Here is a 114698-nt window from a genome sequence, read left to right as displayed (position 1 = left end):
CCGAGTTCACCGGTCAGAGCATCGAGCGCATCGAGGCCGATTCGGATCGCGACCGCTGGTTCACCGCCCAGGAGGCGCTGGAGTACGGCTTCGTCGACCACATCATCACCCACGCAAACTTCAACGGAGTGACGTCATGACCGACCACACCGATCCCCGGCTCCAGCCGCAGGCCCGCTACATCCTGCCGTCGTTCATCGAGCACTCCAGCTTCGGTGTCAAGGAGTCGAACCCGTACAACAAGCTGTTCGAGGAACGCATCATCTTCCTCGGCGTGCAGGTCGACGACGCCTCGGCGAACGACGTCATGGCGCAGCTGCTGGTGCTGGAGTCACTCGACCCCGACCGCGACATCACCATGTACATCAACTCGCCCGGTGGATCGTTCACCTCGCTGATGGCGATCTACGACACGATGCAGTACGTGCGTGCCGACATCCAGACCGTCTGCCTCGGCCAGGCGGCGTCGGCCGCCGCGGTGCTGCTGGCTGCGGGGACGCCCGGCAAGCGGCTCGCTCTGCCCAACGCCCGCATCCTGATCCACCAGCCGTCGCTCGGCGGCGTCATCCAGGGTCAGTTCTCGGATCTGGAGATCCAGGCCGCCGAGATCGAGCGGATGCGCACGCTGATGGAGACCACGCTGGCACGCCACACGGGCAAGAGTGCCGAGCAGGTCCGCAAGGACACCGACCGTGACAAGATCCTCACCGCCGAGTCGGCCAAGGAGTACGGGATCATCGACACCGTCCTCGAGTACCGGAAGCTCTCCGCGCAGAACGCCTGACGATCACCGCTGACCGGCCGACGGCTCAGTACGTTGGACGAGGTAGTCATGCCTCGGCCGGGTCACGGTGACGACACGCCACTCAGCGGTGGCGCGTCCCACGGGCAGTGCGGCATGGCAGGGGATATGTTCTCCACCTAACGCACGAATATCACCGAGGCGATTCGGCTTCATCGGTCGCCCGGTGCGGGAACGAGCGGGTAGCGTCGGGTGCACACTCGGAGCTACGACAGTTATCGACGTCGATCGCAGAAAGTAGGCCACCAGGACCATGGCTCGCATCGGAGATGGCGGTGATCTGCTCAAGTGCTCGTTCTGCGGCAAGAGTCAGAAGCAGGTCAAGAAGCTCATTGCCGGCCCCGGCGTCTACATCTGCGATGAGTGCATAGACCTGTGCAACGAGATCATCGAAGAAGAACTCGCCGACGCCGATGACGTGAAGCTCGACGAGCTTCCCAAACCGGCCGAGATCCGCGAGTTCCTCGAGGGCTACGTCATCGGTCAGGACACGGCCAAGCGCACGCTGGCGGTGGCCGTCTACAACCACTACAAGCGGATCCAGGCGCAGGAGAAGTCACGCGATTCGCGGGCCGAGCCCGTCGAGCTGGCCAAGTCCAACATCCTGATGCTCGGTCCGACCGGCTGTGGCAAGACCTACCTCGCCCAGACGCTGGCCAAGATGCTCAACGTTCCGTTCGCCATCGCCGACGCCACCGCGCTCACCGAGGCGGGTTACGTCGGCGAGGACGTCGAGAACATCCTGCTGAAGCTCATCCAGGCCGCCGACTACGACGTCAAGCGCGCCGAGACCGGCATCATCTACATCGACGAGGTCGACAAGATCGCCCGCAAGAGCGAGAACCCGTCGATCACCCGCGACGTCTCCGGCGAGGGCGTGCAGCAGGCGCTGCTGAAGATCCTCGAGGGCACGCAGGCGTCGGTGCCCCCGCAGGGCGGACGCAAGCACCCGCACCAGGAGTTCATCCAGATCGACACGACCAACGTGTTGTTCATCGTGGCCGGTGCCTTCGCGGGCCTGGAGAAGATCGTCTCCGACCGCGTCGGCAAGCGCGGACTGGGCTTCGGTGCCGAGGTTCGGTCGAAGGCAGAGATCGACACCCAGGACCACTTCGCCGAGGTCATGCCCGAGGATCTGATCAAGTTCGGCCTGATCCCCGAGTTCATCGGTCGCCTGCCGGTCGTGGCGTCGGTCACCAACCTGGACAAGGAATCGCTCGTCACGATTCTCTCTCAGCCCAAGAACGCCCTGGTCAAGCAGTACTCGCGGCTGTTCGAGATGGACGGCGTGGAGCTGGAATTCGACGAGGAGGCGCTCGACGCCATCGCCGACCAGGCCATCCACCGTGGCACCGGCGCCCGTGGCCTGCGCGCCATCATGGAGGAAGTCCTGCTGCCGGTGATGTACGACATCCCCAGCCGCGACGACGTCGCCAAGGTGGTCGTCACCAAGGAGACCGTGCTGGACAACGTGCTTCCCACGATCGTCCCGCGCAAGCCTCCGCGCAGCGAACGGCGCGACAAGAGCGCCTGACGCACTTCGCACGCACTGAGGGTCGTGATCCACTCCGGATCGCGACCCTCAGTGCATTCGCGGGTCGAGCGCTGCCAGCTGCGATGCGACCACCTCACCGGTGGCGACGCGATCCGCCAGCGAGTCGAGGGTCGCCCGGTACTCGGCGGCGTCGGCGGCCCGCATGGGGTCCGGTCCGCCGCGGTCGACCGACCAGCAGGTCGTGATCGCGAGGTAGGCCAGTCCCTCGGCGGCCGTCACGGTCGTGTCGAGTCGATCGGCGGCCATGCGCTGCCGAGGCGAACCCCCACGTGCCGCCTCGCGTGCGACGGACAGGTCCATGGCGGCGCGCTGCAGGGTGCGCCGCGCCTCGCGGGCGGCCACGGTGCCGGGGCCGTCGCCGGCGAGATGCCCGGCGACGACGGCGACCCGACGCAGGACGTCGGCCACCGCGGCGGGAACCCTGTCGCTCTCCTGCCGGGCGGACGCGAGCAGGAACACGGCGACGCCGACCGAGCAGCCGATCAACGTGTCGAGGCCGCGGTCGACGAGCACGCCGCCGACGTCGACGGGGTGCGACGCCGACGAGACGGTCAGCGCCGCAGCCGTGATGAAGATGCTCGCGAGGACGTAGTTGCGCGTCACGGTCGTCTCGATCGCGAACTGCAGGGCGGCGACCACCAGCGCCAGCCACACACCCTGCGGATGGATCAGCAGGATGCCGGCCGCGAGGGCGAGTCCGATCCACGTTCCGGCGAGCCGCTCGACTCCACGCTGCAGCGTTCCCCGCCGATCCATACCGAGGTGCAGGACGAGGACCGCCGCCGCGATCGCCCAGTAGATGTGGCCGGCGCCGACCAGTGCGGCCAGCGCGCCCGCCACCGGTGCGGCGATCGCGACGCGCACCATCACGCGACGGGTGTGCGCGCCGGGTGTGACCGCGTGGCGCAGCAGTTCAGGTGCCCGGGGCTGACGCAGCGCGGCGCGGTCGGGGTCGCGCCGCCCCACCGTCGCGGGGTCGATCGTCAGCGCCGCCAGCCCGCGTGCGGTGTCGACGGCGCCGTCGGGCACGGGTAGGCCGAGCGCGGCCGCGCGCATCGCGTCGGCGAACAGCACGTGCAGAGCATGAGTGGCCTGGCGCAGCCGGTCGAGGGTGCCACCCGTCGGCACGGTCGCAGCCTGGTGACCGACCAGAATCGTCCACGCCCGGTAGAGCGCCTCGGCCGCCCGGCCACGCGCCAGACCCGCATCGACGGACCCGGCGTGCTCGATGGCCGTGGCCACCGCGTCACCGGCCGCGGAGACGGCCGCCTTCTCCGGCCCGCGGGGGTCGACGAGCACTCCGACCATCTGGGTGGTCCAGGCGATCGCGGCGCCGGCGAGGACGAGCAGGCCGATGTGCCATGGCGGCAGGTGCGACGCCGAGACCCCGATCCCTGCGGCACAGACGATCACGAAGACGTAGGCGCCGGGTGGCCCGACCTCCAGCGCCGAGCACACCCACACCGCCACCACCGCGATCGCCGAGACCACGCCGACCGCCAGCCAGATGACCGGCGCAGCCCAGGCGCCGAGCGTGATCGCGGTGGCCAGGGCGGCGCCGATGGCGGCCAGCTGAACATCGCGGTTCCGATAGGGTCTGCCGCTCCCGAATCGGCACGTGAACGCTCCCAGCGTCGCGATCAGTCCCGCGCCGAGATCGCCTGCCGCCCAGCCGATGAGAATGGGGATTGCCGCGCTGATCGCGGCGCGGGCTCCGTTCGGCCAGCGCGGTGGCGACGGGCGCAGGCGGAACAGGCCGGCGACCGCGCCGACAGCCCGCCGCGGCAGCGGGGGGTCGGCGGGCACAGCGCCACCCTAGTGCCGTCAGTGCGTGACGCGGTCCGGTCGGCTGTAGACGTTCATCGACTGCCCGCGCAGAAAGGCCACCAGCGTCAGCCCGGCCTGCGTCGCGAGGTCGACGGCGAGCGACGACGGGGCGGAGACGGCCGCGAGGACGGGGATGCCCGCCATGACCGCCTTCTGCGTCAGTTCGAAGGATGCCCGCCCGCTGACGAGCAGCACGGTTCCGGTCAACGGGACGCGGCGGTTCTCCAGCGCCCAGCCGATGACCTTGTCGACGGCGTTGTGGCGGCCGATGTCCTCGCGGACGACCAGCATGGTGCCGTCGGCGTCGAACAGCGCCGCGCCGTGCAGTCCGCCGGTGCTGGCGAACACCTTCTGTGCACTGCGCAGCTCGTCGGGCATCGCGGTCAGCGCGTCGGAGGTCACCACCGTCGGGTCGTCGCCGGGGGAGTGGCGGCTCACGGTGCGCACCGCGTCGATCGAACCCTTGCCGCACACGCCGCACGACGAGGTGGTGTAGAAGTTCCGCGTGACGTCGACGTCGGGCATCGGGACGCCGGGCGTCAGTCTCACGTCGAGGACGTTGTAGGTGTTCATGCCGTCATCGCCCGTGCCGCGGCAGTACTCGACGCGGGCGATGTCGTCTCGCCCGCCGATGACGCCCTCGGTGAGCAGGAAGCCCTGTGCGAGTTCGACGTCCGAGCCGGGGGTACGCATGGTGACGGTGAGCGCGCTGCCGTTGAGCCGGATCTCCAGCGGCTCCTCGACGGCGAGCGTCTCGGGCCTGGTGGTCGACGAGTCGGCGGTGAGGTGGCTGGCCTTGCGCCGGGCGGTGACCCTACCCACGGGCGGCGCGGGCTTCCAGCCGGATGGTGACGGCCTTCGACACCGGGGTGTTCGACCGGGCGGCGACGTGGTCGAGCGCCACCAGTGAGTTGGTCTCCGGGTAGTAGGCGGCCGCGTTCCCGACCGGCGTCGAGTACGGCACGATCAGGAAGTCCTCGGCGCGGCGCTCCTCGACGTCACCACTCGCCCCGGTGAATTCGGAGACCAGGTCGACGCGGTCGCCCTCGGAGAAGCCGAGCGCGACGACGTCGTCGGGGTTGACGAAGATCACGCGGCGGCCGCCCTTGACCCCGCGGTAGCGGTCGTCGAGGCCGTAGATCGTGGTGTTGTACTGGTCGTGGCTGCGCAGCGTCTGCAGCACCAGCCGACCCTCGGGGACCGGTATCCACTCCAGCGGGTTGACGGCGAAATTGGCCTTGCCCGTGGTGGTCGGGAACAGGCGCGAATCCCGTGGGGGATGCGGCAGTTGGAACCCGTCGGGCTGGCGCACCTTGCGGTTGTAGTCGTCGCAACCGGGGACGACGGCCGCGATGGCGTCGCGGACGCGGTCGTAGTCGGCCCGCATCTCCTCCCACGGCACGGGGTGGTCGGGACCCAGCAGTGTTCGCGCCAGCTCGGCGACGATCGCCACCTCGGAGCGGACCTGGTCGCTCGGTGGCTGCAGGCTGCCGCGGGACAGATGCACCATCGACATCGAATCCTCCACCGACACCTGCTGTTTGGAGCCCTGCTGCAGGTCCTTGTCGGTACGTCCCAGCGACGGCAGGATGATGGCCGTCGTCCCGTGGACGACGTGGCTGCGGTTCAGCTTCGTCGAGACCTGCACGGTGAGCGAGCACTTGCGCAGCGCCGCCTCCGTCACGTGGGTGTCCGGAGTCGCGAGCGCGAAGTTTCCGCCCATCCCCATGAACACCGAGGCGCGGCCGTCGCGCATCGCCCGGATGGCGTCGACGGTGTCCATGCCGTGCTTGCGGGGGCTGACGATGCCGAACCGGGCGTCCAGCGCCGACAGGAACGTCTCGGGCATCTGCTCCCAGATCCCCATCGTCCGGTCGCCCTGGACGTTGGAGTGCCCACGGACCGGGCAGACCCCGGCGCCGCGCTTGCCGATCATGCCGCGCATCAGCAGCAGATTGGTGAGTTCGGAGATCATCGGCACGGCGTGGCGGTGCTGCGTCAAACCCATTGCCCAGCAGGCGATCGTGCGTTCCGAGGTGATCAGCATCTCGGCTAGCCGGTCGAGCTGGGCGCGGTCGATGCCGGTCGCCTCGAGGACGAGGTCGAGGTCGACCGCGCGCGTTTGTGCCTCGTAGGCCTCGAAGTTCGCACAGTGTTCGGCGACGAAGGCGCGGTCGACGACCGTGCCCGGTGCCCTGTCGTCGGCCTCCAGCAGGAGCCGCCCGAGTCCGGCGAACAGCGCCATGTCGCCGCCGAGGCGAATCTGGACGAACTCGTCGGCGATCCCGATCCCGTTGCCCACGACGCCGTTGACCTTCTGGGGGTCCTTGAACCGCATCAGGCCGGCCTCGGGCAGCGGGTTGATCGCGATGATCTTCGCGCCGTTGGCCTTGGCCTTCTCCAGCACCGAGAGCATGCGGGGATGGTTGGTGCCCGGGTTCTGGCCGGCGATGAGGATGACGTCGGCGTATTCGAGGTCCTCGACCGTCACCGAACCCTTGCCGATGCCGATCGAGTCGACCAGGGACGCACCGGACGACTCGTGGCACATGTTGGAGCAGTCCGGCAGGTTGTTGGTGCCGAAACTGCGCACCAGCAGCTGGTAGGCGAACGCGGCCTCGTTGCTGGTCCGCCCGGAGGTGTAGAACACCGCCTCGTCTGGGCTGTCGAGTGCCCGCAGATGCTCGGCGATCACGTGATACGCGTGATCCCAGCTGATCGGTCGGTAGTGGTCGTCCCCGGCGCGCAGGATCACCGGGTGGGTGATCCGGCCCTGCTGACTGAGCCAGTACTCGGGGCGATCGGCGAGGTCGTCGATCGAGTGGCGGGCGAAGAAGTCGGGCGTGACGACGCGCTTGGTGGCCTCCTCGGCGACGGCCTTGGCGCCGTTCTCGCAGAACTCGGCGAACTTGCGTCCGCCGTGCTCCTCGGGCCAGGCGCACCCCGGGCAGTCGAAGCCCTTGCGCTGGTTCAGCCGGACCAGGGCGGCGGCGGTGCGCAGCGGTCCCATCGAGGTCAGACCGCGCTGCAGCGAGACCATGACGGCCTTGACGCCGGCCGCCTCGTGCTCCGCGCCGGTGGTGACGACCGCGTGTTCGTCGTAGCTGACCGGGATGTCCTTCGCGACGTCGCGGCCCGTCATCAGATGCCGAATGCCCATGGAACCAATCTAGGCCGCGGGATCGACGATCTGCACCACGCCGGCGGTGACGCCGGCGATGAACAGTCGCCCGGTGAGCGGGTCCACGGCCACCGTGTACGGGTTCTGAACGGTGGCGACGCGCTTGACCTCGCGGGGCGTCTCCGTCGCCATGTCGTAGCCGACGACCTCGTTGGTGCCCGACGACGCCACCCAGAGGATGTCGCGCGCCGGATCGTAGGTGATGCCGTAGGGGCCGCCGGGCTGTGCGATCTCGGACAGCGCGCGGGGTTCGGTGCTGAACACGCGGACGGCGTCGCCGCGGGTGTCGGCCGCGATGTAGCGGCCGTGCTTGTCGGCGACGAGGTGGGTCGGCCCGTCACCCGCGGGCGTCGATCCGACGATGGTCAGCTTGTCGGCGTCGTACACGGTGAGGTCGTTCTTCCGGACGTCGAGCATCCCCATCAGATTGCCGACCGGCGCCATGCCCGCCGGTTGCACGCTGTCGGTGAACACCTTGACGATGTCGTCGCCGCGCAGGACGGTCGTGGTCCCGCCGAGTTCGTTGGCGACGAACACCGTGCCGTTCGGTGCCTCGGAGGCGTCGTGCGGGACGGTGCCCGTGATGATCTGCTGCTCAGCCCGGCCGCTGGGTAGATCGACCCTGACGAGGGCGTTCGCACTCTCGACGGGAACGAGCACGGGTCCACCGGGCTTGGCGAGCTGGAGGTGGCGGACCGCGCCCGGCAGCGGTGTCCTACCGGTGACGACCCCGGTGTCGGCGTTGATCAGGACGAGTTCGTCGGGGTTGCGCTTGGCGACCGCGACGGTTCGCGTCTGCTCGTCGGCGACGATGCCCTCCGGTGAGTCGCCCACCGGAACCTGCATGCCGGACGCCGGGCCCGTCAGCGCCGGAGCCCGTTGCGGTTCGGCGGCGGGGGGCAGGTTGTCCGCCGGCGGCCTGCTGCCCTCGGTCGGCACGCCCGGCGGCAGCAGACCCGTCGTGGTCGGCGTGGTCTGCGTCGCGGTCGACGACGACGCGGACGACGACTCTTCGGGTTCGGTCGTACTCGAACATCCGCCGACGAACAGGACCGCGGCCACGAGCAGGGGGAGACGACGCATGCCGATGGTGTACCCCGAATCACGCCGGTGACGCGCGTGTAACGAGTTCGCCACGCAACGTTTCTAGTCTGTGGGCCGGTCACGTCCGCGAAAACGGTTGCGGACGGACGAGGGATAGGAATGACTTTGAGCGGAAACGCAGTCCGTCTGCAGGCGATCACCAACGTCGAGGCGTACGTGCCTCCGGCCATCAGCTTCGACCCGGCCGAGGCGCCGGGAGAGATCTGGGGCGCCAACGTCTTCACCCTGGCCGAGATGCGGCTTCGGTTGCCGAAGGCGGCCTACAAGTCGGTCGTCGCGACGATCGAGAAGGGCGCCAAGCTCGATCCGGCCATCGCCGACTCCGTCGCCTCGGTGATGAAGGACTGGGCGCTGTCCAAGGGCGCCACTCACTACGCGCACGTCTTCTACCCCATGACCGGCCTCACCGCGGAGAAGCACGACAGCTTCCTCGAGCCCGTCGGCGACGGTCAGACGTTGGCGGAGTTCGCGGGCAAGACCCTCATCCAGGGTGAGCCCGACGCGTCGAGCTTCCCGTCGGGCGGTCTGCGCAGCACCTTCGAGGCACGCGGTTACACCGGCTGGGACGTCACCAGCCCCGCGTACATCCTGGAGAACCCCAACGGGAACACGCTGTGCATCCCGACGGTGTTCGTGTCCATGACCGGTGAGGCCCTGGACTACAAGACGCCGCTGCTGCGCAGCCAGCAGGCGATGGGCGCGCAGGCAGAGCGCATCCTGCGCCTGTTCGGCCACGAGGACTTCGATCACATCGTGTCGTTCTGCGGACCTGAGCAGGAGTACTTCCTGATCGACCGGCACTTCTTCCTGGCTCGTCCCGACCTGATCAACTCGGGCCGAACGCTGTTCGGCGCCAAGCCGCCGAAGGGCCAGGAGTTCGACGACCACTACTTCGGCGCCATCCCCGACCGGGTGCTCGGCTTCATGATGGACACCGAGCGCGAGCTGTTCAAGCTCGGCATCCCGGCGAAGACGCGGCACAACGAGGTCGCGCCGGGTCAGTTCGAGATCGCGCCCATGTTCGAGAAGGCCAACATCGCCGCCGATCACCAGCAGCTGCTGATGACGACCTTCAAGAACATCGCCAAGAAGCACGGCATGGAGTGCCTCTTCCACGAGAAGCCGTTCGCCGGCGTCAACGGATCGGGCAAGCACGTCAACTTCTCGCTGGGCAACGCCCAGTTCGGCAGCCTGCTGGTGCCCGGTGACACGCCCCACGAGAACGCCCAGTTCCTGGTGTTCTGCGCCGCGGTCATCCGCGCCGTGCACAAGTTCTCCGGCCTGCTGCGCGTGTCGGTGGCGTCGGCCACCAACGATCACCGCCTCGGCGCCAACGAGGCACCGCCCGCGATCATCTCGATCTTCCTCGGCGACCAGCTCGCCGACGTGTTCGAGCAGATCGCCAAGGGAGCGGCCACGTCCTCGAAGGGCAAGGGCAGCATGATCATCGGCGTCGACACCCTTCCGGTGTTGCCGACCGACCCGGGCGACCGCAACCGCACCAGCCCGTTCGCCTTCACCGGCAACCGCTTCGAGTTCCGCGCGCCGGGCTCGGGTCAGACCATCAACGTGCCGATGATCATCCTCAACACGATCATGGCCGACTCGCTGGACTACATGGCGACGTGGTTGGAGAAGGCCGTCGGCGAGGGCGAGGACTTCGACATGGCCGTGCAGAAGCTGCTGACGGAGATCATCACCGAGCACGGTGCGGTCGTCTTCAACGGTGACGGCTACTCGGACAACTGGGCGGTCGAGGCCGAGGCGCGCGGGTTGCCGAACCTCAAGATGACGTTGGACGCCATCCCGGAACTGGGCAAGCCCGAGGCGATCGAGGTCTTCGAGAAGTACGGCGTCTTCAACGCGCGCGAGCTGCACAGCCGCGAAGAGGTCCGCTACGAGATGTACGCGCTGACGGTCGGCGTCGAGGCGAAGCTGACCCTTGAGATGGGGTCGACCGTGATCCTGCCCGCGGCGATCCGGTACCAGACGGAGTTGGCGCAGAACGTCGCGACGCTGAAGGCGGCGGGAGTCGAACCCGACCTGACGATGCTGCAGACGGTGTCGGCGCCCATCTCGGACCTGACGGCCGCCCTGACGGCGCTCAAGGCCGGCATGGACGCCCATGGCGGAGACACCGCCGCCGAGGAGGCCGCGCACGCGCAGAGCCTGCTGGCCCTGATGGACGACGTCCGTTGGGCCGCAGACACGTTGGAGAACCTCGTCGCCGACGACCTCTGGCCGCTCCCCACCTACCAGGAGATGCTCTACATCCTCTGAGTCCACCCCTTCTGAGGTCACCTCCTTCCGCGAGCGTGCGTGTCTGCGGGCGACACGCCGAGTCAGAACCTGACTATGCGCACGCTCGCGGGAAGGCCGGGACGTGCACCCTGCCGGCTACAGCACCGCCCGAGCGGTGTCGGCCGCGGCCCGAAGCGCCTCTGCGACGGGCAGTGCACGGAAATCGTCGGACAGGATCTCGACGCCCCAGGGTCCATCGAAGCCGCTGTCGCGCAGCACACTCACCAGACCTGGCAGATCGAACTCGCCCTCGCCGCACAGCAGGCGGTTGTGCACCGTGTCCTCGAATAGGGTGCCGTCGACCTCGTCGGCGGCATCGTCGAGTTCGACGCCGAACACCATCCCCGGCGTCAGGGCGTCGCTCAGCTCGTCGAGTGACGTGCCCGCGCGAAAGACGTGCCACGCGTCGACCAGCAGGCCTACGCCGGGATGGTCTGCGGCGGTGACGATGTCGGCACCCATCGGCACCGTGGCGATGCGCGAGAACGGCATGGTTTCGATCGCGATCCTGGTGCCGTGGGTGGCGGCTTCGTCGGCCAGTCGCCGCAACTGCTCGATGAGTTCATCGGGTCGTGTGGCCGGCGGGCCGAGTTCCGATCCGATCTTGATGAACGCCGGTCTCAGGACGTCCGCCGCGTCGAACAGCAACTCGCGCACCTCGTACGAGTGGCCGTCGGCGCCGCGGGGGATCCACCAGCGTTCGATGAGTTCGATCTCGGCGTGCGTCAGCCCCGCGGCGTCGATCAGGCTCCGCAGTTGGGAGAAGCCGATCGAGTCGCGGATGACCCGGAGGTCGTCCTGAATCAGACCCATGCCGACGTACCCCGCTTCGGCGATCGCCTTGATGCGCTCGGCGATCGGCACGGGGCTGACCGGCGGGACGTGCATCGGCGACGTGTCGCCGGCACTCGTCCACGCGGTCGCGACGAGTCGGGATTCGGCCATGAGGTTCCTAGGTCGCGAGCGTGCGCATAGTCAGGTTCTCATCCGGCGTGTCGCCCGCAGACACGCACGCTCGCGGAGAAGGAGATCTACCCCCGATGCTTGGCGACGTACTCGGTCATCGTCTTGAGCTGGTAGCGCGAGACGTCGTGGGCGGTCTCGTCCTCGGCGAACACCGAGGACACCATGACGGTGTCGTCACGGTCGTAGAAGCCGAGTTCGCCCAGGCCGCCGAAGAACTCGTCCCAGTCGACGTCGCCGTCGCCGATCTTGAGGTGCTGGTGCACCCGCACCGGGTTGCCCGGCGGGTTCGTGATGTAACGGAGCCCGTGGCTGCGGTGGTGGTCCATCGTGTCCGCGACGTGGACGAGACGCAGCTTGTCACCGGCGGCCCGCATGATGTCGGCCATCGCGCCACCCATGTGGAACGTGTGGCACGCGACGTACACCATCCCGATGTTCGGCGAGTTGACGCCGCGGATGATCCGCAGCGCCTCCATGCCGTCCTCGACGAAGTCGTCGGGGTGCGGGTCGATCCGGACGTCGATGCCCTCGCGTTCGAAGATCGGCACGAGTTCCTCCATCGACCGGAAGAACGCTCGCTCGGACTCCTCGGCGCGCTCGGGGCGGCCGGAGAACTCGGTGTTGATCACGTCGACGCCGAGGTCGACGGTGATCTGCACGACCCGCTTCCAGTTGCGTACCGCCGCCTCGCGGGCGTCCTCGTCGGGACCGGACCACCGCAACACGGGAAGCACCGACGCGATGCCGACGCCCGCATCGGCGCACGCCGTGCGGAACTTGGCCACCAGGTCGTCATCCGCGCGGGGGTGGTTGAAGAAGGGGATGAAGTCCCGGTGCGGGGTGAGCTGGAGGTACTCGTAGCCCAATTCGGCCACCAGCGCCGGGAGTTCGAGCAGCTCGTAGTCGTGGTGGAACGGCGTCGGGTCGAGGGCGATCTTCACGTCAGGCCCCCGGAATCGTTCTGCGATCGACCATCTGAACGTCGACGGGCTGTCCGCTGTTCAGCGACTCCACGCCGGCCTCGCACACGGCAGCCGCGGCATAGCCGTCCCACGCGCTCGGTCCGTCGGTGAAGTCCCCGGTGTTCCGTCCGCGGTGCACCGCGTCGACCCACCGCTGGAACTCCGTGTCGTAGGCCTGGCCGAAGCGCTCACGGAACCCGGGGGTGATCTGTCCGCCCCACGTCCCTCCTGCGCCCTTGCGGACCAGCCCGACATCCATGCCGATCATCGCGCTGCCCCGCTCGGCGACCACCTCGGTACGCACCTCGTAGGCGATTCCGGTGGTGACGAACAGCTCCACGTCGACGTGCTTGCCCGACGTGGTGCGCATGATCGCGATCTGCGGGTCGGCCAGCCCCCGGGGCGCAGCCGGATTCGGCTGCGGCTTGATGATCTGAATCGAGGCGATCTCCTCGCCGAACAGGAAGCGCGTGACGTCCACCTCGTGCACCAGCGAATCCCGCACGATCATCGCGCTGTCGAACGAAGGCGGTACGGCCGGGTTGCGATGGGCGCAGTGCAGCACCAGCGGGAGGCCGAGTTCGTCGCCGTCGAGCAGCGCCTTCAGCGCCGCGTACTCGTGATCGAAGCGGCGCATGAAGCCGACTTGGATCAACCTGGTCGAGAGTTCGGCTTCGCGCTTGACGACGTCGAGGGCGGTGGACACGTCGGTGGTCAACGGCTTCTCGCACATCACGGGCTTCGTGTGCTCGAGGCAGGCCAGCAGCTGCTTTTCGTGGGTGGGCCCCGGCGTGGCGAGCACGACGGCGTCGACGTCCGGGTCGGCGATGGCGTCGAGGGGATCGGCGATGGCACGGCACCCCGGGATGGTCGCCGCGAGTTGCTCGGCCTTGTCGGCGACGTAGTCGTTCACCACCGTCACACGGGCACCGGAGATCCTCGAACTCAACCGAACGACGTGGTCGGCGCCCATGACGCCGACGCCCAGGACGGCCACGCGTAGGTCAGACATCTGTTCTGGTCCTTACTAGTTGAAGCGGACGGACGGGACGCCGCAGGATCCGAGGTACTTCCGGGTGCGCTGGGCGATGGGCAGGGGTGCGTCGACGGCGCAGGGGTACATGTCCTGCTCGACGATGGCGAAGACGTCGATGCCGAGCCTCTCGATGGCCTCGAGCAGCGGCGGCATGTCCGGGATGCCCAGCGGGGGTTCGGTCATGGCGCCGAGCTTGACGGCCTCGCCGAACGGCAGGTCCTCGGCCTCGACCTTGGCGCGCACCACGGGGTCGACCTGCTTGAGGTGCAGGTAGCCGATGCGCTCGGGTGCGCGCTCGATGATCGCGATGTTGTCACCGCCGCAGTAGCTGATGTGGCCGGTGTCCAGGCACAGGTTGACGAACTCGCCGTCCGTGCCGTCGAGGAAGCGGTAGACGTTCTCCTCGGTGTCGACGTGGCTGTCGGCGTGCGGGTGGTACTGCGCACGGACGCCGTACTTCTCGAACATGGCCCTACCCAGTTCGTTCATGCCCTGGGTCTTCTTGCGCCACTGCTCGGGGGTCAGCGTGCGGTCCTCGAGCACGGCACCGGTGGCGGGATCGCGCCACATCTCGGGGATGACGACGACGTGCTTGCCGCCGACCGCGGCGGTCAACTTCGCGACGTCCTCGATCTGCGCCCACACCGCGTCCCAGGAGTCATCCTGGTGCAGGTGCTCGAACACCGTTCCCGCCGAGAGCTTCAGGTTGCGAGAGGCCAGTTCGTCGGACAGCGTGTCGGGATCGGTTGGCAGGTAGCCGAACGGTCCCAGCTCGATCCACTGATAGCCGGACGCGGCGACCTCGTCGAGGAACCGGGTGTAGGGGGTCTGGTTCGGGTCGTCGGGAAACCAGACGCCCCACGAGTCGGGGGCTGACCCCACCAGGATCTTGCTCGAGCCGTTGCTCATGGTTCTCGTACCTCTCAGGATTCGGTGGGACGGACGAAGGGCCGCTGGATCTTCTTCCAGTCGGCATAGGTTTCGTAGGCGGTTCGGGTGGACTCCAGCGTGGACGTCTCGGATACCGGTACGTCCCACCATGACTCGCTGTCTGGCGCGAAGATCATCGGGTCGGTCTCGACGTGGATCACGGTCGTGCTGTCGCTGGCCTTCGCGACCTTGACCGCATCGGTGAACTCGGCGGCGGTGACGACGCGGATGACGTCGGCCCCCAGGCTGGCGGCGTTCGCGGCCAGGTCCACCGGGAGCTTGTCGCCGTCGAGCCGACCGTCGTCCGACCGGTATCGGTAGGCGGTGCCGAACCGCTGCGAGCCCAGCGCCTCGGAGAGCCCGCCGATGGACGCGAAGCCGTGGTTCTGCACGAGCACCACGATGACCTTGACGTTCTCCTGCACGGCGGTGACGAGTTCGGTCGCCATCATCAGGTACGAGCCGTCGCCGACCATGACGAACACGTCGCGGTCCGGCTCGGCCATCTTGGCGCCGATGCCGCCGGCGATCTCGTAACCCATGCAGGAGTAGCCGTATTCGACGTGGTAGCCCTTGCGGTCGCGGGTGCGCCACAGCTTGTGCAGGTCGCCGGGCATGGAACCGGCGGCACACACCACGACGTCGCGCGGATCGGACAGCGAGTTGGCCAGGCCGATCACCTGGTTCTGGTTCAGCGCCGCGCCGTCGTCGACCCGGTAGACCGCGGAGACGGTGTCCTCCCACTCCGTCGCGAGATCGGCCGTGCGGGTGCGGTACTCGTCGCTGACGGAGTAGTCGCCGAGCGCCTCGCCCAATGCCTCGATCGCCTCCCGCGCATCGGAGACGACGCTGACGCCGCCCTGCTTGACCGAGTCGATCGACGCGACGTTGACGTTGACGAAGCGTACGTCCGGATCGTTGAAGGCCGTCCGCGAGGCGCTGGTGAAGTCGCTGTAGCGGGTACCGATCCCGATGACGACGTCGGCCTCGGTGGCCAGCGCGTTGGCAGCGGTGGTGCCGGTGGAACCGATGGCGCCGACGGACTGCGGGTGGTCGTAGGGGATTGATCCCTTGCCCGCCTGGCTCTGACCGACGGGGATGCCGGTCTTCTCGCAGAACGCGGCGAGAGCCTCGGTGGCGTCGGAGTAGATGACGCCACCGCCGGCGACGATGAGCGGCTTGCGGGCCGACCGGATGACCTCGGCCGCCCGGGCGATCACCGAGCGTTCCGGCAGCGGGCGTGCGACGTGCCAGGTGCGCGGAGCGAACAGCGATTCCGGCCAGTCGTGGGCCTCGGCCTGTACGTCCTGGGGAATGGCGACGGTGGCCGCGCCGGTCTCGACCGGGTCGGTGAGCACCCGCATCGCGCCCAGCAGGGCGCCGGGTAGCTGCTCGGGCCGCCACACCCGGTCGAAGTAGCGCGACAGCGGCTTGAAGGCGTCGTTGACGGTGACGTCGCCGGAGGACGGCAGCTCGAGTTCCTGCAGTACGGGCGAACTCGCGCGGGTGGCGAACGTGTCGGCCGGCAGCAGCAGGACCGGCAGCCGGTTGATCGTGGCCAGGGCCGCGCCGGTGAGCATGTTGGTGGCACCGGGTCCGACGCTGGCGGTGACGGCCCAGGTCTGCAGCCGGTCCTTCTGCCGCGCGTAGGCGACGGCGCTGTGCACCATGGCCTGCTCGTTGCGGCCGAGGACGTAGCGCAGGTGCGGCTCGGTGCCGTTCTCGGCCGCCGTGATCTCGTCCTGCAGGAGCGCCTGGCCGATGCCCGCGACGTTGCCGTGGCCGAAGATGCCGAACGCGCCGGCGAAGAACTTGGTGCGCACGCCGTCGTGCTCGACGTACTGGTTGCCGAGGAACCGAACGGTGGCCTGCGCCACGGTGAGTCGGACGGTCGACTCGCCGTCGGCGATCTTCTCGGCCCGCTTGGGTGCGGTGGAAACCATGGATCAGGCTCCTGTTCTGGGGGCGTGCAGGGGCAGTCGAGGATCCACGGCCTGGTCGTCCCAGGTGCCGCGGAGCCATGCGTGTTCGGGGTCGTCGACGATCTTCCAGGCGCGTTCGGCGCCCGGTCCGGCCATCACGTTCAGGTAGTACATGTGGTAACCGGGGGCGGCGACCGACGGGCCGTGATAACCGTGCGGCACCAGGACGACGTCGCCGGTGCGGACCTCCTCGAGCACCTCGATCGGACGGTCGGGTGTGCCGTACACGCGGTGGTAGCCAAAGCCCCTGGAACCGTCCGGTCCACCTGCGATCTCGAAGTAGTAGATCTCCTCGAGTTCCGATTGTGTCGGGGTGTTCTCGTCGTGCTTGTGCGCGGGGTAGCTCGACCAGTTGCCGCCGGGCGTGATCACCTCGCACGCGATCAGCGAGTCGGCCTCGAAGACGCCTGCCGTGCCGAAGTTGTGCACCTGACGGCTGCAGTTGCCCGCGCCGCGCAGCTCGACCGACACGTCGGCGGCCGCCACGCGGCGGTTGGGGAAGGCGTTCTTCGCCTTGGCCCCGCAGATCGCGAATCGCCCCGAGCCGGACAGTACGTATGTCTGCGAGATGCCTAGGTAGACCATGTCGCTCGGACCGTCGAACACCGATGCGCGCGGCGCCAACTCGAAGGTCTCGCCGCCACACGAGACGGATCCGCCACCGGCGAGGGGGAGGATCATCACCTCGGTGTCGCCCGTGCCGAGTTCGACGGATCGGCCGTCGCCCAATTCGACCACGTGAAGCGATGATTCGGTCCAGCCGGCCGTCTCCGGGGTGACGTCGACGGTGAAGGGCGCGGCCGCACTGCCGGCCGGGACGTACAGCTTGCTGTGCATGTCAGCGCACCAGCGAGACGGCGGTGGCGACGGCGGAACTCACGTCGTCGTCGGATGGATAGAGCAGGGTGCGCCCGACGATCAGTCCGCGGACCGACGGCAGGCTCAGCGCCTTCTCCCACGAGGCGAAGGCCTCGTCGGGGTTGACGGGGTCGCCGCCGAGCAGAAGTGTCGGGAGGGTCGTCGAGTCCATGACCCTGTCCATCTCCGGGACGACCGGCAGCTTCATCCACGTGTACGCCGACGTCGCGCCAAGACCCTGACCGATGTGCACCGACTTGATCACCGCGTCGGGGCTGAGGTCGTTGCGGACCTTGCCGTCGACGCGGCTCGACATGAAGGGTTCGAGCATCGCGATGAGGCCACGGGCGGCGAGTTCGTCGACGGCCTTGGCGCACGCCGCCATGGTGGCGACGGTGCCCGGATCGTCGAGGGCGATGCGGCACAGCATCTTCCCGCCGTTCATCTTCGCCGTGGCGGTCGACTCCGCGGTGGCTGCGGTCATCTGGTCGTCGAACTCGAACGACGAGCCGGCCAGTCCGCCGCGGTTGAACGAGGAGAAGACGACCTTGTCCTCGAGCGCGCCGAGCAGCAGCAGGTCGTCGAGGATGTCGGAGGTGGCGAGCACGCCGTCGACGCCCGGATCGGCCAGCGCGGCGCGCAGTCGGTCGAGCAGGTCGGTGCGGCTGTTCATCGCGGTCGGGCGGTTCCCGACGGCCAGTGCGCCGCGAGCGGGGTGGTCGGCGGCCACGATCATCAGCCGGCCGTCGCCACGGATGGTCGGACGGGTGGTGCGCGACTCCCAGGCGCGGGCCACCGCACCGGGGTCGGCGGCGCGCAGGTCCGTGAGAGCGGCGTAGTCGGTGCACAGCGCGTTAGACATTGACGGCCTCCTCGGCGGTCCGCTCGGCGAGTTCGGCGACCTCGGCAGCGGTCGGCATCGCGGTCGAGCACTCGAGCCGGGAGGCGACGATGGCGCCTGCGGCATTGGCGTAGCGCAGCGTCTTCTCCATCGGCCAGCCGCGGAGCAGGCCATGAATCAGGCTGCCGCCGAAGCTGTCCCCGGCGCCGAGGCCGTTGACGACGTCGACCTCGTTGGGCGGCACGGTCACCGAGCTGTGCTTGGTCTTGCCCAGCACGCCACGGGGGCCCTGCTTGACGATCGCCAGTTCGACGCCGAGGTCGAGCAGCGCGTCAGCGGCCTTGCGCGGGTTGCTCTCGCCGACGGCGATCTCGCACTCCTCGCGATTGCCGACGGCAACGGTCACGTGCTGAAGCGCCCGCTGGACCTGCTCGGTCGCCGCGGCGGGTGACTCCCAGAACATCGGGCGGTAGTCGAGGTCGAGGACCGTCAGGGGGGCACGCCCTCTGGCCTCCCATGCCGCGAAGTGCGCACTACGGCTGGGCTCTTCGGACAGTCCGGTCACCGTCGACCAGTACAGCCGGGCCGACGTGATCGCGTCGCGGTCGAGTTCGTCGGCCGTGATCTGCAGGTCGGGGGCGCTGGGCTTGCGGTAGAAGTACAGCGGGAAGTCGTCGGGCGGGAAGATCTCGCAGAACGTCACCGGCGTCGGGTAGGCGTCGTGGGTCGCGACGTAGCGGTTGTCGACGCCGAGGCGCGCGAGTTCGGCGCGAACGAACCGTCCGAACGGGTCGTCGCCGACGCCGGAGATCAGCCCGGTGGTGTTGCCCAGCCGTGCCGCGGCCACCGCGACGTTGGCCGCGCTGCCGCCGAGGAACTTGCCGAACGACTCGACGTGTTCGAGGCCGACGCCGACCTGCAGCGGGTAGACGTCGACGCCGCTGCGCCCGATGGCGAGGACGTCGAACGGTGATGAGGTGGACAAGTCGGCTCCCCTGAACGTGATGTGTTGGGCTCGCCCACGACTGTGCCCTCCATCACTAAGTTCTGTCAAGACTTTGTCCTGACAATCGGACTTGTTGTCATGGCGGTGTTACCCTAGGGGCCACTTTGTCTGGTCACCCGAGATCGGAGCCGACGTGCCGCTTGATGTCGAACTCGACCGGTCGAGTCCCGTCCCGCTGTATTACCAGCTGGCGCAAGCCATCGAGTCGGCCATCCGAGATGGCCACCTGGCGCCGGGGGACCGCTTCGAGAACGAACTCGACCTGGCCAAGCGCCTCACGCTGTCACGTCCCACGACCCGGCGCGCGATCCAGGAGATCGTCGACAAGGGTCTGCTGGTCCGCAAGCGCGGGGTGGGCACGCAGGTGGTGCAGAACCCCGTGCACCGCCGTGTCGAGTTGACCAGCCTGTTCGACGACCTCACCCGCGGCGGCCAGGAGCCGACGACGGAACTGCTCGACTATCGGGTGGGCACGGCCGACGACGAGGTGGCGACCCAGCTCAGCCTGCCCGCCGGCCACGAGGTCGTCACCATCCAGCGGCTGCGTTGTGCAAACGGCGAACCGCTCGCGGTGATGGTCAACTACCTGCCCGTCGACCTCGCGCCGGACGCGGGGGAACTCGAACGCAGCGGGCTGTACCAGGCGCTGCGGGCCCGCGGCGTGCACATCCGGCTCGCCAGGCAGCGCATCGGCGCTCGCCCCGCGAGCCGTACCGAGGCGAAGCTGCTGACCGAGAAGGTCGGTGCGCCACTGCTGTCGATGAGCCGCACCGCGTTCGACGACTCCGGCAAGGCGGTCGAGTACGGCGATCACTGCTACCGCGCCTCGCGGTACTTCTTCGAGACGACGCTCGTCGACCGCTGAGGCGTCGCAGGTCATCCCGGTTCATGGGTGATCGGGCGGCGTAGCATCGGCGCCCGTCAGCAAATGACGTGCAGTCCTATTGTCCGAACAAAGTGTTGACTTTCCGCTGTGACCCGTATTACATCGTCTGCAGGGCCGTGACACACGGCACCGCAGACGGGAGAGACGATGAAGTTCATTCGGCTGGCGGCCATCGCCGGAGCGGGCGTGTTGGCGCTGGGGTTGGTGTCGTGTTCGTCGACCGGCGGCAAGCCCGCGGGGTCGGGTGAGGGGTCGGGCGGAGGCACCGTCGATACGCCTCGCATGGTCGTCGCCATGATCACCCACGAGGTCCCCGGTGACTCGTTCTGGGACCTGATCCGCAAGGGCGCCGAAGCCGCGGCGAAGAAGGACAACATCGAGCTGCGCTACTCGAACGACCCCGAGGCGCCGAATCAGGCGAACCTCGTCCAGAGCGCGATCGACAGCGGCGTCGACGGCATCGCCGTCACCCTCGCCAAGCCGGACGCCATGGCGCCTGCCGTCAAGGCCGCCGAGGCCAAGGGCATCCCCGTCGTCGCATTCAACTCCGGCTTCGACAACTTCAAGTCGATGGGCGTCCAGGAGTACTTCGGCCAGGACGAGAAGCTGGCGGGCATCGCGGCAGGCGAGAAGCTCAACGCCGACGGCGCGAAGAAGGTCGTCTGCGTCATCCAGGAGCAGGGCCAGGTCGCACTCGAATCCCGTTGCGCGGGAGTGCGGCAGGGGTTCAAGGGTGAGAGCGAGATCCTGAACGTCAACAGCAAGGACATGCCGTCGGTCGAGGCGACCATCACCGCCAAGCTGCAGCAGGATCCGTCCGTCGACCACATCGTCGCCCTCGGCGCGCCGATCGCGCTGACCGCCGTCCAGTCGGTCGGCAACGCAGGCAGCCAGGCGAAGATCGTCACGTTCGACACCAACGCCGCGCTCGTCGACGCCATCAAGGGCGGTCAGGTGCAGTGGGCGGTCGACCAGCAGCCGTACCTGCAGGGCTACCTCGCCATCGACGCGCTGTGGCTGTTCGTCAACAACAAGAACCTCATCGGCGGTGGCGAACCCACGCTGACCGGACCGTCGTTCATCGACCAGGGCAACATCGACGCCGTCGCAGAGCTGGCCAAGGCCGGAACTCGCTAGGAACGGGAAGAACTGACATGAGTACGCAGGCAGACCTCACCATCACCGACCAGAAGGTCGTCCGCGACGAGCGCGTCAAGGAGCGCAATCGGGCTCAGCGCCTACTGATTCGGCCCGAGATGGGCGCCGGGATCGGTGCCATCGGCATCTTCGTCTTCTTCCTCGTCGTCGCGGCGCCGTTCCGGGAGGCGGCCTCCCTGGCCACCGTGCTGTACGCGAGTTCCACCATCGGCATCATGGCGTGCGGCGTGGCGGTGCTGATGATCGGTGGCGAGTTCGATCTGTCGGCAGGCGTGGCGGTGACGTTCAGTTCGCTGGCCGCATCGATGCTCGCCTACAACCTGCACCTGAATCTGTGGGCGGGTGCGGCGCTGGCGCTGGTCCTGGCGCTCGCAGTGGGCTTCCTCAATGGCTACCTGGTGATGAAGACCAAGATCCCGAGCTTCCTGATCACGCTGAGTTCGTTCTTCATGCTCGCCGGCATCAACCTCGCCGTCACCAAGCTGGTCGCCGGCCAGGTCGCGACCCAGAGCGTCAGCGACATGCAGGGATTCGAGTCGGCGCGAGCGGTGTTCGCATCGTCGTTCACCGTGTTCGGCGTCGGCATCCGCGTCACCGTCGTGTGGTGGCTGGTCTTCACGGCGGTCGCGACGTGGGTGTTGTTCAAGACCAAGATCGGCAACTGGATATTCGCGGTGGGCGGCGACTCCGACAGTGCCCGCGCCGTCGGCGTGCCGGTCACCAAGGTGAAGATCGGCCTGTTCATGTTCGTCGGGTTCTGCGCCTGGTTCGTCGGCATGCACCTGCTGTTCGCCTTCAACACCGTGCAGTCGGGACAGGGCATCGGCAACGAGTTCTTCTACATCATCGCCGCGGTGATCGGCGGATGCCTGCTGACCGGCGGCTACGGCACGGCGATCGGCGCCGCCATCGGCGCGTTCATCTTCGGCATGACGAACCAGGGCATCGTCTACGCCGGTTGGGATCCGGACTGGTTCAAGTTCTTCCTGGGCGCGATGCTGCTGTTCGCGGTCATCGCCAACAACGCCTTCCGCAACTACGCATCGAAGAGGTGACGGACATGACCGCGACAGTCGAGGCCTCCGCCAACGAGGCGCCCTCCGGCGGCAAGGTGCCGCTGGTCGAGCTGAAGAACGTGGGCAAGACCTACGGGAACATCACCGCGCTGAAGGACATCTGCCTGCGAGTGCATGCCGGCGAGGTCACCGGCATCCTCGGCGACAACGGTGCTGGCAAGTCCACTCTCATCAAGATCATCTCGGGTCTGCACCAGCAGAGCGACGGCGAACTGCTCGTCGACGGGGAACCGATGAAGTTCGGGTCACCCGCCGACGCACTGGCCAAGGGCATCGCCACGGTCTACCAGAACCTGGCCGTCGTCCCGCTGATGCCGGTGTGGCGCAACTTCTTCCTGGGCCAGGAAGTGCGCAAGAAGTCCTTCCCGTTCTCGTTGGACGCCAACGCCATGCGCGCCACCACCTTGGCGGAGCTGTCGAAGATGGGCATCGAACTGCCCGACGTCGACGCGCCGATCGGGTCGCTGTCGGGCGGTCAGCGCCAGTGCGTGGCGATCGCCCGCGCGGTGTTCTTCGGTGCCCGGGTGCTGATCCTCGACGAGCCCACCGCGGCGTTGGGCGTGAAGCAGTCCGGCGTGGTGCTGAAGTACATCACCGCCGCCAAGGAGGCGGGCTTCGGCGTCGTGTTCATCACCCACAACCCGCACCACGCGCACATGGTGGGCGACCACTTCGTGCTGCTCAACCGCGGGCGGCAGAAGCTCGACTGCGCCTACGAGGACATCACGCTCGACCACCTCACCCAGGAGATGGCCGGCGGCGACGAACTCGAGGCGCTGACGCACGAGCTGGGCCGCAAGTCCTAGACCAGCGCGGCGTCGGCGGCCTTGAGCACGTCGGCCGCCACCGCGATGCCCTCGATGCGGCCGAGTTCGGTGTCCTCGTGCTCGATGTTGACCAGCATGTCCGGGTCGACCTCCTGCAGGGCGCGCAGGAACTCGGTCCAGTAGGCGGTGTCGTGGCCCTTGCCGAGTGCGACGAAGTCCCACGCGGACTCCTTCGGCCACTCGTTGGCCCACTCGTCGTCACCGAGATTGGTGCGGGGCTCCTCCGGCGACAGTCGACGGAAGCCGTTGTCCAGCACGCCGTTCAGCGCTGCGTACTCAGGGTTCACGCGGACGTCCTTGGCTGCTGCGTGGACCACGAGGTCCCCGAGGTGGCGGACGACGGCCACGGGATCCATCTGCTGCCAGAACAGGTGTGACGCGTCGAGTTCCACGCCGACGTTGGTGGTGCCGGCGAGTTCGACGAGCTGGTGCATGGTCGCACTGTTGAACACGACGTTCTGCGGATGCAGCTCGAGGGCGACCTTCACGTCGCTGTCACGGGCCAGCGCGTCGATCTCGCGCCAGAAGTCGGCGACGATCGCCCACTGGTGGTCGAGGACGTCGAGTGCGGCCGAGTTCCAGGCGTTGACGATCCAGTTGGTGCGTGTCGCCGAGGGTTCGCCACCGGGCAGGCCGGACATGGTGACGACGCGATGCTGGCCGAGTCGCTCGGCGAGACGGATCGATCGGCGGACGTCCTCGGCGTGCTTCGGACCGATGTCCGGGTTCGGGTGCAGGGGATTGCCGTTGCAGTTCAGCCCGGCGATGGACACTCCCGTGCCCTCGAAGACGCCGAGGTAGTCGTCGCGTGCGGCGTCACTGACCAGGATGTCGTCGAAGGTCGGGACGTGCACCGGGGGTAGGAATCCGCCGGTGTTGATCTCGATGCCGGTGAGGCCGACGTCGGCGATGGCCGCGAGGGCGTCGGGCAGTGGCCGGTCGTGGAGGATGGCGTCGTAGAGGCCGAGCTTCATCGTGCTGGTGTCCCTTCGGGTTCGGTGGATCAGGTGACCTTGACGGCGAGCCCGCCGCCGGCGGCGGATTCGGTGATGGCGGCGACGACCCGAAGGCCGCGCAGTCCGGCCTCGAAGCCGGGCAGTGGGCCCGTGTCGCCGATCCCCGCGATCTGGTCGAGGAACGCACGCGCCTGGAAGGTGAAGAGATCGGCAACGCCGTGGCCGACGCCGCCGGCGTCCATGGGCAGGCCGCCGCGGATGTACGGGTGATCCGGACCGATCAGCACCCGTCGCGCACCGCCGATGTCGCTGCGGACGTCGTCGGCGGAGAGCTGGAACTCGCCGGCGCGGTGCAAGTTCCACGCCGCGGAACCCTTGGAGGCGAACAGCTCGAAGCCGAGTCCGTCGGGCAGGTCGTGCGCCACCCGCGATGCCGAGAACGTGCCGACGGCGCCGTTCTCGAAGCGGGCGGTGAAGGTGGCGACGTCTTCGTTCTCGACCGGCGACACCTCGTCACCGACCGCACCCTTGGTGTGGCCGTAGGTGACGCCCACCGGGACCGGGCGTTCGGTCACGATGGTGGCGAAGGACGCACCGCTGACCTCGACGATCGGTCCGCAGACGAATTCGGACATGTCGAGCAGGTGGCTGCCGACGTCGGCGAGCGCGCCGGTGCCGGGACCGCCCCGGTAGCGCCAGGTGATGGGCGAGGTGGGGTCCAGCGCGTAGTCGCACCAGTAGTGCCCGTTGAAGTGGACGAGATCCCCGAGCGTGCCGGCTGCGAGTTCACGCCGGATCATCTCGACCGCGGGGGAGCGGCGGTACGTGTAGCCGACCGCGGTCACCGCGTCGGATGCCTGCGCCGCGGCCACCATGGCCTCGGCGTCGACGAGCGAGCCGGCCAGGGGCTTCTCGCACAGGACGTGCTTGCCCGCGGCGAGAAGGCCTTCGACGATCTCGCGGTGCAGGTGGTTGGCGACGACGACGCTGACGGCGTCGACGTCGGGTGCGTCGGCGATCGCGCGCCAGTCGTACTCGGCCCGCCCGTAGCCGTAGCGCTTGGCGGTGTCGTCGGCGACCGCTTCGCTGGTGTCGGCGATGGCGACCAGGCGAACGGCGGGTCGGTCGGTGCCGAACAGCGTCGACGACCCGCGGTATCCCGCCGCGTGGGCGCGGCCGGCCATGCCGCCGCCGATGACGGCGACGCCGAGTGAGTCTGACATGGAAGGCTCCCTGAGATCCGGTGATTTGTCCGGTCTATTGGACCGGTCTAAGTGAGTACTATGAGGCGGGTCACCGGGGTGTGTCAAGCCCCCCGTCCGCCGTGAGGAGTGCGAAGTGGAACGACGCCGCGAACGGCCGACGATGCAGGACATCGCCGACGAGGTGGGAGTGTCCAAGGCTCTGGTCTCGCTGGTGATCCGGAGGGCCCCGGGCCCGAGCGAGGAGACGCGGGCGAAGGTCCTCGCCGCCGCCGATGCACTGGGGTACCGCGTGAATCGGGCAGCGGCGTTGATGACGGCGCGGCGCTCGCATCTCATCGGCGTGATGACCGACATCCGCAGCAGCTTCCACGCCGAGATGGTCGAGGACATCGTGGAAGCGGCGGACCGCGCCGGCTACGAGGTCGTACTCGGCGCGGTCACCTCCACCCACGGTGAGGCGCGGGTGATCGACACGCTCCTCGACTTCCGTTGCGAGGCAGTCATCCTGCTCGGTCCCGAGTCCGAGATCGGGACGCTCACGGCGATGGGAACACGGCTGCCCACCGTCGTCGTCGGGCGCCGGGTGGCGTCGGCGTCACTCGACGTCGTCCGCGCCGCGGACGCTCGCGGCATCGGACTGGTGGTCGATCACCTCGTGGAACTCGGCCACCAGCGCATCGTCCACGTCACGGGCGGCTCCGGCTCGATCGCCGCCGATCGCCGGCAGGGATATCTGCGGGCGATGCGGCGCAACGGGTTGGAGGATCACGCCGAGTGCATCGACGGCGACTTCACCGAGAACGCCGGGGTCGACGCGGCGAAGACGTTGCTGACGTCTGACGACCTGCCCAGCGCCGTGGTGTGCGCGAACGACCGCAGCGCCCTCGGAGTGCTCGACGCGGTGCGCCGAGCGGGGGTCGACGTGCCGGGGCGCATGTCCATCACCGGTTACGACGACAGCCCGCTCGCGAAGCTCGGTCACGTCGATCTGACGTCGGTCAGCCAGGCGCCGCGAGAGCAGGCGAACCGGGCGGTCGAGGCCGTCGTCGAACGACTCGACGGTGGTCGCACGACGCCGGCGTCCTCGGTTCTGCTGCCCCAGCTCGTCGTCCGCGGGACCACCGCCACGTGGGCGGGGGACGGGTTCTGACGTGCTCAGCGGGCGGTGACGATCCCCGCGAGTTCGAACGCGCGCCACGGGATCGTGGGCGTATCACGATGATCGGGGTCGACACCTATTAGGCGGCCACCGGCCAGGTACACGGTTTCGTGCTTGGCATCGGCGTCGACGGTCACGAGGGCTTCGATGCCTGCCGGGGGAACGGTGGCGTCATTCCCGCGCCACGAGGTGATGCCGTCGTGGCCGTGGATCTGGCTGAAGGGCATCTGGCGGTCCGCCCACCCGGGCAGCAGTTCGGTCTTGGTGTCCGCCCACAGCGGTCCCGCGTCCGAGGCGGTCGTGCCGTGCAGCATCGTGCCGGCGCGGAACACCGTGTCGGCATCCACCCTGGCGAGGTCGTTGATCCGGCGAGCAGCCTCGACGGCGCTGTTCGGACCGCCGAGGGCGCTCGCCCAGAACTCGGCGGTGATGCCGGCGTGCGTGACGAGGAACGACTCGTGGGTGGTCTCGAGTGCGGCGGCGACGACGACGGTCCCGTCGTTCCACCAGCGTCGCAGGATGCGAACGTGCTTGCGCCGCAGGGTTTCCGGCCACCGGAAGACCGGCGGTTGGAGGTAGTGCGCCTCGTGGTTGCCGATCAGCTGGATCCACTGGCCGTGCTGGGTGCGCAGGTAGTGATCGACGATGTCGACCACCTCGGCGGAGTCGGGTCCACGATGGATCAGGTCACCGACCTGCACGACGATCAGGTCGTCGGGTAGCGAGCCGTCGGGACGCGCGCCGAGACGGGCGAGTTCGTGACGCAGTGGTGTGGCATGTCCACCCACGTCACCGATGACGGCGATCCGCATCGGGTTCAGGGTGCCTTCCGCCGGATCGGCCGGGTCAGGGCCGCGGAGCGCAGGGCGGAAGGCCTCACTGCGGCGCGGTCCATCCGACGCGCGATGCCGTTGATCTCTCGCACGGCCTGACCGATCATGCTGCGTTCGATCGGTGACAGGTCGTCCCGGTCGATCAGGTCGCTGGGCGGCTGTCCGTCGCGGAGTCGATTGAGGTGGTGGCGCAGACGCATTCGCTGCAGGACCTCGAACACCTCGATCAGTCGGCCGGCCTCTGCGCTGGGCAGGATGACCGATCCGGACGCATCGCGCAGTCGCTTCACGGTCTGCAGCTCCGTGGAGCCGACCCCGAGGGCTGCCCAGCGGGCGATGCTGACCACCGGTAGCAGACCGTGGGTCTTCACGTCGAACGTGTCGCCCTTGCCGGTGAACACGTCGCGCAGCGTACGCTCCCGTTCCTTGGCGCGGTGCGAAACCGACTCCGACAGCAGCAGATCCATGGCGGCCGGGTGCTGCCGGAAGTCGGCGAAGACCCGGGCGACCTCCGGCAGACCGGGCGTGCCGTGGATGGGTCGGGCGTCCACCAGGAGCGACGCGATGACGGCCAGGCCCGTGCGGTGCACCGCCATGGCCGCGCGGGAGTGTTCCCCGGGTGCGGTGAGCCAGCGCGTCGCCGCGGCTCGCCACTCACCGTTCGTCCGGGAGAAGGCCTTGTTGGATGCGTTGGCGCCGTTGACATCGACGCCGAGCCCGGCGGCGGCGAGCAGTTCGTTCACGTCGTCGAACGCGCGCCGGTACAGCGCCATGGCCTCCGGCGACACGTCGTCGTCGAAGGCGATGGCGACGTCGAGATCCGAACCGGGCATCGCCTCGCGCCGGCCGTGGCTGCCCAGGAAGAGCCAGGTGAACTGGTCGAGGGAGAGTCCGGGATGATCGGCGAAGACCACCTGGATGGACCGGCGGACGATCGCGTCGACGATTGCGGACCAGACGCGGATCACGCGGTCGACGGCCAACCCGCGCTCGAGGATGTCGCTCAGCACCGCCGGTGCGCGCCGGGCCCGTTCGATCAGCTCGGTTCGGTCGCGGGCGCGGCGGATCTGTTCGAGCATCCCGAATCCGGCCGTGGTCGGCGCCAGCACGAAGTCCCGCGCGCCGAGTACGCCGCGCAACCTGTCGGTGCGGTCGACCACCGGCAGGTACTCGGCCCGGGTGTCGAGCAGGGTGATCAGGGCTTCGACCGACGAGCCGGTGAGTTCGACCGTCGTGGCCGGGTGGATCATCACCGCGCGCGCGGGGGTGTCCCCGGCGATGCCGTCGCCGACGACGCGGCGTCCCAGCATGGAGTCGGTGACGATGCCGTAGGTCCCGTCACCGAGTTCGACCACGGCGCAGTGCATCTCCCGGTCGGTCAGCTGGCGTGCGACCTCGGCGACCGGCGTGTCCGGCGCGACCACCAGCGGTGTGGTCGCGATGAGGTCCTCGACCGTGCTGAACATCGGTGCCGAGGTGGTACGCCTCCGGGTGCGGGAGATGTAGTCGGCGAGGAACCGGGCGCCGCTGCGCGAGTAGAACGCGGGCTCGACCAGGTGGCCCGGCAGAACCGCGATGCCCGCCGAGGTGGTGGCCACCACCCGGGGCCCGATGGGGCGTTCGGTGAGCATCGCGGAGAAGCCGAAGACGTCACCTGCGACGAACCGGTCGTCACCGGCCTTCGTCACCTGATCTTGGTCGTGCCAGAGGTCGACTTCACCGGTGAGCACCACGTAGATCTCGGTGGGCGGCGCCGTGAAGGCGTCGACCACCAGATCGCCCGCAGAGAACTGACGGACCGTCGCCGCCGCCGTGATCGCCGCCAACTCCGGCGGGGCGAGCGCGCTGAACAGCTCGACCCCGGCGAGGAACCGGGTCAATTCCTCCTGCTCGGCGACGGTCACGGGTCACCGCCTCAGCGCAGGCCGACGTAGATCTGACCGGTCGAGACGTCCTCTTCGAGCGCCTCGAGCGAGCGGCCGCGGGTCTCCGGCACCTGGGTGTACACGAACAGCAACGCTACGACGCCGATCCCGGCGAACAGGAAGAAGGACCCCGTGATGCCGATGGTCGCCACCAGGGTGGGGAAGTACAACCCGAGGATTCCGTTGGTGACCCAGCAGAAGAAGACCGCCATGCCGATGCCGAGGCCGCGCATGTGCAGGGGGAAGACCTCTGCCAGCCATACCCAGACGGCCACGTTGAGGAAGGTCTGCATCGACAGCACGAAACCGACGACGAGGACGAGGATCACGTAGGGCCGTGCCGGATTACCTGCCGGCAGCAGCATCGACGCCACCCCGACGAGGCAGTGGAACGTCGTGGTCAGCGTCAGGCCGATCATGAACGTCTTGCGGCGGTCGATCCGGTCCATGTTGCGCAGGGCGATGATGCCGCCGATGACGGCGACGACTCCGAAGGCGATGTTGGCGAGGACGGCCTCCTCCTCGCCCATACCGGATTCCTCGAGAACCCTGGTGCCGTAGTACATGATCGAGTTGATGCCGGTGAGCTGCTGGGTGATGCACACACCGATGCCGACGAAGATGATGCGCCGCAGCCACTTGCTGGCCATGATGGCGCGGATCCCGATCTGGTGGCTCTCCTTCTCCTGGTTGGCGATGAGTTCGACCTGAGCGATCTCCGCCAGGGCCCGGTCCTCGGAGCGGACGGTCTTGAGCACCGCGAGCGCCTCGTCGTTCCGACCCTTCTCCACCAGCCAGCGCGGCGACTCGGGCATCCGCAGCATCCCGATGAACAGGGCGACGGCGGGCAGGGCGCAGACCGCGAACATGATGCGCCACACGCCGTCCACGTGGCCCAGGGTCGTGCCGAGGATCGCGTTCACCACGAACGCGGACAACTGGCCGACGACGATCGCCAACTCGTTGCGCCCGGTGATCGAGCCGCGGATTTCGAAGGGTGCGAGTTCGGCGAGGAACACGGGCACCACCGTCGATGCCCCGCCGACCGCGAGGCCGAGCACGATGCGGCCTGCCACCAGCGTGGCGAAGCCCGTCGCGGAGAAGGTCCCGGGCTCCGGCCCGGCCGGTGAGAACACGACCAGCAGGACGCCGACGAAGAACAGCACCGCGAGGATCAGGATCGTCTTGCGCCGCCCGATCGCGTCGGAGATGATCCCGCCGACCAGCGCGCCGATCGCCGCGGCGAACAGCAGCGCGCTGATGACGACGCCCAGCTGCAGCAGCGAGAGCCCGAGTTCCCGTGCCATCGGGCCCTCGGCGCCGTTGGCCACGCCGGTGTCGTAGCCGAACAGCAGGCCGCCCAGGCAGGCGACGACGGAGATGACGCCGATCCGGCTCCGGTGCGGGCCGCTGGTCAGTGGTGGTAGGTCGGCTTCCGCCGCCGATTCCGCATGTGCGGTCATCTCGTGGCTCCTTCGTCGATCGGCGCGCGGGGCGCGCCGGCACTGCTGGATGACGGTGATGCCCGTCACAGGTAACCCCAGACTAGCGCGCGCTAGGCATTTGTAAAGCCATACGGACAAATGGACGATTCGCGGTGCCGGCGTCGAGGTTCGTGGGACCATTGCGCCGTGCGGGACCCCAGTGGGAGGCGCAGACAGCGCCCGGTGACGCAAGACGACGTCGCGCAGGAGGTGGGCGTCTCCCGGGCGCTCGTCTCCCTGGCCTTCAGGGGGGCTCCCGGCGTCAGTGAGGCGTCGCGTCGAACGATCCTCGAGGCGGCACGCTCGCTGGGATACCGACACAACGCCATCGCCGCCGATCTCGCCGCAAAGACCCGCACGACGATCGGTCTCTACCTGCTGGACTTCCGCAACGAGGTGTATGCCGACGTCTACCGGGGAGTCCGAGATGCGTTGGAGCGCTCCGGAAACCGCGTCGTGCTGGCAGTGTCGGACGCCGATGAACCCACCGACCAGCAGGCGGTCGACTCGCTCGTCGACGCCCGTGTCGGAGTGGTCATCGCCGCCACCCTCATGCTGACCGACGTCGACGTTCGAGCGCTCGCGAAGGCGGTCCCGTTGGTCAGCGTCGCGCGTCGGGTGCCGGGGGTCGACTGCGTCTATGCCGACGACGAGGCCGGCGCCGAGGCGGCGACGAGACACCTGCTCGACCTCGGGCACCGCCGCATCGCGCACCTCACCGGTGACGAGTACGAAGGTCATCTGTTGCGCCGCCGTACGTACGAGGCGGTGATGACGACGGCCGGGAGAACGCCACAGACCGTCGTCGCTCGTGGCTACTCGCAGGAGGCCGCCGAGGGCGTCGCGCGGATGGTGCTCGACGTGGCCGACCCTCCGACGGCGGTGTTCGCCCACAACGACGAGATGGCGCTGGGCGTCCGCGAGGCGGCGTACTCGCTCGGTTTACGCATCCCGGAGGACCTGTCCCTGGTCGGGTACGACGATTCGCGCATCGCCCGGTTGCACGGGGTCGACCTGACGTCCGTCGATCAGCACGCGCGTCGGCTCGGACAGGACGCCGGTGCCGCGGCCCTGGCCCGGATCCGGCACGAGGACGGACCCGTGGTGGACGTCCGGCACGCGCCCGACCTGGTGGTGCGCGGGTCGACGGCACCATGCCGGGACGAGTCGAGGCCTGCCGACCGCCGTGGTGCGCTGGCCTAGGGTGTCCTCGTGGACATCAATGGAGCTAGCGCAATCGTCACCGGAGGCGCGTCGGGCATCGGCGCGGCGACCGCACGTCAACTGGCCGCCAAGGGCGCGAGGGTCGTCGTCGCCGACCTGAACGCGGAGCGCGGACAGGAACTCGCCCACGAGATCGGCGGCGTCTTCGTCGGCGTCGACGTCACCAAAACCGAGCAGATCGAGGACGCGGTCAACACGGCGGCCGACCTCGGCCCGCTGCGGGCACTCGTGAACTCCGCAGGCATCGGCTGGGCCCAGCGGACGATCGGCAAGGACGGGGAGTTCGCCTCGGCGCACAACCTCGACGCCTACAAGAAGGTGTTGGCCATCAACCTGGTCGGCACGTTCGACTGCATCCGGCTGGCCGCGACGGCCATGGGCCGCAACGAGTTCACCGATACCGGTGAGCGGGGCGCGATCGTCAACATGACCAGTGTTGCGGCCTTCGACGGCCAGATCGGCCAGGCCGCCTACTCTTCGTCCAAGGGCGGCGTCGTCGGCCTCACCCTGCCGGTGGCTCGCGACCTGTCGGCCGTGGGCATCCGCGTCAACACCGTGGCGCCGGGCCTGATCGACACCCCGATCTACGGCGAGGGCGAGGACTCGGAGGCCTTCAAGGCCAAGCTCGGTCAGTCGGTGTTGTTCCCGCACCGACTGGGCAAGCCCGACGAGCTGGCCTCGATGGTGATCGAACTACTCACCAACTCCTACATGAACGCCGAGGTGGTCCGGGTGGACGGCGGCATCAGGATGCCCCCGAAGTAGTCCCGACGCCCGGCGCGGGACGGGTGTGTCGCGCTGCCCCGCGCCGGGTATGAGGGAGGCATGACTACCTCCACGCTGAAGACAGAGAACACGGGTCCGCGCAGGGTGAGCCGCAGCGTCCAGGTCGCGGCTCCCGTCGCAGAGGTGTTCGCCCTCGTCGCCGACCCGCACCGGCACGCCGAGATCGACGGCTCGGGCACGGTGCGGGACGTCGACGTCAAGGGGCCGAAGCGCCTGTCCGCGGGCGACAAGTTCACCGTGGGCATGACGCAGTACGGCGTGCCGTACAAGATCACCTCCAAGGCCACCGAGGTCGAGGAGAACCGGGTCGTCGAGTGGCAGCATCCCCTCGGACACCGCTGGCGCTGGGACCTCGCCGAGGTGAGCCCCGGCACCACGAAGGTCACCGAGACGTTCGACTACTCGACCGCCAAGCTGCCGATCTTCATCGAACTGACCGGCTACCACAAGAAGAACGCCGAGGGCATCGAGTCGACCCTCACCTCCCTCGCCGACAGGTTCGCCGGCTAGAGCGTGAATGCGGCGCGGAAGGCCTCGAGCGCTGCGGCATCGTCTCCGGCCGCGTAGCCCTCCAGGCCCACCGTGCCGCGATATCCCACGTCCGACAGCGCCTTCGCGATCGCCGGATAGAAGATCTCACCCGTCCCCGGCTGGCACCGGCCGGGGACGTCGGCGACCTGGACCTCCCCGATCGCATCGCCGCAGCGCCGGACGAGGTCGACGAGGTTCCCCTCGCCGATCTGGGCGTGATAGAGGTCGAGCATCATCTTCACGTTCGGGTGGCCGACCCCCTCGATCAGGGCGAGGGTGTCCTTGGCGCGGGCCAACGGCACGCCGGGGTGATCGACGATCGTGTTCAGGTTCTCCACGCAGAACTGCACTCCCGCGGACGCGCCCATCTCGCCGAGGGCCTCGAGCGTTCGTAGCGCGGTCGTCCACATCTCACCCGTCGCCCGCAGACGTGGACGCGCCGGCAACCCGTCGACGAGTTCGGCCGTGTGCAGATTCAGTCGCGTGACGCCCAGCGTCTGCGCGGCCTCGATGCTCAGCTTCGCCGTACGCAGCACCTCGCTCGCGGTCTCGGGGTCGATGAGGTCGCCGTGCAGGTAGCCGGTCATGGAGGTGAACGTCGCGCCGGTGGCGGCAAGAGCGTCGAGGTCCTTGTCGTCCCAGCTCCAGATCTCGGCGGCGAAACCCATGTCGTGGATGCGGCGGACGCGATCGACGATCGGCAGGTCGGTGAACACCATCTCCGCGCTGATCGCGAGTTCGAACTGGCTCATTGTCACTTCTTCCCGGTAGTCGTGTACGTCAGCGAGGCTGCATGCCCGCAGCACGGTAGGCAGCGTCGACGAGCGCCATGTTCGCCACGGCATCGTCGGTACCGAAGGGCAGCGGACCGCCGCCCTCGACGTGCGCGGCGAACGCCTCCAGTTGATGCGAGTACGACGAACGCGTCCCCAAGCGTTCGACGACGGTCCCGTCGGCGGTGCGGATCGTCAACCGGTCGTCGCTCCCCGGGCGGATGAAGTCGTGCACCAGCAGCTCGCCGGCCGTCCCGGTCAAGGCGATCGTGAACGAATAGTCTTCTGCCGTCATCGAGTTCGTGCTGAGACCCGTGGCACCGCCGGGGAAGGCGACCTCGACGTCGCAGGAGGCGTCGACGCCGGGAGTGCGCTGCTCGGCCACGGCACGCACGACCGAGGGTGCCCCGTCGATGCCTGGTGCGGCGAGGCGGCCGAGGGACCGCATGACGTGCATCCCGTAGCAGCCGAGGTCCATCAGTGCCCCGCCGGCCATCTCCAGTGACCATCGCGGATCCCCGTCGTCGGGTGTCGGCATCGCCATCCGCACCTCGACCCGGGTCACCTCGCCGATGCTGCCGTCGGCGGCCAGTGCGAACGCGCGCTGGGTCACCGGGTGGAAGAAGTAGTGGAACCCCTCCAGCACCGACACCCCGGCGGCGTCCGCAGCGTCGGCGACGCGGCGCGCCTCGGATTCGTCTCTGGCGAAGGGCTTCTCGCCGAGTACCGGTTTCCCCGCTGCGATCGCCGCGAGGTTCCATGGCGCGTGCAGCGAGTTGGCGAGGGGGTTGTAGATCACGTCGACGTCTCGGTCGTCGATGACGTCCTGGTAACCGTCCAGGACGCGCTCCACGACGTACTTCTCGGCGAACGCCTCGGCGCGCGAACGGTCCCGGGCCGCGACGGCGACCAATCGGTGGCCGAGTTCGGCGGCGGGCCCGACGATCGCGTTCTCGGCGATCCGCGAGGCCCCGAGAACGCCGATGCGCAGGCTCATGCGCGATCCCGCTGCGCTTCTCGCTGACGGCTCACGACGTGATGGCCCGCAGGTACGCCACGCTCGTGACGACGTCCCGAACGGGACCCTCACCGGTCGGCTCGGCGTCGAGGATGGTGTCCTGCTCGAGGACGAACCATCCGTCGAAGCCGTTGTCCCGCAACACCGAGACGATGCCCGCGATGTCGACGTCGCCGGTGCCGAGCGGGGTGTACATCCCCGCCTTGACGGCCTCGGTATAGGTGAGTTCGCCGGACCGGACCTTCGCGGCCAGTGCGGCGTCGACGTCCTTGAGGTGTGTGTGCGCCACCCGGCCGGGGACTGCCTTGGCCAGTTCGAGGGGATCGGTGCCGCCGATCATCAGGTGACCGGTGTCCAGGCAGAGCGGGATCGCCGACCCCGCGAGGACGCGGTCCACGTCCGAACGGGTCTCCACCAGAGTCCCGACGTGCGGGTGCAGCACCGCCAGCAGTCCGCGGGATTCGACGATGGCCGCCAGCCGGTCGAGGTTCGTCAGCAGCGTCAGCCACTGGGCGTCGTCGAGCACTGGGCGCGCGTCGTAACCGTCGGACCCGGTGACGGCGGCGAGGACCACCACGCCGGCACCGGCGGCGACCAGGGACTCCAATGGTCCGGCGAGGTCGGCGGCGGGGTCGTGGTCGGTGTCGTGCAGGACCACCGGCACGAAGCCGCCGACGCAGGCCAGGTCGTGCCCATTCAGTACCGCAGTCAGTTCGGCGGTGTCCGACGGTAGGAAGCCGTCGGGTCCCAACTCGGTGGCGGTCAGACCGGCGCCGCGCATCTCGCGCAGCACCCGCTCGCGATCGAGCTGGTGACCCCAGTCGGGCACCTCGCACACACCCCACGAGATCGGTGCTCCCGCGATCTTCACGGTGCTCACGCGTTCCTGACCTCCTCCAGGGTGACGGGCGTTCCGCGGCGCAGGGATTCGGTGGCGGCCTCGGCCAGCCACGCCACCTCGACCGCGTCGGCGACCGTCGCGCCGAGGACGGGGCCGCCCTTCGTCACCTCGACGAACGCCGCGAGTTCGGTGCGGAACGCCTCGGTGAAGCGGTCCATGAAGAAGCCGTGCGACGGCCCGGTCGGGAACTCGTTGTGCGGGTCGGTGTTCCGCAGCGGAACGCCTTGATCCCAGCCGGCGGCGACGCTGTCGTCGAAGCCGTGCACCTCGAGGCGGCAGTCGTAGCCGCGCGCGTTGTAGCGGGCGTTGGACACCACGCCGAGGGCGCCGCCGTCGAACCTCACGATGACGGCCGCGGTGTCAACGTCGCCGTACTCGGCGAACAGGGGATCGCCCTGCACCGTGCCGGTCGCGTACACCTCGACGGCGCGTTGCCCGGTGATCCAGTTGATGACGTCGAAGTCGTGGACCGCGCAGTCGCGGAAGATGCCGCCCGAGCCCTTGATGTAGTCCAGCGGCGGGGGAGCGGGATCCATCGTGGTGCTGCGCACGGTGTGCAGGAGGCCCAGCGATCCGTCGTCGACGGCGCGCTTCGCGGCGGCGAACGCCGCGTCGTACCGGCGCTGGTAGCCCACCTGGACGGGTACGCCGGAGGCCAGGATGACCTCGGCGACGCGCGCACTCTCGACGGCCGTGGACGCGATCGGCTTCTCGCAGAACGTCGGGATGCCGCGTGCGACGGAGGCCAGCGTCAGCTCCGCATGGGCGGGCGTCGCGGCGGCCACGACGACACCGTCCACGCCCGACGACAGCAGCTCGTCCACGGTCGCCACGTACCTGGCGCCGTGCTTGGCGGCCACCGCTTCGGCCACGTCACCACGCTCGTCGGTGATCACCAGCCCGTCGATGCCGTCGAGGCCGCTGAGGGTTTCGGTGTGGAAGGCGCCGATGCGGCCCAGTCCGATCACTCCGAGGGTGGTCATGTGATTCTCCGTCCGATTTGATCTACGAGTGCGAGGTCGAGTGCTTGCGGGGTGAGCCCGTCGGCGAGGGCGGCCAGCACGGTGTCCACCTGGCTGGGTGGCGCGAGGCTGCCGATCGGCTGGTCCCGGTCGAGGTTGGTGGGGAACGCGTATCCCTCCGCGGTCGCGTTGACCACGTTGCGGAGGTCGCGTTCGGAGCGGCCGGCGGCCTTCATGGCCAGCAGCGACGGATAGACGGCCCGGACCATCGCGGTGCGGTCCATCGCCTCCATCGCCCGCCCGAACGGCGACGAGATCTGCAGCAGGTTCGCCATGCGGCGGATGTCGGTCGAGGTGTTGGCGCCGGCGCCGTGCATCAGCGCGGGGTTGAAGAACACTGCGTCCCCCTTGCGCAGCGGAAGTTGCACGTGGTGGGCGGCGAAGTAGTCGATGAACTCCTGGCGGTAGAACGCGACGTAGCCGGCGGTGAACCGCTGCGAGTGGGGCAGCAGCATCGTGGGTCCACTCTCGAGCGGCATGTCGCAGTGGGCGACGGCGCCCTGCAGGGTCAGCGCCGGCGACAGCGCGTGCACGTGGGCGGGGTAGGCGCTCAGCTGGTCCGGGTCGACGAAGCCGAGGTGGAAGTCGCGGTGCGGGACCTGCGCTCCACCGCCGGGATTGACGACGTTGACCTGCGAGGTCACCTGGTAGCGCGGGCCGAGCCACGCCTCGCAGACCAGTGCGAGCACGTCGGCGGCGTAGTACTCGGCGAACACCTCGGGCGCATGCAGTGCCAACTTCTGCGCGGCGTTCCAGATCCGGTCGTTGGCGCCGGCCTTGCCGAAGTGGTCGCCCGCCACGCCGCCCTCGGCGCGCTGGGCGTCGATGATCGCGGTGAAGGCCTCGGACGCCGCGTCGACGACGTCGTGTGAGAACGCGTCCTCGAAGGCGACGACACCGGGTCCGTCCATCAGTGCACGAATGAGTTCGGCCTGCAGCGCGCGCCGGTCGGCACCCGCGACCGCGGCGGCCGAGTAGACGACGACGCCCTGGCGCACGTGAGTGGCCGTCGGGTAGTCGGCCGGATCGGTGTCCCGGGCCACCTCTGCGTGGAACGCGTCGAGGTCGTGGTCCGACTGCTCGATCCACGCTCCGGTCGTCGTCGCGGCTCTGGTCATGTCCATGAGTCTGGCTGTGACGTGGACCTCGATCAACACCAAAAAGCCGTCAAAAACACCTCAGCGCGCGCTACCCTTCTCCCGCGAGCAGTCGCCAACTCCCCTCGTGCGGGCCGAAACAGGGGAGTTCGCGACTGCTCACGGGGAAGGGGGAGGTCCGGGATGGCGCACCGATACAAGGTCCGCGAGATCGCGCAGCAGGCCGGGCTGAGCGAGGCGACCGTCGACCGCGTACTCAACGACCGCCCCGGCGTCCGGGAGAACACCCGCGCAGAGGTCACGCAGGCGATCGCCGACCTGGACAAGCAGCGGGCACAACTCCGTCTCAGTGGTCGCCGCTTCCTGATCGACGTCGTGATGCACACCCCGCGGCGCTTCTCCGATGCCTTCCGCGCGGCGATCGAGGCGGAACTGCCGGCCTTCGCGCCCGCGATGGTGCGGGCGAGGTTCCACCTGTGGGAGACGGGGGAGACGGCGCAGATGGTCGACACGCTCTCGCGCATCCGCGGCAGCCACGGCGTCGTGCTCAAGGCGCAGGACGAACCGGCGGTCGTCGAGGCCGTCGACGCCCTGGTCGCCGGGGGTGTGCCCGTCGTCGCCTATACGACGGACGTACCGTCCAGCGCGCGGTGTGCCTACGTCGGCATCGACAACCACGGCGCCGGCGTCACCGCGGCCTATCTGATGGAGCAGTGGCTGGGTCGCGAACCGGCCGACGTCCTGATCACGTTGAGTCGTACGGTGTTTCGCGGCGAAGGTGAGCGCGAGGTCGGGTTCCGATCTGGCCTGCGCGGTTCGGGCCGCGCCATCGTCGAGGTCAGCGACGGTGACGGCATAGACGCCACGACCGAACGGCTGGTGCTCGAGGCGCTGGAACGCCATCCCCGGATCGAGGCGGTGTACTCGCCGGGCGGCGGCAACGCTGCGACGGTCGATGCGTTCGCCCGGCTGGGCCGGACGTGCCGCGTGTTCATCGCCCACGACCTCGATGCCGACAATCGGCGACTCTTGCGCGAGGGACTCGTCTCGGTGGTCCTGCACAACGACCTGCGCGCCGACGCCCGTCTGGCGATCCGGCAGGTCCTCCAGCAGCACGGCGCACTGCCGTCCGAGTCCGTCCGGCCCGCGCCGATTCAGGTGATCACGCCCTACAACATGCCGGCCTGACCGACGCGGTCCGACCCGTGAATCGTGCTTCCCGGTTTCTGCGACTACCATTTCGCCGCACCCCGACGATCGTTCGGGTGCGGAACTTCGCGCATTCAGGAGATCGATCGGTGCAGCCAGGGCTCGTCAACGGGGTGACCGTGCTCGGCAACCTGGCCATCGACGTGATCAACGGCGCGCCGCCCAGTCCGGGCGGATGTGCCTCGTTCGCCGGCGTCGCCCTGGAGGCCGTGGGCGGCCCGGGTCACATCGCCGCCCTGGGGGCGCCGGAGGACCACGCGCTGTTCGACCCCCTGGTCGAGAGGTTCGGGACGATCGTGCGGATCCTGCCGTCGACGGTCACCAGCGGATTCCGCCTCGACTACGTCGACGTCGACCACCGTCGCATGTCCGTGGACACCATCGGCCCGGTATGGGGTGCCGCCGAGATCGCCGCCGCGAACCCGGACACCACCTGGGTGCACCTGGCGCCACTGCTGCGCACCGACTTCCCCGCCGAGACCCTCGCGCTGCTCGCGGCGCGCGGACACCGCGTCGCCTACGACGGCCAGGGACTGGTGCGTGCGGACCGGGTGGGGCCCCTCGTCGAGGACCGGAACTTCGCGCCCGACATGCTGCAGCACCTCGACATGCTCAAGCTCGCCGAGGACGAAGCCGTGGTGGTCGCCGACGGCGACTTCGATCTCGCGGCCGCAAAGCTGCTTGGCGTCCCGGAGATCGTCGTGACCTACGGATCCGAGGGCTGCGACATCTACACGAACGGCTCCGTCGAGCGCGTTCCGGCGGCCTGGCGGGTCGACGGCGTGCAGACCACGGGAGCGGGCGACATGTTCACCGCGTGCTACGTCGCGCACCGGGCGGCGGGCGACGATCCCGTGCCGTCGGCCGAACAGGCCAGCGAACTGGTCGCCCGAGAACTCGACAAGCGTCAAGAACGTCGTTCCGTCGGCTCGCCGTAGGCGCTGGTAGGGCGTCCGCCCGTCGGGCTACCGGTCGGTAACCCCGATCTTAGAGAACGACGTTCTCGAAAAGTGACGAAGACCACAAACTTTCCCCCCGCCCGTCGAATTCGCACCCTCTGACCTGCGCACATCGCGGTCCTTTACCTGCTGGTAACCGGCGTGCCCGGCGCAGGTCAGCCTAAGAGAAGTGCAATAATCGGTACTGCCAGTGACAGAAAAATTCTGGCGTGTCATACCGGCGGCGCATCGCGCGACATCGGCCTCTCCGGAGGCTTCGATCGCGACCCGGGATGGCCGCCCGGTCCAATCGCGAAAGGCAGGGGTCGTGAGTCTGAGCGGCAACGGCACCAGCAACGGCGGTACCGCGCCGCGGCAGAAGCTCGAGAAGGTCGTGATCCGCTTCGCCGGTGACTCCGGTGACGGCATGCAGCTGACCGGCGACCGCTTCACGTCCGAGGCGGCGTTGTTCGGCAACGACCTTGCGACGCAACCGAACTACCCCGCAGAGATCCGCGCGCCACAGGGCACCCTGCCGGGTGTCTCGTCGTTCCAGATCCAGATCGCGGACTACGACATCCTCACCGCGGGTGACCGGCCGGACGTGCTGGTGGCGATGAACCCCGCCGCGCTCAAGGCCAACGTCGCGGATCTGCCGCGCGGCGGGCTGATCATCGCGAACTCCGACGAGTTCACCAAGCGCAACCTGGCGAAGGTGGGTTACGAGAGCAACCCGCTCGACTCGGAGGAGCTGTCCGACTACGTCGTGCAGGCCGTCGCGATGACGACGCTGACGCTCGGCGCCGTCGAGGCGATCGGGGCGACCAAGAAGGACGGCCAGCGCGCCAAGAACATGTTCGCCCTGGGACTGCTGTCCTGGATGTACGGCCGCGAACTGGCGCACAGCGAATCGTTCATCCGCGAGAAGTTCTCCCGCAAGCCCGAGATCGCCGAGGCCAACGTCCTCGCGCTCAAGGCGGGTTGGAACTACGGCGAGACCACCGAGGCGTTCGCGACCACCTACGAGGTGTCGCCCGCCAAGCTGAACTCCGGTGACTACCGCCAGATCTCCGGTAACACGGCGCTCGCCTACGGCATCGTGACCGCCGGTCAGCTGGCCAACACGCAGGTCATCCTCGGCACGTACCCCATCACGCCGGCGTCGGACATCCTGCACGAGTTGTCCAAGCACAAGCACTTCAACGTCCTCACCTTCCAGGCCGAGGACGAGATCGCCGGCATCGGCGCGGCACTCGGTGCGTCCTACGGCGGCGCACTCGGCGTCACCAGCACCTCGGGCCCCGGCGTCGCGCTGAAGTCGGAGGCCATCGGCCTCGGCGTCATGATGGAGCTGCCGCTGCTGATCGTCGACGTGCAGCGCGGTGGTCCCTCCACGGGCCTGCCCACCAAGACCGAGCAGTCCGATCTCCTGCAGGCGCTCTACGGTCGCAACGGCGAGTCACCGGTGGCCGTGCTGGCACCGCGCTCGCCGTCGGACTGCTTCGACATCGCCGTCGAGGCGTCGCGCATCGCGCTGACGTACCGCACGCCGGTGATCATCCTGTCCGACGGCGCCATCGCGAACGGCTCCGAGCCGTGGCGAATCCCGGACGTCGAGTCCTACGAGGCGATCGACCACACCTTCGCCAAGGAGGGCGAGCCCTTCCAGCCCTACGCCCGCGACCCGGAGACGCTCGCACGGCAGTTCGCCGTACCCGGGACCCCCGGACTCGAGCACCGCATCGGTGGGCTCGAGAAGGCGAACGGCTCGGGCAACATCTCCTACGAGCCCGCCAACCACGACCTCATGACGCGGCTGCGTCAGGCCAAGATCGACGGCATCTCGGTGCCCGACATCGAGGTCGACGATCCGAGCGGCGAGGCCGAACTGCTGCTCGTCGGATGGGGCAGTTCCTACGGTCCCATCGGTGAGGCATGCCGGCGCGCCCGGCGGCAGGGCATCAAGGTGGCCCACGCCCACGTTCGTCACCTGAACCCGTTCCCGGCCAACCTGGGCGACGTGTTGAAGGCCTACCCGACCGTCGTCGCCCCGGAGATGAACCTCGGCCAGCTCGCCACGCTGCTGCGGGCGAAGTACCTGGTCGACGTGCAGTCCGTCACGAAGATGGAGGGCATGGCGTTCCTGGCCGACGAGGTCGAGGGCATCATCGACGCGGCGTTGGACGGAACGCTCGCGGAGAAGGAAACTGACAAGGCCAAGTTCGCACGGCTGGCCGCCGCCACCGTGGACATGGGAGTTGACGCATGACTGACGTGATTGGGGCCGATCTCGGCCTGACCCCCGCTGCTCTGACCAAGACCAGCGCGGTGCCGACCACCGACCAGCCGCAGAAGGCCAAGGACTTCACCAGCGACCAAGAGGTCCGCTGGTGCCCCGGTTGCGGTGACTACGTCATCCTCAACACCATCCGCAACTTCCTCCCCGAGTTGGGGCTGCGTCGCGAGAACATGGTGTTCGTCAGCGGCATCGGCTGCTCGAGCCGCTTCCCGTACTACCTCGAGACCTACGGTCTGCACTCGATCCACGGCCGCGCCCCGACCATCGCGACCGGGCTCGCGCTGGCCCGCGAGGACCTGTCGGTGTGGGTGGTGACCGGTGACGGTGACGCCCTCTCCATCGGCGGCAACCACCTGATCCATGCGCTGCGCCGCAACGTGAACCTGACGATCCTGCTGTTCAACAACCGGATCTACGGCCTGACCAAGGGCCAGTACTCGCCGACCTCCGAGGTCGGAAAGGTCACCAAGTCGACCCCGATGGGCTCGCTGGACTACCCGTTCAACCCGGTGTCGCTGGCGCTGGGCGCCGAGGCGACGTTCGTGGGCCGGGCGCTGGACTCCGACCGCAAGGGCCTCACCGAGGTGCTGCGTGCCGCTGCGGCGCACCGCGGCGCCGCGCTGGTCGAGATCATGCAGGACTGCCCGATCTTCAACGACGGGTCCTTCGACGCGCTGCGCAAGGAAGGCGCCGAGGAGCGGCTCATCAACGTCGCGCACGGTCAGCCGATCACCTTCGGTGCCGAGGGCGAGTTCTGCGTCGTGAAGTCCGGTTACGGACTCGAGGTCGGCAAGACCGCCGACGTCGACCCGTCCGACATCGTCGTGCACAACGCCGAGATCGACGACCCGGCGTACGCGTTCGCGCTCTCGCGGCTCTCCGAGCAGAACCTCGAGCACACCGTGATGGGCATCTTCCGTCAGGTGAGCCGACCCACGTACGACGAGATGGCTCGGGATCAGGTGAGTTCTGCCATGGATTCCAAGCCCCACGACACCGCGGCTCTGCAATCCTTGCTCCGTGGGAAAGACACCTGGACCGTCGACTGACGTCATAGCTCCGCTGGCCGCCGTCGTACTGGCCGGCGGGGCCTCGCGGCGAATGGGCCGTGACAAGGCCACGCTGCGCATCCCCGGAGCCGACGGTGAGGTCACCCTGGTCGAACGGGTGGTGGCGACGCTGACGTTGCGCTGTGACCGCGTATTCGTCATCGCGGCCCCCGGCCAACCGCTTCCCGCCCTCGACGCCACGGTGCTCCGTGACGAGGTGCGGGGCGTCGGTCCCCTCCTCGCGACCGCCCGTGGCCTGCATGCCGCGGCTGACGCCGGCTTCGACCTGGCGTTCGTCAGTGCCGTGGACATGCCTCATCTCGACGTCGACCTGATCGACGCGCTGCTCGGGCCCGCCCAGCGGCTCGGGGTCGACGTCGTACTGCCGTGGGATGGACGCGACCACTATCTCGCCGGGATCTACCGAAGCGCCCTGGCGACCCGAGCCGACGACCTCGTCGCAGCAGGGGAGCGCAGCATGCGTGCGCTCCTCGACACCGTGGACACCCAGCGGGTGGTGATGCCCGAGCAGCGGTCGCTGCTCAACGCCAACACCCCGGCCGATCTCCGGTAGATTCCGCCAGCAAATTACGAATTACGTCGTGATTAATTGGTGATTCCGCCGTTCGACCATTCTGTTCGAGTTCTCGTGACCGGTGGGGCATGGTGTTCACGACCGAATTGCGACCATTGCACCACGTCCGTGCGTGCGCGAGCAGCTTGGTGGCGGATCGGATGATCGATGTGCCAACGGGTTTCGCCGTCGCGGTGATCGAACGGGTGTAAAGCGCGCCGAATCGACGCCTTTCGAATTGCAGCGCAAGGTGACTCCATTGCCGCCGCAACCTCGAAATACCCTGCCGTCCGGCGAAGGTGACTCCCGCCGGACCGTGGAGGCATCCAATGTCACCCGCTTCGGCTTCTGAAAGTCATTGTTGAACAACACTTTTGCTGCATCATTCGTGAGTGCTTCGGCGTCGCTCAATCGCGCGTCGAATCCAAAACGGTTGCGCCACATTGCTATCTGTCATGACGCCGGACGACACCGTGTCGTCCGCCACGGCGAACCGCTGCAGGATGTTTCACGGCCCATGCTGCAGATGTGCTGTGAGACAGCGGGAATCACCGCAGTCACTCGAGATGAGCCAGCGCTCGAGGTGCGCCAGCTCACAAAAAGCTGGTGACCTGCATCACGAATGACGCGAGCGTCAGTCATTCGTTCAGATGGTCTAGACACCATTGCTGACCAGTGGGTATACGTCCGAAACCGGACCGTGACCGAATCGTTATCGTCCGTGATCGGCCGGATTCAGCATGTGACTTCGGCCGAAATCATTTGTAGCGTCCCATCGTCTCCTCAGGGAGCAAACAATTACACATTCACGAACTTGCGTGTGAGCAGGAGATGCGGCGGGTCGGGACCACCCCGTGCCTGCGTGTCGGCCGGATACGTCCGGTGACGCGATCCGACGTTCCTGCTGTCGTGCCCGACGGAGACGGCACGACCCAACCTTCTTGCCTGGGTGACCAGGCGTCGCTCGTCCGCGGCTGCGCGGACGAGGACTGGTGCGCGCATGGCGAAAGGAACGAGTTTGAAGAACATCCGTATGACGTTCGGCCTGGCCACCATCGCCGGAGCCCTCGTGGTGGCTCCGATGGCTGGAATGGTGGCGGCGGCCGGACCTGCGAATGCGGACTCCGTGAACTGGGACGCCGTTGCCGCCTGCGAGTCCGGAGGCAACTGGTCGACCGCCACCGGAAACGGGTACTACGGCGGTCTGCAGTTCACGATGGGAACCTGGCGTTCCAACGGCGGTAGCGGATCGCCGCACCAGGCCAGCCGTGAAGAGCAGATCCGGGTGGCCAACAACGTGCTGCACAGCCAGGGCATCGGCGCGTGGCCGGTCTGCGGTCGACGCGGCTGACTCATTCCTCGAAGGCGGTGCACGGCTCAGGCCGGCACCGCCTTTCTGGTCCCACCTACCTCGTGCATCACTGAGTTCCATCACGCCCCGGTAAAGATCCCCCACCTCTTCTGTAACACGTGAAGCGGGTCACACGACCTATCACATGACTGCGCCAGGCAACGTGCGACACGCCGCAGCGGTCCTCATGTCAACCGGTCGGGGAAGGACCGCAGAGATGAACCTCAGCATCGCACCACGCATCACCGCCGTCACGGGTCTGCGATCCGTCGTCGCCAGGGCGCTACGCCTGGTCGTGTTCACCGGGGCGTTCGCGCTCCTCGCGACCGCTGCTTCCACCGCACTCTCGAGCGGCATCGCGCAGGCGGACACCATGAACTGGGACGCCGTCGCCAAGTGCGAATCCGGTGGCAACTGGGCGGCCAACACCGGCAACGGCCACTACGGTGGCCTGCAGTTCAAGCAGGCGACCTGGAGTTCCAACGGCGGGTATGGTTCGCCGGCGTCGGCGTCACGCGCAGAACAAATCCGCGTGGCCGAGAACGTCCTGCAGAGCCAGGGCGTCAAGGCGTGGCCGAAGTGTGGCCCGCTCGGTGGTACTCCCGCAGTGTGGCGGACCCCGACCGCGCCGGCGACCGCTGGTGGGGCGGGGACGGGAACCGGGTGCGACGCGATCCGTCCCGGTGGCGTCTTCGGCATCCTCGACCTGCGCAAGATGTGCTCGACGGTCCTCGGGCCCCTCGCCGTGTTCAGCCAGGCGGGCTGAGACCGCTCAGGACGGCAGCGTGAAGGCGGTGCGGGAGGCGATCGACGCCAGATGTCGTGTCAGGGCGGCCTCGGGTAGGACCGCCGATGCTCGCATCAGTGCCGCGCCCACGACGGCGGGCCGGGTGTTGATCACCCTGCCGATCATCCTCGACTCCCGAGCGAGTGCCAGCGCACGCGGTCGCCGGGCCGCGGCGAACCGGGCGAAGGCGGTCGGCAGGTCGTCGTCGAGCCCGACGCAATGGCCCAGCACCGCCGCGTCCTCGAGCCCCTGACACCCGCCCTGACCGAGGTGCGGGCGCATCGGATGCGCGGCATCGCCCACGATGACGATCGGTCCGCGCGACCACACCTTGGCCTCGTCGCGGTCGTACAGGTCGTTGCGCAGGACGGCGTCCGGATCGGTCGCAGCGAGCAGCGCCGGAATCGGTTCCGCCCATTCGGCGTACTTCCGTCGGAGGTGGGCGAGTTCGCCGCCTGGGGCGGATCCCCCTTCGGGGGCGCGTTCGGTGCCGAACCAGTAGGTGTGCGTGTCACCGAGGGGGACGTGGCCGAATTGCGTTCCGGGGCCCATGGTCTCGCCGGCGAGGTCGGGGTCCATCGGGTAGGCGGTGACACCCCGCCAGGCGGTGTAGCCGGCGTACCGCCGCCGCAGTGTCCCGTTCAGGTGTCGTGCGACCACCGAACCGACACCGTCGGCGCCGATGACGGCCGCGGCGTCGCGGGTGCTGCCGTCCGACAGCATGACACGGACGCCGCGACCGACTGTGGCGAAACTCGTTGCGCTCACACCATGTTCAACGGTGCCGTCGACGAGGGCGTCGGAGATCCGTGCCATGAGGTCGGATCGCCGCACGACGACGAGCGGCTCGCCGAGTGCGGTGACGATCCGCTCGGGGGACGGGCGTCGTAGCCAGGACCCGTCGCGCCACCGCATCGCACCGGCTGACACGCGGCCGCCCGAGTCGCGGACCGCGTCACCCAGGCCGATCTCGTCCAATGCGGCCAAGGCGTTGGGCCAGATGCTGATTCCGGATCCGGACGCGGTGTCGGAACGTTCCTCGACGACCGTCACGTCGAGACCCTGGCGCTGCAGCGCCACGGCGCTGGCCAGGCCGGCGATGCCCGCGCCGACGACGAGAATCCGTTGCGTCACGCCTCGACGCTAACGCGGGTCAGATGTCGAACACCAGCAGCGTGCTGGTCGCCGTCGCGACGACTGCGCCCGTCGCGTCGGTCACCACGCCCTCGGTGAACCCGACGCGCGAGCCCGCCTTGACCACGGTGCCCGTCGCCACCAACGGCCCGTTCGCCGGCCGCACTGCTTTGAGGTAGTTGACCTTTATCTCGATCGAGGTATAGCCCTTGCCCTGCGGAAGGGTGCTGTGCAGCGCGCATCCCGCGACGGAGTCGAGGAGCGTGCAGACGAGGCCGCCATGGACGGCGCCGATCGGGTTGAAGGCCGATTCGTCCGGCGTGCAGGTGAACACCACGCGGCCGGACTCGACCGACGTCATCTCGAAGGCCATCAGACCGGAGATCGGGGGTGGCGGCAGGACGCCGTCGACCATCGCCTGCAGATAGTCGAGGCCGGCCATCGACAGTCCCTTGGCCGTCGTGGGGGTCGGGTCGTGCCACTCGACGACTTTGGTGCGACGTTCGCCCCACTCCCGGGTATCGGACATCGGTTCGGCGGTCACGGAGTCTCCTTCGAAAGGGTCAGGCGGTTGTGACGTGTTCGGTCGGGATCGTCGTCGGCCACCGCATGGTCGATGCCCCACGTCAGCAGGGCGCCGAGCAGCGGGGTGAGCGCGCGACCGGAGTCCGTGAGTGCGTACTCGTCGCGACGCGGCGTGCGTGGCACCCGGGCGACGACGCCGGCGGCCTCGAGGCTCTTGAGTCGGGCTGCGATGCGGTCGCGGGGTGCGCCGGTGCCGCGGACGATGTCGCCGAACCGGGTCGATCCGAGCATGATCTCGCGCACCACGAGAAGCGCCCACCTCTCGCCGACGACTTCGAGCGCCGCCGCGATCGGGCACGGCCGTCCCGGAAGGTCGGCCAGGAGCGCGGTGGACATGGCACAAGCTTGCCGGTGGACGGTTTGAAAATCAAACCGAAGCTGAGACGGCAGGCGATGCCGGTTGCCACTGCGACGCGGCTAGGCCGCGGTGGTGCTGGTGGGTGGTGCTGGTGCGCCGGGTCCGTGGGTGTCGTTGTCGCCGTGCGGGTCTGGCGGGTCGGGATGCGCGGCGACCAAGTCGTCGGTTGTGGCCGCTTCCGCTGAGGGTGCTGGCGGTTCGTCGCGCGCGGTTGCGGGCTGGTCGGTGGCGCGTTTGCGCGTTGTGCGTGCGGCGTCGGCGGCCTGCCAGGCGGGGTCCACGGACCACCATGGGATGGGCTCGTCGTGGGTGTCGGCGGTCGCGTCGTCGTGGTCGACTCGCTCGTAGTCGGCGGGTTCGTCGGCGGGTTCGTCGACGATTGGAGCATCGTGTTCGGGCATCCACGGTTCGGCGTGATGCCGATCGTCGGTGGTGGGGTTCGTCGCGGGGTCGGTAGCCGTGACTGCCGCGTCGTCGGCGCCGGCCGTCGGCGTGGGTGGTTGCCATTCGGGTGGTTGCCAGGCGTCCTGTGGTGGTGGGCGCAGTGTTTCGGGGTGGTGGTAGTCGTTGGTGCGTGTCTGGCCGGTGTCGAGGCCGGGTGGGGGGATCCATTCGACGTGGTGGGTGTCGGTGAGGCGGGTGGTCCAGCCGCCGGGGCCGACGGCGCGGTTGTCGGGCCCGCAGGCGAGGGTGAGGTCGTCGACGTTGGTGTCCCCACCATTGCTCCAGTCGGCGGCGGCGTGGTGGACCTGGGTGCGGTAGGCGGGGACGGTGCAGCCGGGTTTGGTGCAACCCCCGTCCCGGGCGATCAACGCCAGGCGTTGGGCGACCGAGGCGGTGCGGCGGGTGCGAAACAGGTCCAGGACCGCGCCGGTGGCGTCGTCGAACACCGCGAGGTAATTGGTGGCATCCTTCCGTGCGGCCATGGTGAGGACGTCGGCGACGGGGATGAGGGTGCCGCCGCCGGTGACACCGATCCCCGCCCGGGTGGCCAAGTCCTGCAGGGTGGTGCGGACGATGATGGTGGTGGGTAGGCCGCCGTGCTGGCCGCGTTCTGTCTTGTCCAGGGCCATCCGGCCGATGTATTCGAACGCGTCGTGACGGCGCTGTTCGAGGGTGCGTAGGTCGCCGTCGATCTGGTCTTGGGTGGGGGTGCCGGTGGTGCAGGGGTGCTCGTCGGCGGGGTTGCACATCCCTCGGGCGGAGAACCGGGCGTCGAGGGCCTCCCACACGGCGTACGCCGTCGGGGTGAGATTGCCGCGCATCCCGGTCATGGCGTCGTCCTGCTGCTTACCGAAGACGAGGCTGCGGCGGCGGGCGCGTTCGGTGTCGTCGGGAGCGGGGCCGTCCTGATCGAGCAGGAACACCGTGCGCCGTGCGAGGTTCTCCAGTTCGGTGGGCCCGCACCCGACGGCGTGGCGGACCCAGTCGACTTCGATCTGGTCGCGGGTCGCGCCGTCGACCCAGCCGGGAACCTTCTTGAGTTGTTTGCGGATCACGGTGACGTGCTCGCCGGTGATCAATCCCAGCCGCTGCGCCGCGGCGGTCGCCGCCAACCGAGGCGCCATCGGCTCCCCGGTCAGCGTCCGGCGGGGGCCGAGGTGCTCGGCGTCGGTGAGCCGGCGCCCGGCCTCGGCGGTCGAGATGCGGTACCGGGTCGCCAGGACGTCGCGCCAGGACTTCGCCCCCAACTCCGACGGCGTCGTCTCGGCGCGCAGGCGGGCCAAGATCCGGTGGTCCTGGGTGGGCAGTTGGCAGCCCAGGGTCTGCAGCCGGTCGAGGACCTGAAGCAGTTGGGGGCTGGTGAGACTCTCGAGGTCGCAGCGATCGAAGGTGTCGTAGGCGTCTAGCAGCGCGGTGAGCGCTGCGAGGACCTCATCGACCGACATACTTCGAACATACGTTCGAAGAAGCTAACTTTCAAGGGTTTGGAGGTAAGAGAACTCGAAGAGTTCAGGGCAAGGTGGGACCACTGAAATGCAAGTGACACAGGGGAATTCGAGATGCCAAGCCTTCAGGTTCGGCTGCGTTGATTCACGGCGTCAGCGCGAACGGAAGGGCAGTGTGCTACCACGGGTGCGTGACCTCGACGCCATTCCACGATCTCGACGACTTCCTGCGACTACCTCGCGTAGCCGGCCTCGCCGTGTCGCCCGATGGAGAGCGCGTCGTCACCACGATCGCCGAGCTGAACGACGCAGCGACCGAATTCATCACCGCCGTATGGGAACTCGACCCCAACGGCGTCGAACCGGCACGGCGGATCACCCACGGCGGCACGGGGGAGTCCGCGCCGGTGTTCACCCACGACGGCGACCTCCTCTTCCTGGCCCGCAGGCCGGGACCCGACGAGGAGAAGCCTCCATCGACGCTCTGGCGGTTACCAGCGGCCGGTGGGGAAGCGCACGTGGAACTCGCGCTGCCAGGTGGGGTCGACGCCGCACTGCCCGCGCGGGGCGCCGACGTCGTGCTCGTCGGTGCGGCTCTGCTGCCGTCGGCGGGTGACGTCGAAGAGGACGGGCGGCTGCGGGCGCTTCGCAAGGACGGCAAGGTGTCGGCGGTGCTGCACTCCGGATATCCGGTGCGGTTCTGGGACCACGACATCGGGCCGGCGCAGCCTCACCTGCTGGTCCTCGACGGCCTGCGCGACCTGACGCCGAACCCCGGGCCGGCGCTGCGCGAGGCGGACGTCGACGTCAGCCGCGACGGCCACTTCGCGATCGCCACGTGGCGGGTTCCGGCGCCGGGCGCATCGAGTCGGGTCATCCTGGTGCGCTGGAACACGGACAACGGCGCGAAGACCACCGTCGTCGACGACCCCGACGCCGACCTGTCCCATCCCGCCGTGTCACCGGACGGATCGCGCGTCGCCTACCTTCGCGAGTCGTTCAGCACGCCCGAGCAAGCGCCCCGAATCACGTTGTGGTACTCCGTGTTCGGCGAGGATCCCATTCAGCTCGCCTCGGGATGGGATCGCTGGCCGACCTCGGTTGCGTGGGCGCACGACGGGTCGGTCCTGCTCGTCACCGCGGACGAGAACGGCCGCGGCCCAGTGTTCGCCGTCGACCCGACCGACTCGACGGTCACGCGCCTCACCGACGACGACTTCACGTACACGAACGTGACGCCGGCCCCCGGTGGCGGCTTCTACGCGCTGCGCAGTTCGTACGCGTTCCCCCCGCATCCGGTGCGTGTGGCCGCGGACGGCACGGCCACGTCCCTACCGTGCGTAGACGTTCCGGCGCTGCCCGGCGATCTCGTCGAGACGACCGCCGTGACCGCTGACGGCGCGACGGTCCGGTCATGGCTGGTCCTACCCGACGGATCCGACCCGGCGCCCCTGGCGCTGTGGATCCACGGCGGCCCGTTGAACAGTTGGAACGCCTGGCACTGGCGGTGGTGTCCCTGGCTGCTGGCCGCGCGGGGATACGCGGTGCTGCTGCCCGACCCCGCGTTGTCGACGGGCTACGGACAGGAATTCGTACAGCGCGGCTGGGGCGCGTGGGGTGAGGCGCCCTACGCCGATCTGATGACAGCCGTCGACGCGGCACAAGACCACCCGCGCGTCGACGGCACGCGCACGGCGGCGATGGGCGGGTCGTTCGGCGGCTACATGGCCAACTGGATCGCCGGACACACCGACCGATTTCGGGCCATCGTCACCCATGCCAGCCTGTGGGCGCTCGATCAGTTCGCGCACACCACCGACGGCGCCGACTGGTGGGCCCGCGAGATGACCGGGGAGATGACCGACCGCAACTCGCCCCACCGCTCCGTCGGCGACATCCGTACGCCGATGCTCGTCGTGCACGGCGACAAGGACTACCGCGTTCCCGTCGGCGAGGCACTCCGCCTCTGGTACGAACTGCTGTCGTGTTCCGGTCTACCCGCCGCGGCTGACGGCACCAGCCCGCACCGCTTCCTCTACTACCCCGACGAGGGGCACTGGATCGCCTCGCCGCAGCACGCCAAGATCTGGTACCAGGTGGTCGCCTCGTTCCTCGGCGTGCACGTCCTCGGCCTCGACGAAGACCTTCCCGAAGCCCTCGGCTGAGCCGGACGCCGGACCACCGACCGGTAGGTTGGGGCTATGACCGCAGCACAGCGAGAGTTCGACATCGTCCTGTACGGCGCCACCGGATTCGTGGGGAAGCTGACCGCGGACTACCTGGCCAGACATGGCGGGAACGCCCGCATCGCGCTCGCGGGCCGGTCGGCGACGAAGCTCCGAGACGTCCGCGACTCACTCGGGCCGGCTGCCGCGGACTGGGAGCTGATCGAGGCCGACGCCTCGCAACCGTCCTCGTTGAACGACATGGCATCGCGGACCCGCGTCGTCGTGACCACGGTCGGTCCCTACACCAAGTACGGGCTGCCCCTGGTCTCCGCGTGCGCCGCCGCCGGAACCGACTACGCCGATCTGACCGGCGAGACGATGTTCGTCCGCGAGAGCATCGACACCTATCACAAGCAGGCAGCCGACAACGGTGCGCGGATCGTGCACGCGTGCGGGTTCGACTCGATCCCCTCCGACCTCACCGTGTATGCGCTGCACCGGGAAGCAGAGCGCGACGGCACGGGGCCGCTGGGAGACACCACCCTCGTGGTCCGTCGCTTCGCCGGGGGCATCTCCGGCGGCACCCTCGCGTCCATGCTCGAGGTGCTGGACACCGCATCGTCCGACCCGGAGGCGCGGCGCGAGATGAACGATCCCTACACCCTGAGCACCGACCGGGGGGCCGAGCCCGAGCTGGGACATCAGACGGACACCCCGTGGCGCCGGGGCCGCGAGATCGCCCCGGAACTGGACGGCATCTGGGCGGGCGCCTTCGCGATGGGCGCCCCGAACTCGCGAATCGTGCGGCGCAGCAACGCATTGCTCGACTGGTCCTACGGCCGCACCTTCCGGTACGCCGAGACCATGAGCATGGGCTCCTCGATCGTCGCGCCGGTGGCGGCGGCGATGGACACCGCCGCCAACGCAGCGATGCTGGGACTCGGAGGCCGGTACTTCAACAAGCTGCCGCGCGGCCTGATCGAGCGCATCCTTCCCAAGCCCGGCACCGGGCCCAGCGAGAGCACTAGGGAGAAGGGGCATTACACCGTCGAGACGTACACGACGACCGCTTCCGGTGCCCGGTATCGCGCCACGATGTCCCAGCAGGGCGACCCCGGCTACAAGGCCACGTCGGTACTGCTCGGCGAGTGCGGTCTGGCGCTGGCCCTCGACCGTGACGAGCTGTCGGACCTGCACGGCGTCCTGACACCGGCGGCGGCGATGGGCGACGCGCTGCTCGCCCGGTTCCCGGGCGCCGAGGTCACGTTGACCACCGAACGGCTCGCCTGACCCCACCGCACGACGGGCGCGCGGCGGCTAGTGTCGCAGGGGATCGACTGACATCCCAGCGACGAAGGTGGACACGTCATGGCCGGCCTCGACGAACTGTTCGACCAGATCCCCACGGCCCAGATCGCGGCCCGGCTCGGAGCCGACGAGGGCGAGGTGAACGGGGCCGTCCGGACCCTCGTTCCACTGCTCGTCGGCGGCCTGCAGCAGAATGCGCAGGACCCCGGCCAGGCCGCCGGCATCGAGAACGCCGCCGGTGACCACGCTGCGCGCGGGTTGCTCGACGGCGGGGTGAGCGTCGACCAGGCCGACGGCTCGAAGGCCGTCGCCAAGATCTTCGGGGGCAACGACACCGGCCAGGTGGCGTCGGCGCTGGCGGGCGGTGGTGGCGGCAACTCGGATCTGATCCAGAAGCTGCTGCCGATCCTCACGCCGATCGTGCTGGCGTACATCGGCAAGAAGTTGTCGGGCGGCGGACCCGCCGGTCAGACGGGTTCGGGCGGGGGAATCGGCGACGTGCTCGGCAGCATCCTGGGCGGTGGAAAAGGTGGCGGCGACAACCCGCTGGGAAGCATCCTGGGCAGTGTCCTCGGCGGCGGGAAGGGCAGCGGAGGGCTCGGCGACATCCTCGGCGGCCTGCTGGGCGGCAAGAAGTAGCGGCTCCGGCGCGAACCGCGTCGAAACCCGCTCGCGCGGTCTTCCTAGAATGTTGAGGTGACCGACTCTGCGCAGCCCACCGATGACCCCGGGGCCTCGGCCCTGCCGAAGTCGTGGGACCCGGGCGAGGTCGAGAGCGCGCTGTATCAGGGCTGGGTCGACGCCGGGTACTTCACCGCCGATCCGTCCAGCCCCAAGCCGCCGTACTCGATCGTGCTCCCTCCGCCCAACGTCACCGGCAGCCTGCACATGGGCCACGCGCTCGACCACACCGTCATGGACGTCCTGACCCGCCGCAAGCGCATGCAGGGCTACGAGGTGCTGTGGCTGCCGGGCATGGACCACGCGGGAATCGCCACCCAGAGCGTCGTCGAGAAGCAGTTGGCCGCCGAGGGGAAGTCCAAGGAGGAGTTCGGCCGCGAACTCTTCGTCGACAAGGTGTGGGACTGGAAGCGCGAGTCCGGCGGCACGATCGGCGCCCAGATGCGTCGCATCGGCGACGGGGTCGACTGGAGCCGGGACCGCTTCACTATGGACGAGGGACTGTCCCGGGCGGTCCGGACGATCTTCAAGCGGCTGTACGACGCCGACCTCATCTATCAGGCCGAGCGGTTGGTCAACTGGTCGCCGGTGCTCGAGACGGCGATCTCGGACCTGGAGGTCAAGTACTCCGACGTCGAGGGCGAACTGGTTTCGTTCCGGTACGGCTCGATGAACGACGACGAACCGCACATCGTGGTCGCCACCACCCGGATGGAGACCATGCTCGGCGACACCGCCGTGGCGGTGCACCCCGACGACGACCGCTACCGGGCGCTGGTCGGGCAGACCCTGGTGCACCCGTTCCTCGACACCAGGATCGTGATCGTGGCCGACGCGCACGTCGACCCCGAGTTCGGCACGGGCGCCGTGAAGGTCACCCCGGCCCACGACCCCAACGACTTCGAGATCGGGCTGCGCCACGATCTCCCGATGCCGTCGATCCTGGACACCAGGGGCAGGATCGTCGACACGGGGACCCGATTCGACGGGATGGACCGCTTCGAGGCCCGGGTCGCCGTGCGCGAGGCGCTCGCCGAGCAAGGACGCATCGTCGCGGAGAAGCGCCCGTACCTGCACAGCGTGGGCCACTCCGAGCGCAGCGGTGAGCCGATCGAACCGAGGCTCTCCCTGCAGTGGTGGGTGCGGGTCGAGTCGCTCGCCAAGGCCGCAGGCGACGCGGTGCGCAACGGCGACACCGTCATTCACCCGAAGAGTCTCGAACCGCGCTGGTTCGCCTGGGTGGACGACATGCACGACTGGTGCATCTCGCGTCAACTCTGGTGGGGGCACCGCATCCCGATCTGGCACGGTCCGGACGGGCAGAAGGTCTGCGTCGGTCCGGACGAGACCCCGCCGGAGGGCTGGGAGCAGGATCCCGACGTCCTCGACACGTGGTTCTCGTCGGCGCTCTGGCCGTTCTCCACGATGGGATGGCCCGACCGCACGCCCGAACTCGAGAAGTTCTATCCCACCAGCGTTCTCGTCACCGGCTACGACATCCTGTTCTTCTGGGTGGCGCGCATGATGATGTTCGGGACGTTCGTCGGCGACGACGACGTGATCACGTCGGGTGCCGCCCGCGGGCCGCAGGTCCCGTTCGAGAACATCTTCCTGCACGGTCTGATCCGCGACGAGTTCGGTCGCAAGATGAGCAAGTCGAAGGGCAACGGCATCGACCCGCTCGACTGGGTCGAGACGTTCGGGGCGGATGCGCTGCGGTTCACGCTGGCCCGCGGGGCCAGCCCCGGCGGCGACCTGTCGATCGGCGAGGACGCTGCCCGCGCGTCGCGCAACTTCGCGACCAAGCTGTTCAACGCCACCAAGTTCGCGCTGATGAACGGCGCCGCCCCGGCGCCGCTGCCGACGTCCGACGCGTTGACCGACGCCGACCGGTGGATCCTGGGCCGTCTCGAAGAGGTTCGCGCAGAGGTGGATTCGGCGCTCGACGGCTACGAGTTCAGTCGTGCGTGCGAGGCGATGTACCACTTCGCCTGGGACGAGTTCTGCGACTGGTACCTCGAGTTGGCGAAGGTGCAGTTGTCCGGTGATGCGGGCGGACCCACCAACGCGGTGCTCGCGGCGGTCCTGGACGCGCTGCTCAAGCTGCTGCATCCCGTCATGCCGTTCGTCACCGAGACGCTGTGGAAGACGCTCACCGGCGGTGAGTCGCTGGTGATCGCCGAGTGGCCCGAGCCCTCCGGGTTCGCGACCGACGCCACCGCGGTCCGACGGATCACCGACATGCAGAGGCTGGTCACCGAGGTGCGCCGATTCCGCAGCGACCAGGGACTCGGCGATCGGCAGCGAGTGCCGGCGCGGCTCGTCGGGATCGGTGACGCCGACCTCGACACCCAGGTCGCCGCCGTGGCGTCGCTGGCGTGGCTCACCGAGCCCGCCGACGGTTTCGCGCCGTCGGCGTCGGTGGAGGTGCGACTGTCCCGGGGGACGGTCACCGTCGAACTCGACACCTCGGGAACCGTGGACGTCGTGGCGGAGCGGCGCAGGCTCGAGAAGGACCTCGCGGCGGCGCAGAAGGAACTCGCCCAGACCACCGGCAAGCTCGGCAACGACGCGTTCCTCGCGAAGGCACCCGAACCGGTCGTCGAGAAGATCCGCGCCCGTGCACAATTGGCGGCCGAAGAGGTCGAGCGGATCTCCGGGCGCCTGGCCGGGTTGCCGGCAGGTGGGTAGTCCGACGTGACGGAACCCGAACCGACCCCCGACGAGATCGCCTCACTGCTACAGGTCGAGCACCTGCTCGACCAACGGTGGCCGGAGACCAAGCTCGAACCCAGCACCGCGAGGATCAGCGCGCTGATGGAGTTGCTCGGGTCCCCGCAGCTCGGCTATCCCAGCATCCACGTGGCGGGCACCAACGGGAAGACGTCGGTCGTCCGGTTGATCGACGCACTGCTCGTCGCCCTGCACCGGCGAACCGGACGGACCACCAGTCCGCACCTGCAGTCGGCGGTCGAGCGCATCGGCATCGACGGCAGGCCCATCACCCCGGCGCGGTACGTCGAGGTCTATCGGGAGATCGAGCCGTTCGTCGAACTCGTCGACCAGCAGTCGGAGGCCGGCGGCGGACCGAGGATGAGCAAGTTCGAGGTGCTCACCGCGATGGCGTTCGCTGCGTTCGCCGACGCACCGGTGGACGTCGCGGTCGTGGAGGTCGGGATGGGCGGACGGTGGGACGCCACGAACGTCGTCGACGCACCGGTCGCGGTCATCACGCCGATCGGCCTCGACCACACCGAATACCTCGGTGAGACCGTGGCGGAGATCGCGTCGGAGAAGGCGGGGATCATCGTCAAGGCGAAGGACGACCTCGTGCCGGTCGACACCGTCGCGGTGATCGCGCGACAGACTCCCGAGGCGATGGAGGCGCTGCTGGCCCAGGCGGTGCGCAGTGACGCCGCGGTGGCACGGGAGGACTCGGAGTTCGCCGTTCTGGGGCGCGAGATCGCCGTCGGGGGACAGCTTCTCGAGCTGCAGGGGCTCAGCGGCGTCTACACCGACGTGTTCCTCCCGCTGCACGGCGAGCACCAGGCGCACAACGCGGTGCTGGCACTGGCAGCCGTCGAGGCGTTCTTCGGGGCGGGCGCCGACCGGCAGCTCGACGTCGACGCCGTGCGGGCCGGCTTCGCATCGGTGGCGAGCCCTGGTCGCCTGGAGCGCATGCGCAGCGCGCCCACCGTGTTCATCGACGCCGCCCACAATCCCGCCGGCGCCGTGGCACTGGCCACCACGCTCGAGCAGGAATTCGACTTCCGCTACCTCGTCGGTGTCGTGTCGGTGATGTCGGACAAGGACGTCGACGGCATCCTGGCGGCCCTCGAGCCCGCGTTCGACATGCTCGTCGTCACCTACAACGGCTCACCACGCGCGATGGACGTCGAATCACTGGCGATGCGCGCCGAGGAGCGGTTCGGCCCCGAACGCGTGGTGACGGCGTCCACGCTGGCCGACGCGATCGAGACCGCCACCGCCATGGTGGAGGAAGCCGGGGAGGACGACGGCTTCTCCGGTTCGGGCATGGTCATCACGGGTTCCGTCGTCACCGCCGGGGCCGCACGCACACTCTTCGGACGGGACCCCCAGTGACCGCTCAACCACCTGCCGCACCCGCACCGCCCGACCCGTGGCGCAGCTTCCGCGGCGTGATGGCGGGCACGCTGATCCTCGAGGCGATCGTCGTCCTGCTCGCGCTACCCGTCGTGTCGATGTCGCACGGGGGCCTGACCGTGTGGTCGGGCGGATTCCTCATCGGCATGGCGGTCGTCCTCGTCCTCCTGTCCGGTGTGCAGGGCAAGCCGTGGGCGCTGTCGGTGAACCTCGGTGTCCAGGTGCTGCTCATCGCGGGAGTGTTCATCCACCCGGCCAGCGCCTTCATCGGCGTCGTGTTCGCGGCGGTGTGGCTGCTCATCGCCTACCTCCGGGCCGAGGTCAAGCGTCGTCAGGAGCGGGGCCAGCTGCCTGGACAGCAGGACGTCCAGGACTGACCCGGTAGGGTGTGCGCCGTGACTGAACGGACTCTTGTCTTGGTGAAGCCCGATGGCGTGAAGCGCCAGCTCGTCGGCGAAATTCTCGGCCGCATCGAGCGCAAGGGGTTGACCATCGCCGCCCTGGAACTCAAGGACGTCAGCGACGAGGTGGCCCGCGCGCACTACGCGGAGCACGAGGACAAGCCGTTCTTCGGCTCGCTGCTGGAGTTCATCACCTCCGGACCCGTCGTCGCAGCCATCGTGGAAGGCCCGCGCGCCGTTGCCGCGTTCCGCCAGATCGCCGGCGGGACCGATCCCGTGGAGAAGGCGACGCCGGGCACGATCCGCGCTGACCTGGCCCTCGTCACCCAGGACAACCTGGTGCACGGCTCCGATTCGCCCGAGTCGGCGGCCCGCGAGATCGAACTCTGGTTCCCCGGTCGTTAGCTGTTCGACCGCCGATCGACGGCACCTCGTCGGTTCCGCCGCTGTGGTGTGGGATACTGGCCTCGGGTAACCGGTTCGCTACCAGAATCGGGCATCCGGATGAAGACTTGGACGAGCGCGACCACCCAGACGTTCACGGGTGTGGCGCCGACCGTCCAGCCATCATTCAGCCAGGCATCGGGGGCTCACCACGAGCCGCTCGGAGCGAGACCATACAAGCCCGGGGAACCCCTCGGGCTCATAGCGGAAGCCCTCGCGTGGCCGCGTCGACCTGACGCGCCCGGGGGCTGAGGAGATTTCGTGGCCCATGATGTGCCCAACCAAGATCAGCCCGAAGACGTTCAGCTCGAGCAGGACCCACCTGCCCAGCTGAACGATCCCGGTGTCCTCGACGAGGTCGATCCGCCGGCAGTCGAGATCGAAGCACCCGACGTCGATGCCGACGAGTCGGCAGCAGTCGACGTTCCCCTCGTCGTGATCGACGAGGAACTTGTCGGCGCGCTCGAGATCGTCGAGGGCGACGAGCCCGAGTCACGGCTCCTGCTCGAGACCCCGAAGCCCGCGGTGGCCGCCCCCGCGGACTACCTACCACTGTTCGTCGCGCCGCAACCCGTCTCTTTCGAGACGTTCCGCGCCGCCAAGGCCGTCGTGGACGACGACGATGATGACGACGACGAGGACGATGACGTCGAGGACGACGAGTCCTCGACCGACGCCGACGACGAGTCCTCCGATCCTCCCGCCAACCGCCGGCGCAGGCGCGGCCGGCGCGGTCGTGGCCGTGGCCGCGGCGAGCAGGGTGGCGACGACGCCCCCGAGGGCGACGCCGACGACGAGTCGAACGAAACCGGCGACTCCGAGGACGACTCGGACGACGACGACGACTCGGGTGACGACGAGGCCGCCGGTGGCGACGGTGCCAGCCGACGCAGGCGCAGGCGTCGCAGGCGCAAGTCCGGCGCCGCCGCCGAGAGCGACGAGCCGACCTCACCCGACGACCCGCCGAACACGGTCGTCCACGAACGTGCACCGCGTGCGCGGGCGGAGAAGTCCCCGAAGTCCGACGAGATCCAGGGCATCAGTGGATCGACCCGGTTGGAGGCCAAGCGTCAGCGCCGCCGCGACGGGCGTGACGCCGGACGCCGGCGGCCCCCGATCCTCAGCGAGGCCGAGTTCCTGGCCCGCCGCGAAGCGGTCAACCGAGTCATGGTCGTGCGGGACAAGGTTCGGACCGAGCCTCCGCACGAAGGCGCCCGCTACACGCAGATCGCGGTGCTCGAGGACGGCGTCGTGGTCGAGCACTTCGTCACGTCCGCAGCGTCGGCATCCCTCGTCGGCAACATCTATCTCGGCATCGTGCAGAACGTCCTCCCCTCGATGGAGGCGGCGTTCGTCGATATCGGCCGCGGTCGCAACGGAGTCCTGTACGCAGGCGAGGTGAACTGGGAGGCTGCAGGCCTCGGTGGGGCACAGCGCAAGATCGAGCAGGCACTCAAGCCCGGTGACTACGTCGTCGTGCAGGTCAGCAAGGACCCCGTCGGACACAAGGGTGCACGGCTCACCACGCAGGTGTCGCTGGCCGGCCGCTACCTGGTCTACGTCCCCGGGGCGTCGTCCACCGGCATCAGCCGCAAGCTCCCCGACACCGAGCGGCAGCGTCTCAAGGAGATCCTGCGCGAGGTCGTCCCGTCCGATGCCGGCGTCATCATCCGCACGGCGTCGGAGGGCGTCAAGGAAGAGGACATCCGCACCGACGTCAACCGGCTGCAGGAGCGGTGGGCCCAGGTCGAGGCGAAGGCCGCCGAGCTGACCACCAAGGCCGCCGGTGCCGCGCTCACCCTGTACGAGGAGCCGGACGTCCTGGTGAAGGTCATCCGTGACCTGTTCAACGAAGACTTCTCCGGTCTCATCGTGTCGGGTGACGACGCGTGGCAGACCATCGACGAGTACGTGAAGGCCGTCGCACCGGAACTCGTACCGAGGATGACGAAGTACGAACCCGCCGGTGGTGCCGACGGGCCAGACGTGTTCGCGGTGCACCGCATCGACGAACAGCTCACCAAGGCCATGGACCGCAAGGTCTGGCTGCCGTCGGGCGGCACGCTGGTGATCGACCGCACCGAGGCCATGACCGTGGTCGACGTGAACACCGGCAAGTTCACCGGATCGGGCGGCAACCTCGAACAGACGGTGACGCGGAACAACCTGGAAGCCGCCGAGGAGACGGTGCGGCAGCTGCGGTTGCGCGACATCGGCGGCATCATCGTCATCGACTTCATCGACATGGTGCTCGAGCAGAACCGCGATCTCGTGCTGCGCAGGCTCACCGAGGCGCTGGCCCGCGACCGGACCCGTCATCAGGTATCCGAGGTCACGTCGCTCGGTCTCGTGCAGCTGACGCGAAAGAAGCTCGGTACCGGCCTGATCGAGGCGTTCTCGACGACGTGTTCACATTGCGCCGGCCGTGGGCTGCTGTTGCACGGCGACCCGGTCGACTCGGGTGCGCCGCAGCAGGGCCGCAAGGCCGAACCGGGCACCGGGCGGCGCAGCAAGCGGGGCAAGAAGGGCGGCCGGACCGAGGAGGTCGCCGAGGCCGTCCCGATGGCGAAGGTCCCCAACCACGGCGCCAACGAGCACCCGATGTTCAAGGCGATGGCTGCGGCGAACGGTCGGCACGACGAGGACGGCGAGCCCATCGACGACGAGGACGTCGCCGACGAGGCCGAGGACGAGACGATCACTCCGGCGCTGGTCGCCGACGAGACGACCGGTGACTCGGACTTCGACGACTCTGACGACGATGACGACGACTCGGACGATGACGACGACTCGGACGAGGACGACACCGACGACGACGAGGACGACGACGAGGACGACGACGAGGACGACGACATCGAGGTGATCGATGACGACGACGATGACGACGACGACTCGGACGACGACGATGACGATGACGACGACTCGGATGACGATGACGACGACGACGAGATCGTGTCCGTTGCGCCGTCCAGGCCGGCGCGCCGACGCGCCTCGGCCCGGCCGGCGGGACCTCCGAGCCAGGATGGGTGATGCGACCTGCGGTGGAGGCGGTTTGACCCCCTACCCGCTGGTCACGTAATCTTGTGCAGTTGTCTGTCGGCTCCGTGACCATCTGAGCCGGTGGCAGCGGGTTGAACCGGACTCACGTTGGACCCGCAACCAAAAGACCCATGTGCGCCCGCCTTCGGGCAGCGCGCGCCCGCAATACCGATGTAGAGGATGACGACAACGATGGCGACGTACGCAATCGTCAAGACCGGCGGCAAGCAGTACAAGGTCGCGGTCGGAGACATAGTCAAGGTCGAGAAGCTGGAACTCGAGGCGGGCGACTCGGTGTCGCTGCCCGTGGCGCTTGTCGTCGACGGTGCGAACGTCACCACCGCCGCCAAGGAGCTGGAGAAGGTCGCGGTGACGGCCGAGGTTCTCGAGCACACCAAGGGCCCGAAGATCCGCATCCACAAGTTCAAGAACAAGACCGGCTACCACAAGCGGCAGGGCCACCGGCAGAAGCTGACGGTCGTCAAAGTCACCGGAATCAAGTAGTAGGGGAGCGAACCAATGGCACACAAGAAGGGCGCTTCCAGCTCACGCAACGGTCGCGATTCGAACTCACAGCGCCTCGGCGTCAAGCGGTTCGGCGGCCAGGTCGTGAAGGCTGGCGAGATCATCGTCCGTCAGCGCGGCACCCACTTCCACCCCGGCGTCAACGTGGGACGCGGCGGCGACGACACGCTGTTCGCGACCGCCCCCGGCGCCGTGCACTTCGGTGAGAAGCGTGGCCGCAAGACGGTCAACATCGTGCGCATCCCGCGGCCGGGCACCGAAGTTCCCGCCACCGCCGCTCAGGGAGCCTGAGCCACCGAGGACTTTCCGCGACGGTGAAGCTGCTGCGAGTTCTCTCAGGACGCCTCGCAGATCAGCTTCACCATCGGGAAGGATTCTCAGATGCCTCGTTTCGTCGACCGCGTCGTCATTCACGCGCGGGCGGGTAGCGGAGGCCACGGTTGCGCGTCGGTTCACCGCGAGAAGTACAAGCCGCTGGGTGGTCCCGACGGCGGTAACGGCGGTCGCGGCGGTAGCGTCGTCCTCGTCGTCGATCCGCAGGTGCACACCCTGCTCGACTTCCACTTCCATCCGCACGTCGTCGCGCCCTCCGGCAAGCAGGGCGCCGGGAGCAATCGCGACGGTGCGGCGGGTGCCGACCTCGAGGTCCGCGTTCCAGACGGCACCGTCGTGCTCGACGAGGACGGACGTCTACTCGCCGACCTGGTCGGCGAGGGCACCCGGTTCGACGCCGCTGCCGGCGGCCGAGGTGGACTCGGCAACGCCGCTCTCGCCTCCCGGGCCCGCAAGGCGCCCGGCTTCGCGCTGCTGGGCGAGGAGGGCCAAGCCCGTGACCTCACCCTCGAACTTAAGACGGTCGCCGACGTCGGGCTGATCGGCTTCCCGTCGGCTGGTAAGTCCTCGCTGGTCTCGGTCATCTCCGCCGCGAAGCCGAAGATCGCCGACTATCCGTTCACCACCCTGGCGCCCAATCTGGGCGTGGTGTCCGCGGGCGACCACACCTTCACCGTCGCCGACGTCCCCGGCCTGATTCCGGGCGCGTCGCAGGGCCGCGGGCTCGGCCTCGAGTTCCTGCGGCACCTGGAGCGGTGCGCCGTGCTGGTCCACGTCGTGGATTGCGCGACCATGGAACCGGGACGCGATCCGATCTCCGACATCGAGGCGCTCGAAGCCGAACTCGCCGCGTACACCCCGACGCTGCAGGGTGATTCGACGCTCGGCGACCTCGCAGACCGTCCCCGCGCCGTCGTGCTCAACAAGATCGACGTGCCCGACGCCCACGACATGGCCGACTTCATCCGCGACGACGTGGCGAAGCGCTTCGGCTGGCCGGTGTTCGAGGTGTCGGCCGTCCGCCGGGACGGGTTGCGTCCGTTGATCTTCGCGCTCTGGGACATGGTGGCCACCTACCGTGCCTCGCTCCCCGCGGTGGCTCCGCGCCGGCCGGTCATCCGGCCGATCGCGGTCAACGACAACGGCTTCACCGTCACCTCCGACGGGGAGGGCGGCTACGTGGTGCGCGGCACCCGGCCCGAGCGCTGGGTGTCGCAGACCGACTTCACCAACGACGAGGCCGTCGGATACCTCGGCGACCGGTTGGCCCGGCTCGGGGTCGAGGACGAGCTGTTCAAGCAGGGCGCCCGTCCCGGCTGCGCCGTCACGATCGGTCGCATGACGTTCGACTGGGAGCCGCAGACCCCGGCGGGCATCGACGTCACGATGTCCGGTCGTGGCACCGACATTCGGCTCGAGCAGACCGACCGCATCGGTGCGGCCGAACGCAAGGTCGCCCGCAAGGAGCGGCGCCGCCCCGACGGCGACGACGAGTGACCAGTGCACACCGCGAGGCAGTCAGGACGGCGCGCAGCATCGTGGTCAAGGTGGGTACGACTGCGCTGACCACGCCGTCCGGCGAGTTCGACGCCGGCCGCCTGGATACCCTCGCCGAGGCGATCGAGGCCCGCATGACGGCGGGGTCCGACGTGGTGATCGTCTCCTCCGGTGCGATCGCGGCGGGGATGGAACCCCTGCGGTTGACGAAGCGGCCCACGGATCTCGCCACGAAGCAGGCCGCGGCCAGTGTCGGTCAGGTCGCGCTCGTCAACGCGTGGAGCGCGGCGTTCGCCCGGTACCGACGCACCGTCGGTCAGGTGCTGCTGACGGCGCACGACATCTCGATGCGGGTGCAGCACAACAATGCTCAGCGCACGCTGGATCGGTTGCGGGCGCTGCACGCCGTCGCGATCGTCAACGAGAACGACACGGTCGCCACCAACGAGATCCGGTTCGGCGACAACGACCGGCTGTCGGCCCTCGTGGCGCATCTCGTCGGCGCGGATGCCCTGATCCTGCTGTCGGACATCGACGGCCTGTACGACTCGGATCCCCGGAAGTCAGACGCGCGCTTCATCTCCGAGGTCGCGGCACCCGACGACCTCGACGGCGTGGTGGCGGGCGGCGGCAGTCGACTCGGGACCGGTGGCATGGCCTCGAAGCTGTCGTCGGCGCTGCTGGCCGCCGACGCCGGGGTACCGGTGCTCCTGGCCGCTGCTGCGGACGCCGCCACCGCGCTGGCCGGCGCATCGGTGGGTACCGTGTTCGCGCCGCGGCCGGAACGGATGTCGGCCCGACGGTTCTGGGTGCGCTACGCCGCGGAGTCGACCGGTGTCCTGACCCTCGACGACGGTGCGGTCCGCGCGGTGCTGGAGAAGCGCAAGTCGCTTCTGTCGGCGGGCATCACGGCCGTGTCGGGCCGGTTCCACGGTGGCGACGTCGTCGAACTGCGGGGGTCCGACGAGGTGACGGTGGCGCGCGGCGTGGTCGCCTACGAGGCGAGCGAACTGACCACGATGATCGGTCGGTCGACATCGGACCTGCCCGCCGACATGCGCCGCCCGGCGGTGCACGCCGACGACCTTGTCGCGGTCTAGGGCTGTTCCAGATACATTGCGCCCCAGATGATCTGGGTCAGGCTGTCGGCGAGTTCCGAGTCGTAGGACTCGGGGCGGCTGGGCAGGTTCTGCTGGCATGCCCGCTCCACCATCCACGTGAGCGTCGACGCCGTCGTGGCGGGCACGATCTCGCGCCGGATCACGCCGTCGGCCTGGCCGTGTTCGATGACTGACGTCAGCCGGGCGGCGATGCCGGTCAGCAGGTCGTCGTACGTGTCGCCGACCTGCGGGTCGTAGGCCGACATCTCGGCCAGCGCGACGAGGAGCGGTTGATGGTGGCGGTAGGCGGCGATGATCGCGGTGACGGCAGCGTGGGCATCGGCGGACCGGCGGCGGTCGGCGACGCTCCACCACCGTTCCGCGGCGGCGGCCAGGTCGCCGAACACCTGGCCGGCAAGCCGGCGCAGCAGATGTCCCTTGTCCTCGAAGTAGACGTAGAAGCTGGCCCGGGAGATGCCCGCCTCGGTGGCGAGGCGATCCACGCTCAACTCGGTGAAGCTGGCGCCCGCGGCCATCAGCCGGTCGGTGGCGTCGAGCAGTTGGCGCTCGATGCGCTCGCGCCGCTCCTGCCTCCCGACCTGCGGCTTGCGAGTCACGGACGGCATCGGCACAGCGTAACCCCGGTATGAACACCTTGACTAGACATGGTGTCTAGTCATATCGTCCAGGACATGACCGTGACACCGCTCACATCGGATACCGTCCGCGACTACGACCCGATCGACCTGTCCTCCCGGGCGTTCTGGGCGACCACAGCCGTCGACCGTGAGCGGTCCTTTTCCGAGCTGCGTGCCGAACGCCCGGTGAGCTGGCACCGCCCGGTCGACGACGCGCTGATGGAGGATCCGGACGATCGCGGCTTCTGGGCCGTGACACGGCACGCCGACATCGTCGCCGTCAGCCGCGACAGCGACACTTACCTCTCCGGCAGGGGAGTGCTGTTCGAGACGGTCCCCGAGGAGTTGCTCGAGGCGTCGCAGAGCTTCCTGGCGATGGACGACCCGCGACACACGCAGATCCGCAAGGTCGTGCACTCGGCCTTCACCCCACGCCAGGTGCGCAGGATCGAGGAGTCGATCCAGCTCAACGCACGGACGATCGTCGCCGAGATGCGGGGCGCAGGAAGCGGTGTCGACTTCGTCGAGCAGTGCGCCAAGGTGTTGCCGATCCGCACGCTGTCCGACATGGCAGGCATCCCGGAGTCCGAGCAGGAGCAGGTCGTCGGGGCCGTCGACGCCATGGTGTCGTGGGCCGACCCGATCTTCCTCGCCGGCCGCAACCGGCTCGAGGTCCTGATCGGCAGCCAGATGTACCTGCACCAGGTAGCCGGCGCCCTCGCCGCCGAGCGGCGCGAAAACCCGGGCGACGATCTGATCAGCGCGCTCGTGCACGCGGAGGTGGACGGCGACCGCCTGACCGACGCCGAGGTGGCGGCGTTCTTCGTCCTGCTCTCGGTGGCGGGCAACGACACCACCCGTCAGACGCTGAGTCACTCGGTGCGTGCGCTGACCGACTTCCCCGACCAACGTGCCTGGCTCGCGGCCGACTTCGACGGTCGCATCGGGACGGCCGTCGAGGAGTTCGTCCGCTGGGCGACGCCGGTGATGACGTTTCGCCGCACCGCGGCCGTCGACTGCGAACTCGGCGGCCGGCAGATCTCGGCGGGTGAGAAGGTCGTGATGTTCTACTCGTCGGGCAACCGCGACGCCGACGCCTTCGACCGCCCCGACGTCCTCGACCTCGGCCGCAAGCCCAACCCGCACGTCGGATTCGGTGGTGGGGGACGGCACTTCTGCCTCGGCGCGCACGTCGCCCGTGCACAGGTGCGGGCCGTCATCGGGGAGCTACTCGCTCAGCTGCCCGACCTCGAGGCAGGCGATCCGGACTACCTGCAGGGGAACTTCGTCCACGCCATCCGCGCCATGCCCGTCACCTTCTAGCGACCTCCGCCAGTTCGTCGGCCAGCAGGGCCAGCAGTTCCGAGCAGCCGCCGTCGACCTTGACGGTGGCGAGCGGATCACCGCGTGTGACACCGCGGTTGACGATCGCGACGGGCTTTCCCGCCGCGACGGCGTGACGGACGAACCGCAGCCCCGAGAACACGGTCAGCGACGATCCTGCGACCAGCAGCGCATCCGCGGCGTCGACGAGCGAGTACGCCTCTGCAACACGTGCTTTCGGCACGCTTTCGCCGAAGTAGACGATGTCGGGCTTGAGCATGCCCCCGCAGTTCGGGCAGTCGACGAAGCGGAACGCCGAGGTGTCGCTCACCATGGCGTCGGCGTCGGGTGCCACCGCGATGCCGCCGACGCGTTCGGCGCGCTCGATGAAGCCGGGGTTCAGCGCCTCGAGTCGGTCGGCGAGGTCGGCCCGCGACATCCCGGTCCCGCACGACAGGCAGACCACCCGCGCATAGGTGCCGTGGAGGTCGACGACGTTGCGGCTGCCCGCCTTCGTGTGCAGCAGATCGACGTTCTGGGTGATGACGCCGTGCACCACTCCCGCCCGCTCCAAGGCGGCCAGCGCGCGGTGGCCGGCATTCGGCAGCGTCGCCGCCATGTGTCGCCAGCCGATGTGGTTGCGCGCCCAGTAGCGCTGTCGGTACTCCGGGTCGGAGGTGAACTGCCGGATGGTCATCGGGTTGCTCGGCGGGGAGTCCGGGCCGCGGTAGTCGGGGATTCCCGAATCGGTGGACAGTCCGGCGCCGGTCAGCACGGCGAGGCGTTGACCTGCGAGCAGGCTGACGAGATCGGGGGCATCCACTCCATCCAGGATAGGCGCGCCCGCACCGTGCCCGGTGCAGATCGCCGGGGCCGTGCATGTCCGCGGACTTTCCGGGCAATGATGGTCGCATGAGGGTGATCCGATGAGCTTCTACTCTGCCTACCGGCACGGCTTCGTCCGGGTGGCCGCGTGCACGCACCACACGACGCTCGCGGACCCGGTCGCGAACGCCGAATCCGTACTGGCGCTGGCACGTGAGTGCGATGCCGACGGCGTCGCCCTCGCGGTGTTCCCCGAGTTGACGCTGTCGGGGTACTCGATCGAGGACATCCTCATGCAGGAGGCCCTCCTCGACGCCGTGGAGGAGGGCCTCGCCACGGTCGTCGCCAAATCGGCCTCGCTGCTGCCCGTCCTGGTGGTGGGTGCGCCGCTGCGGTGGCGGAACAGGATTTACAACACCGCGGTCGTCATCCACCGCGGCACGGTGCTGGGCGTCGTCCCGAAGTCCTACCTGCCGACCTACCGCGAGTTCTACGAGCGCAGGCAGTTGGCCCCGGGGGACGACGTGCGCGGCATCATCCGCGTGGGGGACCGCGAGGTGCCGTTCGGACCCGACTTGCTGTTCGCGGCGACGGACCTGCCCAGCTTCGTGCTGCACGTCGAGGTCTGCGAGGACATGTGGGTGCCGATCCCGCCGAGCGCCGAGGCCGCACTGGCCGGTGCGACGGTGCTGGCGAACCTGTCCGGCAGCCCCATCACCATCGGCCGTGCCGACGACCGGAAGCTGATGGCCCGGTCGGCGTCGTCGCGGTGTCTCGCGGCCTACGTGTACGCGGCGGGCGGCGAGGGGGAGTCGACCACGGACCTGGCGTGGGACGGCCAGACGATGATCTACGAGAACGGCGTGCTGCTCGCCGAGTCCGAGCGCTTTCCCAAGGGCGAGCGCCGCTCCATCGCCGACGTCGACACCGAACTGCTACGCGCCGAGCGCAACCGGATGGGCACCTTCGACGACAACCGCCGCCAGCACGCCGCGCGGGTGGACGGCTACCGGCGCATCGCGTTCACCGTCGACCCGCCGACCGACGACATCGGCCTGCGCCGCGACGTCGAGCGGATGCCGTTCGTACCCGCCGATCCCGCTCGGCTCGAGCAGGACTGCTACGAGGCGTTCGGCATTCAGGTGTCGGGGCTCGAGCAGCGGCTCCGGGCACTGAACTACCCCAAGATCGTCCTCGGCGTGTCCGGTGGACTCGACTCGACGCACGCCCTGATCGTCGCGGCCAGGGCGATGGACCGGGAGGGCAGGCCGCGCAGCGACATCCTGGCGTTCACGTTGCCGGGCTTCGCGACCGGCGACCGCACCAAGGGCAACGCGATCGCGCTCAGCGAGGCGCTCGGGGTGACGTTCGCCGAGATCGACATCCGTGACACCGCGTCGCTGATGCTCACCGAGATGGACCACCCCTTCTCGCGGGGCGAGAAGGTCTACGACGTCACCTTCGAGAACGTGCAGGCCGGCCTGCGCACCGACTACCTGTTCCGGCTCGCCAATCAGCGCGGCGGGATCGTGCTGGGCACCGGCGACCTGTCGGAGCTGGCGTTGGGGTGGTCGACCTACGGGGTCGGCGATCAGATGTCGCACTACAACGTCAACGGCGGCGTGCCGAAGACGCTGGTGCAGCACCTGATCCGCTGGGTGATCTCCACCGGGGAGTTCGGCGACGACGTCAACGAGGTGCTGCAATCCGTCGTCGACACCGAGATCACGCCGGAACTCGTGCCGTCGGGCGAGGACGAGGAGGTGCAGAGCAGTCAGGCGAAGGTGGGACCCTATGTGCTGCAGGACTTCTCGTTGTTCCAGGTGTTGCGATACGGCTTTCGGCCGTCGAAGGTCGCGTTCCTGGCGTGGCACGCGTGGCGCGATCCCGACCACGGCGACTGGCCGGCGGGCTTCCCGGTCGACGACCGGCCGTCCTACTCGCTGGGCGAGATCCGCCGCTGGCTGACGGTGTTCGTCCAGCGGTTCTACTCCTTCAGTCAGTTCAAGCGCTCAGCCCTGCCGAACGGCCCGAAGGTGTCGGCGGGCGGCTCGCTGTCGCCACGCGGCGATTGGCGGGCACCGTCGGACATGTCCGCGCGGACCTGGCTCGACGAGATCGAACGCGAGGTGCCCGACGCCTGACGCGACCCCGTGACCAGGCAATCGTGACTCGTCAACGGCGTACGCGCGGCCCCCGTTCGTGCGAGGATCACGGCGATGGCCGAGATCAACGACGGTGAGACGCTGGTGAGCGCAGATTCAGGCGTCTCGCTGCACCGCCAGCTGTACCTCGTGCTGCACGACGAGATCGCCCGCGGCGCCGTGGTCGCCGGCCAGGCGCTGCCTACCGAGCAGGCGCTGTGCGAGCAGTTCGGGGTATCTCGCATCACCGTCCGACGCGCGTTGGCCGACCTCGCGGAGGCCGGGCTCATCGAGCGCAGGCACGGTGTGGGGTCCTTCGTCGCCGAGAACGGCACCGCCCGAGAGCGCGACCCGGCGCGCTCCTACATGGACGGGCTGCGCCAGGTCGAGTTCGAGACGGTGGTGGAGGTGCTCGAGTGCGACGTGCGACCCACCCCGGCCCCCGTTGCGCAGCGCCTGCAGTCGGCGGGGCCCCGGTTGCACGTGATGCGATTGCGGCGCGCACGGACGTCCGGGGAGGCGCTGATGGTCACCGAGGCCTGGCTGCCCGCCGCTCTGGAGCAGACGCTGACCCCGGCCGCCCTGGCCGGCGCACCGCTCTACCAGTTGCTGTACGGGGCGGGAGTGGGCCTCGAACGCGTCGACCACGACCTGAGCGCGGAGGTCGCGGGACCGCGCATCGCGTCGTTGCTCGGCACGGCCATCGGCACGGCCGTCATCCGGGTGAACACCGTGGCGCACGCCGCCGGGCAGCCGCACCACTTCCTGTCGATCGCTTTGTCGCCCAACCGAAGCCGTGTGCTCCTGAGCCAGACCGCCGCGGACTTCGAGTCCGGCATCGGCATGGCGATCGCGCACGACGTGCGCCGACCGATGGCCTGAGCCGGCTAGAGCCGACCCTCGGTGCGGAGGTCGGGATGCACCCATTCGGGGGACCGGCGCTGCTTGAATGCCACGAAGCCCTCGGCGGCCTCCTGTCCGCCGAATGACGCCTTCATTCCGATCCGGTCGAACAGCCCCATGTAGTTGTCGAGGCTCGACTTGATCACCGAGCGGGCCCTCGGCGCGGTGCGGCAGATCTGCGCGAGCACCTCGCGGGACGCGGCTCCGAGATCGTCGTGCGGAACCACGCGCGCGACCATGCCCCAGTCGGCGGCCTCCTCGGCGCTCAGCGTGCGGCCGGTGAACATCAGGTCACGCGTGCGCACCGGGCCGATCATGCGCGCGAGCATCTGGCTGTAGTACGTGTCGGCGATGCCGCGGTAGAGCTCCGGCACCCGGAACGTCGCCCGGTCGCTGACCACCGCCATGTCGCTGCACATGGCGATCTGCAGACCACCGCCCTGGCACAGACCGTTGACCGCCGACACGACGGGCTTCACCGACTGCCGCAGTGTCTCGAAGGGGGTGACGTCCATCGACAGCGCCGGACCGAACGTCATCCAATCGTCGACGCCGTCCCCGCCGCCGAGGTCGCCACCCGGGGCGAAGACGTCGCCGGTGCCGGTGATCAGGAGGCCGGCCAGGTCGTCGTCGTTCTCGACGTGTGTGACCGCGTACCGGATGCCGAAGTACATCGCGGGCGTCATCGCGTTGCGCGCCTCGGGACGGTCCAGAGTCACCACGCCGAAGGGCCCCTCGCGCTCGAATCGCAGGAAGGGGGTGCCAAGCCAGTCGCCGTCGGGCGGGCGGGGCGTGTTCTCGGTGGTCGTCACGTGCCTCCTTGGTCGTCGGGTCTCAATCGTTCAGGACGTCGTCGATGGCCTCGCGGGTCGGCGCGCAGTCGCCCGCACCGGCCACCAGCGTGGCGAGCGCACCCGCCGCGCAGGCACGGCGCAACGCCACCTCGACCCCGCGGTGCCAGTCCGCGGCCAGCACGCCGGCGAACACGTCGCCCGCCCCGGTGGTGTCGACGGCCTCCACCTCGGGCGCGGCCACGGTCAGCTCTCCGTCGGCGCCGCGGTGGGTGACGCCCTCGGCGCCGCGGGTGATCACGAGGTGGTCGACGGGCCAGTGCCAGTCGCGGGACTCGGCCTCGTTCACGACGACCACGTCGACGGTGGCCGCCAACGCCTCGAGGTGTTCGGGAGCGGCCGACGGCGATGCGTTGAGCACGACCACCGCGCCCGAGGCCGCGCCCAGCCGCGCGGCGGCGAGCACCGTGTCCATCGGGATCTCGAGCTGGAGCAGCACCACGTCGGCGGCGGAGATGATGGCCTCGACCCGTGCCGAGGCGAGGTGCAGGTGGGCGTTGGCGCCCGGTGCCACGACGATGGAGTTCTCCGCCTCGTCGTCGACGACGATCACCGCGGTGCCGCTGGGTCCGGGCACCGTCACCACGCCGTCGAGCCCGACCCCGTTGGCCGTCAGATGCTTCCGGAGTCGCGCCGCGGCATCGTCGTCGCCGACCGCTGCCACCACGTCGACTGCGGCGCCGGCACGCGCGGCCGCCACCGACTGGTTCCCGCCCTTGCCGCCCGGCGCCCACGATGCCGACGAGGCGAGCACGGTCTCACCGGGCAGCGGCAGGGCGCGCACCCGCAGCGACTGGTCCAGATTCACGCTGCCCACGACGCACACTCGGCTACCGGACCGTGTCACGGCCCTACCGTAACCCCGACCAGACGGAATGGGTCTTCCCTCGATACGCTGGTCGGATGACCGTGCACGCTCCCGCCGGCCCCGATCTGCGTCACCAGGTGCACGATGCCGCGCGCCGGGCACGGATCGCGGCGCGCTCGCTGGCCACGTCGACCTCCGCGACGAAGGACCGGGCGCTGCACGCCGCGGCGGACTCGGTGTTGGCCGCGGCCGATGCCGTGCTGGCGGCCAACGAGGCCGACCTCGCCACCGCCCGCGCCTCCGGTACGCCCGACTCCATCCTCGACCGGCTCGCGCTGAATCCTCAGCGGATCGACGGGATCGCCGCCGGTCTGCGCCAGGTGGCCGGCCTGCCCGACCCCGTCGGCGAGGTGCTGCGGGGCCGGACGCTGCCCAACGGGTTGCAGATCCGCCAGCAGCGGGTGCCGCTCGGCGTGGTCGGCATGGTCTACGAGGGCAGGCCCAACGTCACCGTCGACGCCTTCGGGCTGACGCTGAAGTCGGGCAACGCCGCACTGCTGCGCGGCAGTTCGTCCGCACGGCACTCCAATGGGGCGCTCGTGGTCGCCCTGCGCGCGGCGCTCGTCGCCGAGGGTCTGCCCGCCGATGCGGTGCAGCTCCTGCCGAGCGAGGACCGCGCCACCGTCACCCACCTCATCCAGGCGCGCGGGCTGGTCGACGTCGTCATCCCCCGCGGGGGTGCCGGACTGATCGACGCGGTCGTCCGTGACGCGACGGTGCCGACCATCGAGACCGGTGTCGGCAATTGCCACGTCTACGTCCACGCAGATGCCGACCTCGACGTCGCCGAGCGGATCCTGCTCAACAGCAAGACCCGCCGACCTAGCGTCTGCAACGCCGCCGAGACGCTCCTGGTCGACGCCGCCATCGCCGACCGCGCGCTGCCGCGTCTCGTCGGGGCGCTGCAGGACGCCGGGGTGACGGTGCACCAGGACCCGAGCGAGGAGGAGCTGCGCACCGAGTTCCTCTCGATGGACATCGCGCTCGCCGTCGTCGACGGCATCGACGCCGCGATCGCGCACGTCAACGAGTACGGCACCGGACACACCGAGGCCATCGTGACCACGGATCTGGCTGCCGCCGAACGGTTCACCGGCGAGGTCGACGCCGCCGCGGTCATGGTCAACGCCGCGACGTCGTTCACCGATGGCGAACAATTCGGGTTCGGCGCCGAGATCGGCATCTCCACGCAGAAGCTGCACGCCCGTGGGCCGATGGGCCTGCCCGAACTGACCTCGACCAAGTGGGTGGTGTGGGGCTCACCCGTCACCGGCCACGTCCGCCCCGTCTGACCAGGAGACACGCCACGTGACCGTCCCGACCCGGGTTCCACTGTTCACCGACATCGACGACGTCGCCGCGCGGCTGGCCGAGACCGGCTACCTCCCCGACACCGCCACAGCCACCGCGGTGTTCCTCGCCGACCGGCTGGGCAAGCCGCTGCTCGTCGAGGGCCCGGCGGGCGTCGGCAAGACCGAGCTGGCACGTGCGATCGCCCAGTGCACCGGGGCCGGTCTGGTCCGCCTGCAGTGCTACGAGGGCGTCGACGAGGCGCGTGCCCTCTACGAGTGGAACCACGCGAAGCAGATCCTGCGCATCCAGGCCGGGTCGGGCGACTGGGACCAGACCAAGATGGACGTGTTCAGCGAGGAGTTCCTGCTCACGCGTCCGCTGCTGACGGCGATCAAGCGCACCGAGCCGACGGTGCTGCTGATCGACGAGACCGACAAGGCCGACATCGAGATCGAGGGCCTGCTGCTGGAGGTGCTGTCCGACTTCGCGGTCACCGTGCCGGAACTGGGCACGATCGTCGCCGAGCACCCGCCCTTCGTGCTCCTGACGTCCAACGCGACCCGCGAGTTGTCCGAGGCGCTCAAGCGTCGCTGCCTGTTCCTGCACATCGACTTCCCCGAGCCCGACCTCGAGCGGCGGATCCTGCTGTCCCGCGTTCCGGAGCTGCCCGAGAAGGTGGCCGAGGAACTGGTCCGCATCATCGGGGTCCTGCGCGGCATGCAGCTCAAGAAGATGCCGTCGGTCGCCGAGACCATCGACTGGGGCCGCACGGTGCTCGCCCTGGGGATGGACACCATCGACGACGCGATGGTCGCCGCCACGCTAGGGGTCGTGCTCAAGCACCAGTCCGACCAGGTGCGCGCAGCCGGCGAACTCAAGCTGAACTGAGGACTGGCCCGATGGTCGTTCGCCGCACTCGAGCCCCGCAACCGCTTGCCCCGCATGGCATCCCGGGGCACCTGGTCGAGTTCGTCGAGGCGCTGCGCGGGGTCGGCATCGCGGTGGGCCCGTCGGAGACCGTCGACGCGGGCCGCGTGCTGGCCACGCTCGGCCTCGGCAACCGCGATCAGCTGCGGGAGGGACTGGCGTGCGCGGTGATGCGCCGCGCGGAGCACCGCGAGACCTACGACGCGATGTTCGACCTGTGGTGGCCGGCCGCACTCGGGGCGAGGACGGTCGTCGACGACGACGACGAGATTGCCGAGCAACCCGACGGTCCGCCACCCCAAGACGTCGAGGCCATGCGCGATGCGTTGGTCCAGATGCTGGCCAACGACCCCGATCTGGCCAGTATGGACGACCGGCTCGCGGCGATGATCGCGCAGATCGTGGAGTCGTTCGGCCGGTACAACTCCAGCCGTGGACCGTCCTACTCGTCGTACCAGGCGCTCAAGGCGATGGCGCTCGACGAACTCGAGGGCCGGCTGCTGGCGGGCCTGCTCGTGGGCTACGGGGACGACCCGACCCCGACGCAGGAGCAGATCGCCAAGTCGATTGCGGCCAAGCGCATCTCGCAGCTGCGCAGGATGGTCGAGGGCGAGACCAAGCGGCGCACCGCCGAACAGCTGGGCCGCGAGCACGTGCAGATGTACGGCATCCCGCAGCTTAGCGAGAACGTCGAGTTCCTGCGGGCGTCGGGTGATCAGCTCCGGCAGATGCGCCGGGTCGTGGCACCGCTGGCCCGCACGATGGCCACCCGGCTGGCGGCGCGCCGGCGCCGATCGCGGGCAGGGGAGATCGACCTGCGCAAGACATTGCGCAAGTCGATGTCGACCGGTGGCGTCCCCATCGACGTCGTTCTGAAGAAACCCCATCCCGCTCGTCCCGAGCTGGTCGTGCTGTGCGACGTGTCGGGTTCGGTGGCCGGTTTCAGCCACTTCACGCTGATGCTGGTGAGTGCGCTGCGTCAGCAGTTCTCCCGCGTTCGCGTGTTCGCGTTCATCGACACCACCGACGAGGTGACCGAGATGTTCGGCCCCGAGGCCGATCTGGCGGTAGCGGTGCAGCGGATCACCCGGGAGGCGGGCGTCTACACCCGCGACGGCCACTCCGACTACGGCCACGCCTTCGTGTCGTTCCAGGACAAGTACCCGAACGTCCTCTCGCCCCGCAGCTCGCTGCTGGTGCTCGGGGACGCCCGCAACAACTACCGCAACCCCCAGGTCGACCTGCTGGCGCACATGGTGAACGCCGCGCGCCACGCGCACTGGCTCAACCCGGAGCCCAAGCACCTGTGGGGGAGCGGCGATTCGGCCGTGCCGCGCTACGAGGACGTCATCAGCATGCACGAGTGCAGGTCGGCCAAGCAGTTGGCGACCGTGATCGACTCGCTGCTCCCGGTCTGACCGCCCGCGGTCCGCGAGATCCGGGCGTCGTCGATCACTCCCGTAAGCTGCCTAGTCGTGACTCGACGACGACTCGGCGTGATGGGCGGGACGTTCGATCCCATCCACCACGGGCACCTCGTCGCCGCCAGTGAGGTGGCCGACCTCTTCGACCTCGACGAGGTGGCGTTCGTCCCCACCGGCCAACCGTGGCAGAAGCGCGACCGCAGCGTCACCGCCGCGGAGGACCGCTACCTGATGACGGTCATCGCGACGGCCGCCAACCCGCGGTTCTCGGTGAGCCGGGTGGACATCGACCGCGCCGGGCCCACCTACACCAAGGACACGCTGCGCGACCTCGCCGGACTCAACCCGGACACCGACCTGTACTTCATCACCGGTGCCGACGCGCTCGGTTCCATCCTGGGCTGGCAGAACTGGGAGGACCTCTTCTCGCTGGCCCGGTTCGTCGGCGTCAGCAGACCGGGATACGAACTCGACGGCGAGCACGTCGCGGCGGCGATGAAGGAACTACCCCAGGATTCCCTCCACCTCGTCGAGGTGCCCGCCCTGGCCATCTCGTCGAGCGAGTGCCGCAAGCGGGCCGAGTCCGGACGCCCGATCTGGTACCTGGTGCCCGACGGCGTCGTCCAGTACGTCTCGAAGCGCGGTCTGTACCACACCCACCCACCCACAGGAGAGACACCGCGATGAGTGCCACGCCCGAAGCCCTTCAGATGGCGACGGTCGCCGCCCAGGCGGCCGCGGCCAAGCTCGGCGACGACGTCGTCGTCATCGACGTGTCGGAACAGCTCGTCATCACCGACTACTTCGTCATCGCGTCGGCGTCCAACGACCGTCAGGTCAAGGCGATCGTCGACGAGGTTGAGGAGAAGATGCGCGTCGCCGGGTTCAAGCCCGCGCGTCGCGAAGGCACGCGCGAGGGCCGCTGGGTCCTGCTCGACTTCGTCGACATCGTCGTGCACGTCCAGCATCAGGACGAGCGCAACTTCTACGCGCTCGACCGGCTGTGGCGCGACTGCCCGATCGTGCCGATCGACCTCGACGGCGTGGAGCGCGATCCCGACGCGGGCGACGAACCGCAGTGAGGGTGCGGCGACTCGTCCTCCTGCGGCACGGTCAGACCGAATACAACGCGGGCAGCCGGATGCAGGGCCAACTCGACACCGACCTGTCCGACCTGGGCCGCGAGCAGGCGTCCGCGGCGGCCGAGGTGCTGGCCAAGCGTCACCCGCTCCTGATCGTGTCGTCCGATCTGCGGCGGGCACTCGACACCGCGACCGCGCTCGGTGACCGCGCCGGCGTGCCCGTCCTCACCGACACCAGGCTGCGTGAGACACACCTCGGCGACTGGCAGGGTCTGACCCACCACGACGTCGACGCGATCGCCCCGGGCGCCCGGTTGGCCTGGCGCGACGACGCACGGTGGGCCCCGCACGGCGGTGAGAGCCGCGTCGACGTCGCCGAGCGCAGCCTCCCGCTGGTGGCCGAACTCGTCGAGCAGCAGCAGGACTGGGGTGTCGACGACGCGGACCGCCCCGTCGTGCTCGTCGCGCACGGCGGGCTGATCGCCGCCCTCACCGGCGCGATCCTCGGACTGCCGGTGGACAACTGGCCGATCCTCGGCGGCATGGGCAACGCGAGTTGGGTACAGCTCGCCGGGCACTCCGAAGCCGATGCGCCCTTCGGCGACGTCCGGTGGCGTCTGGACGTGTGGAACGCCTCGGCGCAGGTCGCCAACGATGTCCTCTGAGCCCGGAGCCGAACATTCCCCGGGTCGCTCCGCTCCTGCCCGCCGGACCCTGCTCGTCTTCTGCGACTCCCTGTCCTACTACGGACCCGCCGGCGGACTGCCCGCCGACGACCCGCGGATCTGGCCCAATATCGTTGCCTCGCAACTGGACTGGGACGTCGAGGTGATCGGCCGGATCGGGTGGACCTCCCGCGACGTCTGGTGGGCGGCGATCGGCGATCCGCGTGCCTGGGCAGCGCTGCCCCGCGCGGGCGCGGTGGTCTTCGCCACCAGTGGCATGGACTCGTTGCCCTCGCCTCTGCCCACCGCGCTGCGGGAACTCATCCGCTATGTGCGTCCGCCGCTGCTGCGCAGGTGGGTTCGCGACGGGTACGGCTGGGTGCAGCCTCGACTGTCTCCCATCGCGCGGCCGGCGCTACCCCCGAAGCTGACGGCCGACTACCTCGAGCAGACGCGCGCGGCCATCGACTTCAACCGGCCGGGGATCCCGTTCGTGGCCTGCGTCCCGTCGGTGCACGTCGCACAGGCGTACGGTCGCTCGCACCGGTGGCGTGACGGCACCGCCGCGGCGATCGAGGAGTGGGCGCACCGGCACGCCGTCCCGCTGGTCGACCTCAAGGCCGCCGTCGGAGACGAGATCACCAGTGGGCGCGGCAATCCCGACGGCATCCACTGGAACTTCGAGGCGCACCGCAACGTCGCCGCCCTCGTCGTGGCGGCGCTCGCCGACGCCGGCGTGCCGGTCGCGAGCGCCGGCTGACCATGGCGGTCGTCGTGGTGACCGACTCGTCGGGCAGGCTCAGCCCAGAAGACGGCCGGCGCTGGAACGTTCGCGAGGTACCGCTGCACGTCCTGGTCGACGGCGAGGATCTGCGGGACGGGGTCGATCAGATCCCCAACGACGTGCACGCCAGAGCCCACGTGACCACCGCGGGCGCCTCCCCGGCGGACCTGGCCGACGCCTACCGCACGGCACTGGCCGACAGCGACGGCGACGGCGTGGTGGCGGTGCACCTGTCCGCTGCCCTGTCGAGCACCTTCAGTACCGCCTCCGCGGTGGCCCGCGAGTTCGGATCGTCGGTTCGCGTGGTGAATTCGCGTTCGGCGGCGGCCTGTGTCGGCTTCGTCGCGCTGGCCGCGGCGAGGGCCGCCGCCCGCGGGGACGCACTGGACGCGGTCGAGGCGGTGGCCCGGGAGGCGGTGCCGCGCGGACATGCCTTCATCGTCGTCCACCGACTGGACAATCTGCGGCGAAGCGGCCGCATCGGCACCGCGTCGTCATGGCTGGGTACCGCGCTGTCGCTCAAGCCGCTGCTGGCGCTCGACGTCGACGGCAGGCTGGTGCCGTCACAGCGCATCCGTACCGCATCGAAGGCGCACGCCGCGATGGTCGACGCCGTGGCCGACCTCGTCGGCGACCGTGCGGCGTCCATCGTGGTGCACCACGTCGACAACCACGACGACGCCGACGTCGTCGGCGCCAGCCTCAGCGCACGGCTGCCCCAGCTCGAGTCGCTGACCGTGGCCGACATGGGACCGGTGCTGTCGGTGCACGTCGGCGCGGGCGCCATCGGGGTGGCGTTGACGGTGGCCGACCGGTGACCGCGCTCCATCTCGCACGCGAGGAGCGCCTCGAGTTCGCCGACCTGCTCGCCGGTCTCACCGCCGAGCAGTGGGACGCTCCGACGCTGTGCGCCGGGTGGCGGGTGCGCGACGTGGCCGCTCACACCATGAGCTTCGAGGGCGTGGCCCCCGGTGCGCTGGCGGCGCGCTTCCTGCGGGGACGGCTCCAGACCGATCGCATCAACGAACTCGCCGTCGCGGATCTTGCGGGCACGTCGACCGACGACCTCGTCGCGATGGTGCGGACCCACGCCACGCCCAGCGGACTCGGATCCGGGTTCGGCGGTCGGATTGCGCTCGTCGACAACATGATCCACCAACAGGACGTTCGTCGTCCGCTCGGCCTGCCGCGCGTCATTGCACCGGACCGACTGACCGTCGCGCTGGACTTCGCGCGCTGGGCGCCGCTGATCAGAGGAGCCTGGCAGACCAGGGGAGTCCGGCTCGTCGCCACCGACCTCGCCTGGGCAGCCGGCCGCGGGCCGGAGGTGCGGGGACCGGGTGAGGCGCTGCTCGTGGTGATGGCCGGCCGCGCCGACGGGTTGCGCGACGTCTCCGGTCCCGGCGCGGCCACGCTCGCCCGGCGGCTCTAGCCCCTGAACCGGCCCGTGACCGGAGGCAGGTCCTTCAGCGTCACGATCCCCGGCGCCGCGGCCACCACCGCGGGCACGGCGTTGGTCACGGGCAGCGCGGTGTAGATCATGCCCAGCCCCATGAAGCCGGGTTCGGTCCAGTCGCGCGGGGGCAGGCAGTGCAGCACGGTTCGCATGTTGGGCGTCCCGAAGACCTGGATGACGTGGCCGTGCTCGAGCGGCTTGGGCGGGGTGACGTGGTTGCCCATGGTCCAGTTGAACCCGACGCTCACCACGTTGCGGTCTCCCACCCAGCCCCGGTGGTAGCCGAACACGCCGGCCACCGTGTCCTTCGGGATCTGCATGAACCCCAGGTCGGTGTCCCCGGTTGCGGTGCTGAACTCCACGTCGAACGTCATCCGGTCCAGCGGCGCCCCGATGGCGTCGGCCATCATCGCGGCCGACTCGGCGAACACCTCGCTCTCGCGACGCACGCTGTCGGCGAGGCCCTCGGTGGCGGGGTCCCGGCCGAATCCCATGGCGGACTGCGTCCCCGCCGACTCGTACGTCGAGCAGTCCACGGACTCGGTGATGCGGATCTCGTCGACGTTCTCGCACGAGCCGGACAGCACCATGCCGACCATGTTGGTCATCCCGGGGTGGGCACCGCTGCCGAAGATGGTCGAATTGCCCGTCGCGCAGGCCTTCTCGATCCGGTCGAGGTCCTGGCGTGACTGCTTCCCGCCCGTGATCCACGCGGCACTTGAGCAGACGTTGATCCCGGCCTCGAGCAACGCGACGAGTTCGTCGACGCTCGGCCACAGCGGGTTGTAGCAGCAGGCGTCCGGAGCCAGGGCGATCAGCGCGTCGACGTCGTTGGTCGCGAGGAACCCGGTGGGCTCGGGCCACCCGGCGAGTTCGGCGGCGTCGACGCCCACCTTGTCGGCCCCGTGCGCGTACACCCCGACCAGCTCCATGTCGTCACGGGAGATGACGGCGTGCAGGGAGCGTCTGCCGATGTTGCCGGTGGTCCACTGGATCACCCGCAGCGGACGGTCGGCGGGTGTGCTCATGCAGGGGCCTCCTCGGCGATGGGGAACGTGCACCAGACACTATGCGGAACCTGTTCACCGTTCGGGCGGGATCGCCGTTTGTCCCCAGTGCCGCCTTCGTCCCCAGGGGCCGGTCCGCTCGGCCGTCGAGGGAGGTTCCTCGTCCCGGCCGCGGCCTACGTTCGCGCCATGCGACTCGAACAGCCCACCGACCGGGCGCACCGCAGGCTTGGCGGAACCGATGCGCCCACCGACGACGACGCCACCGACGCCGACCAGTCGGACACCTCGCTGGCCAAGTGGCTACCCGACGCCTCGCCGCCCGGTCGCCTGCAGTGGATCGGCGCCCTGCGTGCCGATCCCGGCCGGACCGGGGTGGTCGCGCTGGCGGTGGTCGGCGCCATCGCCGTCGCGATCACCGTGTTCACGGTCGCCGGGAACGATCCGCCGCCGGTCGCATCGGCGAATCTGCCTCCGGTGCAAATGGTGTCGACGGCCCGAGCCCCGGCCGAACCCGATCCGGCGCAGCCCGTGGTGGTCAGCGTCATGGGTCTGGTGCACCGGCCCGGTCTGGTCAGCCTCGCCGCCGGCGCGCGCGTCGACGATGCGCTCGCCGCGGCGGGCGGTGCGCTCGACGGCGCCGACCTGGTGGGGCTCAACGTGGCGCGACGGCTGACCGACGGTGAGCAGATCGTGGTCGGGCTCGCGACGTCCCCGAGCGCGCCGTCCGCGATGGGCAGCTCCATCGCGCCTGCCGCTCGGGATGAGCCGGTGCCGCAGTCGCCCGCGGACCCCGCGGGTCCGATCGACGTGAACGCCGCGACCGTCGAGCAGCTCGACGACCTCCCCGGCGTCGGTCCGGTGACCGCGGCCGCGATCGTCGCGTGGCGGGACGCCAACGGGCCGTTCACCGACGTCGAGCAGCTCGGCGACGTCGACGGCATCGGTCCCGTACGCCTCGAGAAGCTCCGCGACCTGGTCCATGTGTGACGGACACCGCGGACGTCGACCTCCGGCTGGTCCCCGCCGCGTTGACCGCGTGGGCGGTGACCGCCGCGGGCATCCTGTGGTCGCCGACGGTCACAGTGGCCGTGATCGTCGTGGCGACCGGATCGGTGGCGACGGTGACGGCCCTGCTCGCGCGCCGCGGTTCCGACACCGCCGCGGCACGGTGGCCCGCGATGGCCGCCGTCGCACTGGTCGGGGCGTGCTTCGCGGTGTCGATCGGGATGCGGGCCGCCGAGGTCGCCGACCATCCGGTGCGGACCCGGACCGGCGACACCGTCGAGGTGACGGTCCGTGCCGTCGAGAGCCCGCGCGTGGTCGCCGGGGGACGGGTGATGTTCCGCGGCGCCCTGCTGGCCGTCGACGACCGCCCCCAGTCCGGTCGGGTCCTGGTGTTCGCGTCGGTGTCCGGGTTCGGAGAGCTGACCACGGGCCGCCCCGCGCACTTCCGCGCCAGCATCGGTGCGCCGACGCGGCGTGACCTGACCGTGGCGACGCTGTCGGCGACCGGTGCTCCCCGACTCGGAGAGGCGGGGCCGGCGAACCGGCTCGCCGCCCGGGTGCGTTCGGACTTCGCGGAGGCGGCGCGTGCCGCGCTGTCGGTCGACCAGGCCGCGATGCTGCCGGCGCTGGTACTCGGCGACACGTCTGCGGTCGACCGGCGGACGGTCGACGACTTCCGGACCGCCGGCCTCACCCATCTCACCGCCGTGTCCGGTGCGAACGTCACGATCGTGTGCGGCGCGGTCCTGCTGTCCGCGATGCTCGTCGGGCCGCGGATCGCGGTCGTGCTCGCCGCGCTGGCCCTGGTCGCCTTCGTATTCGTGGTGCAACCGACGGCCAGCGTCCTGCGCGCGGCGATCATGGGCGCCATCACGCTGCTCGCGGTGCTGTCGCACCGCAGGAGACAGGCGATCCCGGCTCTCGCCGCCACCGTCCTCACCGTGATGATCGGCTGGCCAGAGATGGCCGTCGACGTCGGCTTCGCCCTGTCGGCGTCGGCGACCGCCGCCCTGGTCGTCATCGCGCCGAGATGGGCGGCAGTGCTCGAGGCGCGCGGATGGCCCGCGCCACTGGCCGGGGCCGTCAGCGTGGCGGTGGCCGCACACCTCGTCACGGCACCGCTGGTGGCGGGCATCGCGGGCACGTTCAGCGTGGTCGCGGTGCTGGCCAACCTGGCGGTGACGGTCGTCGTCGCGCCCATCACGATCCTGGGGACGCTGGCGGCCACGCTGGCGACGCCCTGGTCCACCGGTGCGGCGATGCTGATCCGGTTCACCGGACCCGAACTCTGGTGGCTGCTGCGGGTGGCCGAGTACGCGGCTTCGGTTCCGGGCGCGGCGATTCCGGTCCCGTCCGGTGTCGCGGGCGTGCTGTGCGTGACCATCGGCACGCTCACTGCGATCGTGGCGTGGCGACGGCCGTGGGGTCGAGTGCTGGTGGTCTGGTGCCTCGTCGGGCTGGTGGCATGGGCGGCGGGCGGTCACGTCACCGGGGCGTGACACCATTTCAGCCGTGACCCAACTCCACCTCGTGCTGGGCGACGAAGAGCTGCTCGTCGAGCGCGCCGTCGCCGCCGTGCTCACGACCGCACGGACGGCGGCCGGGACGGTCGACGTCCCGGTGGACAGGATGCGCGCGGGAGAGGTCAGCACCAACGAACTCGCCGAACTGCTCAGCCCCTCGCTGTTCGCCGACGAGCGCGTGCTGGTGCTGGAGTCGGCCGCTGATGCGGGCAAGGACGCGGTCGCGCTGATCGCCGGAGCCGCTGCCGACCTGCCGCCCGGCACGGTGCTGGTGGTGGTGCACACCGGCGGCGGCCGCGCCAAGGCGCTGGCCGACCAGTTGCGGAAGTTGGGCGCCGAGGTCCACCCGTGCGCGAAGCTCACCAAGCCGTCCGAGCGGGCCGACTTCGTCAAGCGCGAGTTCCGCTCGCACCGGGCGAAGGTCGGGGATGACGCCGTCGCCGCACTGCTGGAGGCGGTCGGCTCGGACCTCCGCGAATTGGCCGCCGTGTGTTCGCAGCTCGTCGCCGACACCGCGGGCGACGTCGACGTCACCGCCGTGCGCCGCTATCACAATGGAAAGGCGGAGATCAAGGGTTACGTCATCGCCGAGATGGCGGTCGCCGGCGACGTCGAGGGTGCGGCGGAGGCGTTGCGCTGGGCGATGATGGGCGGCGAACCGCACGTGGTGCTGGCGGACGCGCTCGCCGAGGCGGTGCACGCGATCGCGAGGATCGGGCCGCTGTCGGGCAATCAGAACCAGGTGGCCGGTGAGGTCGGCATGCCGCCGTGGCGGGTGCAGAAGGTGCAGCGTCAGGCCCGGCGATGGTCCAGGGACTCCGTCGCCGAGGCGATGCGTCTGGTGGCGACGCTCAACGCAGACGTCAAGGGCGCAGCGGCGGATGCCGACTACGCCCTCGAGACCGCGGTGCGGAAGGTTGCCGAACTGGTCGGCTAGTGGGTCAGAGCTTGTTGAGCGCGAGCGTCAGGGCCGACTTCTTGTTGGCTGCCTGATTCTTATGGATGACGCCCTTGCTGGCTGCCTGGTCGAGCTTGCGGTTGGTGAAGGCCAGCAGCTCGCTCGCCTTCTCCTTCTCGCCGGCGTCGATGGCCTCGCGGAGACCGCGGATGGCCGTACGCAGCTCGGACTTCACCGACTGGTTGCGCAGCCGAGCGCGCTCGTTGGTGAGGATGCGCTTTTCCTGCGACTTGATGTTGGCCACGCGTATTCCTTCGAGTAGAACTTGGGTTCGGTCACGTAGTGGCGGCCGGCCGTCGTGTGCAGCCAGGCAGCGAGGGTTCAGACTACCAGCGGGTGGGGAAAAGACCCAAAGCGCGTGTCGCTGGCCTGCCGAAACGCAACGACTAGGGGAGCATGTCACCTGTGAGCCTTCGAACCCTTCCCACGGATGCCGGGCGGTCGACCCGGCAGAATTCGCGCTCCGTCAAGCGTTATGACGGAATTTTCGACGGCTACAACGACGTCGGCGGCTATTCGCAGGCCTTCGACGAGATGTTCGACGCGCAGGGCAACGTACGCGGGCCCTACAAGGGCATCTTCTCCGAACTCGCACCGTCGGACGCCTCCGATCTGGAGGCGAGATCCGAGGCTCTCGGCCGTGCCTTCATCGATCAGGGCATCACGTTCTCGCTGTCGGGCCAGGAGCGGCCGTTCCCGCTGGACCTGGTGCCCCGGGTCATCTCCGCCGCGGAGTGGTCCCGCCTCGAGCGGGGCATCAAGCAGCGGGTCAAGGCCCTCGAGATGTTCCTCGACGACATCTACGGCGAGCAGGAGATCCTGCGCGACGGCGTCATCCCGCGCCGGCTGATCACGTCCTGCGAGCACTTCCACCGCGAGGCCGCGGGGATCAAGCCGCCCAACGGCGTCCGCATCCACGTCGCGGGCATCGACCTCGTCCGCGACGCCCAGGGCGTGTTCCGGGTGCTCGAGGACAATCTGCGGTCGCCGTCCGGGGTGTCCTACGTGATGGAGAACCGCCGCACGATGGCCCGGGTGTTCCCGAACCTGTTCGCCACGCACCGGGTTCGGTCGGTCGGCGACTACGCCTCACACCTGCTGCGTGCGCTGCGCAACGCGGCGGCCTCCAACGAGGCCGACCCCACGGTGGTGGTGCTCACGCCGGGCGTCTACAACTCCGCGTACTTCGAGCACTCGCTGCTGGCGCGGCAGATGGGCGTCGAACTGGTCGAGGGACGTGATCTGTTCTGCCGGGACAACACCGTCTACATGCGCACCACCGAGGGCGAGCGTCAGGTCGACGTGATCTATCGCCGCATCGACGACGATTACCTCGACCCGATGCACTTCAAGCCGGACTCGGTGCTCGGTGTCGCCGGCGTCCTCAATGCGGCGCGCGCCGGCAATGTGGTGATCTCCAGCGCGGTCGGCAATGGCGTCGGTGACGACAAGCTGGTGTACTGCTACGTCCCGACGATCGTCGAGTACTACCTCGGCGAGAAGCTGGCGCTGGCCAACGTCGACACCTTCAGGTGCTGGCTCGACGACGAGCGCGAGGAAGTGCTCGACCGCATCGACGAACTCGTCATCAAGCCCGTCGAGGGCTCGGGCGGCTACGGCATCGTCTTCGGCCCCGACGCGTCGGCGAAGGAGCTGGCCACCATCTCCAAGAAGGTGCGCGCCGATCCCCGCGGCTGGATCGCGCAACCCGTCGTACAACTCTCCACCGTGCCCACGCAGATCGACGATCAACTGGCGCCGCGACACGTCGACCTGCGGCCTTTCGCCGTCAACGACGGCGACGACGTGTGGGTTCTCCCCGGCGGCCTGACCCGCGTCGCACTGCCCGAGGGTTCGCTGGTGGTCAACTCGAGTCAGGGTGGTGGCTCCAAGGACACGTGGGTGCTCGCGTCGAGAACCTCTGCGGCAGAACGCGAACTGGCGGGGGCCGAGGTGGTGCGCGCGCTGCCGAAGGCCGCCAAGCCGGGCAAGACCGAGAAGAACGGCGACTCGTCCTCGCAGCAGCAGCAGTCGCTGGCGATGGGTCCGCAGGATCAGCAGCAGCAACAGCAGCAACAGCAGCAGCAGGTGATGCACTGATGTTGGCGCGCAACGCGGAATCGCTGTACTGGATCGGACGCTACGTCGAGCGGGCCGACGACACGGCCCGCATCCTCGACGTGACGGTCCACCAGCTGCTCGAGGATTCGAGCGTCGACCCCGACCAGGCGTCGCGGACGCTGCTCAAGGTCCTCGGCATCGACCCGCCCGACACCGAACTCGACCTCTGGTCGCTGACCGACCTGGTGGCGTTCAGCCGGGACACCCACGGCGGCTGCTCGATCGTCGACTCCATCTCGGCTGCCCGCGAGAATGCCCGCGGCGCACGCGAAGTCACCTCGACCGAGATTTGGGAGTGCCTCAACACGACCTACAACGCCCTGCCGGAGCGCGAGCGCGCGGCCAAGCGGCTCGGACCGCACGAGTTCCTGTCCTACATCGAGGGACGGGCCGCGCAGTTCGCGGGCCTGGCGGACTCGACGCTGTCCCGCGACGACGGCTACCGATTCATGGTGCTGGGCCGCGCGATCGAGCGCGTCGACATGATCGTGCGACTGCTGCTGTCCCGCGTCGGGGACAGCGCGTCGTCACCCGCGTGGGTGACGGTGCTGCGCTCGGCGGGCGCCCACGACACCTATCTGCGTACGTACCGCGGCGTCCTCGACGCCGGCCGCGTCGTCGAGTTCATGATGCTCGACCGGCTCTTCCCGCGGTCGGTGATGTACTCGCTGCGGCTTGCCGAGCACAGCCTCGACGAACTGCACCACCGCAGGCTCAACCGCGTCGGCGCGACCGCGGAGGCGCAGCGTCTCCTGGGTCGCGCCCGCAGCGAGTTGGAGTTCCTGCGGCCGGGAGTCCTGCTCGAATCGCTCGAGACCCGGTTGGGCGAACTGCAGGAGACCTGCGCGGAGGTCGGAGAAGCGTTGGCGCTGGAGTACTTCCACTCCGCACCCTGGGTCGCCTGGAGCGACGCGGGTCGCGACGGCGCATCGGTGATCGAGGAAGGCGAGGTCTGATGATGAGCGCCTGCGCGAAGAGGAGTAGATGATGTGGCGTCTGCGTGTGGTGCACTCCACCGGTTATGCGTACAAGTCACCGGTGACGGCGTCGTTCAACGAGGCCCGGCTCACGCCGCGGTCCGACTCCCGGCAGAACGTCATCCTCAACCGCATCGAGACGACGCCGGCCACCCGCTCCTACCGGTACGTCGACTACTGGGGGACCGCGGTCACGACGTTCGACCTGCACGCCCCGCACACCGAACTCGAGGTGACGTCGTCGTCGGTCGTCGAGACCGAGGCGGGTGCGTTGCCCGACGAGGACGTCACGTGGGAGGACCTGCAGTCGGAGGCCGTGATCGACCGCTTCGACGAGATCCTCACGGGCACGGACTACACCCCCGAGAGCAGGCGGTTGGCGCGGGTGGGCCAGAAGATCGCCAAGGAGCACGCACCCCGCGAGGCCGTCGTCGCGGCGGCCAACTGGGTGAACGGCGAACTCGAGTACGTGCCGGGCACCACCGGGGTGCACTCGTCGGGGTTGGATGCGCTGCGTGAGGGCAAGGGCGTCTGCCAGGACTACACGCATCTGACGCTGATCTTGCTGCGCAGCATGGGAATTCCCGCGCGCTACGTGTCCGGCTACCTGCATCCCAACCGGGAGGCCGCGGTGGGGGACACGATCGAGGGCGAGAGCCACGCGTGGATCCAGGCGTGGACGGGCGGCTGGTGGAACTACGACCCGACCAACGACAAGCACATCAACGAGCAGTACGTCAGCGTGGGCGTCGGCCGTGACTACGCGGACGTGAGCCCGCTCAAGGGCATCTATTCGGGTGAGGGGTCCACCGACCTCGACGTGATCGTGGAGATCACCCGCCTGGCGTAGGTGGGCGGGGGATTCCCCCACGCCCCGATCCGTCCTACTCTGGTGTGATCCACGTCACTCGAGGAGGATCCGATGAAGATCGCCGACGTGCTGCGAAACAAGGGTGCGGGCGTGCTGACGGTGTCGCCCGACATGACGATCGCCGAACTCGTCGCCGGACTGGTCACCCGCAACGTCGGCGCCATGGTGGTGGTCGACGCCACCGGTCCGGTGGGCATCGTGAGTGAGCGCGACGTCCTGCGGAGCCTGCACTCCCACGGGGTCGACGTGCTGGACCGCCGGGTCGCCGACATCATGACGACCCAGGTCGTCACCTGCACGCCCGCCGACTCGGTGGACGTCCTGAGCGGCCTCATGACCACCAACCGCGTCCGCCACGTACCCGTCGTCGACGGTGGTGCGCTGACCGGCATCGTCAGCATCGGCGACGTCGTGAAGACGCGAATGGAGGAACTCGAGGCGCAGCAGGAGCACCTCGAGGCCTACATCACGCAGGGCTGACGAGACGTGCGATCGTGGACCGATGACCACCATCGCGGTACGGCCTGCTCGGCGCGAGGACGTCCGCGCCCTGTCGGCCACGCTCGGCAAGGCGTTCTTCGACGATCCCGTGATGGCGTGGATGCTGCCCGACCCCGAGGTCCGCCAGCGACGGCTGAACCGTCTGTTCGCGGCGCTGACGAAGTACCACCACCTGTCCCGCGGGGGAGTCGAGGTGGCGCTCGCCGGCGACCACGTCGGCGGTGCGGCGCTGTGGGATCCGCCGGGGCAGTGGCGACAGACCACCGGCGAGCAACTGCGCGCGATGCCGAGCCTGCTGCGGGCGTTCGGCGTCACGGTGCGGCGCGGAATGGCCGTCGAGGAGCGGATGTCGGCGGTGCACCCCGAGGAGCCGCACTGGTATCTCGCGGTCATCGGCAGCGATCCGCTGCTGCGTGGCAAGGGGCACGGGCACGCCCTGATGCAGTCGCGGCTCGATCGCGTCGACGCCGAGCACGCGCCCGCGTACCTCGAGTCGAGCAACCCCGACAACGTGCCCTACTACGAGCGATTCGGGTTCGAGATCACCGGTGAGATCGCCCTGCCCGACGGCGGGCCGTCACTGATCCCGATGTGGCGCAACGCGCGCTGAGTCACGCGGCTCGGCGAGAGTCACGACCAGGAGTACTCGGCGCGCAGCCGGGTGGCGACGATCTCGAAGCGCTCGCGGTCGAGCACCGCGCCCTCGCGCCGGATGCCCTCCTCGGGCACGTCGAGCACGCGGTCCAGGCGGACCCAGCTCGCCCGGCCCTCGTGGTCCCAGCTGCCGGTGCCGATGCCCACCCAGGCGTCGTCGCCGTGGTGGCGGTCCTGGCTCGACAGCATGAGGCCGAGCAGGGTGCGCGAGTCGCGGCCGACCACGAGCACGGGCCGGTCCTTGCCGCGGGTGGGATCGTCCTCGTAGACCACCCAGGTCCACACGATCTCGCCCGGGTCGGCACGTCCGTCCAGATCGGGGGAGTACTGCAGCCGGCGGGCGCGATGCGCGGTCGGGACGCTCGTCTCGGTGACCGGACGGCCCGTCGTGATGGCCTGCTGTTGCGGGGCGGCGGCACCCGAGAGCGCCGCCAGCCCGGCGTCGATGCCGAGCTTGATGCCCTGCTGCAGGCTGCGCTGCAAACCTTCGTTGCGGGGTAGCTGGCGGATGAGCTTGGGCGCCTCGTCGAACACCAGCTTCTCCGTGCCCTTGAGAAACCGCTGGAACGGTCTCCACTGTGACGCCATGGAAGCGAGCATAGGCACGATTGTGTCGACGCGGCGCTGGGTCGATAGGCTGGGGGTTGCTCACCACGCCACGTGAGTCTGCGCTCAACAGGAGAAACCCAATCAGCACTTTCGCCGACAAGACCTTCACTGCGCCGGCGCAGATTCGGAACTTCTGCATCATCGCGCACATCGACCACGGCAAGTCCACCCTGGCCGACCGGATGCTGGGCATCACCGGCGTCGTCGCGGACCGCGACATGCGGGCCCAGTACCTGGACCGGATGGACATCGAGCGCGAGCGCGGCATCACCATCAAGGCGCAGAACGTGCGGCTGCCGTGGACGGTCGACGACGAACAGTTCGTCCTGCACCTGATCGACACACCTGGCCACGTCGACTTCACCTACGAGGTGTCCCGCGCGCTGGAGGCCTGCGAGGGTGCCGTGCTGCTGGTCGACGCCGCGCAGGGCATCGAGGCGCAGACGCTCGCCAACCTCTACCTGGCGCTGGACCGCGGGCTGACCATCATCCCCGTCCTCAACAAGATCGACCTGCCCGCGGCCGACCCGGACCGCTATGCCGGTGAGATAGCCCACATCATCGGCTGTGAGCCCGAGGACGTCCTGCGGGTCTCCGGCAAGACCGGCGTCGGTGTCCGCGAACTGCTCGACGAGGTGGTCCGCCTCGTCCCCGCGCCGGTCGGCGACGAGGACGCGCCCGCGCGGGCCATGATCTTCGACTCCGTCTACGACATCTACCGCGGCGTGGTCACCTACGTCCGCGTCGTGGACGGCACGCTGAAGCCGCGCGAGAAGATCAAGATGATGTCGACCGGCACCACCCACGAGCTGCTCGAGGTGGGCATCGTGTCGCCCGAGCCGAAGGCCACCGAGGGGCTCGGCGTCGGCGAGGTCGGCTACCTCATCACCGGCGTCAAGGACGTCCGCCAGTCGAAGGTCGGCGACACCGTGACCTCGGCGCGCAACGGGGCCACCGACGCGCTCACCGGCTACCGGGAGCCCAAGCCGATGGTCTACTCGGGCCTCTACCCGGTCGACGGCTCCGACTACCCGAACCTGCGCGACGCGCTGGAGCGGCTGCAGCTCAACGATGCGGCGCTGGTGTGGGAGCCCGAGACGTCGGTGGCGCTGGGCTTCGGCTTCCGCTGCGGATTCCTCGGCCTGCTGCACATGGAGATCACCCGCGAGCGCCTCGAGCGCGAGTTCGACCTCGACCTGATCTCCACCTCGCCCAACGTCGTGTACCGGGTGGTCAAGGTCGACGGCACCGAGCTGACCGTGACGAACCCGTCGATCTGGCCCGAGGGCAAGGTCGGCGACGTGTACGAGCCGATCGTGAAGACGACGGTCATCGCGCCCAGCGAGTTCATCGGCACGATCATGGAGCTGTGCCAGCAGCGGCGCGGCGAACTGGGCGGCATGGACTACCTGTCGCCCGAGCGGGTGGAACTTCGCTACACGATGCCGCTCGGCGAGATCATCTTCGACTTCTTCGACTCGCTGAAGTCGCGGACCCGCGGCTACGCCAGCCTCGACTACGAGGAGGCCGGCGAGCAGGTGAGCGATCTGGTGAAGGTCGACATCCTGCTGCAGGGGGAGGCCGTCGACGCCTTCAGTGCGATCGTGCACAAGGACTCGGCCGCCGCGTACGGCAACAAGATGACCACCAAGCTGAAGGAACTGATCCCGCGCCAGCAGTTCGAGGTGCCGATCCAGGCCGCGATCGGCGCGAGGATCATCGCGCGCGAGAACATCCGTGCCATCCGCAAGGACGTGCTGAGCAAGTGCTACGGCGGTGACATCACCCGCAAGCGCAAGCTGCTCGAGAAGCAGAAGGAAGGCAAGAAGCGGATGAAGACCATCGGCCGGGTCGAGGTCCCGCAGGAAGCCTTCGTCGCCGCACTGTCCTCCGATGCGGCGAGTGACAAGCCGAAGAAGTAGTCGCGCGGCCCTGCTGGCCGCGTGCCTGCTGACGGGCTGTAGCAGCGTCGTCCCGGGCAGCCCGTCCGCGGCCAAGACCGCGTTCGCGGTCCTGCCGACCGAGGACCAGATAAGCACCGCCGTCGGAAACCGGTTGAGTACGTTCGACTTCGAGCCGTTCATCGGGGGAGCCGAGATACTCCCCGACGGATACCGGACCGACGCCGACGCGTCCCCGCTCGCTTGCGTCGCCGTGACCGACACCGCCCCGCGGGTGGTCTATGAGGCGCTGCCCGTCGTCGAGGCGGCCCGGCAGAGCTACTTCAACTGGAACCCGGGTGCCAAGACGACCGGTGCCGATGCGGCCGTCATCCGGCTCGCCTCGGCCGAAGACGCCCAGCGCACGTTCGACGACTTCGCCCGTCAGTGGCAGGAGTGCGACGGCACCAGCGTCGTGAAGCATCTGCGCGGCGTCACCGACGCAGAAGTGGATGCCGCGGTCAGCGACGTCCAGGTGACGGGGTCGGTGCTGGTGGCCGCCGTGGACACCGCTCAGCGGCCCCAGGCGGCCGTCACGTCGGGAGCCGTCGCCTTGGAGCGTGCGGTCGGGGTGCGGCGCGACACCATCGTCGAGGTGTCCCTCGCGCTCTCACCCGGAGCCGGGCGCAGCGCCGATCCGGGTCGCAGTGCCGCTGCGGTGGCAACGGCGATGCTCGACAAGGTCCGGTAGCTGGCGATGCTGCCCGTCGGTCCGTCACAATGACGCGGTGATCACCGTTGCGAGACCGCGGCGAGGGCGTCTCGTCCTCGCGGCGGCGGCATGCCTGCTGACGGCCGGATGCACCAGCGCGGTGTCGGGCACCGCGGTGCGAGATCCCGCGGGCGCGCCCCTGAACGTCCCGAATCTCAGCGAGTCGCAGCTCGACGACGTCATGCTGAGCATCGGCGAGCTCGAGACCGCGGTGGGCGCGGCCGAACTCGATACGATCATCGACTCCGACGAGATGTCCGACAACGTCGACTCGGTCTCCGATCCGGCCTGTCTGGGCGCCATCATGGGTGCCGAGGACGCCGTCTACGGGGGCAGCGGGTGGACGGCGGTGCGTGACCACGTGGTGGGTGACGCGGACGACGACCACTGGGTGGAGCAGACCGCGGTGCTCTATCCGGACGAGGACGGTGCCCGCGCGTTCTACGACGAGTCGACGGCCTCGTGGCAGGACTGTGCGGGCTTCTCGGTGTCCGTCGACGACACCGACTTCAGCTACATCTGGGCGATCGACGAACTCTCCGTCGGCGGAGACATGATCACACAGGTCACCTCCGAGGAGGACTACGACGACTGGCGGTGCCAGCACGCGATGTCCCACGTGTCCAACCTCGTCGTCGAGACGTGGGCGTGCTCAGTCGGCTCGACCGACGGGGCCGTCGAGATCGCCGAACGAATGTTGGCGAAGGCCGCGAAGGCCTAGGCGGGTGTTCCGATCCGCGTGACCGAAACGGGCCACGTCGTCGGGTGAGATTTAATCATGTTCCCGGACATCAACTTTCGTGGAGTGCCCGGGTTTCAACCGGGGTGTCCGCTCGCCGCGGGCCGCTGCTGACGTGGGTTCGCGTCCTAGGTTCTACGTCATGACGGTCGAACTGCATCCGGCGCGGGACGCCCATCCCCAGGTCTGGTCGGCTCTGGCTTGGTCGGCGTGGTGGCCGTGGCTCGTGTTGGCGCTCGGCGTCGTCGCCGTCGCGGTGGGCGGGTACTACTTCTCGCCCGGTTGAGCGGCCGACTCACCTGGTCAAGCGGTCAGCCGAGCGCGCTCGGGTCGTTGCCGACGATCCGCTCCACGTCGGCGCGCAGACCCTCGAGCTGGGCGCGCTCCTCGTCCGAGTAGTCCCGTGACCTGTCGTCGAGTACGCAGACCGTCCCCACCACGGCACCGTCGGTATCGTGCACCGCCAGACCCAGGTAGTTGTGCAGCCCGAATTCCTTCTCGTCCTCGTTGCCCGCGAAGGTGGCGTCCTCACGGGAATCCCGGACGAACAGCGCCTCGTCGGTGTCGACCACCCGTTCGCAGTACAGCGGCACGCGCCCCGCGTCGCTGCCGGCCTTGGTGCCCGCGGCGCCCACCGTGTAGTGGCGGGTGGCGTCACCCGCGGTGGCCGCGACCGTCATCTGATCGGGATCCGACCCCATCACCAGTACCGACTTGACGTCGAGCAGCTTCGCCACCCGTTCCAGTTCGTCGGCCACGGGGGACAGGGCGTCGGTGGTGTCGGTCCGATTCGGCTCCGGTGTGCTCACCGTCGAATTGTCGCCGGTTCGGGCCGCGGTGCCAACCCTTGCGCTCGTGCGGAGTGCAGAGCGATGACCTTCCGATCGCGCCGCGCTTTACCGGCGACGGCGTCGCGTCCCCGTCCTAGCGTCGGAATCCGCACGGTCGCAACGCTCGTCAGGAGGATCACCCGTGACACGTCAGCTGCATCTGCTGTTGTTCGGCAACACCCGCTCGGCGGGACCCTGGCGACACCCCGAGGTCGATCACAGCACCGCCGGGGTGCGACGGGAGCTGATCGAGCGGGCACGCACCGCCGAACGCGGTACCTTCGACGCGCTGTTCTTCGCCGACGGCCTGAACTACGGCCCGCCCGCAACGTGGCCGTACAAGACCACCGAGGACTTCGAGCCGCTCACCACCGCGGCGGCGCTGTCCTCGGTGACCGAGAACGTCGGGTTCGTGCTGACCGGGTCGGCCACGCTGCAGCATCCGTACCACCTCGCGCGGCAGTTCCTCTCCCTCGACCACCTCAGCGGAGGGCGCACCGGATGGAACCTGGTGACGAGTTTCGCCGCGGCGGCCGCCGACAACTTCAGTGCCCGCGGAGTCGTCGACCACGACGAGCGCTACCGTATCGCCGAGGAGGCCATCGAGGTGGTCAGCGCGCTGTGGGACGGCTGGGGCGAGGACACGATCGTCGCGGATCGGGCGACCGGTGTGTTCAACGACGTCGGCAAGATCCACGTGGCCGACCACCATGGCCGGTACTTCGACGTCACGGGTCCGATCGGCGCCGCTCGATCACCGCAGGGCAGGCCCGTCATCTTCCAGGCGGGATCGTCGGACACCGGCAGTTCGTTCGCGGCCCGGCACGCCGAGGTGATCTTCACGGGGCAGGGCAACCGCGAGCGCGCCCGGGACTTCTACCGTTCCATCCACGCCAAGGCCACGGACTTCGGCCGGCGCAGCGCTCCGCTGATCACACCGTCCCTGCGCTTCGTCGTCGGGTCCACCGAGGAGGAGGCGGCTCGCGCGGAACGGCTGGCCTACGAACACTTCAGCCCCGAATATCAGGCCGGCTGGCTGCTGGAGGTCGACGTCGACGTGACGCGTGCGGATCTGGACGGGCCGGTGCCCGAGTCTGCCTTCCCCGACTCCACCCAGACGCATCAGACCGCGTTGGCCGGGTACCGCGCGTTCGCGCGGGAGGGCAACCCCACCGTGCGAGAGTTTTTGTACCGCACCGTCAACGGCTTCGGCGCGCAGATCGTCGGGACGGCCGAGCAGGTCGCCGACGAGATCGAGGAGTGGTTCCACACCGGTGCGTCCGATGGCTTCGTGCTCGGCGACTCGGGTCTGCCGGGTCAGCTGGACGTGTTCGTCGACCAGGTCGTGCCGCTGCTGCGCAAACGCGGACTGTTCCGCCACGAGTACACCGGCTCGACCCTGCGCGAGCACCTCGGGCTCGAGGTTCCCCGCAGGTTCGAATCCCCGGCCTGACGGGGCGTCGGTGGCGTTAATAATCTCGGCGATCACATTCCTGCCGCATCGGCGCTGATCGAGGCATTGTTTCAGTCGAGGTCAAAACTACGTTAAGCCGTTGTGTGCGAGATGAATACGACGCACACGGTGATCACGCACGCGCGAAGGGTGGCAGGACATGTCGGGATCGGACCATGCGGACGGAGCGACCGTATCGCTCGGTGGCAGGACGTTGAGGGCCGCGGAGGACACGGGTTTGGAACGGGGCGCGCTGGGACCGTGGGGCGTCTTCGCTCAGGGACTGGCAGCGGCAGCGCCGAGTGTCGCGGTGGCGGTCGTTCCGTTCTCGCTGTTCGTCGCTGCGGGACGGGGCGCGGCCTGGGCCGTGCTGGTCGGTCTCGCGATCGCGGTACTCCTCGCGATCACGATCAGCTTCCAGGCGAAGCGGACGGTCTCGTCGGGATCGCTTGGCACGTATACGGGCAACGGGCTGGGTCCCGGGTTCGCGTTCGCTGCTGGCTTCAGCCTCCTGCTCGGATACATCGGCTTCGCCACCACGGGGACGCTCGGCGGTGTGCTGTACCTCGACTCGTTCCTCGAGTCGATCGGAGTTCATTCGGAATCAACCGGAACCAAGCTCCTGCTCGTCGTCGTGGTCGTCGCGGTCGCGGTCTACCTGCCCTACCGAGGCGTGTCGCTGACCGCCAAGTACGAGCTGGCGTTCGAGTTGGTCGCCATTGCCTCCATCCTCGTCATCATCGTCGGCTCGTACGTGGCCTACGGGTTCCGATTGGACTGGGAGCAATGGAATCCCGCGCACCTCGGGCAAAGCGCCACGTTCATCGCGGCCGTGACCGCGGTCGGCTCCTACGCCGGTTTCGAGAGCGTCGCCTCACTCGGCGCCGAGGCCAAGGACGCCCACCGCAACATCGCCCGGTCGCTGCTGCGTGTCGTGCTGCTGCTCGGCGTCCTCTACGTGTTCGCGACCTACCCGCAGATCCTGTTCTTCGATCAGATCGACGGCGACAAGGCCGTCCTGCCCCAGCTCGCGGACAACGTCGGGGTCGGGTGGGTGAACTACTTCGTCAGCGCGGCCGTCGCCGTCGCGTTCATCGTGTTCGTCACGGCCGTGACGACGTCGGCGGCGCGCTCGCTGTTCACCTTCGCGCACGAAGGGGCCCTGCCGAAGGTCTTCGCCCGGGTGCACGACACGCACCGCACCCCGTGGGTCGGTGTCGTGTTCGTCGGCGCGGTGGCGCTGGTGTTCTCGGTGGTCGCGACGTTCAGCTCCGCGGGTCGTCTCGTGTTCGACGTCTACGGGGGCTACGTCGCGACGTGGGGCTTCCTCGGCGCCTACCTCCTGGTGGTGATCGCGACGCCGATCTGGCTGGCACGGATCAAGGCGCTCACGCCCACGCGGCTCGCCGTATCGGCAGCCGCGACAATCGGACTCGGGTACGTCATCTTCAGCAACTTCTACCCGGTGCCGGAGTTCCCGTTCAACATCCTGCCGTTCATCTACGCCGGCATCCTGTTCGCCGGCCTGCTCTGGTACGGCTACCTGCGATGGACGAAACCCGACGTGGCGGCCCGCGTCGGGACCATCCAGACGCTCTCGGAGGAGGAACAGCGTCGCCTGGCGGACGTCGGCATTCTCGAGGTCCTCGGCCAGGAGTCCACGTCGACCGACGGCGACGCCGACTCGGCGCGCCAGAAGGACCGGGTCGCACGATGACGCTCGTCGACCACCGCGACGTCGTCACCTGGACGTCCGCGCCCGCCACTGCGCTCGACCACTCCGCAATCGCCGACTTCCTCGCCACGACACAGGGACTCGGAGGCCGGAAGTTCGCGTCCGACTCCCGGGACGTCGCCGAGCACGTCGGTGGCGCCTACCCGAGCGGTGTCACGGTGGTGCGCGACGCCGCCGGCATCATCCGCGGCTACGCACTGCTGCGCGAACCGCACGGCGACGAGGTCGGCGCCGACTTCGTCTTCGGTCCCGATGTCCCCGAACGGGTCGTCTCGAGCGTGGTCGAGGCGACCGTCGACCGGTTCCACGCCGAGACCGACGGCTCGGCGTTCCTACGCTCAACCGTCGGCACGGATCAGCAACCGGCGATCGACGCGCTGACCCGCCAGGGTGCCTGGCGCGAGGCGGAGTTCGTCCGCACCCGCAAGCCACTGGACCGGGAGGACGTCGTGGCGCTGGGTTCCGCGTCGCTGCCCGCTGTGGCGGTACTCAGTTGGGCGGAGGTCGTCGACCGTGGCCTCGGCGAGTCGGTCCGTCGCGTGCAGTTCGACACCTTCGCCGAGCACTTCGGCAACATGTCCAAGTCGCGCGAGGCCTTTCACCGTCACGTTCACAGCCGCTCGTTCACACCGGACTTCAGCCTCGCGGCGGTCGACACCGCGACGGGCGAGGTCGTGGGTTACGTGCTGGGGTCGACCTTCACGGCAGGTGCCGCCCCCGCGGCCGAGCGCAGCGCGCACACCGACTACATCGGGGTGCGCGCCGATCACCGCAAGCGCGGCATCGCCGAACTCCTGCTGCGCAAGATCTGGCTGGCGGCACTGCGGCGCGGTCTGACCGCCGCGTCGCTCGGCACCGACATCCGCAATCGGAGCAATGCGCATCTGCTGTACGAGCGACTCGGGTACGTCGCGGTGCAGAGTCAGTACGCCTATCGAATCGATCCCGTCCAGGAGAAGCCGTGAGCGACGTAGACACCTACCTTCGGGCGGCCAGCGCCACCGACGACGAGCTGTGGTCGAGGTTTCAGCCGCTGTTCGATGCCGTCGCCGTCGGCAACGTCGAGCGCGAGCGCACCCGCACCCACCCACACGAGGAGGTGCGCCTGCTCAAGGAGTCGGGGTTCGGTGTCGTGCGGATTCCCAAAGAGGACGGTGGCTTCGGCGCCTCACTCGAGCAGACGTTCGCGCTACTGGCGGGGCTGGCGGCGGCCGACTCGAACGTGGCGCACATCTTCCGCAACCACCTGGCCTTCGTGGAGGACCGCCTCAACGCCCCGCGCTCGGCCGGCAACGACACCTGGCTGAAGCGGTTCCTGTCCGGCGCCTTCGTCGGCGGCGGCTGGACCGAGGCCAACAACCTCACCCTGGCGAACATCGCGTCGACCATCACCGCGCGCGACGACCACTGGGTGGTCACCGGTGCCAAGTACTACGCGACCGGCAGCCTGTACGCGGACTGGCTGGACGTGATCGGCCGGGACGACGACGGAGCGCTTCGCACCGCGCTGGTGCGCGCGGACGACCCCGGTGTCGAACTCATCGATGACTGGCGGGGATTCGGCCAGCGGACCACCGCAAGTGGCTCGGCCCGCTACGACCGGGTGCGTGCCGACGTGGACGACGTCTTCCCGGCCGCCGACCGCTTCGTCTATCAGGCGCACTTCTATCAGAACGCGATGCTGGCGGTGCTGACGGGAATCACCCACGCGGCGCTGCGGGACGGCACCGCTCAGCTGAGGTCTCGCGTCCGCAACTACCCGCAGGGCCTGACCGACGTTCCGTCGGACGACGCGCAACTCCTCCAGGTCGTCGGTCAGGTTTCGGCAGATGCCTTCGCGGCGGACGCCGCACTGTCGCGGAGCAGTCGGACACTCGACGACATCGCGGTCGCGCGCGCGTCCGGGCGGGACGACTCGGTCGAGAAGCTGGTCGTCGCTGCGGAAGTGGCCGTCACGCAGGCGCAACTGGTGATCGTCGCAGCTGCCCTCAAGGCCACCACCGAGGTGTTCGATGCGCTGGGCGCATCCGGTGTGTCCGAGGACCACGGCCTCGACCGGCACTGGCGCAATGCCAGGACGCTCGCGTCGCACAACCCTCGTGTCTACAAGGCCCGGATCCTCGGTGACTGGTTCGTCAACGGCACGACGCCCGTGTCCAATTTGGCCGCCCTCGGCCGCGGAGGCCAGGGGAACTAGGCGGCGACGCGGAACCGGACGACGTCCATGTACCGGAGGTTGGTGGTGATGCGTCCGGGTAGTGGTGGTGCGTGTGAGTGGTGTGTGGCGCCGGTGGGTGTGGTGAGTTCGGTGCTGTGGCGGCCGATTTCGTCGGTATGGGTGGTGGTGTGCCAGCCGGGTGCTTCCTTGGTGTAGTTGCAGGCTTCGCACAACCCTTGGCCGTTGGTGGCGGTGGTGGGTCCGCCGCGGGCGGCGGGGGTGATGTGGTCGTGGTGGCGGATGGGGGCGTTGCAGTAGGGGGTGCGGCAGGTGTCGTCGCGGAACTCGATGAACTTCCCGAGTGCGGTGGGGAAGTGGCGGGCGCGGGATTCCATCGCCACCAGCGCGCCGGTGCTGGGGTGGCGGTAGAGCCGGCGTAGTGCGGCGGTGGAGCGGCGGTCGTCGATGGCGTCTTTGATGAGGTGTCGGGCGACGGCGGCGGGGACGGGTCCGTGGCCGGGGATCCGGGCGGGTTCGGTGTCGCCGCCGAGCAGGGTCTCGTCGGTGATGACGAGGTCGACGGTGACCGGGACGGGGACGTCGGCGGGGCGGCCGGTGATGCGTTCGACGAGGGTGTCGGCCATGACCTGGCCACGTCCTCGGCCGTCACCGCACACGTCGGCTTCGCGCTTTAGCGCGGCGTAGACCGACACGCCCTGGGTCAGGGGGAGCAGGGCGGTGGCCCAGACCATGCCGTCGGCGGCGGGCCGGATCCAGAATCCGCGTTCGCCGGGTGCCTTGGTCGCGCGGTCGACGACGGCGTGGGGGTCGAGTCGGTAGGCGATCTTCTTGGCCTCGGCGGCGATCCGCGTGTCACCCTTGCCCGCCAGCGCGGTGAGGTCGCCGCACATCTCGGCGTCCAGGGTGCGGCGGTCTTCGACGTCGAGGCAGGCTGATTCGCGGACGATGAGGGTGCACCGCCACTCGGAGAGCACACCCTGCTCCAACGCTGCGAGGGTGCGGGGCATCTCGTGGATGAGGGCGCGGGCGAACCCGAGGTGCCGCCCGCCCATGGTGGGGGAGTCGTGGCGGGCCAAGGCGATCTCCGAGGCGAGTCCCTTGCCGCGTTTGTGGGCGGGTACCCCTCGGTCGGCTTCGGCGGAACGCCGCATCGCGTCGAGGGCTGCGGTCATGCGGGCCTGCGCGGCGGCGGCGGTGCACTTGAACTTTTCGAGGGCTTCGATGCGCTCGATCAGGCCGGCCTCGTCCACCGTGGCGGGGTCGAAGTCCAGCATGTCGAACATGTGTTCGATTCTACATCTGACGTCCGACACGTGCCAGTGTGATGTCTTAGGACATGGGTGACAGTTCTGCATCAGGACTTCGGTGACAGTTGATGTGTCAGGACTTCGGTGACGGTCTGTCGGTTTTGGGGCGTGGGCCCCGTGGTCGACCGTTGCCGACGTATCGAATACCGGGTGCGGGTCGGGTGTGCTCGGCGAGGACTTCGCCCTGAAGGTCGGTGATGATGACCTGGTCGTCGACGGTGACGACGAGGACCTGCTCGAAGGCGCGTTGTGCGTCGACTCGGTAGGTGACCGTGTCCAGATGAATGGTCCCCGCAGTGCTGATCGTTCTGGCACGGGTGTTGGCGGGCAGGTTCGGTGGTGGCGGAGTGCGGGGCCTGCGGTAGGCGCTCGGAACGGGCGCTGGGTAGATCGGCCGGTCCGGCTGGGGACGGGCGGATCGGCGTGGGGGTGGCGTCCCACGCCGTCTGCGGGGTGATGCGACCGGGCAGGCCCTGGTGGGGGCGTTCGGTGTTGTAGAGGTGGTCGAACGCGTCGACCTGGGCTTGGAGTTCGGCCAGCGATCCGGCGAGCGGTTGCTTGTCGAGGTAGCGGAACAGGGTCTGATGGAAGCGTTCGTTCTTGCCCTGGGTGGTCGGCTCGTAGGGCTTGCCGGTGATGGTCTGCACGCCTAGGGCGCCCACATGACTGACGAGTCGGCCGAGGTGTCCGCGCCGGGACGGGTTGAGCGCGGCCCCGTTGTCGGACAACAGTCGTTGGGGTACACCACGATCGGCGACGGCCTTGTCGAACACTGCGATGGCGGCCTGGGCCGTCTCAGACCACGCCACGTGGGAGGCGACCGCGTAGCGGGAGTGGTCGTCGATGAGCTGGAAGATCACGCACGTGCGCCCGCCGCTGAGGACGTACTCGGTCGCGTCGAGTTGCCAGCACGCATTCGGTGCCGGGTAGACGAACCGTCGCCACGCCGACCGGGGCTTTTTCTTCGGCTCGAGCCGAGCCACGCCGGCCTCCCGGAAGATCCGCGCCAGCGCCGCCGTGGACGGCACCTGCGGCAGGCTCATCGCGTGCATCTTGTCGTGCACACTGATCGGCCCGTGATCCAGTCCGGAGGCCTCCAGGGCAGCACGTACCGCCACTGCCTGCGCCTTGACCTCATCACTCAACCTTGACGGACTCGACTTCGGTCGTCGTGTCCTCGGTTGCAGCACCGCGGCCTGCCCGTCGGCTATCGCGCGTTGACGTAACGCGTAGAACGACTTTCTTGAGATACCGTGCTCGGCGCAGAACGTCGAGACCGCACCCCGCGGCGCGTCATCGGGCCACTGCGAGATCGCCAGCCGGACGCGAGGATCGATGGGTTCATTGACAGCCACCCCGGCAGCCTCGGTGCAGAAGTGTCACCACCAAGACCAACCGAAACGTCACCGATGTCCTGATGCAGAACTGTCACCCATGTCCTAAGAGATGACATCCGACACGTGCCAGCGAACCCGCGTCCCTCAGACCACAGGCATCAGCGCCGCCGCTCGCGCACGACGGATCAGCTCACCCCACGCGTTGAACGCCTCGCTGTCGTCCGCTGAGGACGACCCTCCGGCGAGCGCGGACAGGCTCCGCGCCACGTTGAACAGGCCCAGGCCGGTTCGGGTGGCGACCGCGACCAATTCGTCGAAGGCGTCTCGTTCGGCACAGCCACGCAGTCCGATCAGGATTCCGACGGCGACGTCGAGATCCCGTCGTGATGCATCTGCGGCCCTGGTACGGCTCATGTGGCGTCCTTTCGTAAGACCACCCCATGGTCCAGGGTGCCCCCGACGCGGACAACACATCGGAGCAGCACGAGTCTGAACGCCCGCTGAACTCAGGTGGGCGCGTTGGCCGGCTGGAACCCGCCCGTGCTGTCCGCCTCGTCCTCGGCCCGGATCACGTGCACGACCGCGTTGATCAGCGCCAGGTGGGTGAACGCCTGTGGGAAGTTGCCGAGGTGACGTCCGGTGCGCGGCTCGATCTCCTCGGCGTAGAGGTGCAGCGGGCTCGCGAACGACAGCAGTCGCTCGCAGAGATGCTTGGCGCGACTGAACTCGCCGATCTCCACCAGCGCCGACACCAGCCAGAACGAACAGATGGTAAAGGTGCCCTCTTCGCCGGACAGGCCGTCGTCGGTCTCCTCGACGCGGTACCGCAGCACCAGACCGTCCTCGGTGAGTTCGTCGGCGATCGCCAGAACCGTGTTGCGAACGACGGGATCGTCCGACGGCAGGAATCGCACCAGCACCGCCAACAGCAGTGAGGCGTCGAGCGCGTCGTCGCCGTAGCGCTGGGTCAGGACGCCTCGCTGATCGACGCCGTGTGCGAGGACGTCGGCCTTGATCTCCTCGGCGACCGCCCGCCACTGCTGCGCGTAGCTCTTCTCGCCCTGCAGTTCCGCCAGCTTGGAGCCGCGGTCCAGAGCGACCCAGCACATGATCTTGCTGGACGTGAAGTGCTGCGGCTCGCCGCGCACCTCCCAGATGCCCCGGTCGGGCTCCTTCCAGTGCTTGATCGCCTCTTCGACCTGATTCTTCAGCACCGGCCACAGCATCTCCGGGATCTGTTCGCGTGACTTTGCGTGCAGGTACACCGAATCCAGCATGGTGCCCCAGATGTCGTGCTGCATCTGGTCGAATGCGCCGTTGCCGATCCGGACCGGACGCGAGTTGTCGTAGCCCGACAGGTGGTGCAGTTCCTCCTCCACCAGGTGTCGTTCGCCGCCCACGGCGTACATCACCTGAAGCGGATGGCGCTCACCGTTGTTGGCGCCCGACACGTCGGCGATGAACGCGAAGAAGTCGTCGGCCTCCCGATCCAGTCCCAGCGTGTACAGGCCCCAGAGGGCGAAGGTGGAGTCCCGGATCCACGAGTACCGGTAGTCCCAATTTCGTTCACCCTGCGGGGTTTCCGGAAGCGAGGTGGTGCTCGCCGCGAGCAGTGCGCCGGTCGGCGAGTAGGTCAGCCCCTTGAGGGTCAGGGCGCTGCGCTGCAGGTACGAACGCCAGGGGTGGTCGGGGAAGTCGCCGATGTTGATCCACTGCCGCCACGACTCGCTGGTCTTCCACATCTTGTCCGCGGCCTCGTCGAACGTCTGCGGCGCCGGATGACCGGACCAGCTCAGCGCGACGAACACGTTGTCGCCCTCGGACAGTCGGGTCCGCGCCCGCGCCTCGTGGCCCTCCAGGCCGATCCGCAGATTGCTGGTGAGGCGCAGCGTCGGATGGGCCTCGGGATCCTTGCCTGCCCGGGCGATCGCCTCGCCGTAGGCGGCGGCCGAGTACTCCCAGGTGGCGCTCTGACGGTGGTAGTCGAACGACGGCTCGCAGCTCATCACCAGCTCGACGACGCCGCTCACGCAGCGGACGGTGCGCAGCAGGATGTGCTCGGCGTCCCAGTCCATGGGCGTCCGGCGGTGTGTGCGGGAACGGGTTTCGAGGTCGTGCCACGGCCCCATGACGAGTGCGTCCCGCACGATCAGCCAGCCGGTGTGCGTCTGCCACGTCGTCTCGAGGATCAGGCTGCCCGGCAGGTACCGCCGGGCGGCGGGCACGGTGACGCCGTAGGGCCCGAGCCGGAAGTGGCCGGCGCCGCGGTCCAGGATCGCGCCGAACACGCTGGGGGAGTCCGGGCGTGGCACGCACATCCACTCGACCGACCCCGCCGAGGAGATCAGACAGGTGTTCTCGCAGTCGGACAGGAAGGCGTAGTCCGCGATCGGCGGGAACGGATTGCGCAGCGCACCTCCTGCCACGTACGGCACCGGCGAGGTGACGGTGAACGGCGTGACCAAGTCCGCGTGGGGTCGCTCGTGGGCGTCCCCGTCGCCGTTGGTGCCGTCCGAGGATCCGATCTGCTGCAGAACCATGTCGGACATCATCGACCGCGGACCCGTCCGCCGTCTACCGGAGGTCACCGCCGCGCGTACGCGGGGGCGTGCTCGGGCAGCGGGCCGATCGCCACGCCGTACGCGGCGATGGCGCGCAGCGCGGGGAACCGGTTGGCCAGTCGCACGGCCCGGGGCGCTTCGCGCAGGCCGGCGTCAGTGCCGATCGCGACGGCGATCGCACGGTCCTGCACGGTCCGTTGCACCCGCTGGACGATGGCCGCGGGCAGCCACCGCCGCACCTGGACCGTTGCGAGATGCCGTCGTGCGACCGCGCCGCGCCGCAACGGCGCCGCGAGGATGCGGCCGGCCGCGACGGCGTCCGCCACGGCCAGGTTGATGCCCACCCCACCGATGGGCGACATGGCGTGGGCGGCGTCGCCGATGAGCAGCAGGCCATCGGCGTACCAGCGGCGCAGTCGGTTGAGCTGGACGTCGAGCAGCTTGACCTCGTCGAAGGACTCCAGTCCCTCGCGGCCGGCCAGCCACGGCGCCAGCTCGGCCACCTTGTCGCGCAGGGCGTCGATGCCCTCTGCCCGGACCGCTGCGTCGGTGCCCTTGCGGATGAGGTAGGCGATCTGGAAGTAGTCCCCGCGGTCGATCAGCGCACACCCGTGGCCGGACGCGAAGACGCCGTTGAGGCCATGCGGGTCGCCCGCGTGGCGGGGCAGCCGGAACCACCACACGTCCATCGGGGCGCCGAAGTTGCGCGTCGACAACCCGGCGGCGGCCCGCAGGGTCGAGGACCGGCCGTCGCACGCCACGGTGAGGACGGCACGCATCTCCCGCTCCACCCCGTCGTCCCCGCGGTACCGCACCCCGGTGATGCGCCCACTCGACCGGATCGGCGCGAGCACCTCGGTACTGCGCAACAGGTGGAAACTGGGCTCTGACTCGGCGGCCGTCGCCAGCAACTCGAGGAAGTCCCACTGCGGGACGAGTGCGATGTGCTTGTGCGCGCCGGGCAGCCCGCCCAGGTCGACGTGCACGTCCGTGCCCTGAATGCTCGCGGTGATGCTGTCGATCATGCGGTGCGGCAGCGCGGCGAACGCCTCGCCGAGGCCCAGTTCGTCGAGCAGGCGCAGCGTGCTGGCGTGCACGGTGTCACCGCGGAAGTCGCGCAGGAAGTCGGCGTGCTTCTCCATCACCGTGACGTCCACCCCGGCACGGGCGAGCAGCAGACCCAGCATCATCCCCGCGGGGCCACCCCCTACGACCAGGCATGTCGTCGACGCCGCGTAGTCGTTCACGACCATGATCGTAAGGTGGACGCGATGGGCGGCATCTTGAATTGGTGGGACGGCGTCGAACTCTGGCTGTCCGGGCTCGGCTTCGTCGCGCAGACCGTGGTCGTCATGCCGGTGGTCCTGCTGCTGGCCTACGGTGCTGCCGTGGTGCTCGACGGTGCGCTCGGCAACGGGATACGCCTGCTGAACCGCGCCAGGCACGCCGAGGAGGACGAGTCGTGAACGGCATGCCGCGCTCACGGGTGACCCTCATCCTCGTGCTGCTGCTACTCCTCGTGGTCGTCATGTGGCTGGTCGCTCGGTAATACCGGCTACCTGGCTCTGTTATATTTCCGCCCATGCGCGCACCGTCCGGCAGCACCGAGGGCCACGTCCTGGCCCTCATTGCCGTGGATGTCCGCGCCGTAGCCGACGTCTCCTGTTGTCGCTGACCCAGCCCGTTCGCGGTTCGGCGTCGGTGATGGTCGTCCAGGTGCTTGCGCCGGCCACGATTCGAACGCATCGCCCTTCCGCGACGGGGAACCCCACCCCCACATCGCAAGGAAAGGCTTCAGATGCCCAAGACCACGAGGACCTGGCTGTCCGCCGGTGCCATAGCCCTCACGGCCTCGCTGCTCGCCGCATGCGGCGGCGGCGGCGCGAGTGACGTCGCCGGCGGTGGGGACCAACCGGCGGCGGACACGACGCTGACGCTTGTCGCGTACGCGGTCCCGGAGCCCGGCTGGAAGAACGTCAGCAGCGCCTTCGCGAACACCGAGGACGGCAAGGGCGTCGCCGTCACCGGGTCCTACGGGGCCTCCGGCGACCAGTCCCGCAAGGTCGAGGCGGGCACCCCCGCCGACATCGTGAACTTCTCCGTCGAACCGGACGTCACCCGGCTGGTCAAGGCCGGCAAGGTCGCCGAGGACTGGAATGCCGACGCCACCAAGGGCATCCCCTTCGGCTCGGTCGTCACGCTGGTCGTCCGCCAGGGCAATCCGAAGGGCATCAGGGACTGGGACGATCTGCTCAAGCCCGGCGTCGAGGTCGTCACACCCAACCCGCTGAGTTCCGGATCCGCGAAGTGGAACCTGCTGGCCCCGTACGCGGCGAAGAGCAACGGCGGCCAAGATCAGCAGGCCGGTCTCGACTACCTCGGCCGACTGCTCACGGGCGAGCACCTGAAGGTGCGACCCGGTTCCGGCCGCGAGGCGACCGACGTCTTCCTGCAGGGCAGCGGCGACGTCCTGATCGCCTACGAGAACGAGGCGATCAACTCGAAGAAGACCCACCCGGACATCGAATGGGTCACCCCGCCCCAGACCTTCAAGATCGAGAACCCGGTCGCCGTGATCAAGGGTGGACAGCACGAGGCCAAGGCCAATCAGCTCAAGAACTTCCTGTACACCCCCGAGGGTCAGAAGGCATGGGCCGAAGCAGGTTTCCGCCCCGTCGACCCGGCCGTGCTGGAGCAGTTCGCGGATCAGTTCCCCGCGCCGCAGAAGCTGTGGACCATCGCCGACCTCGGTGGCTGGAAGGACGCCGATCCCAAGCTGTTCGACAAGTCCAACGGCTTGATCTCGACGATCTACGGCAAGGCGACTGGATGACCTCTTCCATCTCCGAGGTGACCGTTCCGGGTGCCGGCGATGCCGGCCCCGGGGCGCCCCGCGGGCGCAGGTCGCGCCACGGCAGCACGTCGCTGCGCGTGGGTGCGGCGTCGATCTGGCTCAGCGTCATCGTGCTCCTCCCGCTGGCCGCGATCGTGTGGCAGTCGGTGGGCGGTGGACCCGAGGCGTTCTGGACCGCGGTGACGTCCAACGCGGCGATCGCCTCGTTCAAGGTGACGCTGACCATCTCGTTCGCGGTCGCCGTCATCAACCTGTTCTTCGGCCTGCTCGTCGCCTGGGTGCTGGTGCGCGACGACTTCCCGGGCAAGCGTCTGGTCGACGCGATCATCGACCTTCCGTTCGCGCTGCCGACCATCGTGGCGAGCCTGGTCATGCTGGCGCTCTACGGCCCCGCCAGCCCGATCGACGTGCAGCTCAACTTCACCAAGTGGGGCGTCGGCATCGCCCTGCTCTTCGTCACGCTGCCGTTCGTGGTGCGCTCGGTGCAGCCGGTGCTCCAGGAACTCGATCGCGAGACCGAGGAGGCGGCCGCGTCGCTCGGCGCCAACAACTGGGTCATCTTCACCAAGGTGATCCTGCCCGCGCTGCTGCCGGCGCTGCTGTCGGGCGCGGGCCTCGCGTTCTCCCGGGCCATCGGCGAGTACGGCTCCGTGGTGCTGATCGGCGGCGCGGTGCCCGGCGAGACCGAGGTGTCCTCGCAGTGGATCAGGACCCTCATCGAGAACGACGACCGCACGGGCGCGGCCGCCATCTCGATCGTCCTGCTGACCGTCTCGTTCGTCGTCCTGTTCGTCCTGCGCACGATCGGGTCGCGCGCGGCGAAGCGGCAGGAGTTGGCGACGTGACGTTGTCCCCGACGGTGAAGCGCCTGCTGCGGTTCACGGCGCTGTTCTACCTGGCCGGTCTGCTGATCGTCCCGGTCGGACTGATCCTCTACCGGACGTTCGCGCCCGGTTTCGGCGCGTTCGTCGACTCCATCTCCACCCCGGCGGCGCAGTCGGCGCTACAGCTGTCCCTGCTGACCGTGGCGATCGTCGTGCCGCTCAACGTCCTGTTCGGCGTACCGACCGCACTGGTGCTGGCGCGCAACAAGTTCCGTGGCAAGAGCGCACTGCAGGCCGTGATCGATCTGCCGTTCGCTGTGTCGCCGATCGTGGTCGGCGTCGCGCTGATCCTGCTGTGGGGCACCGCGGGCGTCTTCGGATTCGTCGAGAACGACCTCGGCTTCAAGATCATCTTCGGATTCCCCGGCATCGTGCTCGCCAGCATCTTCGTCACGGTGCCGTTCGTGATCCGCGAGGTCGAACCCGTCCTGCACGAACTCGGGACCGATCAGGAGGAGGCGGCCTCCACCCTGGGGTCGTCGTGGTGGCAGACGTTCTGGCGGATCACGCTTCCGTCGATCCGCTGGGGACTCACCTACGGCATCGTGTTGACGATCGCGCGGACCCTCGGCGAGTTCGGCGCCGTCGTCATGGTGTCGTCCAACCTGCCGGGCATCTCGCAGACCCTGACCCTGCTCGTCTCCGACCGCTACAACCGCGCCGACATGTACGGCGCCTACGCCATCTCCACCCTGCTGATGACCGTCGCCGTCATCGTGCTCGTCGTCCAGGTGGTCCTCGACGCCCGCCGTGCCAAGCAGAGCAAGTGACATGTCCACCGATTCGGGAAGACTGAAGCCATGACCGACGCCATCATCGTGCGAGGCGCCACCAAGCACTACGGCGACTTCGCCGCGCTCGAGAACGTCGACTTCGAGGTGCCGAAGGGCTCTCTCACGTCACTGCTCGGGCCGAGCGGATCGGGCAAGTCGACCCTGCTGCGCGCCATCGCGGGTCTCGACCAGCCCGACACCGGAACCATCACGATCAACGGCCGGGACGTGACGCACGAGCCGCCGCAGCGTCGGGGCATCGGCTTCGTGTTCCAGCACTACGCGGCGTTCAAGCACCTGACGGTGCGCGACAACGTCGCGTTCGGGCTCAAGATCCGCAAGCGCCCGGCCAAGGAGGTCAAGCAGAAGGTCGACGACCTCCTCGACGTCGTCGGTCTCGGTGGCTTCCACGCCCGCTACCCGAATCAGCTCTCGGGCGGGCAGCGCCAGCGCATGGCCCTCGCGCGCGCCCTCGCCATCGACCCCGAGGTGCTGCTGCTCGACGAGCCGTTCGGCGCGCTCGACGCGAAGGTCCGCGAAGACCTCCGGGCCTGGCTACGCCGACTCCACGACGAGGTGCACGTCACCACGGTGCTGGTGACCCACGACCAGGCGGAGGCGCTCGACGTGTCCGACCGCATCGCCGTGCTCAACAAGGGGCGGATCGAGCAGGTCGGAACACCGACCGACGTCTACGACGCCCCGGCGAATGCATTCGTGATGTCGTTCCTCGGCGCCGTCTCGTCCCTGAACGGAAACCTGGTGCGCCCGCACGACATCCGCGTGGGACGCAACCCCGAGATGGCCATCGCCACCGACCGTGCGGACGGCTCCACGGGCGTGGTCAAGGCGACCATCAACCGCGTGGTCGTGCTCGGCTTCGAAGTGCGCATCGAACTCACCAACGCCGCGACGCAGCAGCCGTTCCAGGCGCAGATCACCCGCGGCGACCTCGAGGCGCTGGGATTGAAGGAGGGCGACGTCGTCTACGTCCGCGCGACTCGCATCCCGCCGATCCCGGGTGGCGGCGAGCTGGCGCCTGCGGACGACGACGTGTCGGCGCTCAGCAAGGCGTGACCGTCAGCGTGGCGGGTCGCCGCGCCAGGTGAAGCTGTTCACGTACTTGCCCATGTCGAGGGCGAGGAAGAAGTTGGCCCCCGACGGATGCCCCGACCCGAACTCCGGCGTGAACTCCCGGAACGGGCCCGCCCCGGCGGCGATCAGGGCGTAGTCGTTCTTGACCGCCACCATCACCAGTACCCGGGCCCTCGCGTCGTCGTCGACCGAGTCGCTCGGGAAGACGTCGACCACCTCGCCGTAGCCCGGTTCGTAACCCACCATTGCGTTCGGGATTTCGTAGGCGAAGGTCGCGTCGTCATAGTGGTCCTCGACGACCTGCTTGGCGATCTCACGGGCACTGCGGCCCTCTGCGGGTTCGCCGAAGAGGCGCAGGACGCCGCCTTCCCCTGCGAGGAGTTCGAGCACCACCCCATTCGGCTCGAACGTCGCCTGGTATGCCGTCCCCTCGCCCGGGTAGGACACCGTGAATTCTCCGGTGTCCGGGGTGAAGCGCGGGTTGGTGGCGACCGGTTCGCTGATCGGCGGGCGTCCGCACTCCGGAGGACAGACGTAGTTGGGCTCCGGTGGCGTCAGCCACGCCGACAACGCAACCGATCCCGCGAGCAGCACCGCCGTGCCTGCGCCCATCGCGGTGGTGAGCAAAGCGGGCCGAACCCGGCTTCCCGTGGGCAGTGCTCGCGCCGCACCGCACTTCACACAGAACCGCGGGCCCGACTCGTCCGCGCCGCACTGGGGGCACGTCTCGTCGGTGGGCGCGTCGTCACGGGACTCGTGCAGCAGCGTGGTGTGCAGCACGATCCGGAGCGCGGCCACCGCCAGCACCGCCAGCAGCGCGTAGACCGCCACGTCGACGGCGTAGGGGACCTCCACCAGGTCGAGCAACCCGAGACCCAGGTAGGCGACGACTCCGAACGCGACGACGCCCAGCGGCGAGGTCGCTCGGCGTGGCGGGGGACGGGGATCATCGGGCCGTGCCGAGAACCAGAGGCCGGCCCCGAACGCGCCGGCCACGGCCGCCGCCGTCAGCGGCAGCGCGACGCCCTGCACGATCGCGGCGGCCGCCAACCCGACGAACGACCGGGTGTTGTCCTCGTCCGCCTCCGAGGCGAACGAGGCCGCCAACCGGACGAGAGTGCCCACGCCGGTGAAGCAGTAGGCGGCGAGTGCGCCGATCACGTACCCGGTCAAGACGTCTCGGTCGTTGCGCCGCCACAGGCGCACCACCAGGACGGTGGTGAACAGGCAGAGTACGAACGACAGCGGGACCGCCAGGTCCGTCACCAGTACACGGGTGAGGCTGACGGGAAGGCCCAGCGCGTCGCCCGACTCGAGGGCCGCCGCAGCCTCCGTGCCGAGCGCCCACGCGACGCCGAGGCCGGCACTCGTGCCGACGGTGACCGACAGGACGCCGAGCCCGACTACTCGTCCGACGACGCCGATCGTGCACGCGTAGGCAACGAACAGGAGCAGCAGGCCCAGACCGACCGCCGCGACCAGTGGCGGCTGCCACCGGAACGCCGCCGTCACCACCAGCACGGCCACGACGACGATCAGCGCGATGCGGAAGACGCCGAGCAGCCGGCGCGGAAGCAGCGGATAGACGGTCGTGACGAGCCCGGGACCGACCGCCGAACCGTGCGCCGCACCGCCATACCTGGAGCGGCGCAACCAATCCGGGCCGTCACCGCGCCTCGACGTGGTCAGCGCGCCGCACTGCCCGCAGAAGTCGCCGTCGGTCGGTCCGATGCCGCAGGCACGGCACTTCGGCGCGCTCACCGCGGTGCGACGCCCCGCTGTACGTCGAGGAAGTCGTCGACGAGCGCCTCGACGTTCGGGCTGCCCAGTCCGGTGACGAGGTCGTATCCCGGGCCGGTCAGATCGACCGCGTTGGCGCCGAGGTCCACGTCGCGGAACCCGGGTGCATTCGCCCCGGACGCCACCCGGTACAGCATGGGATTGATCGCTCCCACCGCCCGACCGCCGTTGGCGATGAGGTACTGGTTCATCAGCGCGGTGAGGCCCGCCCAGATGGGTGCGGCCTGCGACGTACCCGCTCCGACGAGGTCCTGGCCGTCGAACCGGATCTTCACTCCCGTGAACGGATCGGCGGCGGCGGAGACGTCGGGGGTCAGCCGGCGCTTGCGCTTACCGCTGTCGCGCTCGACGTCGAGCCCCCGCTGCCACGCCGGTCGGGGGAACAGCTTGGACACCCCGCCGCTCGTGCCCTGCGACAGCGGCGAGTCGAACCAGGCCTGCTCGGCCTGCCACTGACCCGCCGCGTCCGTCGAGAGCGTGGTGCCACCCACCGACGTCATGGCGGGCAGAGACGCCACCGCGTCGAGCCCGACGTCGTCGGGCCCTGGCGGGGCCGACCAGTTGGGTCCGCCCTTGCACTCCAGGCCTGCGGTGTCGCCGCTGGCGGTGAACGCCGCAGTCCCGTGCGACTGGGCCCGTTCGAGCGCCGACTGCACCGGTTTGAGGTCGGTCGCCGTGATCAGGGCGTCGCATCCCCAGCCGATCGAGAGGCTCCACACCGCGCCGGGGTACTCGCGGTCGGCCTCGTCGAACATCTCGGCGATCCGCTCGTAGGTCCGGCCGCCCTCCAGCGTGGGACGCGCGTTGACGACCACCTTTCGCGCGTCGGGGGCGATCGCGTGTGCGACCTGGAGGTCCATCACCGTCTCGGCGCCGTTCGTGTCGTCGGGCATGCCGCCCAGCAGGACGGGCTCGAGCGGCGGCAGTCCCGACATCGTGGTGAAGTCGTCGAGGTCCTTCTGGTCGAAGCCGTGGAAGGCGTAGACGACGATCGTCTGGCCCTTGCCGGTGAAACCCCGTGCGGCGAGACCATCGGCGTTGTACGCGGTCAGCAGGTTGGTGGGGGTCAGGCCCTGGCGTG

At 69.0% G+C, this 114698-nt stretch carries 105 protein-coding genes and 2 pseudogenes (2 of these 107 running past the window's edge); 66 read left to right on the top strand and 41 right to left on the bottom strand.

Annotated elements, in window-relative coordinates; translation table 11 throughout:
• The 3 genes from G6N64_RS24455 to clpX all read left to right on the top strand — a co-directional run.
• On the top strand, positions 1-140 hold the 3' end of the coding sequence (locus tag G6N64_RS24455; RefSeq protein ID WP_174266997.1) for an ATP-dependent Clp protease proteolytic subunit. 445 nt of this gene lie to the left of the window's left edge; 140 of the gene's 585 nt are visible here — the last part of the coding sequence; its start codon lies off the left edge, out of view; its stop codon occupies positions 138-140.
• Positions 137-784, top strand: coding sequence for an ATP-dependent Clp protease proteolytic subunit (locus tag G6N64_RS24450; RefSeq protein ID WP_163800415.1), 648 nt, complete (start codon positions 137-139; stop codon positions 782-784). Before G6N64_RS24455 ends, G6N64_RS24450 begins: the two co-directional genes overlap by 4 nt.
• 271 nt (positions 785-1055) lie before the next feature.
• Positions 1056-2336 carry an ATP-dependent Clp protease ATP-binding subunit ClpX gene (gene clpX, locus G6N64_RS24445; RefSeq protein WP_163800414.1) on the top strand — a complete coding sequence of 427 codons (1281 nt, stop codon included), beginning with the start codon at positions 1056-1058 and terminating at the stop codon, positions 2334-2336.
• A gap of 48 nt (positions 2337-2384) precedes the next feature.
• Here clpX and G6N64_RS24440 read toward each other — a convergent pair whose 3' ends face one another.
• Genes G6N64_RS24440 through G6N64_RS24425 form a run of 4 tightly spaced genes read right to left on the bottom strand, consistent with a single transcriptional unit; the run spans position 2385 to position 8448 of the window.
• Positions 2385-4163, bottom strand: coding sequence for an FUSC family protein (locus G6N64_RS24440; RefSeq protein ID WP_163800413.1), 1779 nt, complete (start codon positions 4161-4163; stop codon positions 2385-2387).
• An 18-nt stretch (positions 4164-4181) separates the two neighbouring features.
• Positions 4182-5006, bottom strand: a complete 825-nt coding sequence (gene fdhD / locus G6N64_RS24435; RefSeq protein ID WP_163800412.1) for a formate dehydrogenase accessory sulfurtransferase FdhD — start codon at positions 5004-5006, stop codon at positions 4182-4184.
• On the bottom strand, positions 4999-7344 hold the full coding sequence (locus G6N64_RS24430; protein ID WP_246230787.1) for an FdhF/YdeP family oxidoreductase: 2346 nt from the start codon (positions 7342-7344) through the stop codon (positions 4999-5001). The genes fdhD and G6N64_RS24430 overlap by 8 nt, the downstream gene beginning before the upstream one ends.
• 9 nt (positions 7345-7353) lie before the next feature.
• The gene (locus G6N64_RS24425) at positions 7354-8448 is read right to left on the bottom strand and encodes an NHL repeat-containing protein (RefSeq protein WP_163800411.1); all 1095 of its coding nucleotides are present in this window, start codon (positions 8446-8448) and stop codon (positions 7354-7356) included.
• 126 nt (positions 8449-8574) lie between these two features.
• Here G6N64_RS24425 and G6N64_RS24420 point away from each other — a divergent pair, with 126 nt between their 5' ends.
• A complete protein-coding gene (locus G6N64_RS24420) occupies positions 8575-10749 on the top strand; it encodes a glutamine synthetase III family protein (protein WP_163800410.1) in 2175 nt (724 codons plus the stop codon).
• Between the two features lie 117 nt (positions 10750-10866).
• Here the strand turns inward: G6N64_RS24420 and G6N64_RS24415 are convergent, their stop codons facing one another.
• The 8 genes from G6N64_RS24415 to iolC all read right to left on the bottom strand — a co-directional run bounded on the left by G6N64_RS24415 (position 10867) and on the right by iolC (position 19330).
• Complete coding sequence (locus G6N64_RS24415; protein ID WP_163800409.1) at positions 10867-11715, bottom strand: sugar phosphate isomerase/epimerase family protein; 849 nt, start codon at positions 11713-11715, stop codon at positions 10867-10869.
• Between the two features lie 86 nt (positions 11716-11801).
• Positions 11802-12677: a sugar phosphate isomerase/epimerase family protein gene (locus tag G6N64_RS24410; protein WP_163800408.1), complete on the bottom strand. Its 876-nt coding sequence runs from the start codon at positions 12675-12677 to the stop codon at positions 11802-11804.
• Between the two features lies 1 nt (position 12678).
• Complete coding sequence (locus tag G6N64_RS24405) at positions 12679-13710, bottom strand: Gfo/Idh/MocA family protein (protein ID WP_163800407.1); 1032 nt, start codon at positions 13708-13710, stop codon at positions 12679-12681.
• A gap of 15 nt (positions 13711-13725) precedes the next feature.
• Entirely contained in the window at positions 13726-14643 is a 918-nt protein-coding gene (locus G6N64_RS24400) for a sugar phosphate isomerase/epimerase family protein (protein WP_163800406.1), read from the bottom strand.
• 14 nt (positions 14644-14657) lie between these two features.
• A complete protein-coding gene (iolD, locus tag G6N64_RS24395; protein WP_163800405.1) occupies positions 14658-16607 on the bottom strand; it encodes a 3D-(3,5/4)-trihydroxycyclohexane-1,2-dione acylhydrolase (decyclizing) in 1950 nt (649 codons plus the stop codon).
• 3 nt (positions 16608-16610) lie between these two features.
• Complete coding sequence (iolB, locus tag G6N64_RS24390; RefSeq protein ID WP_163800404.1) at positions 16611-17483, bottom strand: 5-deoxy-glucuronate isomerase; 873 nt, start codon at positions 17481-17483, stop codon at positions 16611-16613.
• Between the two features lies 1 nt (position 17484).
• Positions 17485-18366 (bottom strand): Cgl0159 family (beta/alpha)8-fold protein, encoded by an 882-nt coding sequence (locus tag G6N64_RS24385; RefSeq protein ID WP_163800403.1) that lies wholly within the window; start codon positions 18364-18366, stop codon positions 17485-17487.
• Complete coding sequence (gene iolC, locus G6N64_RS24380) at positions 18359-19330, bottom strand: 5-dehydro-2-deoxygluconokinase (RefSeq protein ID WP_163800402.1); 972 nt, start codon at positions 19328-19330, stop codon at positions 18359-18361. The genes G6N64_RS24385 and iolC overlap by 8 nt, the downstream gene beginning before the upstream one ends.
• A 154-nt stretch (positions 19331-19484) precedes the next feature.
• On the opposite strand from iolC, the gene G6N64_RS24375 reads away from it, so the two are divergent.
• The 4 genes from G6N64_RS24375 (at position 19485) to G6N64_RS24360 (ending at position 23277) form a co-directional block, all read left to right on the top strand.
• A complete protein-coding gene (locus tag G6N64_RS24375; RefSeq protein WP_163800401.1) occupies positions 19485-20216 on the top strand; it encodes a GntR family transcriptional regulator in 732 nt (243 codons plus the stop codon).
• Between the two features lie 168 nt (positions 20217-20384).
• Positions 20385-21374, top strand: a complete 990-nt coding sequence (locus tag G6N64_RS24370) for a substrate-binding domain-containing protein (RefSeq protein ID WP_163800400.1) — start codon at positions 20385-20387, stop codon at positions 21372-21374.
• Positions 21375-21391: 17 nt separating this feature from the next.
• The gene (locus tag G6N64_RS24365) at positions 21392-22450 is read left to right on the top strand and encodes an ABC transporter permease (RefSeq protein WP_163800399.1); all 1059 of its coding nucleotides are present in this window, start codon (positions 21392-21394) and stop codon (positions 22448-22450) included.
• A 5-nt stretch (positions 22451-22455) separates the two neighbouring features.
• The gene (locus tag G6N64_RS24360; protein WP_163800398.1) at positions 22456-23277 is read left to right on the top strand and encodes an ATP-binding cassette domain-containing protein; all 822 of its coding nucleotides are present in this window, start codon (positions 22456-22458) and stop codon (positions 23275-23277) included.
• On the opposite strand, the gene G6N64_RS24355 is transcribed toward G6N64_RS24360, so the two are convergent.
• The gene (locus G6N64_RS24355) at positions 23274-24272 is read right to left on the bottom strand and encodes a sugar phosphate isomerase/epimerase family protein (protein ID WP_163800397.1); all 999 of its coding nucleotides are present in this window, start codon (positions 24270-24272) and stop codon (positions 23274-23276) included. The two genes, G6N64_RS24360 and G6N64_RS24355, sit on opposite strands and share 4 nt — an antisense overlap.
• Before the next feature lie 29 nt (positions 24273-24301).
• Positions 24302-25477, bottom strand: a complete 1176-nt coding sequence (locus G6N64_RS24350) for a Gfo/Idh/MocA family protein (RefSeq protein WP_163800396.1) — start codon at positions 25475-25477, stop codon at positions 24302-24304.
• A gap of 142 nt (positions 25478-25619) precedes the next feature.
• On the opposite strand from G6N64_RS24350, the gene G6N64_RS24345 reads away from it, so the two are divergent.
• On the top strand, positions 25620-26609 hold the full coding sequence (locus G6N64_RS24345) for a LacI family DNA-binding transcriptional regulator (protein WP_163802087.1): 990 nt from the start codon (positions 25620-25622) through the stop codon (positions 26607-26609).
• A 5-nt stretch (positions 26610-26614) separates the two neighbouring features.
• On the opposite strand, the gene G6N64_RS24340 is transcribed toward G6N64_RS24345, so the two are convergent.
• From G6N64_RS24340 to G6N64_RS24330, 3 genes are read right to left on the bottom strand one after another with little or no spacing between them, the layout of a single operon-like run.
• A complete protein-coding gene (locus G6N64_RS24340; protein ID WP_163800395.1) occupies positions 26615-27430 on the bottom strand; it encodes a metallophosphoesterase in 816 nt (271 codons plus the stop codon).
• Positions 27431-27435: 5 nt separating this feature from the next.
• A complete protein-coding gene (locus tag G6N64_RS24335; protein ID WP_163800394.1) occupies positions 27436-29355 on the bottom strand; it encodes a putative nucleotidyltransferase substrate binding domain-containing protein in 1920 nt (639 codons plus the stop codon).
• Positions 29356-29366: 11 nt separating this feature from the next.
• Positions 29367-30839 (bottom strand): sugar porter family MFS transporter, encoded by a 1473-nt coding sequence (locus G6N64_RS24330; protein WP_163800393.1) that lies wholly within the window; start codon positions 30837-30839, stop codon positions 29367-29369.
• Positions 30840-31043: 204 nt separating this feature from the next.
• Here G6N64_RS24330 and G6N64_RS24325 point away from each other — a divergent pair, with 204 nt between their 5' ends.
• Genes G6N64_RS24325 through G6N64_RS24315 form a run of 3 tightly spaced genes read left to right on the top strand, consistent with a single transcriptional unit; the run spans position 31044 to position 33380 of the window.
• Positions 31044-32063: a LacI family DNA-binding transcriptional regulator gene (locus G6N64_RS24325; protein WP_197748303.1), complete on the top strand. Its 1020-nt coding sequence runs from the start codon at positions 31044-31046 to the stop codon at positions 32061-32063.
• 9 nt (positions 32064-32072) lie between these two features.
• Entirely contained in the window at positions 32073-32849 is a 777-nt protein-coding gene (locus G6N64_RS24320; protein WP_163800391.1) for an SDR family NAD(P)-dependent oxidoreductase, read from the top strand.
• A 60-nt stretch (positions 32850-32909) separates the two neighbouring features.
• Positions 32910-33380, top strand: a complete 471-nt coding sequence (locus tag G6N64_RS24315; protein ID WP_163800390.1) for an SRPBCC family protein — start codon at positions 32910-32912, stop codon at positions 33378-33380.
• Here the strand turns inward: G6N64_RS24315 and G6N64_RS24310 are convergent.
• The 5 genes from G6N64_RS24310 to G6N64_RS24290 are packed head-to-tail and all read right to left on the bottom strand — an operon-like array spanning position 33377 to position 38233.
• A complete protein-coding gene (locus G6N64_RS24310) occupies positions 33377-34153 on the bottom strand; it encodes a TIM barrel protein (protein ID WP_163800389.1) in 777 nt (258 codons plus the stop codon). The genes G6N64_RS24315 and G6N64_RS24310 overlap by 4 nt on opposite strands.
• Before the next feature lie 28 nt (positions 34154-34181).
• Positions 34182-35171 carry a Gfo/Idh/MocA family protein gene (locus tag G6N64_RS24305; protein WP_163800388.1) on the bottom strand — a complete coding sequence of 330 codons (990 nt, stop codon included), beginning with the start codon at positions 35169-35171 and terminating at the stop codon, positions 34182-34184.
• Between the two features lie 31 nt (positions 35172-35202).
• Positions 35203-36072 carry a sugar phosphate isomerase/epimerase family protein gene (locus tag G6N64_RS24300; protein ID WP_246230786.1) on the bottom strand — a complete coding sequence of 290 codons (870 nt, stop codon included), beginning with the start codon at positions 36070-36072 and terminating at the stop codon, positions 35203-35205.
• A complete protein-coding gene (locus G6N64_RS24295; RefSeq protein WP_163800387.1) occupies positions 36069-37076 on the bottom strand; it encodes a Gfo/Idh/MocA family protein in 1008 nt (335 codons plus the stop codon). Before G6N64_RS24295 ends, G6N64_RS24300 begins: the two co-directional genes overlap by 4 nt.
• A complete protein-coding gene (locus G6N64_RS24290) occupies positions 37073-38233 on the bottom strand; it encodes a phytanoyl-CoA dioxygenase family protein (protein ID WP_163800386.1) in 1161 nt (386 codons plus the stop codon). The genes G6N64_RS24295 and G6N64_RS24290 overlap by 4 nt, the downstream gene beginning before the upstream one ends.
• Before the next feature lie 162 nt (positions 38234-38395).
• Between G6N64_RS24290 and G6N64_RS24285 the strand changes: the two genes are divergently transcribed.
• The 7 genes from G6N64_RS24285 to G6N64_RS24255 all read left to right on the top strand — a co-directional run bounded on the left by G6N64_RS24285 (position 38396) and on the right by G6N64_RS24255 (position 46398).
• Positions 38396-39400, top strand: coding sequence for a LacI family DNA-binding transcriptional regulator (locus G6N64_RS24285; RefSeq protein WP_163800385.1), 1005 nt, complete (start codon positions 38396-38398; stop codon positions 39398-39400).
• Between the two features lie 134 nt (positions 39401-39534).
• Positions 39535-40359: a PfkB family carbohydrate kinase gene (locus tag G6N64_RS24280; protein ID WP_163802085.1), complete on the top strand. Its 825-nt coding sequence runs from the start codon at positions 39535-39537 to the stop codon at positions 40357-40359.
• A gap of 328 nt (positions 40360-40687) precedes the next feature.
• The gene (locus G6N64_RS24275; protein ID WP_163800384.1) at positions 40688-42628 is read left to right on the top strand and encodes a 2-oxoacid:acceptor oxidoreductase subunit alpha; all 1941 of its coding nucleotides are present in this window, start codon (positions 40688-40690) and stop codon (positions 42626-42628) included.
• Positions 42625-43707 carry a 2-oxoacid:ferredoxin oxidoreductase subunit beta gene (locus G6N64_RS24270; protein WP_163800383.1) on the top strand — a complete coding sequence of 361 codons (1083 nt, stop codon included), beginning with the start codon at positions 42625-42627 and terminating at the stop codon, positions 43705-43707. The genes G6N64_RS24275 and G6N64_RS24270 overlap by 4 nt, the downstream gene beginning before the upstream one ends.
• Positions 43679-44281 carry a molybdenum cofactor guanylyltransferase gene (mobA, locus tag G6N64_RS24265; protein WP_264002388.1) on the top strand — a complete coding sequence of 201 codons (603 nt, stop codon included), beginning with the start codon at positions 43679-43681 and terminating at the stop codon, positions 44279-44281. The genes G6N64_RS24270 and mobA overlap by 29 nt, the downstream gene beginning before the upstream one ends.
• 1018 nt (positions 44282-45299) lie before the next feature.
• On the top strand, positions 45300-45632 hold the full coding sequence (locus G6N64_RS24260; RefSeq protein ID WP_163800382.1) for a transglycosylase family protein: 333 nt from the start codon (positions 45300-45302) through the stop codon (positions 45630-45632).
• 217 nt (positions 45633-45849) lie between these two features.
• Positions 45850-46398, top strand: coding sequence for a transglycosylase family protein (locus G6N64_RS24255; RefSeq protein ID WP_163800381.1), 549 nt, complete (start codon positions 45850-45852; stop codon positions 46396-46398).
• A 6-nt stretch (positions 46399-46404) separates the two neighbouring features.
• Here the strand turns inward: G6N64_RS24255 and G6N64_RS24250 are convergent, their stop codons facing one another.
• The 4 genes from G6N64_RS24250 to G6N64_RS24235 form a co-directional block, all read right to left on the bottom strand.
• A complete protein-coding gene (locus G6N64_RS24250) occupies positions 46405-47553 on the bottom strand; it encodes an FAD-dependent oxidoreductase (RefSeq protein ID WP_163800380.1) in 1149 nt (382 codons plus the stop codon).
• 19 nt (positions 47554-47572) lie between these two features.
• Positions 47573-48097 carry a PaaI family thioesterase gene (locus G6N64_RS24245; RefSeq protein WP_246230785.1) on the bottom strand — a complete coding sequence of 175 codons (525 nt, stop codon included), beginning with the start codon at positions 48095-48097 and terminating at the stop codon, positions 47573-47575.
• A complete protein-coding gene (locus tag G6N64_RS24240) occupies positions 48094-48474 on the bottom strand; it encodes a winged helix-turn-helix transcriptional regulator (protein WP_163800379.1) in 381 nt (126 codons plus the stop codon). The genes G6N64_RS24245 and G6N64_RS24240 overlap by 4 nt, the downstream gene beginning before the upstream one ends.
• 81 nt (positions 48475-48555) lie before the next feature.
• Positions 48556-50385, bottom strand: coding sequence for an HNH endonuclease signature motif containing protein (locus G6N64_RS24235; RefSeq protein ID WP_163800378.1), 1830 nt, complete (start codon positions 50383-50385; stop codon positions 48556-48558).
• Between the two features lie 191 nt (positions 50386-50576).
• Between G6N64_RS24235 and G6N64_RS24230 the strand changes: the two genes are divergently transcribed.
• The 12 genes from G6N64_RS24230 to proB all read left to right on the top strand — a co-directional run bounded on the left by G6N64_RS24230 (position 50577) and on the right by proB (position 66006).
• Positions 50577-52550, top strand: coding sequence for a S9 family peptidase (locus G6N64_RS24230; protein ID WP_163800377.1), 1974 nt, complete (start codon positions 50577-50579; stop codon positions 52548-52550).
• Positions 52551-52586: 36 nt separating this feature from the next.
• Positions 52587-53843, top strand: a complete 1257-nt coding sequence (locus G6N64_RS24225) for a saccharopine dehydrogenase family protein (protein WP_163800376.1) — start codon at positions 52587-52589, stop codon at positions 53841-53843.
• 78 nt (positions 53844-53921) lie between these two features.
• Positions 53922-54500, top strand: a complete 579-nt coding sequence (locus G6N64_RS24220) for a DUF937 domain-containing protein (RefSeq protein WP_163800375.1) — start codon at positions 53922-53924, stop codon at positions 54498-54500.
• 57 nt (positions 54501-54557) lie between these two features.
• Complete coding sequence (locus G6N64_RS24215) at positions 54558-57233, top strand: valine--tRNA ligase (protein WP_163800374.1); 2676 nt, start codon at positions 54558-54560, stop codon at positions 57231-57233.
• 6 nt (positions 57234-57239) lie between these two features.
• Positions 57240-58646 (top strand): bifunctional tetrahydrofolate synthase/dihydrofolate synthase, encoded by a 1407-nt coding sequence (folC, locus tag G6N64_RS24210; protein ID WP_163800373.1) that lies wholly within the window; start codon positions 57240-57242, stop codon positions 58644-58646.
• Between the two features lie 59 nt (positions 58647-58705).
• A complete protein-coding gene (locus G6N64_RS24205) occupies positions 58706-59044 on the top strand; it encodes a DUF4233 domain-containing protein (protein ID WP_174266996.1) in 339 nt (112 codons plus the stop codon).
• Between the two features lie 18 nt (positions 59045-59062).
• Positions 59063-59473 carry a nucleoside-diphosphate kinase gene (gene ndk / locus G6N64_RS24200; RefSeq protein WP_163800371.1) on the top strand — a complete coding sequence of 137 codons (411 nt, stop codon included), beginning with the start codon at positions 59063-59065 and terminating at the stop codon, positions 59471-59473.
• A 300-nt stretch (positions 59474-59773) separates the two neighbouring features.
• Positions 59774-62542: a ribonuclease E gene (rne, locus tag G6N64_RS24195; protein ID WP_163800370.1), complete on the top strand. Its 2769-nt coding sequence runs from the start codon at positions 59774-59776 to the stop codon at positions 62540-62542.
• Between the two features lie 201 nt (positions 62543-62743).
• Positions 62744-63055 carry a 50S ribosomal protein L21 gene (gene rplU / locus G6N64_RS24190; protein ID WP_163800369.1) on the top strand — a complete coding sequence of 104 codons (312 nt, stop codon included), beginning with the start codon at positions 62744-62746 and terminating at the stop codon, positions 63053-63055.
• A 15-nt stretch (positions 63056-63070) separates the two neighbouring features.
• Positions 63071-63367: a 50S ribosomal protein L27 gene (gene rpmA, locus G6N64_RS24185; protein WP_163800368.1), complete on the top strand. Its 297-nt coding sequence runs from the start codon at positions 63071-63073 to the stop codon at positions 63365-63367.
• 90 nt (positions 63368-63457) lie between these two features.
• Entirely contained in the window at positions 63458-64906 is a 1449-nt protein-coding gene (gene obgE / locus G6N64_RS24180) for a GTPase ObgE (RefSeq protein WP_163800367.1), read from the top strand.
• Complete coding sequence (gene proB / locus G6N64_RS24175) at positions 64903-66006, top strand: glutamate 5-kinase (protein ID WP_163800366.1); 1104 nt, start codon at positions 64903-64905, stop codon at positions 66004-66006. Before obgE ends, proB begins: the two co-directional genes overlap by 4 nt.
• Here proB and G6N64_RS24170 read toward each other — a convergent pair.
• On the bottom strand, positions 66003-66632 hold the full coding sequence (locus tag G6N64_RS24170) for a TetR/AcrR family transcriptional regulator (RefSeq protein WP_163800365.1): 630 nt from the start codon (positions 66630-66632) through the stop codon (positions 66003-66005). The genes proB and G6N64_RS24170 overlap by 4 nt on opposite strands.
• 66 nt (positions 66633-66698) lie before the next feature.
• Here G6N64_RS24170 and G6N64_RS24165 point away from each other — a divergent pair, with 66 nt between their 5' ends.
• Positions 66699-67967, top strand: coding sequence for a cytochrome P450 (locus tag G6N64_RS24165; RefSeq protein WP_163800364.1), 1269 nt, complete (start codon positions 66699-66701; stop codon positions 67965-67967).
• Here G6N64_RS24165 and G6N64_RS24160 read toward each other — a convergent pair.
• Positions 67957-68790, bottom strand: a complete 834-nt coding sequence (locus tag G6N64_RS24160; protein ID WP_163800363.1) for an NAD-dependent protein deacetylase — start codon at positions 68788-68790, stop codon at positions 67957-67959. The genes G6N64_RS24165 and G6N64_RS24160 overlap by 11 nt on opposite strands.
• 103 nt (positions 68791-68893) lie before the next feature.
• On the opposite strand from G6N64_RS24160, the gene G6N64_RS24155 reads away from it, so the two are divergent.
• Both G6N64_RS24155 and G6N64_RS24150 read left to right on the top strand, forming a co-directional pair.
• On the top strand, positions 68894-70936 hold the full coding sequence (locus G6N64_RS24155; RefSeq protein ID WP_163800362.1) for an NAD(+) synthase: 2043 nt from the start codon (positions 68894-68896) through the stop codon (positions 70934-70936).
• A gap of 75 nt (positions 70937-71011) precedes the next feature.
• Positions 71012-71818 carry a GntR family transcriptional regulator gene (locus tag G6N64_RS24150; RefSeq protein ID WP_163800361.1) on the top strand — a complete coding sequence of 269 codons (807 nt, stop codon included), beginning with the start codon at positions 71012-71014 and terminating at the stop codon, positions 71816-71818.
• 5 nt (positions 71819-71823) lie between these two features.
• Here the strand turns inward: G6N64_RS24150 and G6N64_RS24145 are convergent, their stop codons facing one another.
• A complete protein-coding gene (locus G6N64_RS24145) occupies positions 71824-72651 on the bottom strand; it encodes an enoyl-CoA hydratase/isomerase family protein (RefSeq protein ID WP_163800360.1) in 828 nt (275 codons plus the stop codon).
• Between the two features lie 22 nt (positions 72652-72673).
• Entirely contained in the window at positions 72674-73537 is an 864-nt protein-coding gene (locus G6N64_RS24140; RefSeq protein ID WP_163800359.1) for a ribokinase, read from the bottom strand.
• 56 nt (positions 73538-73593) lie between these two features.
• On the opposite strand from G6N64_RS24140, the gene G6N64_RS24135 reads away from it, so the two are divergent.
• Genes G6N64_RS24135 through G6N64_RS24095 form a run of 9 tightly spaced genes read left to right on the top strand, consistent with a single transcriptional unit; the run spans position 73594 to position 81165 of the window.
• Entirely contained in the window at positions 73594-74850 is a 1257-nt protein-coding gene (locus G6N64_RS24135; RefSeq protein WP_163800358.1) for a glutamate-5-semialdehyde dehydrogenase, read from the top strand.
• A 16-nt stretch (positions 74851-74866) separates the two neighbouring features.
• Positions 74867-75739 carry an AAA family ATPase gene (locus G6N64_RS24130; RefSeq protein WP_163800357.1) on the top strand — a complete coding sequence of 291 codons (873 nt, stop codon included), beginning with the start codon at positions 74867-74869 and terminating at the stop codon, positions 75737-75739.
• Between the two features lie 11 nt (positions 75740-75750).
• Positions 75751-77196, top strand: coding sequence for a vWA domain-containing protein (locus tag G6N64_RS24125; protein WP_163800356.1), 1446 nt, complete (start codon positions 75751-75753; stop codon positions 77194-77196).
• A 57-nt stretch (positions 77197-77253) separates the two neighbouring features.
• Positions 77254-77889, top strand: a complete 636-nt coding sequence (nadD, locus tag G6N64_RS24120) for a nicotinate-nucleotide adenylyltransferase (protein WP_264002392.1) — start codon at positions 77254-77256, stop codon at positions 77887-77889.
• On the top strand, positions 77886-78284 hold the full coding sequence (gene rsfS / locus G6N64_RS24115; RefSeq protein WP_163800355.1) for a ribosome silencing factor: 399 nt from the start codon (positions 77886-77888) through the stop codon (positions 78282-78284). The genes nadD and rsfS overlap by 4 nt, the downstream gene beginning before the upstream one ends.
• Positions 78281-78949: a glucosyl-3-phosphoglycerate phosphatase gene (gene gpgP / locus G6N64_RS24110; protein ID WP_163800354.1), complete on the top strand. Its 669-nt coding sequence runs from the start codon at positions 78281-78283 to the stop codon at positions 78947-78949. Before rsfS ends, gpgP begins: the two co-directional genes overlap by 4 nt.
• A complete protein-coding gene (octT, locus tag G6N64_RS24105) occupies positions 78939-79709 on the top strand; it encodes a diglucosylglycerate octanoyltransferase (protein ID WP_163800353.1) in 771 nt (256 codons plus the stop codon). The genes gpgP and octT overlap by 11 nt, the downstream gene beginning before the upstream one ends.
• A 2-nt stretch (positions 79710-79711) precedes the next feature.
• Positions 79712-80551 carry a DegV family protein gene (locus G6N64_RS24100; protein WP_163800352.1) on the top strand — a complete coding sequence of 280 codons (840 nt, stop codon included), beginning with the start codon at positions 79712-79714 and terminating at the stop codon, positions 80549-80551.
• Positions 80548-81165, top strand: a complete 618-nt coding sequence (locus G6N64_RS24095; RefSeq protein ID WP_163800351.1) for a maleylpyruvate isomerase family mycothiol-dependent enzyme — start codon at positions 80548-80550, stop codon at positions 81163-81165. Before G6N64_RS24100 ends, G6N64_RS24095 begins: the two co-directional genes overlap by 4 nt.
• Here the strand turns inward: G6N64_RS24095 and G6N64_RS24090 are convergent.
• On the bottom strand, positions 81162-82217 hold the full coding sequence (locus tag G6N64_RS24090; protein ID WP_163800350.1) for an NAD(P)H-dependent amine dehydrogenase family protein: 1056 nt from the start codon (positions 82215-82217) through the stop codon (positions 81162-81164). The genes G6N64_RS24095 and G6N64_RS24090 overlap by 4 nt on opposite strands.
• A 168-nt stretch (positions 82218-82385) precedes the next feature.
• Between G6N64_RS24090 and G6N64_RS24085 the strand changes: the two genes are divergently transcribed.
• The 3 genes from G6N64_RS24085 to holA are packed head-to-tail and all read left to right on the top strand — an operon-like array spanning position 82386 to position 85664.
• Entirely contained in the window at positions 82386-83186 is an 801-nt protein-coding gene (locus G6N64_RS24085; RefSeq protein ID WP_163800349.1) for a ComEA family DNA-binding protein, read from the top strand.
• Entirely contained in the window at positions 83183-84703 is a 1521-nt protein-coding gene (locus tag G6N64_RS24080) for a ComEC/Rec2 family competence protein (RefSeq protein ID WP_163800348.1), read from the top strand. Before G6N64_RS24085 ends, G6N64_RS24080 begins: the two co-directional genes overlap by 4 nt.
• 4 nt (positions 84704-84707) lie before the next feature.
• Entirely contained in the window at positions 84708-85664 is a 957-nt protein-coding gene (gene holA, locus G6N64_RS24075; protein WP_163802081.1) for a DNA polymerase III subunit delta, read from the top strand.
• A 4-nt stretch (positions 85665-85668) separates the two neighbouring features.
• Here the strand turns inward: holA and rpsT are convergent, their stop codons facing one another.
• Complete coding sequence (gene rpsT, locus G6N64_RS24070) at positions 85669-85929, bottom strand: 30S ribosomal protein S20 (protein ID WP_163800347.1); 261 nt, start codon at positions 85927-85929, stop codon at positions 85669-85671.
• 152 nt (positions 85930-86081) lie between these two features.
• Between rpsT and G6N64_RS24065 the strand changes: the two genes are divergently transcribed.
• The 5 genes from G6N64_RS24065 to G6N64_RS24045 all read left to right on the top strand — a co-directional run bounded on the left by G6N64_RS24065 (position 86082) and on the right by G6N64_RS24045 (position 90765).
• Positions 86082-87785 (top strand): circularly permuted type 2 ATP-grasp protein, encoded by a 1704-nt coding sequence (locus tag G6N64_RS24065; protein ID WP_246230784.1) that lies wholly within the window; start codon positions 86082-86084, stop codon positions 87783-87785.
• The gene (locus G6N64_RS24060; RefSeq protein ID WP_163800345.1) at positions 87785-88762 is read left to right on the top strand and encodes an alpha-E domain-containing protein; all 978 of its coding nucleotides are present in this window, start codon (positions 87785-87787) and stop codon (positions 88760-88762) included. The genes G6N64_RS24065 and G6N64_RS24060 overlap by 1 nt, the downstream gene beginning before the upstream one ends.
• Positions 88763-88793: 31 nt before the next feature.
• The gene (locus G6N64_RS24055) at positions 88794-89633 is read left to right on the top strand and encodes a transglutaminase family protein (RefSeq protein ID WP_163800344.1); all 840 of its coding nucleotides are present in this window, start codon (positions 88794-88796) and stop codon (positions 89631-89633) included.
• Positions 89634-89705: 72 nt separating this feature from the next.
• On the top strand, positions 89706-90134 hold the full coding sequence (locus G6N64_RS24050; RefSeq protein WP_163800343.1) for a CBS domain-containing protein: 429 nt from the start codon (positions 89706-89708) through the stop codon (positions 90132-90134).
• A 22-nt stretch (positions 90135-90156) separates the two neighbouring features.
• Positions 90157-90765 carry a GNAT family N-acetyltransferase gene (locus G6N64_RS24045; RefSeq protein WP_163800342.1) on the top strand — a complete coding sequence of 203 codons (609 nt, stop codon included), beginning with the start codon at positions 90157-90159 and terminating at the stop codon, positions 90763-90765.
• A gap of 20 nt (positions 90766-90785) precedes the next feature.
• On the opposite strand, the gene G6N64_RS24040 is transcribed toward G6N64_RS24045, so the two are convergent.
• On the bottom strand, positions 90786-91397 hold the full coding sequence (locus G6N64_RS24040) for a type II toxin-antitoxin system PemK/MazF family toxin (protein WP_246230783.1): 612 nt from the start codon (positions 91395-91397) through the stop codon (positions 90786-90788).
• A gap of 20 nt (positions 91398-91417) precedes the next feature.
• Here G6N64_RS24040 and lepA point away from each other — a divergent pair, with 20 nt between their 5' ends.
• The 4 genes from lepA to G6N64_RS24020 all read left to right on the top strand — a co-directional run bounded on the left by lepA (position 91418) and on the right by G6N64_RS24020 (position 95095).
• Complete coding sequence (gene lepA / locus G6N64_RS24035; protein WP_409370816.1) at positions 91418-93340, top strand: translation elongation factor 4; 1923 nt, start codon at positions 91418-91420, stop codon at positions 93338-93340.
• On the top strand, positions 93321-94049 hold the full coding sequence (locus G6N64_RS24030) for a sensor domain-containing protein (RefSeq protein ID WP_163800339.1): 729 nt from the start codon (positions 93321-93323) through the stop codon (positions 94047-94049). Before lepA ends, G6N64_RS24030 begins: the two co-directional genes overlap by 20 nt.
• 37 nt (positions 94050-94086) lie before the next feature.
• A complete protein-coding gene (locus G6N64_RS24025; protein WP_246230782.1) occupies positions 94087-94791 on the top strand; it encodes a sensor domain-containing protein in 705 nt (234 codons plus the stop codon).
• Between the two features lie 160 nt (positions 94792-94951).
• On the top strand, positions 94952-95095 hold the full coding sequence (locus G6N64_RS24020) for a hypothetical protein (protein WP_163800338.1): 144 nt from the start codon (positions 94952-94954) through the stop codon (positions 95093-95095).
• Between the two features lie 25 nt (positions 95096-95120).
• Here the strand turns inward: G6N64_RS24020 and G6N64_RS24015 are convergent, their stop codons facing one another.
• Positions 95121-95618 carry a GAF domain-containing protein gene (locus tag G6N64_RS24015; protein ID WP_163800337.1) on the bottom strand — a complete coding sequence of 166 codons (498 nt, stop codon included), beginning with the start codon at positions 95616-95618 and terminating at the stop codon, positions 95121-95123.
• A 163-nt stretch (positions 95619-95781) separates the two neighbouring features.
• Between G6N64_RS24015 and G6N64_RS24010 the strand changes: the two genes are divergently transcribed.
• The 4 genes from G6N64_RS24010 to G6N64_RS23995 all read left to right on the top strand — a co-directional run bounded on the left by G6N64_RS24010 (position 95782) and on the right by G6N64_RS23995 (position 101024).
• On the top strand, positions 95782-97092 hold the full coding sequence (locus G6N64_RS24010) for an NtaA/DmoA family FMN-dependent monooxygenase (protein WP_163800336.1): 1311 nt from the start codon (positions 95782-95784) through the stop codon (positions 97090-97092).
• Positions 97093-97252: 160 nt separating this feature from the next.
• Entirely contained in the window at positions 97253-98809 is a 1557-nt protein-coding gene (locus tag G6N64_RS24005; protein ID WP_163800335.1) for an APC family permease, read from the top strand.
• Complete coding sequence (locus G6N64_RS24000; RefSeq protein ID WP_163800334.1) at positions 98806-99792, top strand: GNAT family N-acetyltransferase; 987 nt, start codon at positions 98806-98808, stop codon at positions 99790-99792. The genes G6N64_RS24005 and G6N64_RS24000 overlap by 4 nt, the downstream gene beginning before the upstream one ends.
• Positions 99789-101024: an acyl-CoA dehydrogenase family protein gene (locus G6N64_RS23995; protein ID WP_163800333.1), complete on the top strand. Its 1236-nt coding sequence runs from the start codon at positions 99789-99791 to the stop codon at positions 101022-101024. Before G6N64_RS24000 ends, G6N64_RS23995 begins: the two co-directional genes overlap by 4 nt.
• On the opposite strand, the gene G6N64_RS23990 is transcribed toward G6N64_RS23995, so the two are convergent.
• The 5 genes and pseudogenes from G6N64_RS23990 to G6N64_RS23970 form a co-directional block, all read right to left on the bottom strand.
• Positions 101021-102289, bottom strand: a complete 1269-nt coding sequence (locus G6N64_RS23990; RefSeq protein ID WP_163800332.1) for an HNH endonuclease — start codon at positions 102287-102289, stop codon at positions 101021-101023. The two genes, G6N64_RS23995 and G6N64_RS23990, sit on opposite strands and share 4 nt — an antisense overlap.
• Positions 102290-102386: 97 nt before the next feature.
• Positions 102387-103668, bottom strand: a pseudogene (locus tag G6N64_RS23985) (integrase core domain-containing protein).
• A 126-nt stretch (positions 103669-103794) separates the two neighbouring features.
• A complete protein-coding gene (locus G6N64_RS23980; RefSeq protein WP_163800331.1) occupies positions 103795-104064 on the bottom strand; it encodes an ANTAR domain-containing protein in 270 nt (89 codons plus the stop codon).
• A 92-nt stretch (positions 104065-104156) separates the two neighbouring features.
• On the bottom strand, positions 104157-106202 hold the full coding sequence (locus tag G6N64_RS23975) for a glycoside hydrolase family 15 protein (protein WP_409370789.1): 2046 nt from the start codon (positions 106200-106202) through the stop codon (positions 104157-104159).
• A 32-nt stretch (positions 106203-106234) separates the two neighbouring features.
• The gene (locus G6N64_RS23970) at positions 106235-107464 is read right to left on the bottom strand and encodes an FAD-dependent oxidoreductase (protein WP_163800329.1); all 1230 of its coding nucleotides are present in this window, start codon (positions 107462-107464) and stop codon (positions 106235-106237) included.
• An 18-nt stretch (positions 107465-107482) separates the two neighbouring features.
• Between G6N64_RS23970 and G6N64_RS23965 the strand changes: the two genes are divergently transcribed.
• From G6N64_RS23965 to G6N64_RS30730, 7 genes and pseudogenes are all read left to right on the top strand, one after another.
• The gene (locus G6N64_RS23965; protein ID WP_163800328.1) at positions 107483-107677 is read left to right on the top strand and encodes a hypothetical protein; all 195 of its coding nucleotides are present in this window, start codon (positions 107483-107485) and stop codon (positions 107675-107677) included.
• 116 nt (positions 107678-107793) lie between these two features.
• Positions 107794-107886 carry an Ms4533A family Cys-rich leader peptide gene (locus G6N64_RS30740; protein ID WP_409370782.1) on the top strand — a complete coding sequence of 31 codons (93 nt, stop codon included), beginning with the start codon at positions 107794-107796 and terminating at the stop codon, positions 107884-107886.
• Positions 107887-108009: 123 nt separating this feature from the next.
• A complete protein-coding gene (locus G6N64_RS23960) occupies positions 108010-109044 on the top strand; it encodes a sulfate ABC transporter substrate-binding protein (protein WP_163800327.1) in 1035 nt (344 codons plus the stop codon).
• Complete coding sequence (gene cysT / locus G6N64_RS23955; protein WP_163800326.1) at positions 109041-109910, top strand: sulfate ABC transporter permease subunit CysT; 870 nt, start codon at positions 109041-109043, stop codon at positions 109908-109910. Before G6N64_RS23960 ends, cysT begins: the two co-directional genes overlap by 4 nt.
• Positions 109907-110719 (top strand): sulfate ABC transporter permease subunit CysW, encoded by an 813-nt coding sequence (gene cysW, locus G6N64_RS23950; RefSeq protein ID WP_163800325.1) that lies wholly within the window; start codon positions 109907-109909, stop codon positions 110717-110719. The genes cysT and cysW overlap by 4 nt, the downstream gene beginning before the upstream one ends.
• 30 nt (positions 110720-110749) lie before the next feature.
• Positions 110750-111412 (top strand): annotated as a pseudogene (locus G6N64_RS30735) (sulfate/molybdate ABC transporter ATP-binding protein); the annotation flags it as partial.
• 30 nt (positions 111413-111442) lie between these two features.
• Entirely contained in the window at positions 111443-111799 is a 357-nt protein-coding gene (locus G6N64_RS30730; protein WP_409370788.1) for a TOBE-like domain-containing protein, read from the top strand.
• A 3-nt stretch (positions 111800-111802) separates the two neighbouring features.
• On the opposite strand, the gene G6N64_RS23940 is transcribed toward G6N64_RS30730, so the two are convergent.
• Both G6N64_RS23940 and G6N64_RS23935 read right to left on the bottom strand, forming a co-directional pair.
• Complete coding sequence (locus G6N64_RS23940) at positions 111803-113578, bottom strand: zinc ribbon domain-containing protein (protein ID WP_163800323.1); 1776 nt, start codon at positions 113576-113578, stop codon at positions 111803-111805.
• Positions 113575-114698 carry the 3' portion of a S53 family peptidase gene (locus G6N64_RS23935; RefSeq protein ID WP_163800322.1) on the bottom strand. The gene runs 502 nt beyond the window's last position, so only the last 1124 of its 1626 coding nucleotides appear in the window; its start codon lies beyond the right edge, outside the window — the gene reads right to left on this strand; the stop codon is at positions 113575-113577. Before G6N64_RS23935 ends, G6N64_RS23940 begins: the two co-directional genes overlap by 4 nt.

It is taken from the genome of Mycolicibacterium sediminis (assembly GCF_010731735.1).
GTDB lineage: Bacteria > Actinomycetota > Actinomycetes > Mycobacteriales > Mycobacteriaceae > Mycobacterium > Mycobacterium sediminis.
Note: the sequence above shows the minus strand (reverse complement) of the source record. Positions and strands in the feature narration are given on the sequence as shown.

Bases quoted from the DNA above. Each gene is read 5' to 3' on its own strand.
- G6N64_RS24450 (WP_163800415.1), top strand. From the start codon at position 137: ATGACCGACCACACCGATCCCCGGCTCCAGCCGCAGGCCCGCTACATC.
- clpX (WP_163800414.1), top strand. From the start codon at position 1,056: ATGGCTCGCATCGGAGATGGCGGTGATCTGCTCAAGTGCTCGTTCTGC.
- G6N64_RS24430 (WP_246230787.1), bottom strand. From the start codon at position 7,344: ATGGGCATTCGGCATCTGATGACGGGCCGCGACGTCGCGAAGGACATC.
- G6N64_RS24425 (WP_163800411.1), bottom strand. From the start codon at position 8,448: ATGCGTCGTCTCCCCCTGCTCGTGGCCGCGGTCCTGTTCGTCGGCGGA.
- G6N64_RS24415 (WP_163800409.1), bottom strand. From the start codon at position 11,715: ATGGCCGAATCCCGACTCGTCGCGACCGCGTGGACGAGTGCCGGCGAC.
- G6N64_RS24405 (WP_163800407.1), bottom strand. From the start codon at position 13,710: ATGTCTGACCTACGCGTGGCCGTCCTGGGCGTCGGCGTCATGGGCGCC.
- G6N64_RS24400 (WP_163800406.1), bottom strand. From the start codon at position 14,643: ATGAGCAACGGCTCGAGCAAGATCCTGGTGGGGTCAGCCCCCGACTCG.
- iolD (WP_163800405.1), bottom strand. From the start codon at position 16,607: ATGGTTTCCACCGCACCCAAGCGGGCCGAGAAGATCGCCGACGGCGAG.
- iolB (WP_163800404.1), bottom strand. From the start codon at position 17,483: ATGCACAGCAAGCTGTACGTCCCGGCCGGCAGTGCGGCCGCGCCCTTC.
- G6N64_RS24385 (WP_163800403.1), bottom strand. From the start codon at position 18,366: ATGTCTAACGCGCTGTGCACCGACTACGCCGCTCTCACGGACCTGCGC.
- G6N64_RS24370 (WP_163800400.1), top strand. From the start codon at position 20,385: ATGAAGTTCATTCGGCTGGCGGCCATCGCCGGAGCGGGCGTGTTGGCG.
- G6N64_RS24365 (WP_163800399.1), top strand. From the start codon at position 21,392: ATGAGTACGCAGGCAGACCTCACCATCACCGACCAGAAGGTCGTCCGC.
- G6N64_RS24360 (WP_163800398.1), top strand. From the start codon at position 22,456: ATGACCGCGACAGTCGAGGCCTCCGCCAACGAGGCGCCCTCCGGCGGC.
- G6N64_RS24355 (WP_163800397.1), bottom strand. From the start codon at position 24,272: ATGAAGCTCGGCCTCTACGACGCCATCCTCCACGACCGGCCACTGCCC.
- G6N64_RS24350 (WP_163800396.1), bottom strand. From the start codon at position 25,477: ATGTCAGACTCACTCGGCGTCGCCGTCATCGGCGGCGGCATGGCCGGC.
- G6N64_RS24345 (WP_163802087.1), top strand. From the start codon at position 25,620: ATGCAGGACATCGCCGACGAGGTGGGAGTGTCCAAGGCTCTGGTCTCG.
- G6N64_RS24340 (WP_163800395.1), bottom strand. From the start codon at position 27,430: ATGCGGATCGCCGTCATCGGTGACGTGGGTGGACATGCCACACCACTG.
- G6N64_RS24330 (WP_163800393.1), bottom strand. From the start codon at position 30,839: ATGACCGCACATGCGGAATCGGCGGCGGAAGCCGACCTACCACCACTG.
- G6N64_RS24315 (WP_163800390.1), top strand. From the start codon at position 32,910: ATGACTACCTCCACGCTGAAGACAGAGAACACGGGTCCGCGCAGGGTG.
- G6N64_RS24310 (WP_163800389.1), bottom strand. From the start codon at position 34,153: ATGAGCCAGTTCGAACTCGCGATCAGCGCGGAGATGGTGTTCACCGAC.
- G6N64_RS24305 (WP_163800388.1), bottom strand. From the start codon at position 35,171: ATGAGCCTGCGCATCGGCGTTCTCGGGGCCTCGCGGATCGCCGAGAAC.
- G6N64_RS24295 (WP_163800387.1), bottom strand. From the start codon at position 37,076: ATGACCACCCTCGGAGTGATCGGACTGGGCCGCATCGGCGCCTTCCAC.
- G6N64_RS24290 (WP_163800386.1), bottom strand. From the start codon at position 38,233: ATGACCAGAGCCGCGACGACGACCGGAGCGTGGATCGAGCAGTCGGAC.
- G6N64_RS24285 (WP_163800385.1), top strand. From the start codon at position 38,396: ATGGCGCACCGATACAAGGTCCGCGAGATCGCGCAGCAGGCCGGGCTG.
- G6N64_RS24270 (WP_163800383.1), top strand. From the start codon at position 42,625: ATGACTGACGTGATTGGGGCCGATCTCGGCCTGACCCCCGCTGCTCTG.
- G6N64_RS24255 (WP_163800381.1), top strand. From the start codon at position 45,850: ATGAACCTCAGCATCGCACCACGCATCACCGCCGTCACGGGTCTGCGA.
- G6N64_RS24240 (WP_163800379.1), bottom strand. From the start codon at position 48,474: ATGTCCACCGCGCTCCTGGCCGACCTTCCGGGACGGCCGTGCCCGATC.
- G6N64_RS24235 (WP_163800378.1), bottom strand. From the start codon at position 50,385: ATGTCGGTCGATGAGGTCCTCGCAGCGCTCACCGCGCTGCTAGACGCC.
- G6N64_RS24225 (WP_163800376.1), top strand. From the start codon at position 52,587: ATGACCGCAGCACAGCGAGAGTTCGACATCGTCCTGTACGGCGCCACC.
- G6N64_RS24220 (WP_163800375.1), top strand. From the start codon at position 53,922: ATGGCCGGCCTCGACGAACTGTTCGACCAGATCCCCACGGCCCAGATC.
- G6N64_RS24205 (WP_174266996.1), top strand. From the start codon at position 58,706: ATGGCGGGCACGCTGATCCTCGAGGCGATCGTCGTCCTGCTCGCGCTA.
- rplU (WP_163800369.1), top strand. From the start codon at position 62,744: ATGGCGACGTACGCAATCGTCAAGACCGGCGGCAAGCAGTACAAGGTC.
- rpmA (WP_163800368.1), top strand. From the start codon at position 63,071: ATGGCACACAAGAAGGGCGCTTCCAGCTCACGCAACGGTCGCGATTCG.
- obgE (WP_163800367.1), top strand. From the start codon at position 63,458: ATGCCTCGTTTCGTCGACCGCGTCGTCATTCACGCGCGGGCGGGTAGC.
- G6N64_RS24170 (WP_163800365.1), bottom strand. From the start codon at position 66,632: ATGCCGTCCGTGACTCGCAAGCCGCAGGTCGGGAGGCAGGAGCGGCGC.
- G6N64_RS24165 (WP_163800364.1), top strand. From the start codon at position 66,699: ATGACCGTGACACCGCTCACATCGGATACCGTCCGCGACTACGACCCG.
- G6N64_RS24155 (WP_163800362.1), top strand. From the start codon at position 68,894: ATGAGCTTCTACTCTGCCTACCGGCACGGCTTCGTCCGGGTGGCCGCG.
- G6N64_RS24150 (WP_163800361.1), top strand. From the start codon at position 71,012: ATGGCCGAGATCAACGACGGTGAGACGCTGGTGAGCGCAGATTCAGGC.
- G6N64_RS24135 (WP_163800358.1), top strand. From the start codon at position 73,594: ATGACCGTGCACGCTCCCGCCGGCCCCGATCTGCGTCACCAGGTGCAC.
- G6N64_RS24125 (WP_163800356.1), top strand. From the start codon at position 75,751: ATGGTCGTTCGCCGCACTCGAGCCCCGCAACCGCTTGCCCCGCATGGC.
- rsfS (WP_163800355.1), top strand. From the start codon at position 77,886: ATGAGTGCCACGCCCGAAGCCCTTCAGATGGCGACGGTCGCCGCCCAG.
- octT (WP_163800353.1), top strand. From the start codon at position 78,939: ATGTCCTCTGAGCCCGGAGCCGAACATTCCCCGGGTCGCTCCGCTCCT.
- G6N64_RS24100 (WP_163800352.1), top strand. From the start codon at position 79,712: ATGGCGGTCGTCGTGGTGACCGACTCGTCGGGCAGGCTCAGCCCAGAA.
- G6N64_RS24090 (WP_163800350.1), bottom strand. From the start codon at position 82,217: ATGAGCACACCCGCCGACCGTCCGCTGCGGGTGATCCAGTGGACCACC.
- G6N64_RS24085 (WP_163800349.1), top strand. From the start codon at position 82,386: ATGCGACTCGAACAGCCCACCGACCGGGCGCACCGCAGGCTTGGCGGA.
- G6N64_RS24065 (WP_246230784.1), top strand. From the start codon at position 86,082: ATGTCACCTGTGAGCCTTCGAACCCTTCCCACGGATGCCGGGCGGTCG.
- G6N64_RS24060 (WP_163800345.1), top strand. From the start codon at position 87,785: ATGTTGGCGCGCAACGCGGAATCGCTGTACTGGATCGGACGCTACGTC.
- G6N64_RS24055 (WP_163800344.1), top strand. From the start codon at position 88,794: ATGTGGCGTCTGCGTGTGGTGCACTCCACCGGTTATGCGTACAAGTCA.
- G6N64_RS24050 (WP_163800343.1), top strand. From the start codon at position 89,706: ATGAAGATCGCCGACGTGCTGCGAAACAAGGGTGCGGGCGTGCTGACG.
- G6N64_RS24045 (WP_163800342.1), top strand. From the start codon at position 90,157: ATGACCACCATCGCGGTACGGCCTGCTCGGCGCGAGGACGTCCGCGCC.
- G6N64_RS24040 (WP_246230783.1), bottom strand. From the start codon at position 91,397: ATGGCGTCACAGTGGAGACCGTTCCAGCGGTTTCTCAAGGGCACGGAG.
- G6N64_RS24020 (WP_163800338.1), top strand. From the start codon at position 94,952: ATGACGGTCGAACTGCATCCGGCGCGGGACGCCCATCCCCAGGTCTGG.
- G6N64_RS24005 (WP_163800335.1), top strand. From the start codon at position 97,253: ATGTCGGGATCGGACCATGCGGACGGAGCGACCGTATCGCTCGGTGGC.
- G6N64_RS24000 (WP_163800334.1), top strand. From the start codon at position 98,806: ATGACGCTCGTCGACCACCGCGACGTCGTCACCTGGACGTCCGCGCCC.
- G6N64_RS23990 (WP_163800332.1), bottom strand. From the start codon at position 102,289: ATGTTCGACATGCTGGACTTCGACCCCGCCACGGTGGACGAGGCCGGC.
- G6N64_RS23980 (WP_163800331.1), bottom strand. From the start codon at position 104,064: ATGAGCCGTACCAGGGCCGCAGATGCATCACGACGGGATCTCGACGTC.
- G6N64_RS23975 (WP_409370789.1), bottom strand. From the start codon at position 106,202: ATGATGTCCGACATGGTTCTGCAGCAGATCGGATCCTCGGACGGCACC.
- G6N64_RS23970 (WP_163800329.1), bottom strand. From the start codon at position 107,464: ATGGTCGTGAACGACTACGCGGCGTCGACGACATGCCTGGTCGTAGGG.
- G6N64_RS23965 (WP_163800328.1), top strand. From the start codon at position 107,483: ATGGGCGGCATCTTGAATTGGTGGGACGGCGTCGAACTCTGGCTGTCC.
- G6N64_RS30740 (WP_409370782.1), top strand. From the start codon at position 107,794: ATGCGCGCACCGTCCGGCAGCACCGAGGGCCACGTCCTGGCCCTCATT.
- G6N64_RS23960 (WP_163800327.1), top strand. From the start codon at position 108,010: ATGCCCAAGACCACGAGGACCTGGCTGTCCGCCGGTGCCATAGCCCTC.
- cysT (WP_163800326.1), top strand. From the start codon at position 109,041: ATGACCTCTTCCATCTCCGAGGTGACCGTTCCGGGTGCCGGCGATGCC.
- G6N64_RS30730 (WP_409370788.1), top strand. From the start codon at position 111,443: ATGTCGTTCCTCGGCGCCGTCTCGTCCCTGAACGGAAACCTGGTGCGC.